Origin of the sequence: Maribellus sediminis (assembly GCF_011799805.1) — a bacterium.
Lineage (GTDB): Bacteria > Bacteroidota > Bacteroidia > Bacteroidales > Prolixibacteraceae > Draconibacterium > Draconibacterium sediminis_A.
Window position 1 is genome coordinate 1,095,760 of sequence record NZ_WXUB01000002.1, and the last position, 115,343, is coordinate 1,211,102.

General features: G+C 41.9%; 99 protein-coding genes, 2 tRNA genes and 1 other RNA gene (2 of these 102 only partly in view). 58 read left to right on the plus strand and 44 right to left on the minus strand.

Translation table 11 applies throughout. The features are described 5' to 3' along the window. Both HFD85_RS10820 and HFD85_RS10825 read right to left on the minus strand, forming a co-directional pair. Nucleotides 1–352, minus strand: the 5' portion of a protein-coding gene (locus tag HFD85_RS10820) for an NUDIX domain-containing protein (RefSeq protein WP_167608962.1). Its footprint begins 71 nt before the window's first position; 352 of the gene's 423 nt are visible here — the first part of the coding sequence; the start codon lies at nucleotides 350–352; its stop codon lies off the left edge, out of view. Nucleotides 353–480: 128 nt separating this feature from the next. Further along, nucleotides 481–1,281, minus strand: a complete 801-nt coding sequence (locus HFD85_RS10825) for a C40 family peptidase (protein ID WP_167608965.1) — start codon at nucleotides 1,279–1,281, stop codon at nucleotides 481–483. A 183-nt stretch (nucleotides 1,282–1,464) separates the two neighbouring features. Here HFD85_RS10825 and HFD85_RS10830 point away from each other — a divergent pair, with 183 nt between their 5' ends. The 5 genes from HFD85_RS10830 to HFD85_RS10850 all read left to right on the plus strand — a co-directional run bounded on the left by HFD85_RS10830 (nucleotide 1,465) and on the right by HFD85_RS10850 (nucleotide 7,424). Further along, on the plus strand, nucleotides 1,465–3,546 hold the full coding sequence (locus tag HFD85_RS10830) for an HD family phosphohydrolase (RefSeq protein WP_167608968.1): 2,082 nt from the start codon (nucleotides 1,465–1,467) through the stop codon (nucleotides 3,544–3,546). 134 nt (nucleotides 3,547–3,680) lie between these two features. Continuing rightward, on the plus strand, nucleotides 3,681–5,108 hold the full coding sequence (locus HFD85_RS10835; RefSeq protein ID WP_167608971.1) for a S41 family peptidase: 1,428 nt from the start codon (nucleotides 3,681–3,683) through the stop codon (nucleotides 5,106–5,108). A 116-nt stretch (nucleotides 5,109–5,224) separates the two neighbouring features. Further along, the gene (locus tag HFD85_RS10840; protein WP_167608974.1) at nucleotides 5,225–6,352 is read left to right on the plus strand and encodes a sensor histidine kinase; all 1,128 of its coding nucleotides are present in this window, start codon (nucleotides 5,225–5,227) and stop codon (nucleotides 6,350–6,352) included. A 125-nt stretch (nucleotides 6,353–6,477) separates the two neighbouring features. After that, nucleotides 6,478–6,858 (plus strand): VOC family protein, encoded by a 381-nt coding sequence (locus tag HFD85_RS10845; RefSeq protein WP_167608977.1) that lies wholly within the window; start codon nucleotides 6,478–6,480, stop codon nucleotides 6,856–6,858. Beyond that, on the plus strand, nucleotides 6,855–7,424 hold the full coding sequence (locus HFD85_RS10850) for a pentapeptide repeat-containing protein (protein ID WP_167608981.1): 570 nt from the start codon (nucleotides 6,855–6,857) through the stop codon (nucleotides 7,422–7,424). The genes HFD85_RS10845 and HFD85_RS10850 overlap by 4 nt, the downstream gene beginning before the upstream one ends. A gap of 79 nt (nucleotides 7,425–7,503) precedes the next feature. On the opposite strand, the gene HFD85_RS10855 is transcribed toward HFD85_RS10850, so the two are convergent. Both HFD85_RS10855 and HFD85_RS10860 read right to left on the minus strand, forming a co-directional pair. Continuing rightward, the gene (locus tag HFD85_RS10855) at nucleotides 7,504–8,373 is read right to left on the minus strand and encodes a DUF3078 domain-containing protein (protein ID WP_167608984.1); all 870 of its coding nucleotides are present in this window, start codon (nucleotides 8,371–8,373) and stop codon (nucleotides 7,504–7,506) included. A gap of 130 nt (nucleotides 8,374–8,503) precedes the next feature. Next, complete coding sequence (locus HFD85_RS10860; protein WP_167608987.1) at nucleotides 8,504–9,574, minus strand: CNNM domain-containing protein; 1,071 nt, start codon at nucleotides 9,572–9,574, stop codon at nucleotides 8,504–8,506. A gap of 191 nt (nucleotides 9,575–9,765) precedes the next feature. On the opposite strand from HFD85_RS10860, the gene HFD85_RS10865 reads away from it, so the two are divergent. Next, nucleotides 9,766–11,832: a prolyl oligopeptidase family serine peptidase gene (locus tag HFD85_RS10865; RefSeq protein ID WP_167608990.1), complete on the plus strand. Its 2,067-nt coding sequence runs from the start codon at nucleotides 9,766–9,768 to the stop codon at nucleotides 11,830–11,832. 52 nt (nucleotides 11,833–11,884) lie between these two features. Here the strand turns inward: HFD85_RS10865 and HFD85_RS10870 are convergent, their stop codons facing one another. After that, entirely contained in the window at nucleotides 11,885–12,922 is a 1,038-nt protein-coding gene (locus HFD85_RS10870; RefSeq protein WP_167608993.1) for an NAD(P)/FAD-dependent oxidoreductase, read from the minus strand. Continuing rightward, nucleotides 12,919–14,958 carry a thioredoxin domain-containing protein gene (locus tag HFD85_RS10875; RefSeq protein ID WP_167608996.1) on the minus strand — a complete coding sequence of 680 codons (2,040 nt, stop codon included), beginning with the start codon at nucleotides 14,956–14,958 and terminating at the stop codon, nucleotides 12,919–12,921. The genes HFD85_RS10870 and HFD85_RS10875 overlap by 4 nt, the downstream gene beginning before the upstream one ends. A 510-nt stretch (nucleotides 14,959–15,468) precedes the next feature. Between HFD85_RS10875 and HFD85_RS10880 the strand changes: the two genes are divergently transcribed. The 14 genes from HFD85_RS10880 to HFD85_RS10945 all read left to right on the plus strand — a co-directional run bounded on the left by HFD85_RS10880 (nucleotide 15,469) and on the right by HFD85_RS10945 (nucleotide 31,630). Beyond that, the gene (locus tag HFD85_RS10880; protein ID WP_167608999.1) at nucleotides 15,469–15,984 is read left to right on the plus strand and encodes an FKBP-type peptidyl-prolyl cis-trans isomerase; all 516 of its coding nucleotides are present in this window, start codon (nucleotides 15,469–15,471) and stop codon (nucleotides 15,982–15,984) included. A 127-nt stretch (nucleotides 15,985–16,111) separates the two neighbouring features. Then, entirely contained in the window at nucleotides 16,112–16,816 is a 705-nt protein-coding gene (locus HFD85_RS10885) for an SGNH/GDSL hydrolase family protein (RefSeq protein ID WP_167609002.1), read from the plus strand. A gap of 80 nt (nucleotides 16,817–16,896) precedes the next feature. After that, nucleotides 16,897–18,471, plus strand: a complete 1,575-nt coding sequence (locus tag HFD85_RS10890; protein WP_167609005.1) for an amidohydrolase family protein — start codon at nucleotides 16,897–16,899, stop codon at nucleotides 18,469–18,471. An 18-nt stretch (nucleotides 18,472–18,489) separates the two neighbouring features. Beyond that, the gene (locus HFD85_RS10895) at nucleotides 18,490–18,999 is read left to right on the plus strand and encodes an O-acetyl-ADP-ribose deacetylase (protein ID WP_167609008.1); all 510 of its coding nucleotides are present in this window, start codon (nucleotides 18,490–18,492) and stop codon (nucleotides 18,997–18,999) included. A 93-nt stretch (nucleotides 19,000–19,092) separates the two neighbouring features. Further along, nucleotides 19,093–20,298, plus strand: a complete 1,206-nt coding sequence (locus HFD85_RS10900) for an L-serine ammonia-lyase (RefSeq protein WP_167609011.1) — start codon at nucleotides 19,093–19,095, stop codon at nucleotides 20,296–20,298. Between the two features lie 236 nt (nucleotides 20,299–20,534). Continuing rightward, nucleotides 20,535–21,974, plus strand: a complete 1,440-nt coding sequence (locus tag HFD85_RS10905; protein WP_167609014.1) for an MATE family efflux transporter — start codon at nucleotides 20,535–20,537, stop codon at nucleotides 21,972–21,974. A gap of 11 nt (nucleotides 21,975–21,985) precedes the next feature. Next, the gene (rsgA, locus tag HFD85_RS10910) at nucleotides 21,986–23,059 is read left to right on the plus strand and encodes a ribosome small subunit-dependent GTPase A (protein ID WP_167609017.1); all 1,074 of its coding nucleotides are present in this window, start codon (nucleotides 21,986–21,988) and stop codon (nucleotides 23,057–23,059) included. 75 nt (nucleotides 23,060–23,134) lie between these two features. Next, nucleotides 23,135–23,611, plus strand: coding sequence for a DUF4199 domain-containing protein (locus tag HFD85_RS10915; RefSeq protein ID WP_167609020.1), 477 nt, complete (start codon nucleotides 23,135–23,137; stop codon nucleotides 23,609–23,611). Then, nucleotides 23,611–24,204, plus strand: a complete 594-nt coding sequence (locus tag HFD85_RS10920) for a YdeI/OmpD-associated family protein (protein ID WP_167609023.1) — start codon at nucleotides 23,611–23,613, stop codon at nucleotides 24,202–24,204. The genes HFD85_RS10915 and HFD85_RS10920 overlap by 1 nt, the downstream gene beginning before the upstream one ends. 51 nt (nucleotides 24,205–24,255) lie before the next feature. After that, on the plus strand, nucleotides 24,256–25,320 hold the full coding sequence (locus HFD85_RS10925) for a DUF2891 domain-containing protein (RefSeq protein ID WP_167609026.1): 1,065 nt from the start codon (nucleotides 24,256–24,258) through the stop codon (nucleotides 25,318–25,320). Between the two features lie 224 nt (nucleotides 25,321–25,544). Beyond that, complete coding sequence (locus HFD85_RS10930; RefSeq protein ID WP_167609029.1) at nucleotides 25,545–27,149, plus strand: M1 family metallopeptidase; 1,605 nt, start codon at nucleotides 25,545–25,547, stop codon at nucleotides 27,147–27,149. A gap of 140 nt (nucleotides 27,150–27,289) precedes the next feature. Beyond that, entirely contained in the window at nucleotides 27,290–28,528 is a 1,239-nt protein-coding gene (locus HFD85_RS10935; protein ID WP_167609032.1) for a pyridoxal phosphate-dependent decarboxylase family protein, read from the plus strand. Between the two features lie 504 nt (nucleotides 28,529–29,032). After that, entirely contained in the window at nucleotides 29,033–30,625 is a 1,593-nt protein-coding gene (locus tag HFD85_RS10940; RefSeq protein ID WP_167609035.1) for a MopE-related protein, read from the plus strand. Nucleotides 30,626–31,078: 453 nt separating this feature from the next. Further along, complete coding sequence (locus HFD85_RS10945) at nucleotides 31,079–31,630, plus strand: CHRD domain-containing protein (RefSeq protein WP_206081942.1); 552 nt, start codon at nucleotides 31,079–31,081, stop codon at nucleotides 31,628–31,630. A 230-nt stretch (nucleotides 31,631–31,860) separates the two neighbouring features. Here HFD85_RS10945 and HFD85_RS10950 read toward each other — a convergent pair whose 3' ends face one another. Further along, nucleotides 31,861–33,513 (minus strand): serine hydrolase domain-containing protein, encoded by a 1,653-nt coding sequence (locus tag HFD85_RS10950; protein WP_167609038.1) that lies wholly within the window; start codon nucleotides 33,511–33,513, stop codon nucleotides 31,861–31,863. Nucleotides 33,514–33,819: 306 nt separating this feature from the next. Between HFD85_RS10950 and HFD85_RS10955 the strand changes: the two genes are divergently transcribed. Next, nucleotides 33,820–34,419, plus strand: coding sequence for a hypothetical protein (locus HFD85_RS10955; RefSeq protein WP_167609041.1), 600 nt, complete (start codon nucleotides 33,820–33,822; stop codon nucleotides 34,417–34,419). Nucleotides 34,420–34,621: 202 nt separating this feature from the next. Here HFD85_RS10955 and HFD85_RS10960 read toward each other — a convergent pair. From HFD85_RS10960 to ffs, 3 genes are all read right to left on the minus strand, one after another. Next, nucleotides 34,622–34,703, minus strand: a tRNA-Tyr gene (locus HFD85_RS10960). 52 nt (nucleotides 34,704–34,755) lie between these two features. After that, a tRNA-Thr gene (locus HFD85_RS10965) sits at nucleotides 34,756–34,829 on the minus strand. Between the two features lie 135 nt (nucleotides 34,830–34,964). Further along, nucleotides 34,965–35,064: signal recognition particle sRNA small type (gene ffs, locus HFD85_RS10970), an RNA gene on the minus strand. Nucleotides 35,065–35,367: 303 nt separating this feature from the next. On the opposite strand from ffs, the gene HFD85_RS10975 reads away from it, so the two are divergent. From HFD85_RS10975 to HFD85_RS10985, 3 genes are read left to right on the plus strand one after another with little or no spacing between them, the layout of a single operon-like run. Beyond that, complete coding sequence (locus HFD85_RS10975; RefSeq protein WP_167609044.1) at nucleotides 35,368–35,871, plus strand: DUF4199 domain-containing protein; 504 nt, start codon at nucleotides 35,368–35,370, stop codon at nucleotides 35,869–35,871. 18 nt (nucleotides 35,872–35,889) lie between these two features. Then, nucleotides 35,890–36,843: a glycosyltransferase family 2 protein gene (locus HFD85_RS10980; protein ID WP_167609046.1), complete on the plus strand. Its 954-nt coding sequence runs from the start codon at nucleotides 35,890–35,892 to the stop codon at nucleotides 36,841–36,843. Between the two features lie 14 nt (nucleotides 36,844–36,857). Continuing rightward, entirely contained in the window at nucleotides 36,858–37,685 is an 828-nt protein-coding gene (locus tag HFD85_RS10985) for a hypothetical protein (protein WP_167609049.1), read from the plus strand. 33 nt (nucleotides 37,686–37,718) lie between these two features. On the opposite strand, the gene HFD85_RS10990 is transcribed toward HFD85_RS10985, so the two are convergent. Next, on the minus strand, nucleotides 37,719–39,347 hold the full coding sequence (locus tag HFD85_RS10990; RefSeq protein WP_167609053.1) for a SulP family inorganic anion transporter: 1,629 nt from the start codon (nucleotides 39,345–39,347) through the stop codon (nucleotides 37,719–37,721). Between the two features lie 129 nt (nucleotides 39,348–39,476). On the opposite strand from HFD85_RS10990, the gene HFD85_RS10995 reads away from it, so the two are divergent. Continuing rightward, complete coding sequence (locus HFD85_RS10995) at nucleotides 39,477–40,316, plus strand: hypothetical protein (protein ID WP_167609055.1); 840 nt, start codon at nucleotides 39,477–39,479, stop codon at nucleotides 40,314–40,316. A 28-nt stretch (nucleotides 40,317–40,344) separates the two neighbouring features. On the opposite strand, the gene HFD85_RS11000 is transcribed toward HFD85_RS10995, so the two are convergent. After that, nucleotides 40,345–41,067: an AAA family ATPase gene (locus tag HFD85_RS11000; protein ID WP_167609058.1), complete on the minus strand. Its 723-nt coding sequence runs from the start codon at nucleotides 41,065–41,067 to the stop codon at nucleotides 40,345–40,347. A 123-nt stretch (nucleotides 41,068–41,190) separates the two neighbouring features. Between HFD85_RS11000 and HFD85_RS11005 the strand changes: the two genes are divergently transcribed. Continuing rightward, on the plus strand, nucleotides 41,191–41,733 hold the full coding sequence (locus HFD85_RS11005; RefSeq protein WP_167609061.1) for a GNAT family N-acetyltransferase: 543 nt from the start codon (nucleotides 41,191–41,193) through the stop codon (nucleotides 41,731–41,733). A gap of 9 nt (nucleotides 41,734–41,742) precedes the next feature. Here HFD85_RS11005 and HFD85_RS11010 read toward each other — a convergent pair whose 3' ends face one another. The 4 genes from HFD85_RS11010 to folP form a co-directional block, all read right to left on the minus strand. Next, on the minus strand, nucleotides 41,743–42,285 hold the full coding sequence (locus tag HFD85_RS11010; protein WP_167609064.1) for a lipocalin family protein: 543 nt from the start codon (nucleotides 42,283–42,285) through the stop codon (nucleotides 41,743–41,745). Nucleotides 42,286–42,365: 80 nt separating this feature from the next. Further along, nucleotides 42,366–43,316 carry an NAD(P)H-dependent flavin oxidoreductase gene (locus tag HFD85_RS11015; protein WP_167609067.1) on the minus strand — a complete coding sequence of 317 codons (951 nt, stop codon included), beginning with the start codon at nucleotides 43,314–43,316 and terminating at the stop codon, nucleotides 42,366–42,368. A 129-nt stretch (nucleotides 43,317–43,445) separates the two neighbouring features. Then, a complete protein-coding gene (cdaA, locus tag HFD85_RS11020) occupies nucleotides 43,446–44,237 on the minus strand; it encodes a diadenylate cyclase CdaA (protein ID WP_167609070.1) in 792 nt (263 codons plus the stop codon). After that, nucleotides 44,234–45,112, minus strand: coding sequence for a dihydropteroate synthase (gene folP, locus HFD85_RS11025; RefSeq protein ID WP_167609073.1), 879 nt, complete (start codon nucleotides 45,110–45,112; stop codon nucleotides 44,234–44,236). The genes cdaA and folP overlap by 4 nt, the downstream gene beginning before the upstream one ends. A gap of 191 nt (nucleotides 45,113–45,303) precedes the next feature. On the opposite strand from folP, the gene HFD85_RS11030 reads away from it, so the two are divergent. The 6 genes from HFD85_RS11030 (at nucleotide 45,304) to HFD85_RS11055 (ending at nucleotide 52,326) form a co-directional block, all read left to right on the plus strand. Then, nucleotides 45,304–45,858 carry a DUF1599 domain-containing protein gene (locus tag HFD85_RS11030; RefSeq protein ID WP_167609076.1) on the plus strand — a complete coding sequence of 185 codons (555 nt, stop codon included), beginning with the start codon at nucleotides 45,304–45,306 and terminating at the stop codon, nucleotides 45,856–45,858. After that, the gene (locus HFD85_RS11035; RefSeq protein ID WP_167609078.1) at nucleotides 45,855–46,985 is read left to right on the plus strand and encodes a BT_3928 family protein; all 1,131 of its coding nucleotides are present in this window, start codon (nucleotides 45,855–45,857) and stop codon (nucleotides 46,983–46,985) included. The genes HFD85_RS11030 and HFD85_RS11035 overlap by 4 nt, the downstream gene beginning before the upstream one ends. A 189-nt stretch (nucleotides 46,986–47,174) precedes the next feature. Next, entirely contained in the window at nucleotides 47,175–47,933 is a 759-nt protein-coding gene (gene tpiA, locus HFD85_RS11040; protein WP_167609081.1) for a triose-phosphate isomerase, read from the plus strand. Nucleotides 47,934–48,006: 73 nt separating this feature from the next. Next, nucleotides 48,007–48,846, plus strand: coding sequence for a 50S ribosomal protein L11 methyltransferase (gene prmA / locus HFD85_RS11045; RefSeq protein WP_167609084.1), 840 nt, complete (start codon nucleotides 48,007–48,009; stop codon nucleotides 48,844–48,846). A gap of 105 nt (nucleotides 48,847–48,951) precedes the next feature. Continuing rightward, nucleotides 48,952–50,643: a tetratricopeptide repeat protein gene (locus HFD85_RS11050; protein ID WP_167609087.1), complete on the plus strand. Its 1,692-nt coding sequence runs from the start codon at nucleotides 48,952–48,954 to the stop codon at nucleotides 50,641–50,643. Between the two features lie 63 nt (nucleotides 50,644–50,706). After that, nucleotides 50,707–52,326, plus strand: coding sequence for a hypothetical protein (locus HFD85_RS11055; RefSeq protein ID WP_167609090.1), 1,620 nt, complete (start codon nucleotides 50,707–50,709; stop codon nucleotides 52,324–52,326). On the opposite strand, the gene HFD85_RS11060 is transcribed toward HFD85_RS11055, so the two are convergent. Next, entirely contained in the window at nucleotides 52,323–52,841 is a 519-nt protein-coding gene (locus HFD85_RS11060; protein ID WP_167609092.1) for a metallophosphoesterase family protein, read from the minus strand. The genes HFD85_RS11055 and HFD85_RS11060 overlap by 4 nt on opposite strands. A gap of 244 nt (nucleotides 52,842–53,085) precedes the next feature. Between HFD85_RS11060 and HFD85_RS11065 the strand changes: the two genes are divergently transcribed. Then, nucleotides 53,086–53,580 (plus strand): SixA phosphatase family protein, encoded by a 495-nt coding sequence (locus tag HFD85_RS11065; RefSeq protein WP_167609095.1) that lies wholly within the window; start codon nucleotides 53,086–53,088, stop codon nucleotides 53,578–53,580. A gap of 521 nt (nucleotides 53,581–54,101) precedes the next feature. Here HFD85_RS11065 and HFD85_RS11070 read toward each other — a convergent pair. Then, the gene (locus HFD85_RS11070; protein WP_167609099.1) at nucleotides 54,102–54,869 is read right to left on the minus strand and encodes a LytR/AlgR family response regulator transcription factor; all 768 of its coding nucleotides are present in this window, start codon (nucleotides 54,867–54,869) and stop codon (nucleotides 54,102–54,104) included. A 168-nt stretch (nucleotides 54,870–55,037) separates the two neighbouring features. Between HFD85_RS11070 and HFD85_RS11075 the strand changes: the two genes are divergently transcribed. The 6 genes from HFD85_RS11075 (at nucleotide 55,038) to HFD85_RS11100 (ending at nucleotide 60,338) form a co-directional block, all read left to right on the plus strand. Further along, nucleotides 55,038–55,418 (plus strand): MotA/TolQ/ExbB proton channel family protein, encoded by a 381-nt coding sequence (locus HFD85_RS11075; RefSeq protein WP_167609102.1) that lies wholly within the window; start codon nucleotides 55,038–55,040, stop codon nucleotides 55,416–55,418. Nucleotides 55,419–55,724: 306 nt separating this feature from the next. Beyond that, nucleotides 55,725–57,035 (plus strand): cytochrome ubiquinol oxidase subunit I, encoded by a 1,311-nt coding sequence (locus HFD85_RS11080; protein WP_167609105.1) that lies wholly within the window; start codon nucleotides 55,725–55,727, stop codon nucleotides 57,033–57,035. Next, on the plus strand, nucleotides 57,028–58,035 hold the full coding sequence (locus tag HFD85_RS11085; RefSeq protein ID WP_167609108.1) for a cytochrome d ubiquinol oxidase subunit II: 1,008 nt from the start codon (nucleotides 57,028–57,030) through the stop codon (nucleotides 58,033–58,035). Before HFD85_RS11080 ends, HFD85_RS11085 begins: the two co-directional genes overlap by 8 nt. Nucleotides 58,036–58,115: 80 nt before the next feature. Next, a complete protein-coding gene (locus tag HFD85_RS11090) occupies nucleotides 58,116–58,817 on the plus strand; it encodes a 16S rRNA (uracil(1498)-N(3))-methyltransferase (protein WP_167609111.1) in 702 nt (233 codons plus the stop codon). A 45-nt stretch (nucleotides 58,818–58,862) separates the two neighbouring features. Further along, nucleotides 58,863–59,516 carry a DUF4159 domain-containing protein gene (locus tag HFD85_RS11095; RefSeq protein ID WP_167609114.1) on the plus strand — a complete coding sequence of 218 codons (654 nt, stop codon included), beginning with the start codon at nucleotides 58,863–58,865 and terminating at the stop codon, nucleotides 59,514–59,516. Nucleotides 59,517–59,762: 246 nt separating this feature from the next. Further along, complete coding sequence (locus HFD85_RS11100) at nucleotides 59,763–60,338, plus strand: flavodoxin family protein (protein WP_167609117.1); 576 nt, start codon at nucleotides 59,763–59,765, stop codon at nucleotides 60,336–60,338. 317 nt (nucleotides 60,339–60,655) lie between these two features. On the opposite strand, the gene HFD85_RS11105 is transcribed toward HFD85_RS11100, so the two are convergent. From HFD85_RS11105 to HFD85_RS11115, 3 genes are all read right to left on the minus strand, one after another. Beyond that, a complete protein-coding gene (locus HFD85_RS11105) occupies nucleotides 60,656–62,311 on the minus strand; it encodes a diphosphate--fructose-6-phosphate 1-phosphotransferase (protein WP_167609120.1) in 1,656 nt (551 codons plus the stop codon). Nucleotides 62,312–62,544: 233 nt separating this feature from the next. Then, nucleotides 62,545–63,513 (minus strand): glycoside hydrolase family 130 protein, encoded by a 969-nt coding sequence (locus tag HFD85_RS11110; RefSeq protein WP_167609123.1) that lies wholly within the window; start codon nucleotides 63,511–63,513, stop codon nucleotides 62,545–62,547. A gap of 19 nt (nucleotides 63,514–63,532) precedes the next feature. Next, nucleotides 63,533–64,828, minus strand: a complete 1,296-nt coding sequence (locus HFD85_RS11115) for an MFS transporter (RefSeq protein ID WP_167609126.1) — start codon at nucleotides 64,826–64,828, stop codon at nucleotides 63,533–63,535. Between the two features lie 179 nt (nucleotides 64,829–65,007). Between HFD85_RS11115 and HFD85_RS11120 the strand changes: the two genes are divergently transcribed. Next, the gene (locus tag HFD85_RS11120; protein WP_167609129.1) at nucleotides 65,008–66,174 is read left to right on the plus strand and encodes a glycoside hydrolase family 18 protein; all 1,167 of its coding nucleotides are present in this window, start codon (nucleotides 65,008–65,010) and stop codon (nucleotides 66,172–66,174) included. Between the two features lie 59 nt (nucleotides 66,175–66,233). Here HFD85_RS11120 and HFD85_RS11125 read toward each other — a convergent pair whose 3' ends face one another. The 4 genes from HFD85_RS11125 to HFD85_RS11140 all read right to left on the minus strand — a co-directional run bounded on the left by HFD85_RS11125 (nucleotide 66,234) and on the right by HFD85_RS11140 (nucleotide 68,191). Further along, nucleotides 66,234–66,443 (minus strand): zinc ribbon domain-containing protein, encoded by a 210-nt coding sequence (locus tag HFD85_RS11125; protein ID WP_167609132.1) that lies wholly within the window; start codon nucleotides 66,441–66,443, stop codon nucleotides 66,234–66,236. A 195-nt stretch (nucleotides 66,444–66,638) separates the two neighbouring features. Next, a complete protein-coding gene (locus HFD85_RS11130) occupies nucleotides 66,639–66,806 on the minus strand; it encodes a type II toxin-antitoxin system antitoxin (RefSeq protein WP_167609135.1) in 168 nt (55 codons plus the stop codon). 1 nt (nucleotide 66,807) lies between these two features. Beyond that, nucleotides 66,808–67,338 (minus strand): hypothetical protein, encoded by a 531-nt coding sequence (locus HFD85_RS11135; protein ID WP_167609138.1) that lies wholly within the window; start codon nucleotides 67,336–67,338, stop codon nucleotides 66,808–66,810. A gap of 7 nt (nucleotides 67,339–67,345) precedes the next feature. Next, nucleotides 67,346–68,191, minus strand: a complete 846-nt coding sequence (locus HFD85_RS11140; protein WP_167609140.1) for an SPFH domain-containing protein — start codon at nucleotides 68,189–68,191, stop codon at nucleotides 67,346–67,348. A gap of 249 nt (nucleotides 68,192–68,440) precedes the next feature. Between HFD85_RS11140 and nhaA the strand changes: the two genes are divergently transcribed. Further along, complete coding sequence (gene nhaA / locus HFD85_RS11145) at nucleotides 68,441–69,751, plus strand: Na+/H+ antiporter NhaA (RefSeq protein ID WP_167609143.1); 1,311 nt, start codon at nucleotides 68,441–68,443, stop codon at nucleotides 69,749–69,751. Between the two features lie 66 nt (nucleotides 69,752–69,817). Here nhaA and HFD85_RS11150 read toward each other — a convergent pair whose 3' ends face one another. Beyond that, entirely contained in the window at nucleotides 69,818–70,015 is a 198-nt protein-coding gene (locus HFD85_RS11150) for a hypothetical protein (RefSeq protein WP_167609146.1), read from the minus strand. An 86-nt stretch (nucleotides 70,016–70,101) separates the two neighbouring features. Beyond that, nucleotides 70,102–70,695 carry an RNA polymerase sigma factor gene (locus tag HFD85_RS11155; RefSeq protein ID WP_167609149.1) on the minus strand — a complete coding sequence of 198 codons (594 nt, stop codon included), beginning with the start codon at nucleotides 70,693–70,695 and terminating at the stop codon, nucleotides 70,102–70,104. Between the two features lie 156 nt (nucleotides 70,696–70,851). Between HFD85_RS11155 and uvrA the strand changes: the two genes are divergently transcribed. After that, nucleotides 70,852–73,656 carry an excinuclease ABC subunit UvrA gene (uvrA, locus tag HFD85_RS11160; RefSeq protein WP_167609152.1) on the plus strand — a complete coding sequence of 935 codons (2,805 nt, stop codon included), beginning with the start codon at nucleotides 70,852–70,854 and terminating at the stop codon, nucleotides 73,654–73,656. On the opposite strand, the gene HFD85_RS11165 is transcribed toward uvrA, so the two are convergent. Together HFD85_RS11165 and HFD85_RS11170 are read right to left on the minus strand one after the other, a co-directional pair. Beyond that, complete coding sequence (locus HFD85_RS11165) at nucleotides 73,642–74,070, minus strand: hypothetical protein (RefSeq protein ID WP_167609155.1); 429 nt, start codon at nucleotides 74,068–74,070, stop codon at nucleotides 73,642–73,644. The two genes, uvrA and HFD85_RS11165, sit on opposite strands and share 15 nt — an antisense overlap. Continuing rightward, nucleotides 74,051–75,424, minus strand: coding sequence for an MATE family efflux transporter (locus tag HFD85_RS11170; protein ID WP_167609158.1), 1,374 nt, complete (start codon nucleotides 75,422–75,424; stop codon nucleotides 74,051–74,053). The genes HFD85_RS11165 and HFD85_RS11170 overlap by 20 nt, the downstream gene beginning before the upstream one ends. Before the next feature lie 193 nt (nucleotides 75,425–75,617). Between HFD85_RS11170 and HFD85_RS11175 the strand changes: the two genes are divergently transcribed. From HFD85_RS11175 to HFD85_RS11185, 3 genes are read left to right on the plus strand one after another with little or no spacing between them, the layout of a single operon-like run. Beyond that, nucleotides 75,618–76,124, plus strand: coding sequence for a HEAT repeat domain-containing protein (locus HFD85_RS11175; RefSeq protein ID WP_167609161.1), 507 nt, complete (start codon nucleotides 75,618–75,620; stop codon nucleotides 76,122–76,124). 42 nt (nucleotides 76,125–76,166) lie between these two features. Continuing rightward, the gene (locus HFD85_RS11180) at nucleotides 76,167–77,111 is read left to right on the plus strand and encodes a type IX secretion system membrane protein PorP/SprF (RefSeq protein WP_167609164.1); all 945 of its coding nucleotides are present in this window, start codon (nucleotides 76,167–76,169) and stop codon (nucleotides 77,109–77,111) included. Nucleotides 77,112–77,163: 52 nt separating this feature from the next. Further along, on the plus strand, nucleotides 77,164–78,144 hold the full coding sequence (locus HFD85_RS11185; RefSeq protein WP_167609167.1) for a PorP/SprF family type IX secretion system membrane protein: 981 nt from the start codon (nucleotides 77,164–77,166) through the stop codon (nucleotides 78,142–78,144). Here HFD85_RS11185 and HFD85_RS11190 read toward each other — a convergent pair. The 4 genes from HFD85_RS11190 to HFD85_RS11205 all read right to left on the minus strand — a co-directional run bounded on the left by HFD85_RS11190 (nucleotide 78,141) and on the right by HFD85_RS11205 (nucleotide 82,360). Then, nucleotides 78,141–78,305 carry a hypothetical protein gene (locus tag HFD85_RS11190; RefSeq protein ID WP_167609170.1) on the minus strand — a complete coding sequence of 55 codons (165 nt, stop codon included), beginning with the start codon at nucleotides 78,303–78,305 and terminating at the stop codon, nucleotides 78,141–78,143. The genes HFD85_RS11185 and HFD85_RS11190 overlap by 4 nt on opposite strands. 95 nt (nucleotides 78,306–78,400) lie before the next feature. Further along, nucleotides 78,401–80,632, minus strand: coding sequence for a PKD domain-containing protein (locus HFD85_RS11195; RefSeq protein ID WP_167609173.1), 2,232 nt, complete (start codon nucleotides 80,630–80,632; stop codon nucleotides 78,401–78,403). 12 nt (nucleotides 80,633–80,644) lie between these two features. Continuing rightward, on the minus strand, nucleotides 80,645–81,631 hold the full coding sequence (locus HFD85_RS11200) for a dihydroorotate dehydrogenase-like protein (RefSeq protein WP_167609176.1): 987 nt from the start codon (nucleotides 81,629–81,631) through the stop codon (nucleotides 80,645–80,647). A 60-nt stretch (nucleotides 81,632–81,691) separates the two neighbouring features. Further along, nucleotides 81,692–82,360 carry a YggS family pyridoxal phosphate-dependent enzyme gene (locus HFD85_RS11205; protein ID WP_167609179.1) on the minus strand — a complete coding sequence of 223 codons (669 nt, stop codon included), beginning with the start codon at nucleotides 82,358–82,360 and terminating at the stop codon, nucleotides 81,692–81,694. Nucleotides 82,361–82,692: 332 nt separating this feature from the next. Between HFD85_RS11205 and HFD85_RS11210 the strand changes: the two genes are divergently transcribed. Further along, nucleotides 82,693–83,664 carry an aminodeoxychorismate synthase component I gene (locus HFD85_RS11210; protein WP_167609182.1) on the plus strand — a complete coding sequence of 324 codons (972 nt, stop codon included), beginning with the start codon at nucleotides 82,693–82,695 and terminating at the stop codon, nucleotides 83,662–83,664. Beyond that, nucleotides 83,645–84,256, plus strand: a complete 612-nt coding sequence (locus tag HFD85_RS11215; RefSeq protein WP_167609185.1) for an aminotransferase class IV — start codon at nucleotides 83,645–83,647, stop codon at nucleotides 84,254–84,256. Before HFD85_RS11210 ends, HFD85_RS11215 begins: the two co-directional genes overlap by 20 nt. A gap of 354 nt (nucleotides 84,257–84,610) precedes the next feature. Here the strand turns inward: HFD85_RS11215 and HFD85_RS11220 are convergent, their stop codons facing one another. Further along, nucleotides 84,611–86,020 carry a Gfo/Idh/MocA family oxidoreductase gene (locus HFD85_RS11220; RefSeq protein WP_167609188.1) on the minus strand — a complete coding sequence of 470 codons (1,410 nt, stop codon included), beginning with the start codon at nucleotides 86,018–86,020 and terminating at the stop codon, nucleotides 84,611–84,613. A 339-nt stretch (nucleotides 86,021–86,359) separates the two neighbouring features. Between HFD85_RS11220 and HFD85_RS11225 the strand changes: the two genes are divergently transcribed. The 7 genes from HFD85_RS11225 (at nucleotide 86,360) to gnd (ending at nucleotide 94,942) form a co-directional block, all read left to right on the plus strand. Next, complete coding sequence (locus HFD85_RS11225; RefSeq protein WP_277345453.1) at nucleotides 86,360–87,388, plus strand: substrate-binding domain-containing protein; 1,029 nt, start codon at nucleotides 86,360–86,362, stop codon at nucleotides 87,386–87,388. 14 nt (nucleotides 87,389–87,402) lie between these two features. Next, nucleotides 87,403–88,254 (plus strand): SDR family oxidoreductase, encoded by an 852-nt coding sequence (locus tag HFD85_RS11230; protein ID WP_206081944.1) that lies wholly within the window; start codon nucleotides 87,403–87,405, stop codon nucleotides 88,252–88,254. A gap of 38 nt (nucleotides 88,255–88,292) precedes the next feature. Further along, a complete protein-coding gene (locus HFD85_RS11235; protein WP_167609193.1) occupies nucleotides 88,293–89,372 on the plus strand; it encodes a PfkB family carbohydrate kinase in 1,080 nt (359 codons plus the stop codon). Between the two features lie 118 nt (nucleotides 89,373–89,490). Continuing rightward, nucleotides 89,491–90,777, plus strand: a complete 1,287-nt coding sequence (locus tag HFD85_RS11240; protein ID WP_167609197.1) for a nickel-dependent putative hexonate epimerase — start codon at nucleotides 89,491–89,493, stop codon at nucleotides 90,775–90,777. A gap of 101 nt (nucleotides 90,778–90,878) precedes the next feature. Continuing rightward, on the plus strand, nucleotides 90,879–91,904 hold the full coding sequence (locus HFD85_RS11245) for a Gfo/Idh/MocA family protein (RefSeq protein ID WP_240925035.1): 1,026 nt from the start codon (nucleotides 90,879–90,881) through the stop codon (nucleotides 91,902–91,904). Between the two features lie 60 nt (nucleotides 91,905–91,964). Beyond that, nucleotides 91,965–93,092, plus strand: a complete 1,128-nt coding sequence (gene pdxB / locus HFD85_RS11250) for a 4-phosphoerythronate dehydrogenase PdxB (protein ID WP_167609201.1) — start codon at nucleotides 91,965–91,967, stop codon at nucleotides 93,090–93,092. Between the two features lie 41 nt (nucleotides 93,093–93,133). Continuing rightward, the gene (gnd, locus tag HFD85_RS11260) at nucleotides 93,134–94,942 is read left to right on the plus strand and encodes a decarboxylating NADP(+)-dependent phosphogluconate dehydrogenase (protein ID WP_206081945.1); all 1,809 of its coding nucleotides are present in this window, start codon (nucleotides 93,134–93,136) and stop codon (nucleotides 94,940–94,942) included. A gap of 55 nt (nucleotides 94,943–94,997) precedes the next feature. Here the strand turns inward: gnd and HFD85_RS11265 are convergent, their stop codons facing one another. From HFD85_RS11265 to HFD85_RS11290, 6 genes are all read right to left on the minus strand, one after another. Further along, a complete protein-coding gene (locus HFD85_RS11265; RefSeq protein ID WP_167609203.1) occupies nucleotides 94,998–97,445 on the minus strand; it encodes a DUF5686 and carboxypeptidase-like regulatory domain-containing protein in 2,448 nt (815 codons plus the stop codon). Between the two features lie 3 nt (nucleotides 97,446–97,448). After that, nucleotides 97,449–98,054: a CDP-alcohol phosphatidyltransferase family protein gene (locus HFD85_RS11270; RefSeq protein WP_167609206.1), complete on the minus strand. Its 606-nt coding sequence runs from the start codon at nucleotides 98,052–98,054 to the stop codon at nucleotides 97,449–97,451. Between the two features lie 44 nt (nucleotides 98,055–98,098). Next, nucleotides 98,099–99,229 (minus strand): SDR family oxidoreductase, encoded by a 1,131-nt coding sequence (locus HFD85_RS11275; protein WP_167609209.1) that lies wholly within the window; start codon nucleotides 99,227–99,229, stop codon nucleotides 98,099–98,101. An 81-nt stretch (nucleotides 99,230–99,310) separates the two neighbouring features. Then, nucleotides 99,311–99,985: a diacylglycerol/polyprenol kinase family protein gene (locus HFD85_RS11280; protein WP_167609212.1), complete on the minus strand. Its 675-nt coding sequence runs from the start codon at nucleotides 99,983–99,985 to the stop codon at nucleotides 99,311–99,313. A 98-nt stretch (nucleotides 99,986–100,083) separates the two neighbouring features. Then, complete coding sequence (locus HFD85_RS11285) at nucleotides 100,084–100,803, minus strand: phosphatidate cytidylyltransferase (RefSeq protein ID WP_167609215.1); 720 nt, start codon at nucleotides 100,801–100,803, stop codon at nucleotides 100,084–100,086. Between the two features lie 16 nt (nucleotides 100,804–100,819). Continuing rightward, nucleotides 100,820–101,617 carry a sulfite exporter TauE/SafE family protein gene (locus HFD85_RS11290; protein ID WP_167609218.1) on the minus strand — a complete coding sequence of 266 codons (798 nt, stop codon included), beginning with the start codon at nucleotides 101,615–101,617 and terminating at the stop codon, nucleotides 100,820–100,822. 316 nt (nucleotides 101,618–101,933) lie between these two features. Between HFD85_RS11290 and HFD85_RS11295 the strand changes: the two genes are divergently transcribed. Both HFD85_RS11295 and HFD85_RS11300 read left to right on the plus strand, forming a co-directional pair. Further along, a complete protein-coding gene (locus tag HFD85_RS11295; RefSeq protein WP_167609221.1) occupies nucleotides 101,934–105,215 on the plus strand; it encodes a S41 family peptidase in 3,282 nt (1,093 codons plus the stop codon). A 228-nt stretch (nucleotides 105,216–105,443) separates the two neighbouring features. After that, entirely contained in the window at nucleotides 105,444–106,211 is a 768-nt protein-coding gene (locus tag HFD85_RS11300; RefSeq protein ID WP_167609224.1) for a hypothetical protein, read from the plus strand. 47 nt (nucleotides 106,212–106,258) lie between these two features. On the opposite strand, the gene HFD85_RS11305 is transcribed toward HFD85_RS11300, so the two are convergent. Both HFD85_RS11305 and HFD85_RS11310 read right to left on the minus strand, forming a co-directional pair. Further along, nucleotides 106,259–107,575, minus strand: a complete 1,317-nt coding sequence (locus tag HFD85_RS11305) for a M20 metallopeptidase family protein (RefSeq protein WP_167609227.1) — start codon at nucleotides 107,573–107,575, stop codon at nucleotides 106,259–106,261. Nucleotides 107,576–107,763: 188 nt separating this feature from the next. Beyond that, a complete protein-coding gene (locus HFD85_RS11310; RefSeq protein ID WP_167609230.1) occupies nucleotides 107,764–109,308 on the minus strand; it encodes a sulfatase family protein in 1,545 nt (514 codons plus the stop codon). Nucleotides 109,309–109,579: 271 nt separating this feature from the next. On the opposite strand from HFD85_RS11310, the gene HFD85_RS11315 reads away from it, so the two are divergent. Both HFD85_RS11315 and HFD85_RS11320 read left to right on the plus strand, forming a co-directional pair. Further along, complete coding sequence (locus tag HFD85_RS11315) at nucleotides 109,580–110,908, plus strand: UDP-glucose dehydrogenase family protein (RefSeq protein WP_167609233.1); 1,329 nt, start codon at nucleotides 109,580–109,582, stop codon at nucleotides 110,906–110,908. Between the two features lie 2 nt (nucleotides 110,909–110,910). Further along, complete coding sequence (locus tag HFD85_RS11320) at nucleotides 110,911–111,861, plus strand: UDP-glucuronic acid decarboxylase family protein (RefSeq protein ID WP_167609236.1); 951 nt, start codon at nucleotides 110,911–110,913, stop codon at nucleotides 111,859–111,861. Nucleotides 111,862–111,961: 100 nt separating this feature from the next. Here HFD85_RS11320 and HFD85_RS11325 read toward each other — a convergent pair whose 3' ends face one another. Next, on the minus strand, nucleotides 111,962–112,867 hold the full coding sequence (locus HFD85_RS11325) for a hypothetical protein (protein WP_167609239.1): 906 nt from the start codon (nucleotides 112,865–112,867) through the stop codon (nucleotides 111,962–111,964). Nucleotides 112,868–113,218: 351 nt separating this feature from the next. Continuing rightward, nucleotides 113,219–115,343 carry the 3' portion of a type IA DNA topoisomerase gene (locus HFD85_RS11330; protein WP_167609242.1) on the minus strand. 173 nt of this gene lie beyond the right edge of the window, so only the last 2,125 of its 2,298 coding nucleotides appear in the window; the start codon falls outside the window, past its right edge; its stop codon occupies nucleotides 113,219–113,221.

The following is a 115,343-nucleotide window of genomic DNA, read 5'->3' on the forward strand; positions in this document are numbered from 1 at the left end:
AAAACCAGGCGGCATTGCTGGCATCGTCGCTGCCTTTTACCGGTTTTTCATTTTCAAGTTCAACTGAATAAACCACAGAAATGGTTCGGTGACGCGGATCGCGGTCAACAGCATCGTAAGCCCGAAACTGGTTCATTTTTTCAATCTGAAGTCCGGTTTCTTCCTCCAATTCCCGGATACAGGCTTTTTCCAGTGTTTCGTCCATTTCGATGAAGCCACCCGGTAAAGCCCATTTATTTTTGAAAGGTTCCCTCCCCCGCTCAATCAGCAAAATTTTGGGAGTATTTTCAACTTGGTAAAAAACGATGGCGTCAACGGTAAGTGCGGCGCGCGGATAGTTATAAGTGTACATTTTGTTTGTGGTTTATTGATGGAAATGCTATGAGGAACGAATGGTTATACTAATTTTTTCGCCCAGTTTTTCGGTACCTGAAAATCAGGTAAATAATAGCGACAAAGATGATTAGATAGATGAAAAACTCAATCCGCTCCATTGGTGTTGATTATTTTCTTCATTACACGTAATTTGTGGGTATAACGTTTCGTATCCACATTAAAAATTCCGAACTGATCGACATTATCGATCCTCACCTGGCCCGATGCATGAATGATCTTATTGCGTTTCCAGATAATTCCTACATGCACAATGTTCCCTTCATCATTATCGAAAAAAGCGAGGTCGCCCGGCTCGGCTTCATCAACAAAACTCATGGCCGTTCCCATGTTCACCTGCTGGCTGGCATCGCGTGGCAGGGTTATCCCAATCATTTTGTAAATAATCTGAGTAAGCCCGCTGCAATCTACTCCAAAAGGTGTTCTTCCGCCCCACAAATAAGGAGCGTTGAAATACTTCAAAGCCTGATCGATAACAACCTTTCGCGGATCTTTTGGTTCCCCGTAAATCACTTTTCCGGTGGCCAAAAAGGTATCTCGAATTACTGTAAACTGCTTGAGGTACGGCCGCCAAACCGGCAAAGTACTGCCTGCTACCAGCATCAGATTTTGTTCGTCGCTAAACGGCACAATTGTAATTACGTCAGAAGTTATGGCTGAACCGCTGTTTTCAAGCTTGCTTAAGGTGCGGGCATTAATCGGAGTTATCATTTTCGAATCCACCCAGCCTTCGTATCCGTCGAAGGCCAGTTTCACGTTCGTCCAACCGACCATTTGTTCGCGTAATTCAAAATGTTCGCCAAACAAAATTTGGGTCACCATTTCACTTTTTTCTGAAGGTTCGCGCCGTACGGGAATAATACTTAGGTTGGAAATGCCGTAATTCATCAATTATTTGTTAAATTCATTTTGTAAAACAGAAATGCCGGAACCACCGCTGTTTCTACACAAAACTATTAAAAAATGAATAGGCGCTGATTGGATCGTGGCGATTTTTCTAATAAAGTTATGTTGAAAAAATCATCGATGAAACATTTGTAGTAAATTGAACTGTTATTGATCGCTTTAATTATGAATAAATTTTACAGAAGATTAAAAAAATACACCCAGATAACGGTACAGATCTTAATGTTCCTGTTGGCAGCAGTGGCTTTGTACCTGATTCTTCCGGGCGAACCAAAATTCAAATACGAGTATCAGAAGAGCTTTCCGTGGAAACATGAAAACCTGGTGGCTCCTTTCGATTTTGCCATCCTGAAAACCGCCAAGGAACTGGATGATGAAAGGCAGGAACAGATCAGTAAGATCATCCCCTATTTTACCTGCGATACGTCAATCGCCAACGCCAACATTAAAAAACTGCGCGAGGATATGCAACTGTCGTCCAATATCAAGGATGTACAAAAGCAAAATGTGATCGATATTCTGAGCCATGAACTAAAAAAAATGTATGATGCAGGAATCCTGCAATTTTCGATCGATTCGTACACCGAACTTAGCGGCAAATCCGAGATCAGGAAAATAACCGGAAATTCTGTAACGCGGATCAGTACCCAAGCCCTTTATTCTGAAAAACAAGCTTATAATACCCTGAATACAATAAAACAGGAACTGGACAAATCGCTGGGCAGTCTCGACTGGCTGAATGCGTATCCGCTCGATCGTTACATCGCAGCAAACCTGACATACGATTTTGAAACTACGCAAAAAGAAATAGACGAAGCGACCCAAAACATTTCATTATCGCGAGGAATGGTGCGGCTTGGCGAACGCATTATTCTGGAAGGAGAAGTGGTTGACAGTGAAAAGTACCAGATTTTAGAATCGCTGAAAGCCAGCTACGAAAAAGAGCGCGGCAACGATTTTAACCGCTACATGGTCGCCCTTGGGAAAAGCCTGTTCATCCTGGTGATGCTCGGGTTAATTTTTGTGTTTTTATACATTTACCGCCGCGACATCCTGGTACACCTAAACCGCCTGATTTTTCTATTGTTGCTCATCACTTTTACCGTATTTATAGCACAAATCATTGATGCCATTCCGAACCTGAACATTTACATTGTGCCCTTTGCTATTTTGCCTATTGTTGTGCGCACGTTCTTCGATTCGCGAACCGCTATTTTTACTTTGTTCATCACCACATTGCTAATTGGTTTTTATGCACCTAATAATTATGAATTTATTCTTTTGCAGGTTTCTGCAGGTGTTGTTTCTGTATTCAGTCTGAACAAAATGCACCGTCGGGTACATCTTGTACTGGCTGCCATTTGGGTGTTCCTCACCTATGCAATTGTTTACACTGCGCTCACACTCATCCACGAAGGCACGCTAATGCTGATGAATCTTAGTATGTTGAAATGGTTTGTTTTCAGTTCTGTACTGATCATGCTGGTATATATCCTGGTTTACATATTCGAGAAACTCTTCGGATTTATCTCGGATGTAACACTTATCGAGATTTCCGACAGTAATCAGCCTTTGCTGCGCAAACTGGCCGAAGAAGCGCCGGGAACCTTCCAACATTCGATGCAGATTGCAAACCTTGCCGAAGAAGTTATTCTGAAAATCGGAGGTAATCCATTTCTGGTTCGTGCCGGTGCCTTGTACCACGATATTGGTAAAATTGCCCGCCCGAATTTTTTCATCGAGAACCAGGCTGCCGGAATGAATCCGCACGACCGGATTGATAATATGAAAAGTGCCGAGGTGATCATCGACCACGTGAAAAACGGGGTTAAAATGGCACAAAAGCATAAACTTCCGGCACCAATTATCGAATTTATTGCCACTCACCACGGTACCACAAAAGCCAAATATTTCTACTTAAAACACAAGGAAGAACATCCCGATTCGGATGTAAATGAAGATCAATTTATGTATCCGGGACCATTGCCAAAATCGAAAGAAGCATCGGTAGTAATGTTGGTGGATGGCATCGAAGCTGCTTCGCGCAGCATGAAAGAAAAAACACATCAGAACCTGCAGGAACTGATCAACCGAATGATCGATCAGAAAATAGATGATAAACAACTGGACAATTCCGAACTGACTTTCAGCGACATTGAAATTATTAAAGCAACCCTTTTGGATAAACTAATTAACATTTATCATGTTAGAATAGAATATCCTGAGGATAAACGGCTAAAAAAATAATTTTTAGTAGAATTGCAAGAAAAGAAATGATTGGGACGTTAATCTTTTGTGATTAGATTTTTCAATTTAAGACCGTGGGTGAAACGTCTTGATTTGATGTTCAATTTAGGTATAAGGCAATTAAGTATATTACGATGAAAAGCTGGAAAACAATTATAGCGGCAATTCTGCTGTTGTCGGGAATAGTAATAAGCTGCAGTGATGACGGGGTTGTTCCCGAAGAAAAAGCTGAAGTGCCGGCCCTTACAAAAAAGGTAAATCGGTTTATCAAGGAGGTAATGACGGATATCTACCTTTGGTACGACGAATTACCCGATATCGATTACAAATACGAAACCGACAGTAAAGCCTATTTTAAGAAACTACTTTACAAGGAAGATAAATGGTCGTACATTACCGATGATGTTGTGGCCCTGGAAAATAGTTTCGAAGGCAAAGAGAAGTCGTTTGGCTGGTCACTGACCTTTGGTTTGTTTTCCGACACAAAAAATGTTTTTGCCATTGTGGAATGTGTTTACCCGAACACTCCGGCAGCTGCTGCAGGTGTAAAAAGGGGCGATCTGGTTGTGTTAATGAACGGATCAGATATTACCCAATCCAACTATACCGACTTGCTTTATGCCGATAATTTGCAGGTTACCCTGGCAACTTACGATGCCGAACACGGAATAACACTCGGTGGTGTTGTAAGTATGACGTCACTCGATTTGACGCTTAATCCCGTATTAACAACCAATGTAGTAGATTATGAGGGGCATAAAATCGGATATATTTTCTATGCCCAGTACATTGCCGATTTTAATTCAGCCATTGATACGGCCATTGAAGGTTTGCTTAATCAGAACATCACCGATTTAGTAATTGATTTACGCTATAACCCGGGAGGAACAATTGGCGCTGCCCGACATCTTTGTAGTGCAATTGCACCGCTTGATGTTGTAAATACAGGCAGTAAACTCGTTAGCTACCACTGGAATACCAAATATCAAAACCATTGGATAAGCTCCCAGAAGTGGGAACAGGTTGAAGTGGACTTCGACAGTGAAGTGGAGGTAAAAGCCGGTTTGGATAAAGTACATATACTTACCGGATCGGGAACAGCTTCGGCTTCGGAATTAACGATAACCGGTTTAAAACCCTATATGAGTGTAACAACAGTTGGCGATACCACTTACGGCAAATACACGGCTTCCATCACGTTGAAAGCGGAGGACTTGTATTATGACAATCCTGATTATTACGAAGAAATTGACAACTGGGGCCTGCAACCCATCGTTTTACGCTATGCCAATTCAACCGGAGTTACGGATTTCAAAGATGGATTTGCACCCGATATCCCTGCATTTGACGACTTGTTCAATACCTTTCCTTTGGGCGACATGAACGATCCGCTTTTTGCGGCTGCAATAGAAGACATTACCGGCACACCGGTGATAACAGCCATGAAAAGTGCGAAAAAACCGGCATTCGATTATAAAATAATTGGCAGAGGATTTTCGAAATTCGACAAAAACAAACGCGAACTGCTCATCAATAAAAAAGAAATCGAAAACATACATTAAGGCGCTGTTCAGTTAGGGAAACAATCAACTCGTTATCAACAACTTATTTAGTTGCCTTATTTGCATATCTCGAAAATGTACACTATTTTTGACCAGAACCCTAATAGTGACGCGAGATGTTTGAAGAGATTAATCTTTCTACCCGGGATTATCCTGCGCAAGCGCTGGATGAGCGGCAAATCAGCCAATCGGTAAAAACCATAAATGATAAGCAACTGATTGATTTTGTGGAATCAATTTCACAAATGGTTCTCATTTTAGATGAAGAACAAAACATCGTTTATGCCAATCAAAGCTTCAACAGTTTTTTCGAGAATAAAAAAATAAGCCACATAATCGGGAAAAAACCGGGCGATAGTTTTTCGTGCCGGCACAGCAGTGTAGCCGGATCAATTTGCGGAACGACAAAATTTTGCCGGTCGTGCGGAGCTGCACATGCTATTCGCGATGCTGTTCAGGGAAACCGTTCAACGAAAGAATGCAAAATACTTACCGTTAAGAACGAAGCCATTGATTTACGTGTTACTGCCAGTCCTGTAACACTACAGGGGCACAAACTGACTTTGTTCTCAATTAGTGATATCAGCAATGAAAAACGACGCCGGTCGCTCGAACGGATTTTTATTCACGATATACTGAACATTGCCGGTGGCATTTCGGGTTTATCGTCCATTATGAAGGAAATAGATGATCCGGAAGAATTAAAACAAATTGCTGATACGATTGAAGTTGCAGCCAATAATCTGGTGGATGAAATCCAGAGTCAGCGTGAACTAAGTTCTGCAGAAAGAGGTGATCTTACCCTGCATTATACCGCTATTGAAACTTCGGATATTCTAAGCCAGCTTCAGAAACTATACTCTAACCACGAGCTGAACCTGGGAAAAGAAATCACGATTCGCGATGATGCCAACCAGTCGATTGTAAGTGACAAAATGCTTATAAAACGTATCCTCGGCAACATGGTTAAAAATGCTATCGAAGCTACGGTTCCTAACGACCATATAACAATTAGTTGCATTGGTTTGGGCAGAAAAGTTCGCTTCGAGGTGCATAACCAAAGTTTCATTCCCGAAGATGTACAGCTGGAATTATTTAAACGTTTTTATTCAACCAAACAAAATGGCCGTGGCATTGGTACATACAGCATGAAATTGTTTGGCGAAAAATACCTGAAAGGCAGAGTGTGGTTTAAAAGCACTGCTGAAGAAGGAACGAGTTTCTATTTTGAACTTAGTGCCTGATCTTCTCATATCATTCTATAATTATTTCAGAAAAACTGTTCCTCCGGTTAATTTACGGGTCAGGCGTTTCGGCAACTTCCAAATTTCAAGTTACTTTGTTGTGCAACACTGCAAACTCAGCAACCATGACAAAAAACTACAGGCTCGACCACGAACTTCCGGAGGCTACGGAAAAATGGGGCTGGCGATTCCATAATTTAGGTATTCCAACAGCCAAAAAGTTTCCAAACGAAAAATACCTGTCACATCTGAAATTTTTTCATTCAGGTTTCCCTGAAAGCCCTTTTGGCGTTGAATGGATGCGATTTGAAGCCGACAGCCCGATTCATCCCCTGATACAGCAAGTACCTCATCTGGCCTTTGAAGTTGATGATCTTGATCGCGAACTCAGGCTACATAAATTCAATGTATTAACTTTGCCAAACGAACCAGGCGAAGGTATACGGGTAGCCATGATTGAACACAATGGCGCCCCGATCGAGCTTATAGAATTTATAAATAAATGACCATATATTTTTGCGACGAAACCTATAAAGGCATTGATTTTACAGCTGATGATGTTCAGCCTGTGGAATATGAGAATTGCGAATTCGTTGACTGTATTTTTGCCGGTACCAATCTGCAAGCTTTCAGTTTTGAAGATTGCAGTTTTAAAAGTTGCGATTTTAGCAATGCCGGAATTCAAAATACGGCTTTCAAAAATGTAAAATTCAGCTCCTGCAAGTTAATTGGCTTGCAGTTCGATACCTGTAATCCCTTTTTACTGGCCTTCAGCTTCGATTCGTGCATACTGAATTACGCGTCATTTTATCAACTAAAAATTCCGGGTACAAGCTTTTCAAATTGCATGTTGCTCGAAACTGATTTCACCGAAACCGATCTTTCAAAGGCTACATTCAATGGGTGTAACCTTGGCGGTGCCATGTTTGGTAACACCAAGCTCGAAAAAGCAGACTTTAGCGGTTCGATTGACATTGTTCTCGATCCCGATCAGAACCACTTGACAGGTGCTGCTTTCGATCTCGAATGTTTACCTGGTCTTCTTCTAAAACACGGGATAAAGATCAATTAAATAATCTAACTAAAATTTTCACACATAAAAGAGCCTTGCAGTTTGTTCCACAAGGCTCTTTCTATCTATTGCTATTCTATTAGAATTTGTAGGTCAAACCAACTCCAAACGATTCCATAAATTGCAGCCGTGCCCCGCTGATTCCGGTATCCGGATCTTCAATTTTTACATCGTCGTCGTAAATCATCTGGGTAATTAAATTCGCACTCAGGTAATCGTTCACCTTCATATTGATCTGAACTTTCCAGTCGACGTCAACGTTCTGAGGCTTTTCCATATAATTCGAAAACAGGTTTAGTTTGCTTTCAAGGGTAACATTTTTCAGTACTTCCTTTTTGTATTCCACCCGAACATTAGCACCCAGTTCGGCACGTACGTTACTACCAGGGTCTACACCAAACGATCCGGCTTCCGAGAGCACATCGTCGGTAACAAAAGTAAACTTACCTGTTACAGGAGCCAGCATTACAGAAAGATCGTCTGTTTTATAATCCATACCTAAAGCAGCAGTCAGATATCCAGGAGCCATAAATTTCGAAATCTCCTCTTTCGGATCCTTGTCGTAATTATATCCCGATGCAAACTGCGATTTAAAGCTTAGCAAACCCGAATAATACCACTTACTTTCACCGGCTTCTATTCCGAGTTTTGAAGTGAATTCCATCAGGTCATCCGACTTTCTGGAATCGTCATCTTTTTCTTTTATAAAACCGTAGCGAAGATCAACACTGTTGTCCCAGCTTAGTTTATCCTTTTTATAATTAGCCGCGTAGTTAATCATAAACAGGCCCGACATGGAACTTTTACCCCCGGCAGCCCAGTTGGAAAGCGAAACCTGCGAAAAATTCAGCGTGGTTGAACCCGATGTGGTCCAAAGTGTATCCTTAACTGCATCCTGTGCATATAATGCAAATGGGAACAACAGTAAAACGATTAGAAGTTTCTTCATGTTTTTTGTTTTTAATTGTTTGTTTGATAGATTAAAATTTAGGAACAAATATAAATTACAAATGTTTTAATAATCTCATTTTGGTAAACTGCGGAACAACACCTCTAACTTAAGGCTTCAAAAATAATTTTTATGGCTTTTTATCCGACTTCGATTTTTTCATCCAGCGTGTTCGTGCAAGCTTTTGCAGGTCCTCCACCTTATCCGATTCATCCACAATTTCAAGCCCAAACAGGGTTTCAATCACATCTTCCATAGTAACCAAACCTACTATTGTTCCATAATCGTCGGCTACCATTGCCAGATGCTGGCGTTGCTGTATGAGTATATCCAGCAACTTCGCTACCGAAAAATTATCCTGTACAAAAATGATCTCTCTTCTTATCTCGGCCAGTTTGCGCGCGTGCTTATCTTCAGCCAGATTCTCCAGAATCACATCTTTCAATGCCAGCCCGGTAATGTTGTCCGGAGTTTCACTGAAGACCGGAATCCGGGAAAACTGAAACGGATTGTGTTCAACAAAAATATCGCCCAGATTTTGCTCTTCGTCCAATGCAAACACCACACTTCGCGGAGTCATGATGTCTTTAATATTCAGGTTCTCCAGTCGCAACAGGTTTTGAATTATCGATTTCTCTTCCTGATCGATAGCACCACTTTTTAGCCCGGCATCAGCCATGGCAGCTACATCGGCCCGGCTGAAAACGCTGTGAGTTCCGTCGCGCTTAATTAACCGCGTGATCCAGTTACTCATCCAGATAAAAGGAGCAAGAATCCAGGTAAGGATTCGTAATGAATTGGCTGTAAATGCCGACAGTTTTTTCCAGTAGGTAGCACCAATGGTTTTCGGAATAATTTCCGAAAGAATCAGAATGGCCAAAGTCATTCCGCCGGCGATCAACGATTCATAAGTAACTTCAAAAAGCAGCAGATCAATTTTTGTTGTACCGAAAATTTTTCCGGCTTCTACTCCAACCCCGATAGCGCCAACCGTGTGTGCCACTGTATTCATCGTTAAAATGGCCGATAAGGGACGATCAATATCATCTTTCAGCTTTGCCAGCAATTTACCGATTGCCGGCTTTTCTTTTTGCATGCGGCTCACATACGAAGGGGTAATGCTTAAAAGCACTGCTTCCCAGATCGAGCACAAAAACGAAAAGATAATTGATACAAAGAAAAAGAAAAGTAGTGCTGTCATATTCTGATTTTACTATCCAATAACGAAATTAACATATTAGAGGTTTACGTTAAAATGTTAAGCGGTGTTTTTACCATTTCGAATGTTTTTAATTCGTGCTAAACAAAAAAACGACAGAATTGTAATGAAGAGAGATTAGTTTTGACTAAATTCTACAACAAAGAATTGTTCGAACATTCAAAACGATAATTATGAAACAGGTACTTTTTTTTATTGCTTTGGTAATTATGACAAACATAAGTGTTGCACAGGAAGATCCCTATTTATGGCTGGAAGATGTTGATGCTCCAAAATCGCTCGATTGGGTTGAAAAATGGAACGATAAAACCTTAAAAACGCTGACAGGCCGGCCCGGTTACGAAGAAATGTATCGACAGATACTCGATGTTTACAACTCAACCGACCGGATTGCTGCACCTTCCATTTATGGAGATCTCATTTACAATTTCTGGCAGGATGAAGATCACCCACGCGGAATCTGGCGTCGTACTCCTTTAAAAAGTTATTTAAGTGAGGAACCTGTTTGGGAAACCGTTATCGACATTGACGCCTTGTCGAAAAAAGACGATGTAAAATATGTATTTAAAGGAGCTAGCGGTTTATACCCCGATTACAAACGATTTTTGGTGCATTTATCGAAAGGTGGTGGCGATGCTGTGGTTATTCGCGAATTCGATGTGATTCACAAAATATTTATTCAGGATGGTTTCGAAATTCCTGAAGCCAAAGGAAGTGCCAGCTGGGTTGATGAAAATACACTACTGGTAGCCACTGATTTTGGGAATGGTGTGACTACATCAGGTTATCCGAAAGATGTAAAACTATGGAAACGCGGAACCGAATTGAAGGATGCCAAATACATTTTCGAAGGCAAGGAAAATGACATGTATAACGGTGGCTCATGTATTCATACAAAAACACGAGATTACCAGTTGATCAGTAACCGAACTTCGTTTTATACCGGTGTTTATTACTTTATTGAAAATGGAGAATTGGTAAAGCCTGAACTTCCTGAAGACATAATTTGGAAAGGCATATTTAAGAACCAGGTTATTTTCGATTTAAAATCGGACTGGAATATTGGTGGAAATGCCTTCAAACAAGGAGACATGGTCAGTATTGATTATGATGAGCTGATTAAAGGTGGTACAAATTACCAGTTGATTATCCGCCCCGACGAACGTTCAAGCATCGCCGGAACAAATACAACCGAGAATGTGCTGCTGGTAAATATGCTGAATAATGTTAAAGGCGAACTCTACAAATATACTTTCGACGGTACCTGGAAAAAAGAAAAAATAGATGCGCCAAAATTTGGAAATATTTCCCTGGGATCAGCTGATGATAACAGCGATACTTACTTCTTTTATTTCCAGAATTTCCTCGAACCATCAACCTTATACAAAGGCGATGCGCTTACCGGTAAATTCGAAAAAGTTAAATCGCTGAAATCGTGGTTCCCTACTGACGACTACCAGGTGCAGCAATTCGAGGTAGCCTCGAAAGACGGCACCAAGATTCCGTATTTTGTTATATCGGCCAAGGATATTAAATACAACGGCAAAAATCCAACCTATATAAATGCATACGGCGGCTTCGAAGTTCCGGAGCTCCCCTATTACAGTGCAGCCGTTGGTACGCAGTGGCTCGAAAAAGGAGGTGTGTATGTTTTGGCCAACCTTCGGGGAGGTGGCGAATTTGGGCCAAAATGGCATCAGGCCGGATTAAAGGAAAATCGCCAGCGCATTTACGACGATTACTTCGCCGTGGCTGAAGACCTGATCGCCAGAAAAATAACTTCACCCAAAAAACTGGGGATTTTTGGTGGAAGCAACGGAGGTCTGCTTGTGGGCGTTGGTTTTACACAACGCCCCGATCTATACAATGCAGTGGTTTGTGCCGTTCCGTTGCTTGATATGAAACGCTACCACAAATTACTGGCCGGAGCAAGCTGGATGGCTGAATACGGAAACCCGGATATTCCTGAAGAATGGGAATACATTAGCAAATATTCGCCTTATCAGAATGTAAAAAAGGGCATGGATTATCCCGAAGTATTTTTTTTCACCTCTACCCGCGACGACCGCGTTCACCCGGGACACGCGCGTAAGATGGTTGCTAAAATGAGCGATATGGGCTACAAAGTTTACTATTTCGAAAATACTGAAGGTGGTCATGCCGGTGCGTCAACCAACGAACAACGGGCAAAAATGGCGGCACTGCAATTCAGCTACCTCCAGATGAAACTGATGAATTGAGTTCGATTAAAACAGATAGAAGTTCCCGGGAGAATCCTCTTCCGGGATTTTTTTACTTGTAAAAACGTTTAATGTCAACTTCTTTCATCAGTTCCAAATTTGTTCCGGTAAGAAAATCGCACATTTCGCGGGCGAATCGCGGCGCTAACATCACCCCTTTCGTGCCCAATCCATTAAATAAAAAAATGTTGTCGTGCTCAGGATGCTGCCCAAGAACGGGCCGCCGATCGGAAACAGTTGGCCGAATACCCGCCCAGTGATTTTCGATGGTGTATTCCACTTTAATAAGTTCGTCAAGACGCTCAAGAATGGATTCCTTTCCTTTCTGAGTTGGCTGTTCGCTTAAATCTTCCCACTCGTAAGTTGATCCCACTTTGAAGCGCTGATTTCCCACCGGCAGTACAAAAACCTTCTTGTTCAGAATAAATTCTTCTGACAAGCCAGGTGCATGAATCAACAATACCTCGCCTTTGGCAGGATTCATTTTTACAAAGTCGAAGAGCGGATTTTGGCGTAAATGATACCCCTCGCAAAACACCACCTTTTCAGCCCGAAATTCTCTGGCCTCAAAAACAGCTGAACTTCCAAACCTGAATTCTTTCTCGAACAAAAGTTTCTTTTCAATAAAAAAGGACTTGGCATGGTTCAGGAAATCGTACAAATTCAGATAGCCTGCACCTCTTACAACACCATAAGCAGGTGCAGTTTTAATCCCCGGAACCGGCGATTCAATAACAATATCTTCGATGTATTTGTCGAATCCGGGTAGAGCACTTTTCTCTTTCCAAAGTGTGGTTTCCTGATCGGAAAGAGGTTTCAAAATTTTCTTCCTGAAATAAAATGATGCGCCCAGAATTCTTTCCAACTCACGGTATTTTGCTTCCATTTCGGGCAGCAATTCGTCGGCGAGCCAGCTTTTCGTAAGGCGTTTGTACACCAGAGGATTGATCATTCCGGCAGCCACCACCGAGGCTTTGCTTTTCGACTTTGAGGCAACAATCCGAAAATCCATTCCACGTTCCAGCATCTCAAAAGCCAGCATGGTTCCGGCCAAACCCTGCCCTACAATCAGGTATTCTGTTTTTTTCATGACAGGATCAACTTTCGGGCAGCTTCCGGCGAATTGGTTGGCAAATGGCATTCACCATCTTTACACACGTAAATCAGGTCTTCTTCCAAATGAAAACGATTTTGCAAAATCGGAACTTTGCTTTCCTTGCTCGAATGTGCCCAAAGTATATTTGGATGGTATTCGTTTTTCATTTCAGCCATCAGCAGATTTGAATTGATACCACAAACAACTACTTCGTAAAATGGCTCGGTAAGTTTAAGCATCAAACTTCCCCAGTTGGCATAGGCCATCGGGTATTTTGTAAAATGTGGGGTAACGTTTAGCAACATTTTCTTTACCACTGTCAGGTAATCCGGCTTTCCTAAAATAAGGTATAAACGATGCAGGTTGTTCGCCATAACCGAGTTGGCCGCAGGAATTACATTATCCTCGTTCTGAAAATGATTGCCGATGGCTGAACCAGCGTCTTTCCCGGAGAAGTAAAACAGACCTTTGTTGCTGTCGTAAAAATGATCGAAAACATAATCGGTTAAACGACGCGCAAGTTTCAACCAACGCTCTTCAGCAGTGGTTTCAAACAATGCCAGAAATGCCTGGATCAACAAAGCATAATCTTCCAGGAATCCGTCGATAGTACTCCTGCCTTTTTTCCAGCTGTGATAAACCTTTCCCGATTTTTTGATCTGTTCCTGCTGAAGAAACTCTGCATTTCTTAGTGCCAGGCGAAGAAACTGACTATCGTTAAATGCCTTATACGCATCAATCAATCCTATTATTACCAAAGCATTCCACGAACTGAGTGTTTTGTCATCCAAACCAGGCCTGACGCGTTCAGCGCGCTTTTTCAGCAATTTATATTTCCAGTTACCAACCAGCAACTGTAAACGATGTAAGCTTAGATCGTTTGTTTCTGCAAAATTTTCATCCGACTGATCGCGCAGTAAAATGTAATTCCCGTTTTCCCAGAAACCCTTTTTGTTGATGTTGTAATAGGCTTTGAAAAGCTCAAAATCAGTATCAATAACTTCTTTCAGTTCATGTTTTTGCCAAACATAGAATTTGCCTTCTTCACCTTCGCTATCAGCATCGAGCGAAGAATAGAAAGCTCCTGATTCATCCGTCATTTCGCGTTCAAGCCAATCGGCTATCTCGTATACAACGCACTTAAATTCGTGACTTTTAAACTGCTGAAAAGCTTTTGAATAAATACTCAGCAACTGTCCGTTATCGTACAACATTTTCTCAAAATGCGGCACTTTCCATTTATCATCTACCGAATACCTGGCAAAGCCGCCGCCCACATGGTCGTAAATACCGCCGCGGGCCATTTTATCGAGTGTCAGTTTTACGAATTCCAGCGCATCGTCGTCCTTTTTTAGATGGGCGTAATACAGCAAAAAATCGAGGTTAACCGGCATCGGGAATTTTGGTGCACCTACGCGTCCGCCATCTTCCATATCGAAACGCGTTTTCCAGTTCTCAACTCCTGTTTTCAGGAGTGAAGCGTCAACAGCAATTTCCTCTTCCAATTCAGCACCCAATGAAATATTCCGAATTCCTTCTTTTAATTCCTGCGCATACTGTTTGGTTTTGGCAGGTTCTTTTTGATAAAATTCGAAAACAGCCTTCAAATTATGCATCCAGCTTTCTTTCGGGAAATAAGTCCCTCCCCAGATGGGTTGACCGTTTGGCAACGCAATAACATTCAGCGGCCATCCGCCCTGCTGCATCATCAACTGAACAGCGCTCATGTAATAGTGGTCAATATCGGGGCGTTCTTCACGGTCGACTTTGATACACACAAAATGTTTGTTCATAATTTCGGCCACTGCCTCATCTTCAAAACTTTCGTGCTCCATAACATGGCACCAATGACAGGCCGCATAACCGATACTTACCAGCAACAGTTTTCCTTCCTGTTCAGCCTGTTTCAAAGCTGCTTCACTCCATGGTTGCCAGTTTACCGGGTTGTGTGCATGCTGCAGCAAGTAAGGAGAAGTACTGTCAATTAATGCATTGGTATACTTCTTTTGATATTTGTGATCAACTGTCATTTCTGTTACCCTTCAAAATAAATGCTGGCTATTTTTTGCTCCGTTAACTTCAAAACAATGGTTCAACAGAATAGTTTGTTGAAAGCAGTCTTATTCCGATTGGTAATATTTATGAGTTATTAATGAATATCTATTCAATGTTATCCCAAATGGACTATGTTTATCTGGAATAAATATTTTTTACGTTCGAAATTTCATGCCATTTTGCAACACTACAAATACAAGAAGCTAGTTTTCTGAATGTTATACTCCACTCAGAAAAAAGGAAGGCAGTTCTAAGTTTTTTCCTTAGCAAAATTCAGGTAATTGACTGAACCATGCAATCTATATTCTATTATATTTGATTTCACAAACCCGATTGGAAATCGATAAAACACAACAACAGAAAGAATTAAATCCCGGAGTGGACGCCGGGATTCTTCTTTTTATCTGATCGCTAATTCACCCGAAACATTTTGCTAATTTCCTGTAAAAAAATAACTTCGCCACGTAATAAATTCAAATTCAGCCATGAATAGTGTTTTTAGCAAATTATCCATAATCCTTGTATTTGGGCTTTTTATAGCCATGAGTTCATGTATGAAAGATTCCACTTCGGACAGAACTGAAGCAGAAGAACTTATAGAACTTAATGAACTGATCCTCAAATTGGAAATGCGGGGATATGATGTTGACACAACAGATTCAGGTGTTTATTACATTATACACGAGCAGGGAAGCGGACCTAATCCTGCTCCATATGATACAGTTAGTATTGGCTATGAAGGTTACCTAACAAACGGTGTTTTGTTTGATACTTCGGTTGACAAATATGATAACGACCAGTGGAAATTTGTTTACATGCAGCAGGTACTAATCAAAGGGTTGAACGATGGGCTTGCCATTATGAAAGAAGGCAGCGAATATGAATTTATTATTCCTTCGAAATTGGCTTACGGTGATTTTGGAGCACCACCAACGATTGGTCCTTTTCAAACACTTATTGTTGGAGTAAAATTGTTTGATATCAAACCAGCTATGGATTGATTTATCCGCTTTAGATTTTGTTCATCTCACAAAACTGAAACGGCGATTACATCGCGAAAACGCCCCAATTGTCTTGAAATCACGCTAAAAAACGATAAATTAGCATCAGGCAATAAAACATATCAACATGAACTACCGACGCGATTTTCTAAAAACTTCGCTGCTTCTTTCGCCGGCGATTTTTTGTCCGAAACTGCTCTTTTCAAAACCCGCTCAACAAAAAAAGGTGCTGTTGCTTGGCGACTCCATTTCGATTGGATACACACCCTTTGTTCAGGATATGATGAAACACCTGGCCTTAGTTTCACGTCCCATGTTGCCGGATGGCAGCGCAGAAAACTGTGAGGGCACCACAAATGGGGTACAAAATATCAGACGCTGGACAGGCGATACAAAATGGGACCTTATCCATTTTAATTTCGGGCTGCACGACCTGAAACATGTCGATCCAGCAACGGGTGAAAACAGCAGTAACCCGGCAGATCCATTGCAAGCCGATTTAAAAGAGTACAAGAATAACCTCAAACAAATAGTTGAAGAATTAAAGCGTACCGGAGCCGACTTAATATTTGCTACCACTACTCCCTACCCTGATACCGTGAATAATCCGCTTCGCGATCCCGGAATGTCGGAGAAATATAACCGCGTGGCTGTAAAAATAATGAACCGGAACAACATCGACATTAATGACTTGTACACCTTTGCCAAGCCACGTTTGCAGGAAATTCAACTCCCGAACAATGTACATTTCACAGAAGAAGGTTACCGCGCACTGGGTCGCAAAGTGATCGACAGGATCACCGAGCACCTCGAATATCCGCAATATCGATAAGCTGGAGCGAAAACTCCGCTATTGACTTGTACCCTCAATTTCTGTAATTTGTAGCCTCAAATCCATTAAATCTGAATTTTATGAAAACCTATTACGATATTCATTGCCACATTTTTAATAAAGATGTGATCATCAGAAAATTGGTTAACGTAGTGCAGTCGCTGCTCTCGATCCACGATTTAATCAACAAAGACCTCTCGGGCGCAGTACTGAAGCATAAGATCGATGAGATCAGTCACATTCTTAATGAAGTTACGCAGGAATCGAGCGAGGATGTTTTTAAGGCACAGGACAAGGTTTACCAGGGCCAGGTGGTCACTACTCCTTTGATGTTCGACCTGACCTTTGCCGATGATAACGACGATGAAGAAAATAAAAACAAACGCTACCGCCGTCGCATTAAAAGTGTTTTCTGGCTGTTACGTGCTGTTGTTCTTCCGGTTGTTGAACGAATTGCACGCAACAAGTACGACAACGAAGAATTGGCGCAAGCCATTGATCAGGTGCAGAAACAGGTAAAAAAATTCCAGAAGAATTTTAAAGTGAAATCGGATGATGAGGTAGAAATATTCGACAATGCGAATTATGCCCAACAAATAGCTGACCTGGAATACCTGTCGGAAAAATACGAGACCATCAAGCCATTTTTTGGAATCGATCCGCGACGGGAATACAAAGGACTTACCAATACCGTTGAAACCATCAAACAAAAAATACTGGCCCACGATGCACTGTTTTATGGTGTAAAACTTTATGCACCTGCAGGATTTTCGCCAACCGATCCGGTGTTGATGGGAATTGACGGACAGGAAGGTGTTTACGGAATTTGCGAACGAAATAAAATCCCGATCACGGTGCACAATTCCAATGCAGGATTTGCCTGTTTCTCAACAGTGCTAAATGTTCGCGGCGCTGTGCTGCTAAATGAAAACATTGTTCAGCCCCAAAAACCTATTCGCTTCGATTACCGCTTTTTTAGCCGCCACGTGAGTGATGCTATTCACGAACGGGCAAAAAAACTGAACCATCCGCAACTTTGGGAACTGGTGTTACAAAAATACCCGAACCTGGTGATCAACTTTGCGCATTTCGGTGGAAGCGGACAAATAATGGAGTATGTGAATTACGACATCAAGTATAAAAAGGCAGATGCCGATCTTTTTGAAAATGAAATCATGCATTTATCCGATGAAGATAAAAACGTTTTGAGGGCTGCTTATACAAAAAAGAAAGACTACATGTATTTGCGGGAGAACATGACCATTTCGGAGCGGGCAAACGTGTGGAATGCGCTGTACCGCGCCCGCCTGATTGACAACTGGGCAAAAGCTATTTTCGATCTCGTAAAGAATCCGGCATATCCGAATGCTTACACCGACCTTTCCTGTTTCTCGGAAGGAACGCTGATTGAATTACCCGATACTCAGGAACTTTCTTTCTCAATTAAGGAAGAACTCAAAACATTTAAGCACAACTTTTTCGACAAGTTGAGCGACTATGAAAAATCAAAAATTCTGTACGGATCCGATTATTACCTCACCCAGTTTTTCGGACCAACTTTGCAGCAATATTTCGATGATTTTAAGGCTGCTTTTGGTGAAGATTTTGATATAATAGCGATAGATAATCCAAAGCGTTTTTTGAATATTCCATAAAAATATCGCAAAACAAGTATGGGCAAAATAAGCTTACACAAGGGAGACATAACTCAATTAAAAGTTGATGCGATTGTAAATGCCGCCAACAAAACCCTGTTGGGCGGTGGAGGTGTTGACGGAGCCATCCACAGGGCCGCCGGCAAAGAGCTGCTGGCCGAATGCCGGACGCTGAACGGATGTGAAACCGGCGATGCGAAAATTACCAAAGGTTATAACCTACCTGCCCGGTTCGTAATACACACCGTTGGACCTGTTTATAACGACGGAAAATACAACGAAGCCTCAAAACTGGAATCCTGTTACCTCAGCAGTCTTGAACTGGCTGTCCGGAATGGAGTTCGCAGCATTGCATTTCCAAATATCAGCACCGGAGTTTATGGCTATCCAAAGGATGAAGCTGCTCAAATCGCCATCGACACTGTCAGCGATTTTCTGGCAAAAAACGCAGAAATTGATGAAGTGATCTTCTGTGTATTTGACGAGGCTAATTTCGAATTGTATAAAGAACTTCTCGGGCTGGACTAGCACAAACTCCGCTTTAAATTCATTTAAAAACAAGGGTAAAATCATTGGAAATCCCAATAATCTGTCATTCATTTGGGAAATTATTAAATCGAAATGGAATCCATAAAAGAAATATATAAAATCGGTCACGGACCTTCGAGCAGCCACACCATGGGCCCCAAAAAAGCAGCAACGAAGTTTCTGGATAAAAACCAAAAAGCAGCGCGTTTCGAAACGGTGCTTTACGGGAGTTTAGCTGCCACGGGCAAAGGCCACCTCACCGATTTTGTTATCGAACAAACTTTTGCCGGAAAAAACAACCGGATACTTTGGGAACCTAAAACATATCTGCCCCGTCACCCGAATGCGATGAAGTTTACGGCTTTCGATTCTGATGACCATGTTATGGATGAATGGACCTGTTACAGTGTTGGCGGCGGCTCACTTATCGATGACTTTACGACCTCCGAAACGGTTCAGGTGTACGAACACCATAAAATGGATGATATTCTGGAATGGTGCCGGAAAAACGAAAAACACTTTTGGGAATACGTTCAGGAGTTTGAAGAAAGCGATGTTTGGGACTACCTTGAGGAAGTTTGGGAAGTAATGCTTGCCAGCATAAAACGTGGACTGGCAACCGATGGCAATTTACCGGGGATATTGAAACTCCCGAGAAAAGCTTCATCGTTTCAGATAAAAGGAGAAAATTTTGCCACACCTTTTAAGCGTCGTTCGCAACTCTTTTCATACGCCTTGGCCGTTTCCGAAGAAAATGCTTCGGGCGGAAAAATAGTTGCAGCACCAACCTGTGGCGCCTGCGGCGTACTTCCTGCCGTACTTAAATATTTCAACAAGGTACACAAGACCGACAAAAAAGGCATTCTGCGCGCCCTTGCAACTGCCGGATTGATCGGTAACATTGTAAAAACCAACGCTTCCATTTCAGGTGCCGAAGTGGGCTGCCAGGGCGAGGTAGGAACTGCCTGTGCCATGGCGTCGGGAGCCGCAACCCAAATGATGGGTGGAAGTATTCAGCAAATTGAATATTCGGCAGAAATGGGATTGGAACACCACCTTGGATTGACCTGCGACCCTGTTGCCGGGCTGGTGCAGATCCCCTGCATCGAACGAAATGCCTTTGCAGCCGAACGTGCAGTGGCGCACAACAACTATGCCTTGCTAACCGATGGACGCCACCGGATTAGTTTTGATGAAGTAGTGGAAACCATGTATAAAACCGGAATTGATATTCAAAGTAAATACCGCGAAACTTCGGAGGGCGGACTGGCAGAATTTACGGCCCTGCCCAAGTGCTAGTCAAACATTCGGGCTTTAATAATCTGAATCTCAGCTTATCAAAAATAAAAATTTAAGTAAAAAGCAATTTTGGGGGTTGCTTTTTATTTTTTTGAGTTTTATCTTTGAACACACAAAGAAAGGAAAATGAATATGAATATCTCAATTACAATTACCGCCGTCAAAGAGCGACCCTTCACGGTTCGCTAACAGAGAGATTATTCAATTAGTTATTCATTTTTTCTACATATTTTCAAATGTCTTATTTAAAATCAGGATTATTGGCTTTAAGCCGACTTAAAAGCATTGATTACAAAACACTCTGGCAAGATGTAAAAGAAGCCATTGGCGGTACCGAGCGCGATTTTACCGACAGCAGCATGGGCAAGGCCATTTTTATTTTAGCTGTACCGATGGTACTCGAAATGCTGATGGAATCGGTTTTTGCCATTGCCGATATCTTTTTTGTATCGCGTTTAGGAGCAAATGCGGTAGCCACTGTTGGCCTCACCGAGTCGGCGATGACCATTATTTACGCCATTGGTATGGGACTGGCCATGGCAACCACTGCACTGGTATCGCGCCGGATCGGCGAAAAGAAAAAAAAGGAAGCCGGAGAAGTTGCGTTTCAGGCCATTGCTATGGCAGCTATCGTAGCTGTATTGATTGCCGTTCCGGGCGTTCTTTTTGCCAAAGATTTTCTTCGTTTAATGGGCGGAACACCCGAAGTAGTTGAAGATGGCTACCTCTATCCAGCCATTATGTTTGGCGGAAACGTGATCATCATGCTGCTGTTCATTATTAACGCTGTATTTCGAAGTTCGGGCGATGCCGCTATTTCGATGCGCGTAATGTGGCTGGCCAACATCATCAATATTATTCTCGATCCCTTGCTGATTTTTGGTTACGGCCCCTTCCCTGAACTGGGATTACAGGGAGCAGCTATAGCAACAACCACCGGTCGGGGAATTGCAGTTGTTTACCAGTTTTACCTGCTTTGGAGCGGTAAATACCGGATACGACTATATTGGGACAACATCAAGTTGAAATTCAGCGTAATGTGGAAATTGCTGAAAATTTCGGGAGGTGGAATCCTGCAAAATCTGATCGCGACTTCGAGCTGGATCTTTCTGATGCGCATTATTGCCGTTTTTGGCCCCGATGTTATTGCGGGCTACACCATTGCTATCCGAATCATTATTTTCCCTCTGCTGCTAGCATGGGGACTGAGCAATGCTGCGGCAACACTTGTGGGGCAAAACCTGGGTGCCAACCAACCTCAAAAAGCCGAAAAATCGGTGTGGATAACCGGTTATTCGAACATGGTTTTTATGGGGCTTATCGGACTGTTGTTCGTTTCTCTTCCCGATTTCTGGATCGGTTTATTTGTAGATGACGGACCGGTTCTTGCAAATGGCGTTTTAGCGCTCAGAATCATAAGTATCGGCTTTATAAGTTATGCACTTGGCATGGTTTTGATGCAGTCGTTTAACGGTAGCGGCGATACCATTACACCAAGTAAGATCAACTTCTTCAGTTTCTGGCTTTTCGAAATTCCGTTGGCTTATATACTGGCCATTACCCTGAATATGGGACTGGCCGGCGCCTGTATTGCCATTGTTGTGGCAGAAACCTTGCTCACCTTGCTGGCATTTATTCTTTTCAGAAAAGGAAAATGGAAATTAAGAAAAGTGTAAATTAGAGAGTGATGGAAAAAGTAAATCTAGCACAACTAGGCTATTCCGATCAAATTAGAAGTTTGATCCGTGTAGAAATTGCACAGTCGGAACTGGCACGTGTTTCTGCCGAGCATAAAGAGCGTTATCAGGTGATTTCGGAAGACGGCAACTTGCAGGCTGAAATAACCGGAAATATACGTTATGCTGCTCAATCGCGAACTGACTTTCCTGCGGTAGGCGACTGGGTAAAAATTGCCCGTATCGATAAAGATTCAGCCGTTATTCTGCAGATCTATCCCCGCTATTCTTTTTTGGAAAGACAGGCTGTTGGCAAACAGGGCGAAATACAGCTGATCGCCTCCAATATTGATGTAGCTTTTATTGTTCAGGCGGTTGGTCACGATTTCAACCTGAACCGGCTGGAAAGATACCTGAGTATCTGCTACGCCGGAAAGATTGAGCCAATGATCGTGCTCACGAAAACCGACCTCGTTAGAAAGGAAGAGCTTGAAAATCTACAGAATCAAATATCAGTAAGAAATGCCAAAGTGCCGTTGATGCTTGTTAGCAACATCACGCTGGAAGGTTTTGAACAACTCAGGGAAAAAATGGAGCCGCAGCTAACCTATTGTTTTATTGGTTCGTCGGGCGTAGGTAAATCAACACTAATAAATGGGTTGATGGAAAAGGATATGCTTGAAACCAAAACAATTAGCGAAAGTACAAGCAAGGGTAGACACACCACAACACACCGCGAATTGTTACTGCTTCCAAACGGAAGTATTGTGATCGATACGCCGGGAATGCGCGAACTGGGCATGACCAACCAGGAAGGCGGACTTGAACTGACTTACGATCAAATTGCCGAATTGGCCGAAAACTGCAGATACAGCGACTGCTCGCACGAAAATGAAAAAGGTTGTGCTGTGATTGAAGCAGTGGAAGATGGAACATTGTCGGAAGAAATGTATGGCAACTACCTGAAACTGAAACGCGAACAGGAACATTTTTCAAGTACAGTATACGAGAAACGCCTGAAAGGCAAAGAATTTGGGAAAATGGCACGGGAGGTTGTAAAGGCACGTAAAAAGAATAAATTCTGAGAAGTCGGTACTTCCTTGAACTTTTTGAGTGCGAATGACATTATGTTAGTTATAAAGAATCTATAAATCAATACAATGAAAAAATTTGCAATCGAAATTAAATGGGCGATTCTCTTTGCCGTAATCAGTTTGGTTTGGATGTTGGGTGAACGTGTTGCAGGACTGCATGATGAGAACATTGAGCACCACGCCGTTTTTACCAACTTTTTCATGGTAGTTGCCATTGCCGTTTACGTTGTAGCCTTGCTCGATAAACGTAAAAATTCGTTCGGCGGCAAAATGAACTGGATCCAGGGTTTCATTTCGGGCCTCATCATCACACTTGGTGTCACCATCCTTACGCCGCTAACGCAATACATCACCAGCACTTTGATCACGCCCGACTATTTTGCGAATATGATTGCCTACACAGTAGAATCGGGGCAAAAGACTCTGGAAGAAGCCGAAGCCTACTTCAACCTGAAAAGCTATATGATACAAAGCACCGTGTTCGCGCCGGTAGCCGGATTAATAACTTCAGCCATTGTTGCCATTTTTACTCGAAAAAAATAATGAATAGCTTTAAAACTGTCGATGAGTACATTTTAAATGCCGAGAATGGCCGCGAAATTCTGATAGTACTTCGCGATTTGCTGCTGACTACTGAACTTACTGAAAACGTAAAATGGGGAGGCCCGGTTTATACTGTCAACGGAAAGAATGTGGTCGGGATCGGTGCATTTAAATCTTACTCGGGACTTTGGTTTTACCAGGGAGCTTTGCTAAATGACCCCCAAAATGTGTTGATCAGTTCTTCTGAAGGACGGACAAAGGCACTGCGACAGTGGCGTTTTGAATCAGTAGACGACATCGATCCGGAACTGCTGCTGGAATATGTACATGAAGCCATTGAGAACCAAAAGCAAAACAAGGAAATTAAAGCAGACAGGAATCAACCGGTTGTTATTCCTATTGAACTCATCGAAGCCTTTGAAGAAGATCCGATTCTGAAAGCCGGTTTCCAAGCCTTTACTAAAGGCAAACAGCGCGAGTTTGCCGATTACATTTCTCATGCAAAACAGGAAAAAACACGCCTGGCTCGCCTGCAAAAGGTTATTCCCTTTATTCGGCAAAACATCGGATTGAACGATAAATACCGGAAATGATTCTCGGATTGCTGAATAAATTCTATTTTCATAGGCTTTAATATAAATTGAATGAAAAGCTCTGCGATACTGATTTTTTTGGTGATGAACGCACTGGTAAGTTTTGGCCAATCAAAACTTAACTTCGATCTGAAAAAAGCCGAATACCTCTATCATTTTGCCTACGAATGCATCGATCAGGAATACCCTAACAAACCCAACGGCGTTTTGGGCGACGACAGTTATCTGTTGCCACCCCGCGAAATTCACCCGGCGTTTTATGGTTGTTTCGACTGGCACTCTTCGGTGCACGGACACTGGACACTGGTTACGATTCTCAGCCAGTTCCCCGACTTTGAATACCGCAACGAAATTACTGCCAAACTCAAAAAGAACATTACTGCCGTCAACATTCAGAAAGAAATTGAATATTTCAACGATAAAAACAACTCGACCTACGAACGGACTTATGGCTGGGCCTGGCTTTTAAAACTCGATGAAGCACTGCGCGAATGGGACGCTCCGGAAGCGGCAGAATTACAGGCCAACCTCACTCCTCTTGTTGATACATTGGCCGTTAAATTCACCGAATTTCTCGATAAACTGGTCTACCCGATCCGGATTGGAGAGCACAGTAACATTGCTTTTGGGATGTCGTTTGCCTACGATTGGGCAAAAAAATACAATGCCGAACTGGCCTCCAAAATCGAAGAAAAAGCGCTGGAATATTACAGCGAAGATTGCGATTGTCCGCTTACCTGGGAGCCGGGTGGTTTCGATTTTCTGTCGCCTTGTTTGCAGGAAGCCTCCATGATGCAGAAAGTTTTGCCGAAAAAAGATTTTGAAAATTGGCTTAAAAAGTTTCTGCCCGGTTTCGAGAAAGATCCTGCAAAATACCTCGATATTGCTGAAGTCACCGATCGCAGCGACGGTAAACTCGCCCACCTCGACGGACTGAATTTTAGCCGTGCCTGGTGCTTATTCGAAATGGGACACTCGCTAAACAATCAGAAAATGATTGATCTGGGTATTCAGCATTTTAATTACAGCTACGAAAAAATGGATTCGGGCGAATATGCAGGCGCCCACTGGCTGGCTTCTTTTGCGGTTTATGCATTGATTAAAAGTCAGGAATAAAGAGACTTAAACGCACATAACTTTGTATGTATTCCGTTTTGCACCTTCCTTTAGGGAGGTGATAGTTTGAATTTCCTTTTTAAATGTTTTTTGAGAATTTTTGTAAAATGCATATTACAAAAATCCTCAAAAAGCACATATTACTTAATCATTAGCCACCGCCCTAAAGGACGGTGCAAAAAATAAGTTCTAAGTTTGTTACAAATTCGAATTCATCTTGTATCATGAGGACGATTACACCTATAATCTTTTTTGCCATCATTCTACTCCATTCATTTTATGGACATGGACAAAATCACCTTAAACGCATTGAAAGCATCGATGTTCTTCACTATCGATTTGAGCTTCATTTGCACGACCGATTCGACCAGATAGAAGGCAAGGCAACTGTTCAGATCAAATTTCTAAAATCAGCCCAAACGTGTGATGTGGATTTGCTAGCTCAGACCAAAGGCAAGGGAATGAAAGTTAATTCGGTTGTTTTTGAAGGAAAGGACTTGGCATTCTCGCACAAAAATTCGACGCTTAAAATTGATTTTTCACGTCAGATAAACGCAGGAGAAACGGTTGAAGTTACCATCGATTACTATGGAATTCCAACGGACGGACTAATTATTTCAGAAAATAAATATGGCGCACGCACCTTTTTTGGCGACAACTGGCCCGACCGGGCGCACAACTGGCTGCCTTGTGTGGATCATCCTTCGGATAAAGCCACGGTGGAGTTTTTGGTTTATGCACCTGTTCATTACGAAGTGATCGGCAACGGTTATCTGGCTGAAAAAACTGTATTAACCGACAATATTGAATTCACACACTGGAAGGAAGACGTTCCCATTTCAACAAAAGTTATGGTTATTGGCGCTGCCGACTTTGTAATCGGGAACGACACTACCTTTAACGGCATTCCGGTAAACGCCTGGGTGTTTGAAGAAAACCGTGAAAAAGGACTTGAGAATTATCGCTACACCACCGAAGCACTCAGTTATTTTTCCGAACTCATCGGTCCTTATTCCTACGAAAAACTGGCCCATGTTCAGTCGAAAACCCGCTACGGAGGCATGGAAAATGCCAGTTGTATTTTTTATTCTGAAAACTCGGCCATTTCCGACAGAAGCCAGGAAGAGTTGTTTGCGCACGAAGTGGCGCACCAGTGGTTTGGCAATTCGGCTACCGAACAAAACTGGCACCATGTGTGGCTTAGCGAGGGTTTTGCCACTTATCTGACGCACGTTTACAACCAACATTTTTATGGTGACGAATCCTTTAAGCAAGGCTTGCAAAAAGACCGCGAACGTGTGATCCGTTATGCGCAGCGCTTTCCTGCTCCGATTATCGATACCACTGTAACTGAATATATTCGCTTACTAAATGCCAACTCCTATCAAAAAGCAAGCTGGTTTTTACACATGCTCCGTAACAAACTGGGCGATGAAACCTTTTTTAAAGGCTTGCAGAATTATTACGCCACCTACCAAAATTCTACTGCACTGACAGCAGATTTCAGGAAAGTAATGGAAGAAGTTTCGGGTGAAGACCTGCAAGGCTTTTTTAACCAGTGGCTCCGACAGGCGGGACATCCCATTCTGGAATGGAACTGGCAACAAACATCAGATTCTATTTTAAAAATAGAAGTTCAACAAACACAGGAAGGAACGAACTTCATGTTTCCGCTCGAAGTAAAGGTGATTTATGCCGATAACAGCGAAGAAAACTTTACCGTAACGATCGATCAGCAAAAAGCCACTTTTAATCTTTCAGCACAAAAAAAAATACAAAAACTGGAACTCGACCCGGAGACTAAACTTTTATTTGAAGCCACGAAGTAGGCCCCTCTTAAAGTATTCTTCTGACGGCAGAAGGATGTAAGAAAATACACATAAAGATTCCATATTACACCACAATCCAAACAGAACTTTGCTCATTTTGAAGGAAGCATTACTTTTGCGCAAATTTTACGAAGGGATAGATGCATTACTGGAAGAAACTTACACGAAACGAGATCCGCCAACGCGTAGATGAAGCACTGAAACAAAACATCAATTATTACGAACAATCTATACTGGGTATTCCGGCCTCCCACCTCGATGGAAACGTATTTAACAAGGATGCAGCTTTCCTCGATAATGCGCCGTTTCTGAAAACCATGGTGGATAATCCCAACCACATTGGCTGTCACACCATGGGCGAATCGGAGCCATTTTTTGCCGGTACCCAGAAACTGGAACAGGAACTGATCGGGATTGTTGCCGAAGACATTTTAAACTGCGAACACGACGCTTACGACGGTTACGTGGCTTCGGGCGGAACAGAGGCCAATATTCAGGCCATCTGGATCTACAGGAACCTATTCAAAAAAGAATTTGGCGCTGCTTACAACGAGATGTGTATTCTTTGTTCCGAAGATTCGCACTACTCCATGCACAAAGCCGGGAATGTACTTCATCTTGATGTGGTAACAGTTCCGGTAACCGATAGCAGCCGTGAGATTACCCCGGAAAGCGTTGATCAGCAAATTCAAAAAGCAAAGGCTTCGGGAAAAAAGTATTTCATTGTGGTGGCTAATATGATGACTACCATGTTTGGTTCGGTTGACGACATTTCTGTGTATTCCGACGCATTAACAAAAGCCGGCGTTCAGTTCAAAATTCATATTGATGGGGCGTTCGGAGGTTTTGTGTATCCCTTCAGCACCAATAGCGAAGTCATGACTTTTGCCAATCCGCTGGTAAGTTCGGTAACGCTCGATGCCCACAAAATGGTTCAGGCTCCTTTCGGAACAGGAATTTTTATTGCACGGAAAGGCCTCATCGACAATGTTTTCACCAACGAAGCCCAATACGTTAGCGGACTCGATGCCACTTTAATCGGCAGCCGTTCGGGAGCCAATGCCGTTGCTGTATGGATGATTCTGCAAACTTACGGCCCGCACGACTGGTTCGAGAAAATTCATATCCTGAATCACCGCTCAAACTGGCTTTGTAAGCAACTGGAAGATACCGGGGTTGAATTTTATCGTCACCCGGGATCGAACATTGTTACCATTCGCGCCCGTTTTATTCCAAAAGAGCTGGCCCACAAATACGGTTTGGTACCCGACCAGCATAACGACAATCCTCAGTGGTACAAAATTGTGATTATGGAACATGTGCATATCGACCGTTTAATTCCCTTTGTAGAAGATCTGAAGGAATTACTTCATTCATAACAGGTTAGAGAATAATCATACCGGATACTCAAATCAGGATTTTCACTGAAACAGCGAATAATAAAAGCCTGTTATTTTATAAATGACAGGTATTTTTTTGTTAGAAAAATAGCATTGGATTATCAATGATGAAGCTAGCATCAGATTAAAATTTGTTTATAAAACCACTAAAAGAAAGATTTAGCTGGCTGGTTTTTCACCCGAACAATACTTTATGTAAACCACTGACTAAGAGATCAGTAATTTATACAAAGTTCAAATAAACATTTCAAGGTTTATAATTTAAGATTCAATTCTTGTTGAAAAGCCTGAAAATATTGCAAGTTCAGAGTAAGTGAGATTTTTAAATTCCGTTTTTATTTATTGCTTTCAAAGAATCAATCACCACCAACATTGCCAAAAGCTGTTAATTATCATATCCCAAAAATTTTAGCGCCTCTTAATATTCACAATATTTAATTGAATTTACATAGCTAAATATGTACAACCATTAAATCAAGTTTTATGAAAAAGAGAATCATTTTTACAATTTCGGTTGTGGTAGTTGCCTTAATGGCCTACCTGACAACCGCGTTTAATCCTCCACCTTCATCGTCTGCCATAAGTAGCGATTACATTGTTCTGGCTTGGAACGATTTAGGAATGCACTGCGCCAATGCTGATTTTTCAGACATTGTGATTTTACCGCCTTACAATAATTTTAATGCGCAGGTTATTAAGCGAGGTGATGCCATTCAGGGGATTTTACCCGAGATCATCACTTCCGGTCTCGATGTTAAGTACAGTATTCCGGGAAATACCTACTCCGCCGGTAAAACAAATTTCTGGGATTACGAGGACCAGTTATTTGGTGTTGAACTCCCTGATGATATAGGACTGGCTGGCAATGGTCTTTCGGGCAAAATGGAAGTGCCGGAAGGTGAAAATTATTACCATGTTGAAGGAGTCCCGATCACTCCCTACACTGATAATGATCTGGTGAATGAGGACCCATACCAACTCGCGCTGATTGAAGTATTGCTAAATGGTGCAAATGTAACCACAACACAGAATGTCATCCCGGTTTCAAACGAGATTAACTGCTTAAGTTCAGGTTGTCATGCCAGTACACGAGACATCAGGAACCGACATTCTGATTCAAAAAACTGGCCGAAACCGGTATTGTGCGCTTCTTGTCATGCGTCAAATGGATTGGGAGCCCCTGGAAAACCCGGAGTTATGTCACTATCAGAAGCCATGCACGAAAAACATAAAGGCAAAACCAACGATTGCTACAAATGCCACCCCGGCCCTAACACCGAGTGTTTGAGAGGAGTGATGAGCAATGAACACAATATGAATTGCACAGATTGTCATGGAAGTATGGAACAAGTTGCAGCATCCATTCATGAAGGTCGTGAACCCTGGTTGGATGAACCAAAGTGCGGATCTTGCCACGGTTCAGATTTTGCAGAAGAATCCGGGAAACTGTATAGAAACTCGAAAGGACATGGTGGACTATTCTGCACAACCTGCCACGGATCGCCTCATGCGATTGTACCTTCCAGAGAGGAAAATGACAATCTTCAGAATTACAAGCTTCAGGGATATGCAGGTACTTTAAATGATTGCAAGGTATGCCATACCACAAATCCTTCCGGTCCGGGTCCGCATGGAATTTACGCCGAAAACCAGGAGACCTCTGATGCAGATGGCGACGGATATAATACAGATGTTGATTGCAATGATAATGATCCGCTTATTAATCCGGGCGCAATAGAAGTTCCTGATAACTGTATTGACGAGAATTGCGATGGCATAATAGAGTATTCAACTCCTTACAACTTGAATTGTCAACCACTGAATGTTTATCCAAATCCTTTCCAAACTAACATTACGATAGAATATAGTGGTAGCTTCACGTACGCACTTTACAAAAATTCGAGCTTGGTTTTACAATCAAGTTCAACGTACTTGGATTCATACACTGTCAACATACCTGGAAATTTCAAAGATGGCTCATACGTATTGATGGTCACGGATGAAAATACCCATACCTCGACTTCTGTTAATCTTATAAAGAAAACTGCAAGAGGAGGAAAAAACGGAAAGCACTAATTGTGTAGGTATAAGAAAAGCCCCCTCTTCATTAAAACGAAGATGGGGCTTTCTTTCGAAGAGAATTGCTCTACCCAGTTTTGGGCAAAATCCTTCAAAATCCCCTTAACACATCTATTCACAATAGGCTTAAAGAAAGAAAACTGTCACTTACTGAACTCCTTTATTTGGGAAGAACAGAATTCGATCTCATCTTTTCTTAACGTCTCGAATTAAGCCAATCTATGCGCTGAATTCTATCATTCACTGCTTAGCATCTCGTAGAATTCCACTCAAAAATTCCATCAATAAATAAAAATACTTATTAGTATTTTATATTAATTCTTCGTAATTTGTATATAATCAAAAAGATAGTGTCGACGACTAAGCACAAAAAGATATTCTTGCCATCGCCTACGCTCTAAAAGTGGCCACTGCAGGAATATAGAGCTATTAATTCAAACAATAAACGTTATGAAAAAAATTTCACTATTCATGGTGCTTATCAGCATCTTCGCATTTATAGGGTGCGAGAAGATTGATCCGGTTCAGGAGGTTCAGGATGAGATTATAACAAAAAGTGCCAAAAAGGTATTGAACTTCAGGACTCATTTATCGGGAGAGAATGAAGTTGCTCCTGTAGAAACAATGGCTTCGGGACAAGCGATTTTCCAACTGAGTAAAGATGGAACCGAATTGTCTTACAAACTTATTGTCGACAGTATTGAGAATGTAATGATGTCGCACATACATTTGGCACCTGCAGGACAGAACGGTCCGGTGGTTGCATGGTTGTATCCTTCATCGCCACCTCCACTGGTAATCGAGGGCTTTTACAGCGGGATTCTGGCTCAAGGAGTTATCATGAGTTCAAATCTTGTTGGTCCGCTTGCAGGTATGACTTTACAGGATTTAGTTGATGCAATGTATGCAGGTAATGCATATGTTAACGTGCACACCACACAAAATCGAGGTGGTGAAATTAGAGGTCAGATCAAAGGCAATATGCCACAGCCAAACAAATAATTTTGATCGATTGGAAGAAAGTTAGATCATTAAGAAAGGGTTATCATAACGGTAACCCTTTCTTAATTTATAGGTGTATTTCTCATTCCTGTACCAACAGGGATCACCACCGCTAATTCATTTTTAAGAATTCTACAAAATGCTGGAACCAATTTATTGAACAAAAGGCTTCCTGCTTAAACTGATCCTTTTTCTGTAAGGAAATACTGTGGACGACTGCGCTACTATTTTTATTGTTTTTCAAAGACTAAATGATGCACGCGTCCATCGTTTATCTCAAAGCCTGTTATTTCATTTTGCTCGTTTCTGATGAAATCAATTTTTCCCATCCACCAATGTGGAGATGCAAATTGATTTTCATTAACAGGAATCAATTCAACTTTACCGTACTTTAAATGATCAAGTATTAGGGCGTTATCCTCCATAACAATTGAATAGTAAGTTTCAGTTTCATCGTTGAAGAACTTACCCTCGTATGATCGTAACTCGCTAATATCGGAAGAATATGGCTCGTATTTTACAAATTTATAGGTGCCACCTCCCAGTGTAGCATTAATGGAATTAACATCCAGAATATCAAGTGTAACCGTTCCACCAAAAACATTGAATCGGTTGTTTTCAATTATATTCAGCTTTTGCGGTTCTTCTCCCGACATCAAAAGTAAGATTGACTGCTGATCTTCCTTTAACTCAAACCGTACCCCAATACCATCGTTTTTATAATGCCCCAGATTTGCTCTGTAATTCTCGACATTCAATACCGGAGATTCGGCAGGATTAGTCTTCGCTTCCGGTTCTTCCTTCGTTTCGGCAATCCCAAGCAATATATCTGCAATTTTTTGTGCAACAATAACCGGATTGAATGTACCGAGATTACTGAACACAACGATTCCCAGGTTTTCTTCGGGAAATCTGCACGTGTAGGTTCTGTAACCTGCATCTGCTCCGCCATGACCTATTCTATTAAATCCTTTGTATTTTTCGATTGATAACCCAAAAGCATAGTTCAAAGTATCACCCGAATTAAGTATTCCCCGTTCCATCATTTGTTCAACAGTAGCTTTATTTCCAACTACAGGACTGTTATAATTCATCAGCCATAAGGCTTCATCCATAACAGTGGTAAAAAGACTGGTTGCTCCAATAGTTGAGTAACTTAAAATGGCATTTTCATACGTTACACTATCTTTTTGGCTGTACGAATAGGCTCTGTTTTTTACAACCTCCTTATAATTGTCGTGGAAGTGGGTGTTGGTCATGCCGAGCGGTTTAAATATAACTGAATCGCAATATTCGCGTAGCGACACTCCGCTAACTTCCTTTACAATTTCACCCAGCAAAGTATATCCTGTATTACAGTATAGATGCTTCTCCCCGGGAGAAAAGTTTAATCGTTTTTGATTTTTTACCAGGTTAAGAATCTGATCTTGTTTGATTACATCATCAATACGAGTACCACTAATGGCCAGAAGCTGCCACTGGTCTCTCAATCCACTGGTATGATGGATAAGATGGTTTATGGTAATCGTTTCGCCAAAATCAGGCACCCAGGGTAAGTATTTTCGTATATCATCATCAAGGGAAAGTTTTCCTTCCTGTGCCAGTAAAACAATGCAATAATCGACATACTGTTTCGATTCTGAAGCAATATGAAAAACGGTATTTGCTGTGATCGGTACATCATATTCAAGGTTAGCCATACCAAAGCCATTGGCTGCCAAAACACCATCTTTTACAATAGCATAGGCTGCTCCCGGAGTATGATCAGTATCCCATTCAGAAAACAGGCTATTGATACTGGCTCTTTCTTCTTCACTTATCTGTGCAAAAGCACCGGAAACACAGACCAACAAAACCAGGAGTAATACAAGAATTTTTTTCATAAATATTGGAATAAATTTGGGCAGTTAAGTTAAGAAATAACCTCAGGAATATCAATTTCCTAATCCTTTGTATAAATGAATCTTTACGACATAGAACCCGATAAGAAAGCAAAGTTACTGTGTGTTTCATCAGTTTAGTTTTGTGCTTAGGAAAATAGTAATTCTTCAGGGAGGCTAAAATAACCTGGAACTTATTAAAGTCATCTTCTTTAGCAGGAAACCTGAATCATTTTAATTTTTGGAGATCGAATCTCATATAATAAAGGAAAAACTAAATTTGCACAGAATTAGACCTGCAATAAGAACATGAAAGAATTTTCACTGATTTCGGTAAGCCTCATAACGATTCTTCTTACCATTCAATACATCAATCTGTTGATAAAACAACAAACCAAGCCGGCACTGGCCATGTGGATCATGTTTTCTGTTGCAGTTGGAATGAGTATGGTTACTTATCTTGCTGAGGGCGAATTTGGATTCCTCGACAACATTCAGAATACGGTTGATTTGTTTTATGTTGCAGCAATTACTACTTCCATTCTTATTTTTGGCGACAAAAAATCGAAAATTTCACGGTTCGATCTTGGTTGTTTGGGAGCGGTCTTCTTAATCGTTATTTTCTGGATTTTCACTCAAAATCATCTGGTAACGAACTTTCTAATTCAGAGTATTTTGGTGATTGCTTACTTCCCGGTAATACAGAGAATGATAAAAACTAGGGAAAACAGCGAATCATTTATTATTTGGCTGGGAATGTTGATTGCACCGGCATTGTCTTTGATCTCTTCCAAAGGATTACTGGCTACAGTATATTCAGTACGTGCAATATGTTGTATTGGGTTATTGCTGATATTTATGACATGGATTGAGATTTCAACAAGAAAACAAATTCAGTTAAACAAGTAAGATAGTGGCTTAAAAGTCAGCTTACTAATGAAAGGCGTTGCAATGGCGTATTGAAAGATTTTTCCTTGCATCATTCCTTCCGCCCCAATCGGGCAACCCCTCCCATCGTAATTAGTAAATGAATATGTTGTGCAAATGTGGTGCAAGCAGACAAAAAAAAATCGCAACCGATTAATTATCAGTTACGATTTTTATGGGATTGTGGGAAGAGCAGGATTCGAACCTACGAAGGCTGAGCCAACAGATTTACAGTCTGCCCCGTTTGACCGCTTCGGTATCTTCCCAATATTTTGAGCCTTATAATTCCAAACCAGGTTGGAGCATTGCGACACTTTGAGCCGAATCTCAGATTCGAACTGAGGACCCCGAGATTACAAATCACGTGCTCTGGCCAACTGAGCTAATTCGGCTTATATTGTAACAGTTTTTTTCAGAACGTTGCTGTTTTTATCAGCGGCTGCAAAGGAAAGAATTTCTTTGATATTCGCAAAACATTTTTCCATTTTTTTTTCGCCACTAAATAAAGAACAATTTTTAAGAGAAAAAGTGGGTAAGCTACCTGTGTCGCACCGCTACAACCGCCTACCCTTGCTGCCTTCCGACCCTGGGGGAATTCAGCAGGAGCTGGTCGCACAGGACTTACCCGGCGACAAAAGTAGAAATTTTTCAATTCCCGCCAAACTATTTTTCCGCATCGGGTAATGTTCGCCGCCTGATAACGACATATATAATTGATAGCCTGATAAAAACCGGGGTAACTTTTTGCAAAAAAATTACATCAAGCGGTCTGAAATGGTCAAATTATGCGAATAAATTAAATATTGATCACTTGTGTTTGTTTCATGGGCATTTAGTCCGATTCATTTCCGTCATTCAATAAAAATAGAATTATATTTGTCACACCTAATCTAAAATGAAAGTGTTATGGAACCAAAACCTGCATCTCTGATGAAAACATCGTTAACCTCCGGAATCTACATCGGTATTGTATTAATACTTATTTCGGTGGTGCTTTATGTAACCAACCTCATGTTCGAAACCTGGGCACAATACATTAGTTACCCGATATTGATTGCCGGTGCTGTTTATGCCCAACTCAATTACAAAAAAAGTCTTGGTGGAGAAATGACATACGGTCAGGCATTGGGAGCCGGAGTGCTGGCCATAATTTTTGCTTCTGTTCTCTCGGCCATCTATGCATATTTATTGTATGCAGTTATCGATCCTTCACTGATCGATCAGATTCGTATTATGACAGAACAAAAATTGATTGAACAAGGCAGAGTGCCAGAAGAACAATTGGATCAGGTACTCGAAATGACCATGAAATTTCAGAAACCTGCGATTATGGCTGCAATGGCAATTTTTGGTGGTGCATTAATAGGACTGATCATTAGTTTAATCACAGCAATATTTACGAAGAAGAATCCGTCTGACGTGGTTCCTGAATAAAAAAGCAAACAAATTTTTATGGATATTTCCGTAGTTGTACCCCTGTTTAACGAAGAAGAGTCGCTACCAGAATTGGCAGCATGGATAAAAAAGGTGATGGAGGAAAATAACTTTTCCTACGAGATAATGATGATCGACGATGGCAGTCGTGACAACTCGTGGAAAGTGGTGCGGCAACTTCAAAAAGAAAATCCTTTGATAAAAGGAATAAAATTCAGGCGCAACTACGGAAAATCTGCTGCTCTGTTCTGCGGTTTTGAAGCTGTTCAGGGCGACGTGGTAATTACCATGGATGCCGACCTTCAGGACAGCCCGGACGAAATACCGGAATTGTACCGTATGATAAAAAAAGACGGTTTCGACCTGGTTTCAGGCTGGAAAAAGAAACGTCACGATCCGGTACTTACCAAAAACCTGCCCAGCAAACTGTACAACTGGACCGTTCGCCGAATGACCGGTATTAAACTGCACGACATGAACTGCGGGCTAAAAGCCTATAAAAAGAATGTAATTAAAAGCATAGAAGTTTATGGCGAAATGCACCGTTATATTCCGGTGCTGGCAAAATGGGCAGGTTACAAAAACATTGGCGAAAAAGTAGTAATACACCAGGAACGTAAGTACGGAGTAACCAAATTTGGCCTCGAACGTTTTGTACGTGGTCCGCTCGACCTGTTATCGGTAACGTTTATTTCGCGTTTTGTAAAACGACCAATGCACTTTTTTGGCATACTTGGAGCCTTAATCTTCATCGTTGGATTTATTGCCGCCGGTTACCTTGGAGTTCAAAAACTGATTCTGTTAAACCAGGGAATCAGAGGACATTTAGTTACAGAAAGCCCTTATTTCTATATCGCACTTACCTCTATGATTATTGGGGCACAGTTTTTTATGGGAGGCTTCCTGGGCGAGTTGGTTTCAAGAAGTTCGAGCGAGCGAAACAATTATCAAATCGAAGAAAAATCGTATTAGATCCACCGAATTCTATGGAGCAGAAAGAAATCCGGTTCAGGAAACAACGCGATCTGGGCCAGGTAATGTCAGATTCCTTTGACTTTTTAAGACAGGAATACAAACCGATATTGCGCATGATCGGCATTTATGTGCTGCCTTTTCTAGTGTTGTATGCCGGCGTGCAGGTCTATCTGCAGAAAAACGTACTTGTTAATATCGACTTTTCCGATCCAGAGGCAATGATGGCAAGTATAAAACCCTTAGAAGGGAACCTGTTTATATTTTTGTTGTTCGGACTTTTCATACAGTCCTTGTTAGTGGGGACATACTTTTCTTACCTTGAAGCCTATGTAAAATTTGGCAAAGGTAATTTTCAATTGTCGGACATTTCATCACGCTTCTTTTCGAACAGTTTGATGGCTCTGGGTGCCGGACTAATCTTTACTTTTACTTCACTTTTCGGTGCGATGCTGTGTTTTCTTCCCGGTATTTACATTGCCAATACTTTGTCGCTGATGTTTTTTATTGTGATCTTCGAAAAACAGGGAATCGGCAATGCAGTCGGAAAATCGTGGAAGCTGGTCAACACGCAATGGTGGAATACACTTGCCCTTAACATTTTAGGATTGATACTGTGGTATGCAGTTGGTTTGGTTTTCTCCATTCCGTCGATCATTATTGGATTTACCGGTGGATTGAATGCAGCCTTAACCGAATCACCTGTCGACTATCCGCAGTGGTACTGGGTACTGGCTGGAATTACTTCTATCATTTCAACAGTTGCCCTGATTATTCCCTATACTTTCCAGGCTTTTCAGTATTTCAACCTCGAAATACGCGAAAATCCGGGTGAGGAATAATAATTAATCAATAGCACGAAATACGAATAAAGCTTAAATTCCCCCTGCTTTTTTCAGCGCGATATCAAAACTGGATAGGATCATGTCTTTTCCCAGTAATTCAGAAATACCGCCTTTCTCCAGGTCTTTTAGCACATCCCTGTTAACTCCCGAAAGAATCACCGTGGTTTGTCTGTGTTTCAGTTCCCTAATAACCGATTTTAAATTATTCAGCCCGGTTGCATCGATGAACGGAACATGCCGCATTCTGATGATCAACACCTTCGACCGCGAACCGATAGTTTTTAGTGTAGAACAATACTGTTTGGCCGAGGCAAAAAAGAAAGGACCACTTATTTCGTATATTCCAACTCCTTCAGGCAAGGTTCCGAAATTCTCCAAAACATCGCTGTCCAGTTCCATGGTGCTTTTGTTGCCATTGTCTGCCATTCGTTTCATAAATAAAAGTGCAGAAAGAACAACTCCAATTTGAATGGCGTAGGTAAGATCAACGAGCACGGTTAAAAAGAAGGTAACCAGCAAAACCAGAATATCGAAACCAGAACCTTTCAGAATGCCAACAAAAGCCCGCCATTCGCTCATGTTGTAAGCAACTACAATCAGGATTCCTGCCAAACACGACATGGGAATCAGTTTGGCCCATTTCCCTACGAATAACATGATCAGTAGAAGTGTGAGCGCATGAACAATCCCGGCCACTGGAGTACGGCCCCCGTTTTTAACATTGGTTGCAGTACGTGCAATAGCACCGGTTGCAGGTATTCCGCCAAATAAAGGCGTTACCACATTGGCAATTCCCTGCGCGATCAATTCGGTATTCGAACGGTGGTTTCCACCGATCATACCATCGGAAACAACAGCCGACAGCAATGATTCGATACCTCCGAGCAAAGCGATTGTAAGCGCCGGGGCCACGTAAACACTAAGTTCGCTGAAATTTATCGATGGAAAGGTAAGTTGTATTTTATTAGGGATATCGCCGAAAACCGTTTCGATGGTGGTTACCGGAAGCTTAAAAATGTTAACCAGCAAGGTGATCAGAATTATAGCCACAAACGATCCCGGAATTTTGCTTGTTACGCGTTTGAATTCAACGGTAATCAGAATCGTAACCAGCGCGATGCCAATTGCCCATGGATTTATGGTAGAAAGCGATGAAAAATAAGCGCCCCACTTTGGCAGAAATTCTGAAGGAACACGCTCAATACTTAATCCCAGCGCATCCTTAATTTGCGTAGAAAAAATCACCAGGGCGATACCGCTGGTAAAACCTACAATCAGTGGATGTGGAATAAATTTCAGTAGCGACCCCAGCATGAATAAACCAAAAGCGATGAGAAACAAACCTGCCAGGATGGTTGAAATCAGCAAGCCATTCAATCCATAAGTTTCCAGAATGCCAAACACAATAACAATAAATGCGCCTGTTGGACCACCAATCTGCACCCGGCTGCCGCCAAGAGCCGAAATAATCAATCCGGCTACAACTGCAGTGATCAAACCCTTTTCGGGTGAAACTCCTGAAGCCACTGCAAAGGCAATGGCCAATGGCAAAGCAACAATTCCGACAATAACTCCGGCAAAAACATCTTTGCTTAATTGCTTACTTGAATACCCTTGTCGCAATACTGTTAGCAACTTGGGCTGAAACCACTTGTTCATATTTAAAAGGAAAAACGTTGAGGCTGCAAAAGTAAATACAAAGCTGCACCGTTATTCTGTATTTGAACTAAATTTCACATTAAATTACTACATTAGTTCGCTTACAACTATAAACCAAAATAAATCGGTATGAAATCCACATCAATCCTGAACCTGTTACTGTTCGCTACCCTGTTTTTTCTGAATTCTACTACTCTAAAAAGTTACGGACAATCAACATTCAACCACGAAAAAGACATTATTCTGGCGCAATTCGATTGCAAAACTGATGTTGATGACCTGCATTCGGTGGCTGCCTTTGTTACTTTGATGGCGCATCCCGATTTTTCTGATATAAATTATTATGCCGTTGCCGGAACTTACGGAATTCAGGAAGGACTTTATGTTCCGCCCAACGATTTATTTCAGCTTGCTTTTGGCGACCGATGGAGCGATGCTCACAAAAACCGGCACCTGGCAGTGCGCGAAGTTAAAGCCGTGATCAAACCAACACTGGCTGTCGGTGGCGATGTATGGATTGCTGAAGCCGGACAGTCTGATTTTTCAGCTGAACTAATAAAATTACTGCAGGATGATTTGCCAGAGCTCATTACTTCAGAACGTATTCATATCGTTCAACACAGCAACTGGAATGAGGAGGTGACTTCGCCCGAGAGTCTTGAGTTCGCCAAACAAAACTCCGATTATCAGAAAATTCCAGATGGCAATGCGGTTGGCAACGGAACGCCAGGATTCAGAACTCCTGAATATTCAGGCTGGAAAGATGAACTTAAGGATTCAAAATTGAAAGAAATATGGGAACTGGCAACCAGCCTTGCCAATGAATACAACGGTAAAGACGGGCGTTACAACAACGAAGCCGTATCGAGCGGTGGCCTGGATTTCTCCGACCTGGCAGAAACCTGTCATATTTTGGGTATTGATGAGATCAAGGATTCAGAGCAGTTTTTTAAACGCTTTGGTAAATAATAGGGGTTGATACGGAAAACCTGATTTATTATAGATTCATGTACTTTCCGCGGTCGTTCAAAAAATCGTGATAAACTTTAAAGTGCTCTGTATCTTCGTATTCAACCGATGCAACAGGCATTTTATCGAAACTGTAAATGGTAGCCAAATCGCAGGCCAGCAAAATGGGTGAATGCGTTGTAACGATAAACTGAGCATGTCCGGCTTTCGCATTATCAATAAGTAAATTCAGTAACTCCAGCTGGCTCGAAGGCGAAAGTGCGGTTTCCGGTTCATCGAGCAGGTACAAACCTTTTAGTTTGTAGCGATTCTTAAAAAATGACATCAGCGATTGTCCGTGCGATTGACTGATCAGTGATTTGCCGCCGAACAATTCCAGTTGCCCCGGATCGGTAGTAGCCCACTCCTCGAGAATGGAAGCGAAATCCTTAAAAATCTGCGCTCCGAAAAACGAACCGGGTACCTTTTCGGTGGTCCAGTTGACTTTAATATACCTGTGTAGTGACCCTTCATAACGATTCACCCGGTAACGACTACTCATACCATTACGCCAGATATAAATCCCTGCGGCTTCTGCAATCGCCTCGAGCAAGGTTGATTTCCCTGAACCATTTTCGCCAACAAATAAAGTGATCGGACTATCAAAAACAAGTTCTTTAGTTTCCGAGAACAAAGGCAAATTGAACGGATAGTGGTCTTTTGTCGGATACCTTTCCGCCTCAAGAATAATGTTTTTCAAATGGTTAGCCATGGCAAATGCAGCTTGAAAGTGTAATATCCTCAAACATAACCATAATCATTCAATTATTTTCCTATTTTAGTTTTGAATTTGACTGACAGCTACTTAACTACAACATTTTAAACCGGAAAATCAATGGAACTTCAATCTGCTCGTTTAACTTTAAAGGAGATCGGTTGGGAAGATCTGGATGCGATTCACAATTTGTATTCTTTCCCCGAAGTTGATGAATTCAATACGCTGGGTATTCCAAAAGATATTGAAGAAACCAGGAAGAACATCAGCCCCGCCATTGAGGCTCAAAAAGATGAAAACCGCAAATCGTATTTCTGGAAAATTGTAAAAAAGGATTCCGAAGAATTTATTGGTGTGGCCGGACTAAGCTTATCGCTGAACCGCTTTAAACTTGGCGAAATTTTTTATTCTTTACTTCCCGGATTCTGGGGAAAAGGTTTTGCCACTGAAGTAGCCAAAACCCTTGTAAAATCAGGATTTGAAGATTTCAACCTCCACAAAGTTGAAGCCGGTGTAGCTACCGAAAACACACGTTCGATTAAAGTGCTTGAAAAAGCCGGAATGACACGGGAAGGACTACGAAGAAAAATCCTGCCCATTCGAGGTGAATGGAAAGACAACTTTCATTATGCCATCGTTGAAGATGATCCGCGGGATTTTTAAAGATGTTGTTTATTGGCTTGATTCAGGTTTTTGCTTCACCCAAATCAATTTTGAAGTATCGTAACCACGCGAAGCAGCTTTATCCAGAATGTGTTGTTTTGTAGCCTCGTCGAGTTGTGGTGTCCGGCTCAAAATCCAAAGGTAGTTGGGCGATGAACTCCCAATTAAAACCCAACGGTAATCCGCATCAAGTTCCAATACCAAATAATCGGAGTAAAAAAACCAGAAAAATGAAACTTTGAGTTTCCCCGGATCGGAAGTAAGTTTTGCTTTGCCAACTGCACGTTTTAATTCGCCGTCCAAAGAACCTTTGTAGCCCTGGTTTACGACTTTTATTTTACCGTCGCCGCGCATCGAATAAGTGGCAGTAACTCCCTCCAGGTTTCGCTCGAAGCTATGATCAAAACGGGCAATTTCATACCATGTACCGAGGTACCTGTCCAAATCAAGTGCTTTCACTGTCGATACATCCATACCCGAATTCTTTTGAGTATTCTGTCCGCAAGAAATAAAAACGCTTACTACTAAAAATAAAATTGCTGTTCGAATCATTTTGTCTATTCTTTTCAGAAAACAAACAAACAAAAACAGTTTAAGTTAGCAGCTCTGCAAAAATTTGCTTTTCGCGAACGCTAAAACATATATTTACTGCTTTCAATTTGCTGTTTAGCAGTTTTGTAATCCTTCAGCAAATTTTCCATCACAACCGACACGGGTAATATCTCGTTCAGCTGGGCAGACACTTGTCCGATTTCCAGTTCTCCTTCTTCCAAATCGCCTTCGAACATGCCTTTTTTAGCCCGCCGGTGCCCAAGTAATTCGTTTAGTTCTTCGGGCGATTTTCCGGCTTTCTCGGCTGCATCAACCTGTTCGAAAAAGCTGTTCTTTATTAAGCGAACTGGTGCCAGTTGTTTCAATGCCAGTTTTGTTCCGCCCTCACCAAGCGAGGTTACCAGCTTTTTAAAATCGGGATGTGCCGATGATTCTTCTGTAACGGCAAAGGCCGAACCGATTTGTACACCTTCGGCTCCAAGCACCATTGCAGCAAGCATGGCCTCACCCGACCCAATTCCACCGGCGGCCATCAATGGCAGACTTGTAGCTTTTCTTACTGTCGGGATCAATGTCAAAGTGGTTGTTTCTTCACGACCGTTGTGACCACCGGCTTCGAAACCTTCTGCAACAATAGCATCCACTCCGGCATCCTCACATTTCTTTGCAAAAAACGAACTCGACACAACATGGGCTACTGTGATTCCACGCTCCTTTAGCCAGCCAGTCCATTTCCTCGGACTTCCGGCAGAAGTGAAGACTACAGGTACCTCGTGTTTCACAATGATACCCATTATTCGCTCCTGTTCAGGATAAAACAACGGTATATTCACACCAAATGGCTTGTCGGTAGCCGCTTTGGTTTTTATGATGTGTTCTTCCAGCGTTTCAGGGTGCATGGAGCCGACGCCCAGTAAACCGAGTCCACCGGCATTACTTACCGCCGAAGCGAGTCTCCAGCCCGAGCACCACACCATTCCACCTTGTATAATCGGGTATTGTATCTTGAATAATTCGCAAATTCTGTTCATTATCAGTAGTATCTAAAATTGATCACGCAAAAATACTAATATGGTTTTCCCCTTAAAGGTTGAATTCGGAAATATGCCGATTCTTAAGAAAGGTTTATTGTTCAAAATCTTCTTAGGGAACAATGCGGATCATGCTGCCTCACTGTTCAGGTTTTCCTCCAGAATTTGAGTAAGCGTTTCTTTGGAAAGCCGGCGTTTTATTTCGCCTTTATGAGCAACTGAAATACTTCCGCGCTCTTCGGAGATAACTATGATCAGCGCATCGGTATTTTCCGACAAGCCAACAGCCGCTCGGTGACGCAATCCCAAAGCCTGATCGAGCGGTTTTTGTGTCAAAGGCAGAATGCAGCCGGCAGCCACAATTTTGTTTCCTTTTATAATGATCGCTCCATCGTGTAAAGGCGAATTTTTAAAGAAAATAGTCCGTATTAACGTTGACGAAATTCGTGAATTGATTTTTTCGCCGGTATTCACCTGCTCGCGTAATTCGTTATTTATTCCAACAACAATTAATGCTCCTGTCTTCGATTTGGCCAAAATATCGCAGGCACTTACAATATTCTCGATTTGCTCGTGCTCAATGGCTTTTACCTTGCCTGCACCGAATAACTTGTCGAGGTGCAGTACCCGGTTCACATTATAATTGGTGCCGATAAAAACCAGAAACTTCCTGATTTCGGGGTGAAACACCACAATAAGTGCCAACACTCCTACCCCGATGAACTGCCCCATAATCGAACCAAGCAGTTCCATATTCAGCGCTTTTACCACCAGCCAAAGCAGGTAAAAAGAAAAGAGCCCGATTACAATATTAAAAGCTACCGTTCCCTGAATCAGACGATAAAGCTGAAACAGTAAAATGGCTACCAGCAATATATCCAGTACATCGAGAAATCGTATGGTAATGAATGCACTTATCATTTAATACTTGCTTTAATTTCGCAAAAGATCTTAACAGCTTCCACCGCTTCTTTTACATCGTGTACACGCAATATATCGGCGCCTCCAAGTAAGGCCATAGTATTAGCAATACTTGTTCCGTTTAAGGCATCTTTTGCTTCAATATCCAGTGCCTGCCAAATCATCGACTTCCGGCTCAACCCCGCCATAACAGGTAATTGAAATACTTTAAACGAATCGAGTCGATTTAAAAGTTCGTAATTATGATCCAGATTTTTCCCAAATCCAAAACCGGGATCCAAAATCACGTCGGTAACACCTAACTTGGTCAGCCGTTTCACTTTGTCGGCAAAATACGATGAAATATCTTTGATCAGATCATCGTAATACGGTTCGTCCTGCATGGTTTGAGGCGTTCCCTGGATATGCGAAAGAATATAGGGCATCTGAAGTTTACCAACCGTTTCAAACATTTGCGAGTCCAAAGTACCACCCGAAATATCGTTTATGATTATCGGGCCAACCTCGTCGATTACGCGCACAGCCACCCACGAGCGAAAGGTATCGATCGAAATTGGAATGTCGGGAAAATTCTTACGAATGGCCTCCACAGCAGGTAATAAACGGGCCAGCTCTACTTTTGTAGAAATATTTTCTGCTCCGGGCCGCGTGGAAACCGCTCCAACGTCAACAATTGTTACCCCGTCTTCGATCATTGTTTCAACGGCTTTCAACATGGTGGCTTCGTCCTCCATTTTTCCACCATCGTAAAATGAATCGGGCGTAATATTTACAATCCCCATCACAACAGGAATTGACAAATCGATCTGGTTTTCACCAAGTTGAACAGAACTTTTTCGCTTAAGGAATTTGCCGGCCGACTGTGTAATCAACATCGGATATGAACTTTTATGTTTAACAATTTATTAAGAACTTATAACAAGCTGTTAACTACAAAAGTAAAATAAAAGAATTCAATATGCTTAATTTTTAATACTTTTATCCTTGAATTTAGTGATGGTATAATGTAAGGCAGCACCCGGTTTTGGTGTTGCTTTTTTAAAACACAGTGTCAACAAAATTATTCATGGAGAAAACAAACCAGCAATACGACCAGGTCATAGCAATTTGCCGCAATCTGTTTGAAAAGAAGATGAAAGATTACGGAACTGCCTGGAGAATATTGCGACCGCAATCGCTTACCGATCAAATTTACATTAAAGCCCAGCGCATCAGAAGCATTGAAGAAAAAGGTGTTTCGAAAGTGGGAGAAGGAATCCGGCCCGAGTTCATAGGCATCATTAACTACTGCATCATGGGCTTGATTCAGTTGGAGTTAGGGCCATCGGACGAAGAACTGAAAGATGAACAAACCATAGAGCTTTACGATAAATATTTCCTTGAGGCCAAAAAACTGATGATGGACAAAAACCACGATTATGGCGAAGCCTGGCGAAATATGCGCATCAGTTCTTACACCGACCTCATTCTGATGAAGATAAAACGTACCAAACAAATTGAAGATAATCTGGGCAAAACACTGGTTTCAGAAGGTATCGATGCCAACTACATGGACATGATCAATTACGCCGTGTTTGCCATGATAAAAATTGAATTCGAAAACGAAGAAATTTCCCTATGATAAAAGTTCTAAAACACCTTGCCCGAATAGTATTCGGCCTTGTTTTTATTTTTTCCGGTTTTGTGAAAGGAATCGATCCGCTGGGATCAACCTACAAATTCACCGATTATTTTCATGCCATGGGCCTCGATGGCCTGGTTTGGGCAGCTTTCCCACTGGGTATTCTATTGGCTTTTGCTGAATTTGCTATCGGTGTGGCGTTTTTGTTCAACTGGAGAATGCGCATCTTTTCGTGGCTTGGGCTGCTTTTTATGGCCTTTTTTACCCCGCTTACACTTTGGGTTGCCCTAAAAAATCCGGTAACCGATTGTGGCTGTTTTGGCGATGCATTAGTGATATCGAATTGGGAAACATTCTACAAAAACCTGGTATTTATTACGCTGGCCATTGTTGTTGTACTGAACCGAAGATGGTATGCCGAACGTGTAAAAACAAAAGCACCTATGGTACTTAGTTTGCTAACTTTTGTGGTATATTTTGGCTTGGTTTATTACTCGTATAATCACCTTCCGTTAATCGATTTCAGACCGTATAAAGTGGGAACAAACATTCCGGAAGCCATGAGTATTCCGGCGGATGCACCACAGGAAGAATACGAAAATATTTTCTACTATAAGAATAAAAATACAGGCGAGGTAGAAAAATTTACTGAAGAAAACTATCCCTGGCAGGATACTGTGAACTGGGCTTTCGACAACATGGAATCGAATTTAATCCAGGAAGGTTATGAACCGCCTATTCACGATTTCAGGATAGAAACACCCGACGGCGAAAACATCATCGACTTCTTTATTTACGACGAGAATTACGTATTTATGCTTGTTGCCTATGATCTGTTTAAAACTAATACAGACCAACAGGCAAAAATAAATGCAATGGCAGGTTGGGCTTCGGCTCAGGAATATTCCTTTATTTGTCTCACCTCTACCCTTCCCGATGAGTCACAAGAATTTGCCGAGGCCAATCAATGCAATTACGAATTCTTTAACTGCGATGAGATCACGTTGAAAACAATGATACGTTCAAACCCCGGATTGATCGCTATTAAAGACGGAACCATCATCGGTAAATGGCATTATAACGATATTCCTACCCCGGAAGAGTTTATGAAAGAATTTGGAGAATAGACGCCGTTAACTTTTTCAAAGTTTGAAACTTTGGAAAGCTGTCATAAAGCTCTAAGCACTTAGCTTAACAAATGAATAAATGGTTAATTGTAGGCATCTGCTAAAAATGTAGTTGACACTTACCAATTAAGCTGTTAAATTTGTGGTCGGTTTTGAAAAATCTAATCTAATAAATTAAAATACAATAACATGAGACAAAAAATAGTTGCCGGTAACTGGAAATGCAATACCACTTTGCAGGAAGGTGTTGAACTGGCTAAAGCCGTTGATGCATTGGTAGCCAAAGAAGGTGCCGAAGACGTTGTAGTTGTTCTAGGAACACCATTCACTCACATCACCAAAGTTGTTGATTCGGTGAATACCGAAAGAATCGGCGTTGCTGCACAAAACTGTGCTGCTGAAGCAAGCGGTGCTTTCACCGGTGAAGTTTCAGCTGAAATGGTTAAATCAACAGGCGCTGAATACGTGATCCTTGGACACTCTGAGCGTCGTGAATATTATGGCGAAACCAGCGAAATTCTGAATAAAAAAGTTGCTTTAGCTCTCGCAAACGGATTAACTCCGATTTACTGCTGTGGCGAAGCGTTGGATATTCGTGAAGCCGGAACTCACAATGAATACGTAGTTAAACAACTGGAAGAAACAGTTTTCCAGCTTTCTGCCGACGACTTCAAAAAAATTGTTATTGCTTACGAACCAATCTGGGCTATCGGAACAGGAGTAACAGCTTCATCTGAACAGGCACAGGACATGCACGCTAACATCCGTGCCGCAATTACTGCTAAATTTGGTGAAGAAGTGGCGGAAGGAACTTCAATTCTTTATGGTGGAAGCTGCAATCCAAGTAACGCAAACGAATTATTTGCCAACAAAGATGTTGACGGTGGTTTAATCGGTGGAGCTTCGCTGAAAGCTGAAGATTTCCTCGGAATTATCAACGGTTTCTAAAAAAATATAACTTTACATATTATATTTCGTAAAGTCACTCAAAAAACTGAGTGACTTTTTTTATGACTAAATTATGGAGTATAAAAAATTAACCATTGTCATCTCGCCTTTTCAGGAATGGCTTCGCGACATTATTACATCCCAACTTGCCAATATCGGTTTCGATAGTTTTGTTGACCACAACAACGGCGTGGATGCCTATATTCCGGCAAACCTTTACCATAAAGGTGAATTAAACGCTGTGCTCGACGAATTCTCGGAAGACTTTGCATTTGATGTTAAATCGGAATTGATAGCCGACAGGAACTGGAACGAAGAGTGGGAAAAGAACTACTTTAAACCGCTTGTTGTTGCCGACGAATGTGTGGTACGGGCACCCTTTCATAAAGAGTTCCCGCACCTGAAGTACGAGATTGTAATTGAGCCAAACATGGCTTTTGGAACAGGCAATCACGAGACAACAAGTTTAATGCTGGAATACATACTGAAATCGGATGTAGCAGGCAAGAAAGTGCTCGATATGGGTTGCGGTACAGGAATACTGGGAATACTTTGTTCGATGAAAGAAGCAAAAGCCGTAACTGCCATCGATATCGACCAGTGGTCGTTTGATGGAGCACTTGGAAATACAAAGCTCAATAAAATTTTCAATATCGATGTAAAACTGGGTGATGCAGCTTTGCTTGGAGAAGAAAATTACGACCTGATTCTGGCAAATATTCAGCGCAATGTTTTGTTGAACGATATGCCAAGCTATAACAAGGTATTAAACGATGGCGGTACTCTTATTATGAGTGGTTTTTATAGTGAAGACATTCCGGCCATAAAAGAGAAAGCTGAAAGTTTAGGACTGAAAGACGCCGGTCATCAGATTAAAAACAACTGGGTGGCATATGCATTTGTAAAAGCCTGACAATACACGCTGGAGCAGAACCTTTATATTGTGTTGTAATCCCCGCAGATGGTTGGATATAAGGCGCATAAGTATTAACTTTAAAAGTGCTGAAACCTTGAATCCATGTCTGACCAAAACCGTTTAGTTAAATTCTGGCACGAATTGAAACGCCGAAAAGTTGTTGGTGTAATCATTGTTTACGCAACGGTTGCATTTATCTTGATGCAACTGGCACAATTACTGGAAAGTTCATTGAATTTACCACCCTGGTTTGATACGGCTATTACAATTACACTGATCATAGGATTTCCTGTTGCCGTTATCTTTTCCTGGATCTTCGATGTTTCTTCAAAAGGAATTTCGGTAACAATACCTGAAACTAAAAAAGAATCTTATACTATTCCCAACAAAAATGTCCCCGAGAAATCAATCATTGTTCTGCCTTTCGACAATATTAGTTCCGATCCGGAACAGGATTATTTTAGCGATGGTTTAACCGAAGAGATTATAACAGATTTGTCTTATATACAAGATCTGTTGGTTATTTCAAGAAGTTCAGCAATGACTTTTAAAGGTTCGAAGCAAACCTTAAAAAAGATCGCAAGTAAGGTAAATGTAAGGTATGTTCTTGAAGGCAGTGTCCGTAAATCTGGTAATGATTTACGAATTGTTGCCCAATTGATCGATGCACAAACAGATACACATATTTGGGCTGAAAAATATACCGGGAAACTGGACGATATTTTTAATATTCAGGAGAAAGTTTCGCGCTCAGTGTCCGAATCATTAAAAGGGAAGCTGCATACCGCAGAATTGGCAAAAATCATGGACAACAAAGTGGACAACATCCATGTTTACGAATGTTATTTGAAATCAAGACCAGATCTATATAAATATACCGAAGAAGCTCTGAAAAGAGCAGAAAGAAACTTGAAGTATGGCCTTGATCTTTACGGCCCTCATGTATTGTTGTACACTGGTTTGGGACAAGTTTACTTTCAATTATATGATTCAGGAATTGATATGGATCCTGATAATCTGAAAAAAGCAGAAGAGTATCTAAAAAAAATATTTGACATGCAGCCCGACTCAGCCGAAGGTTTTCTTCTTTCGGGCCTTATGAAATTAAAAAGGGAAAATGCTTTCACCGCTTTTAACGATTTTAAAAGATCTATGGAGCTTAATCCAACCAGACCCGAAACACTTATGTGGTATTGTTTTATTCAACTGTTTCATTTTGGTCAACCGGAAAAAGCAAAATCGGTGTTCGAAAAACTGTTGGAGATTGATCCTTTAACTTCTATTAATTTAATATTACCCGGATTTTATCATTGGCTTAAGGGCGAACATGAGAAAGCGCTTATTTATATTGAAAGGTCCATAAAAATAGAGCCTGATAATATTCTTTCAATCTGGTACAAAGGCCAATTACTGATATTAACACAAAATAAAGAAGCTTCAGACTATGCCAATGAACAGTGGAAAAATGAACCCGGATTTTTTCAAGGTTTGCTAATGGTAATGTATCACGCATACAATGGCAGGAAAAGTGAAGCGCTCGAATACATCACTGACAGCATGTTGAAAATGGCCTGGGAAGATTTTGCATTGGCATGGTTCATGGCTGGTTATTATGCCGTTATGAATGAAAAAGAACTAGCACTAAAATATATTGAAAGATTACACGATAAAGGTATGATCAACTACCCACTTCTTGCAAAGCATGATCCCTTACTTGAAAACATTCGGAATGAGCCCCGTTTTAAAAAGCTCCTGAAGACAGTGCAAAAAGAATGGGAAAATTTTGAAGTATAAATTATGTCCGATTATCAGAACAATCTAAGCAAATTCTGGCACGAACTGAAACGACGAAAAGTTGTGCAAGTAATTGTAGTTTATGCAACAGTTGCTTTCATTTTATTGCAAGTTGCTTCGCTGCTGGAAGATTCGATGGATTTACCCTCATGGTTTGATAAATTGGTTACAATACTTTTAGTAATCGGCTTCCCCATTGCAATTATTTTTTCATGGATTTTTGATGTTTCTTCAAAAGGAATTTCGGTAACAGAACCTGAAGCGAAAAAAGAACCTTATCCCGGATCAAATACACAAGTTCAGGAAAAATCAATTATTGTACTTCCGTTTGACAATATCAGTTCTGATCCCGAACAAGAGTATTTCAGCGATGGATTGACCGAAGAAATTATCACTGATTTATCTTATATAAAAGAGTTGCTGGTTATTTCAAGAAGTTCGGCAATGTCCTTTAAAGGATCAAAGAAAAAAATTAAGGAAATTGCGAATGAAGTTAATGTCCGTTATGTACTCGAAGGTAGTGTCCGTAAATCCGGGAATGATTTACGAATTGTTGCCCAATTGATCGATGCACAAACAGATACACATTTATGGGCAGAAAAATACACTGGGAAACTGGATGATATTTTCAATATACAGGAAAAAGTTTCGAAATTAATTGCTCAGGAACTTGATGTAAAGTTGAATAATCATTCAAAGAATACAACAAACATTCATGATATTAAGCTATTTAATGCACATTACAAAGCAGTAACACGTATTTTCAGATTTACTGAAGAAGATATGCAAAAAGCCATCGAGGAGCTTGATGTCGCAATCCAAGAAATTGGCCCCAGTGCATTACTCCTCTCTACAAAAGCCTGGGCAATATGGCACATGGTCAATATGGGAATAAAACCTTTCGAGTATTTGAATGAAGCAGAAAATATTTTGCAAAAGGCATTAATATTAGATCCCAACTTTCCCAGAAATCATGCTGTCCTTGGTTGGGTTATTCTACTTAAAGATTTCAGATTGGCTATAACGCATTTTAAAAAAGCTTTGAATTTGGATCCGAACGATGCAACTGCTTTACAAGGTATAGTTGTTATTATTTCTTCGCTGGGTATAAAATCAGAATCCATCAATTATTATAGCAGATTACAGAAAATCGATCCTCTAAATTTTTTAACCATGTGGCTCAGTGGCGGAATTCCTTTTTATCAAGGTGATTTCAAAACTGCTTTTACTGAATGGAATAAACTATTTAATAACACTCAAATTGTTGGTGCCTCTTTCTTTGCGGCCATGTCAATGCTATATTTTGAGAACAAAGAAAAGGTTCTGGAATTTGCTAACAGCGCGATTAATTACAAATCCAACCTTTCCTATGATAAATTATTCCGTATGTTGAAATATGCTCTAGAAAAAAACATGGATAAGTTTAAGGATGAGTTTGATGAAAACTTAAAAATAAGCTGTGATCGAGACTGTACAATGGCTCATCATCTTGCTGATTTTTATAGCATACTTAACTTAAAGAAAGAAGCATTGTACTGGCTTAATATGGCTATCACTAAAGGTTTTATCAATTACCCAATGATTGTTGAAAAAGATACTTTACTCGACAACATTCGGGGAGAAAAGCAATTTGCTGAATTACTTGTTAAAGCTAAACAAGAATGGGAAAACTTTAAAGTTTAGTCCTTATCTTTTCTCAACGTCTTAGTTCTCTCCATTTCCCACACTTCCAGATCCCGAATGTTCGCCCCGTCGATTACAAAACGCAGTGCCGTGCATACCTTATGAAATCCTTTATAACCTGCTGCTCCGGGATTCATGTGCAGAAAATTCAGTTTTTTATCGTAGATCACTTTCAATATGTGTGAATGTCCGCTGATAAAAAGATCGGGTGAATTGGTGTAAATATCAGGTTTTACATAGCGTTCGTAACGTCCCGGATAACCGCCAATGTGCGTGATCCAAACATCCACTTCCTCGCACTTAAAACGCTGGTGCATGGGGTAAACCGTTCGCACTTTGTGATCATCAATATTTCCGTAAACTCCTTTTAACGGTTTGAATGCTGCAAGCTGATCGGCTGTTTCAAGGTTACCAAAATCGCCGGCATGCCAAATCTCATCCACATTTTCGAAAAACGCAAACACCCGCTCAGGAACAAATCCGTGTGTATCAGATAACAGTCCGATTCTCTTCATTTTAGAAAGTATGGAGACGGAAGTCAGAAGCTGGAAGAACCTTCTTTCCTGACTTTAACTTCCAGTTTATACAATTTTTAAAATCGATAAAATGCTCGACAAAATAAACTAAATTTGATAGGAAAATAAAACGAAGTTGAAATTCACCCCTATCGCTGCTTCGCAGCTCTTGTCCCCTTGAGGGGACAGTTAGCCGTCAACAGACGGGTAACCGGGGTGATGAAACAAATAAATAATCCAGTTTATGAAACGAGTAGTTATTGTTCGTCACGGAAAAGCAGTTCCTTACGGTTATGACGATGATTTTAACCGCGACCTCCAACCACGCGGGAAAAGTGATGCGGGCCTGGTAAGCAGTGAACTGAAACGAAGGAATGTAAAACCGGATTTCATGATATCCAGTCCGGCAAAACGTGCCCTCAAAACCGCTCGAATTTTTGCTGATAACCTGGATTACAAACGGGCCGATATCCGCGAAGTACCCGATATTTACGACGGATTAACAACGCGCGAGTTCGTTGAACTGATCAATGACCTACCCGAAGAATCCGAAACCGTTTTCTTTTTCGGGCACAATCCCGGGTTCCATTATTTTGCCACGAACCTGCTAAAATATTTCAGAAACGACATGCCCACTACTTCAACGGTAGGAATTGATTTCGACGTTAACAACTGGAAAGATATTGAAGCCCGCACCGGTGATCTGGCTTTTCACCTTGTACCTCGGATGTTTAAGTAGTTGGATGCTGGGATTTACGTCTTAATAAATCGAAAATCTTCAATCGTTAATCGATATTCATCATTCAAATTTCTTATACTAGATTTTTATCGATAGAATGAGATCCCTCTCCGTCAGTTGACGGATCGGGATGACAGGTATAGGTAATGCAAAGCGGCGCATACTGATTGTAGTTTTAATAATATATTAGAAGCGCCGCGGATGAATACTCCTTTTCACTGTCATTCCGAAGAAGGTATTGCCAGTCCCGATAATTCGGGAACTGAGGAATCTCAAACCGGATCTTCGATGTTGCCCACCACTGCCCCAAAGTTTAGGCAAGCCGCTGAACATCGTTCGGACGGGGATTCTCGATTCTTGGTACAGGGTTACTGAAAACTGTGACTGTTAACTGCGACTATTCCATTGCTAAACTGTAAATTGTAAACCTGAGGAGAAATGAAACAAGTTTGTCAGCGACTTGCCAATTGTTAATTGCCTACTGCCAACATAGACTGTAAACTGAGACTGATCACTGATCACTACGCTTTCAGCAAGCTTACAACCTCCTTTTTATAAGTCCGGCCGATATTTAGTTCAATACCATTAATTTCCACTTCGTTGGCATTGAAGCGCGAAACCTTTTCCTTATTCACAATAAACGAACGATGAATACGGATAAAGTCTGCAGGTAATATTTCGGTCAGAGCGCTGATTTTTTGTTTACTGGTCACCTTTTGTCCATTGTCGGTATGTACCCTCACATAATCCGAAAGACTTTCAATATAAGTGATTTCAGCAAAAGGAATTCGAACCAGTTGTCGATTCGAAAGCAATTCGAGAAATGCATTCTTGCGTTTTTCCTCCTCTATTTTGAATAACTCGAGCTCTTTTTGGCGTTCGGCCAGTTGTTGCAGCATTATCAGAAAAGAACCCATAAAAACAATCAGATACATAACAATACCTAATAGTTTAACATCTTTGGTTCCGAACTGCATTCCAGCAAAACTAAAATTGGCCAGGTAAATGAACGAGAAAAATATGACTACCATTTGAAGGTAAAGCGAAATAACGATCAAATTGAAAAAATAAAGCCCGAACAGGAAATATTTCTTTTTAAGCAGAAAATATGGGACCAGGTAAAAATTGAAAAAGTAAGAGGTTCCCATAACAACCGGTAACATCATACTTATAAAATAGAATGCGTTCAGTCCGTTTCCCCACGAATGACCAAAAATGAAGGTCAATAAACTTACGACCACCAACCAGAATAAAACGTGATAAAACGGATTTGATATTTTCAATTTCATTCGTTAATAATTGTCTATTTTTTCAGTAACAATTCGAATTTGGCGAAAAAAAACCGATTGGCGAAGCACTGTCGGCAAACAACAGGTTTAGAAATGGTTTCGACCTTGCAATCCCGGGGGCCGGGAGCGTATCTTTGAAATGACGAAAACATTTAAAATATTTGAATTATGAGAAATCTATTTTACGAAGGCGGTCCGCTCTTTATGGGGATTGTAACCGCCGCATTCATCATTATGGTAGTGTGGGCCATTTTTCATTTTCTTCCGGTATTAACAAAAAAAGAATTTGATCCTGTTAAAACTGCAGACCGGCTAAAGCACATCAAAACGATCGGAACCCTGGCAATGGTATTGGGCATACTGGGGCAATTGATCGGTTTAATGTCGGCATTTGATGTAATTCAACAAGTTGGCGACATTTCTCCATCATTGGTGGCTGGAGGTCTGAAAGTTTCGACGATTCCCACTGTTTATGGAATATTGGTTTTCATTATTTCATTGATTATATGGATTATCCTCGATTATATCGTTAGCAAAAAGAACAGCTAATTTCTTGGTGTTACACGAAAAGCCACGATTGCTACATTAGTATTCGTGGCTATTTATTTGAAATAAATCCTTCTACAGTTTAATATTTTCTGCTAATTTTAATCTTTTGTTCACTAATAAATAGTAACTTATTGTTATTGATCTGAGTTTGAAGTATAAGCAATCTGATAATTAGATAAGGACCACCAGATCAAGACAATGCAATAAGGAAGGTAAAAAAGTTTTAAAAACCTTCAATTTGATCAAACCGAAATGAATTTGAACTGTTGGATTAAGCGAAAACAGAAAAACATTTAAACTATAGTCATGGATGCATTTATGGCAGCCCGCATGCAAATGGGGGTTTCGCTCGGATTTCATATTATTTTTGCTTGTATTGGCATGGTAATGCCATGGTTTATGCTTGTGGCCGAATGGAAATGGCAAAAAACAAACAATCCGGTTTACCTCGATCTGGCCAAAGCCTGGTCGAAAGGCGTTGCAATATTCTTTGCTGTTGGTGCCGTTTCAGGAACCATGCTTTCTTTTGAATTAGGCATGCTATGGCCAACCTTTATGGAACACGCCGGCCCGATCTTCGGGATGCCTTTTTCGCTGGAGGGAACAGCATTTTTCGTAGAGGCGATCGCTTTAGGACTTTTTCTTTACGGCTGGAACCGTTTGAATAAAAAAGTGCACCTGTTTACCGGAATGGTAGTAGGAATATCAGGAGTAATTTCGGGAATTTTTGTGGTTGCCGCCAATGCCTGGATGAACGCTCCTTCGGGTTTCGATTGGATCGACGGGCAGGCTTTCAACATTGATCCTGTAAAAGCCATGTTTAACAAAGCGTGGTTCTCGCAGGCACACCACATGACCATTGCAGCTTTCTCGGCTACCGGATTTGCAGTAGCAGGAGTTCATGCCATTTTATATTTGCGCAACAAGCTCGAGATTCACGCAAAAGCCATTACAATTGCACTGGCATTTGCATCGGTTGCAGCCATTTTGCAGCCTTTGAGTGGCGACCTTGCGGCTAAAAACGTGGCCAAACTGCAACCGGCAAAACTGGCCGCTTTCGAGTCGCACTTCGAAACACAGGAAAAAGCTCCCTTAATAATTGGAGGCATTCCCGATGTCGAAAACCGTGATGTAAAATTTGCCATTAAGTTACCGGGATTTTTGAGTTTCCTGGCGCACGGCGATTTTAATGCAGAAGTAAAAGGTCTGGAGGAATTTCCGGAAGAAGAGTGGCCACCTGTGCCCATCACACACTATTCATTTCAGATCATGGTCGGAATTGGTATGTTTCTGATGCTGATCGCTTTTATTTTCCTGGCCGGAACATTTAAGTGGAAACACTGGCTGGAGAAAAGCTGGTGGCTAAAAATGTTGATTATTGCTACACCACTGGGTTTTATTGCCGTTGAAGCCGGCTGGATCGTTACGGAAGTCGGTCGTCAGCCATGGATAATCTACGGCATTATGAAGACCAAAGACTCGCTGACGCCGATGCCCGGTATTCAATATACTTTTTATACAATTTCAGCAGTTTACCTGCTGTTAAGTTTTGTGGTCATCTGGCTGTTAAGTCGCCAGATTCAAATGTTGCACGCTAAATACCGTTCAAATGGCTGAGATTAACCTGTTGATATTAGTGGTGGCACTGCTGCTTTATGTAGTTTTGGGTGGTGCCGATTTTGGAGGAGGAATTCTGGAATTACTGACAAGAGGAAAGGCAGCCGGGATTGTATCAAAAGCAATTGCCCCGGTTTGGGAAGCCAATCACGTTTGGCTGATCCTGGTTGTGGTTATTTTATTTGTGGGATTTCCGAGTGTTTATTCAACGGTTTTAACCGCCTTGCATCTTCCGGTTCTGGCGGTACTTATCGGAATTATCTTCAGGGGTACGGCTTTTACATTTCGGCATTACGATATCGATGAAGCCACTCCGAAAGCCATTTATTCAAAGATCTTTCAGTATTCCAGCTTGTTCACCACATTTTTTCTGGGTGTTACATTAGGTGGAATTATCCTTGGAAATATTACAATGGATTATCAGCTGGGATTTTACGAGGTGTACCTGCGGCCCTGGCTGAACTGGTTTTCGTTGAGCATGGGGCTGTTCCTGGTGCTATTGTTTGCGTTTCTCGCCAGTATTTTCACCGTTAGCGAAATCAATGAGGAAAAATACATTCAGTATTTTGTCCGCGTTTCAAAACGTTTATTACTGGCATTGGTACTTGTTGGTGCCATGGTTTTTGCTGCAGCCCAGGCAAGTGGTCATCCGCTCTTCTGGGAGTTTTTGCATTCGCCGGCCAGCCTTGTGAGTATGTTACTGGCAACTTTGGCGCTCCCGGCTTTTTGGTATTTTCTGAACAAACACAACAAACTAATGCTTCGTTTAACCGCCGGTTTTCAAACTACGATGATTGTTACCGGGTGGTTCGCCATTCAGTTCCCGATATTGGTAAAAATCAAGAACGGACCAGACATCACTCTACAAAGTGCAAGCGCCACCAGCGAAGTACAGCTCTATCTTCTGATAGCTCTAATTGTAGGTGTACTGATTATTTTCCCTTCGATGTTTTACCTGTACAAAGTATTCAAATTTAATGAGGAGCCTGCCAAGAAGTAAAAACCGAAACCTTAATTCCTATTGGAATTAAAGGTTTCATCGATTTCACTATTTTTGTGTGAACCAAGTAACAAAATCGGATGCAGATCTTTTTTATTCCTGAAATTAGTGGAGATATTGTCAACCTGAGTGCCGAGGAATCGAAGCATGCAGTAAAAGTATTGCGATTGAGTGATGGCGACCAGGTGCAAATTGTGGACGGTAAAGGTGGTTTTTATCAAGCCGAGATTGTGGATGCAAATCATAAAAGCTGCGTTTTAAAAATCACAGAGTCGGTTTTCGAATTCGAAAAAAGAAACTTCAAACTGCACATGGCCATTGCTCCAACAAAAAATATCGATCGTTTTGAGTGGTTCCTCGAAAAATGTACTGAGATCGGAATTGACGAGATCACCCCATTACTCAGTGAGCATTCTGAAAGAAAAGTTATAAAACCGGAACGACTCGAAAAAATACTGGTTTCGGCTATGAAGCAGTCGCTAAAAGCTTATCTGCCTCAATTGAACGAACTTACCAGTTTTCCAGATCTGCTTAAAAATGAATTCACGGGGAAAAAATTTATCGCCCACTGTAACGACGGCGTAAAACCGCATTTGAAAAATGAAATTACAAGCGGTGATGATGTGCTCATTCTGATTGGTCCCGAAGGGGATTTTAGCCCGGTGGAAGTGGAAGAAGCCAAAGCCCACGGATTTCAGGAGATCTCGCTGGGCAATGCACGACTCCGTACCGAAACTGCGGGAGTAGTTGCCTGCCACATTGTTAATTTGGCGAACGAATAATTCGTTGTTTCGATTTGGTGTTGTATTTTTCGGAAAATTACGTTTATGCGATTTCAACTATTTCTTTTATTCATACTCCTGGCAATAGCCGGCTCGGCACAAAATACCAGCGTTAAAATTGCTCTGCTGAAATACAATGGTGGCGGCGACTGGTATTCCGACCCAACTGCATTGCCAAATCTGATTGAATACTGCAATAAAAACCTGGGAACCAATATCAATCCTGAACCATCGACAATAGAAGTTGGAAGTCCGGAAATCTTTAATTTCCCCTATGTTGAACTCACCGGTCACGGAAACATTATTTTCTCTGAAAGTGATGCCAGGAACATCAGGCATTACCTGGAAGCCGGTGGGTTCCTGCATGCCGACGACAACTATGGAATGGATGAGTATTTCCGTCGCGAAATGAAAAAGGTTTTTCCCGAAAAGGACTTTGTTGAACTGCCCCCCTCCCATCCGATTTTTCATCAGAAGTATGAATTTCCGCAGGGCGTTCCAAAAATTCACGAACACGATAACAAACCACCGCAGGCATTTGGAATTTTTATAGAAGACCGCCTGGTTTGTCTGTACACCTACGAAACCGACCTTGGCGATGGATGGGAAGACGAAGATGTACACAACGATCCTGCCGACCTGCGCGAAAAGGCATTAAAAATGGGCGCCAATATTATTTCGTTTGTATTCGGACAATAGTTGAAGGACTGAAGGACTGAAGGATTGATTTGAGAAGGACCGAAGTATTAAATTCTTTTACAAAATAATTGCTAGCAGTATCATACAAAAAATAGTATGTAACAGATTCTTCGTTTCATTGCATTGCACTCAGAATGACAATTGAAGCACAAATCTCTTAAAGCTTGTCATTCCGACCCGAAGCGAGGAAACTTTTCAGAATAAGAAACAGGCAGTAGTACTAATTTAAATACATAAACAATAACCATGAAAATACTAGCCATCAACGGAAGCCCACGCAGAAATGGAAATACTTCGATTCTAATTGAAGAAATGTTCAAGATCTTTCAGACTGAAGGTTTCGAAACTGAAATGATCCAATTGGGAAACAAGCCGGTTCATGGCTGCACAGCCTGTGGCGTTTGTAAAGAAAAACAGGACGGGAAATGCCACATCAAAAACGATCATCTGAATTTATGCATTGAAAAAATGGTGAAAGCTGATGGCATTATCATTGGTTCTCCGGTTTATTTTGCCGATGTTACGCCCGAAATAAAAGCCTTGATTGACGTAGCCGGTTATGTTACCCGCGCAAGTGGTCACCTCTTAAAACGAAAAGTGGGTGCCGGAGTGATTGCCGTTCGACGTGGTGGGGCACTTCACGCTTTTGAAACGATCAATAACTTTTTCCTGATCAACCAGATGATTGTTCCGGGATCAAGCTACTGGAACTTCGCAATCGGCCGCGATCCGGGCGATGTATTAAACGATGCCGAAGGCATGCAATCCATCCGAACTCTGGCAGATAATATGAGCTGGTTGTTGAAGAAAGTGCAGGAGTAACAAGTCGCAGTATTCAGTCACAGTTAGCAGAACCAATTTAAGCATTTTTGCATTCGATCCTTCTGGCCTTCAATCCTTCTGTCGTAGCCTTCAATCTACGTTGACAGTTGGCAATTAGCAATAGGCAAGTCTGTTAATTACCGGATATAATTCTATTCAATTTTACAATTTATCAGTTTGGCAATAGTATAGTCGCGGTTGACAGTTCCAGTTTTCAGAATCCCAGCATCAAGAATCCAGAATCCGGTATCCGGTATCAACAAAAAAGGCCATCCAACAAATGATGGACAGCCTTAATATCTGATTTTAATTGTAGCTTATTTTGCTTGCTCTAACTTCAAAGTTTCAGTAGTCAGGTCGCATACTTCGGTTGGCCCGAAATACTGGATCGGTCCGGGATAAACAAATTCAGTACCAACAGCCCACTCACCGCGTTTCGATACGAAATATTTATAAGGGGCACCTTCCAGTTCAACCAGTGCTTTCTGAATCACCGGTTTCATATGTCCGTGACGTTTTTCCATGTTCATCATCATGGTAACCGGAACTCCACCCGCAATCCACTCATCAGCAGGAGCAGTAGTATTACGTACCGATGACATGTAACCTGTTTTTCCTTCGGCTACCAAAACAGAAGCAGTATAACCCAAAGAGTAGCAATAATCGGCATCGAAATTCGATGGTGCAGCACAACGTCCTTCGTATCCGAAGAAGTGGTATTGTGTACCAAATTTACCCACATATTTACCTTCTGCTTTCATCTCTTCAAGTCGAACACTTACCATTTCGCCCAGCAATTTCTCAGTTTCAATCAGCGAAACCTGAACGTTTCCATGAGGGTCGCGATCAAGTGTCAACTGCGTTGCAATTCCGGCTGGCAACGAGCTGAAAACTTTAGAAGAACCTTCAGTAAGATGAGCAGCAACCCAGTCGTTACGGTGGCTTTTCTTAAGCATTTTAAATTCTTTTTCGCTATCGGTACCTTCAGCAAGCAGGTCGTTCAATTCCGAGATCAGCACTTTCATTTCTGGAATGAATTCGATCAAACCTTCAGGAATCAGTGCCACACCAAAGTTGTTTCCGTCTTCGGCACGCAAGGCTACAATACCTGCCATGTAATCAACCACCTCTCCCAAAGTTTGTTTCTTTTCGGCAACTTCTTCTGAAATAAGTGTGATGTTTGGCTGTGTTTTCAAAGCACATTCCAAACCGATGTGCGACGCCGAACGCCCCATCAATTTAATAAAGTGCCAGTATTTTTTAGCTGAATTGGCATCACGCTGAATGTTACCAATCAACTCAGAATAAACTTTAGTAGCGGTGTCAAATCCAAACGAAGTTTCAATCATTTCGTTTTTCAGGTCACCGTCAATGGTTTTCGGACATCCGATTACCTGAACACCGGCATCGATTTTGGCATAATATTCAGCCAAAACACAAGCGTTAGTATTCGAATCGTCGCCACCTATAATAACCAGCGCATTCAGGTTAAGGTCTTTTGCAATTTCCAGTCCTTTGTCGAACTGAGCTTCCTCTTCCAATTTTGTACGACCCGATCCGATAATATCGAAACCACCGGTATTACGGTACTCGTCAATAATTTCGGCTGTTAATTCCATGTATTTGTGATCGACCAATCCACCGGGACCTCCAAGGAAACCGTACAATTTGCTATCGGGATTGATTTTTTTGATCCCATCGAAAATACCCGAAATAACGTTGTGACCACCCGGAGCTTGTCCTCCCGATAGAATTACACCAACGTTAACAGGAGCCGCTGAACCGGCTTTTCCGCCTTCTTCAAAAGAGATCAAAGGCATTCCGTAAGTATTTGGAAATAACGCTGCAATTTCTTTTTGGTCGGCAACCGATTTGGTTTTGGCACCTTCTACCAATTTGACGGCACCTTTAAGAGATTTAGGAAGTTTAGGCTGATATTTAGCCCGTTCTTTTTGTAATGCGCTAATGTTCATGTTTATATTAATTTTTATTTTTTCGAAAAGCGTACCAAAAGTAAGGTATTTTAGCAGGATTTCCTATGTTAAAAAGTTTAAGGTTAACGATTTAAAGTAAAGTTAAAAGGGGAATAAAGTTCAAAAAAATTCCGGCAAACAAAGATCAACTCCCTTGAAACTTAGAATTAAACTTTATTGCCGGAATTTTATCGTTTTCATTCAGCATAGTCTGAACGAAACTATCTTCCGAATTAAATTGAATTTGCTTTTACAAAATCGATGATTTCCTGCTGATAACCAAAGGCCATTCCTACAACAGTATCAGCCGCTCCGTAATAAACAGCAACTTTTTCACCGTCGCTAAGTGCAGCACAAGGGAACACCACGTTCGGCACATCGCCTGCCAGCTCGTACAATTCTGCCGGAGCCAGCAAATAAGGTTGTGTACGGTACAACACTTTCGAAGGATCTTCCAGATCGAGCAAAGCCGCACCCATTGAGTAACGGAAACCGTTACAGGTATTGATCACTCCGTGGTAAAATTCCAACCAGCCGTCTTTGGTTTTGATTGGAACAGAACCGGCACCGATTTTTGTACACTGCCAGGCACTTAGTTCGAACGGTGTAACTTTCATTACGCAACGATGTTCGCCCCAGTATTTCATATCCGGGCTGTAACTGATCCAGATATCGCCAAAAGGTGTGTGTCCGTTATCGCTCGGACGACTTAAGATGGCATATTTGCCGTTAATTTTTTCAGGAAACAGCACACCGTTCCGGTTAAACGGCAAAAATGCATTTTCACACTGGTGGAAAGTTTTAAAATCGAAAGTATAAGCGATTCCTATGGTTGGCCCATTGTAACCGTTGCACCAGGTTACCCAGTAGCGGTCTTCAATCCAGGTTACGCGCGGATCGTATTTGTAATCCGATTCGATCATTTCCGTATTTCCGGCAATCATCTCAATCGGTTCGTGATTGATGTCCCAGTTGATACCGTCCTTGCTGAATCCGGCAAAAATGTTCATCTGAACCGCTTTGTTGTCGCAGCGAAACACTCCGGCAAAGCCATCTTCGAAAGGCACAACAGCACTGTTGAATATACTGTTCGAACTTGGAATATGATAACGGCCGATCACCGGATTTTGAGAATAACGCCACATCACTTCAGCAGAGCCTTGCGGACGTTCTTCAAAAGGTATATTCATTTTTTGTGTCATATTATGAGATTTAATTTGTTTATCCTTCTTCCAGTTCAGCTTGTTCTTTATTATCGGGGTGACCAAAAGGTACAAAATATGCGGCTAAAAATGCCGGAATAGTGGCAACAAGCACCCAAATAAAGAACACTTTATAACCAAGCATGTCGCTAAAAAAGCCACTCATCATCGATGGAATCATAAAACCCAGATTCATTATTCCTGAAGCAAAAGCGTAGTGTGCCATTTTGTATTTTCCGGGAGCAACCTGCTGCATCATAAACAACATCAAGCCTACAAAACCAAAACCGTAACCGAAATATTCCATAACAACTCCTAACCCAATTACATAAAGATTTTCAGGCTGATACATAGCGAGCAAAGCATACACTACAAACGGAATATTGAAGCTGGCTACCAATACCATCAATACTTTTTTCAATCCTTTTCTGGCAATATAATAACCGCCTAACACCGATCCCAGAACAAAAGCTATTGTCCCGAATGTTCCGTAAATAACACCTATTTGTGTTGTGGTCAATCCAAGGCCACCTTCTGAAACGGCTGCCTTAAAGAAAAGTGGTGCAATTTTTATGGCGAAACCTTCAGCAAAACGGTATAAAATAATAAATGCGATGTACCACAAAATGTATTTTTTCTGAAAGAATGTAACCAGAACATCCCACAAGGTAGAAAATCCTTCTTTTAATGAAGTTACTTCTTTAGTTACCGCGCCACCTGAAGGCAGCATTCGGATGTGGTATAAACCAACCAGTGCCATAACTGCGCCAATACCAAACATTACGGCCATCCACGCATGAACAACTCCCAATTGCTTTTCAAGAATACCGGCAAGTGTAACAAATCCGCCGTAGGCAGCCAGTTTCCCAATGTTGTAGGAAGCACCCTGCCAGCCAATGTATTCAGCCTGTTTTTTTGATGAGAGTACATTCAGATAAACCCCATCGGTGGCAATATCGGTACTGGCACCACTAAAAGCAACAATTCCCATTAAAGCGATAGAGTATGCAAAAAAGTTGTTAAGCGGTAAGGAAAAAGCCACCAGTGCAAAAGTTATCGCGGTAACAAACTGAAAAGTCACCACAAAAAACTTCTTCGACTTAAACATTTCGAACAGAGGACTCCACAAGGGTTTAAACGTCCACGGCAACATAATTAACGAAGTCCAGAACGCAATCTGCGTATCCGAAACTCCCATGTTTTTATACATAATTGCCGTTGACTGCGCCAGAACCACAAACGGCAGTCCCATAGCAAAATAGGCCGTTGGAACCCAGAATGCAGGATTTATTTGTTTTACTTTTTCTTTTAACATCCGGTCGTTTTTAATTCATTGGTTTGACTTCATTTTTACCTTCAAAATCAAGCTCCGAAATTACATTATTATTTATTTTTTTATAGATGATTTTTGTAGATTTTAAATTTTTTTAAAATGTTTTTAGGTTGAATTCTCTAAAAGCAATAATTTTAGGCACACAATTTAATGCATCAAATATGAAATTTTCAATCCTGACAGTAGCGACACTTTTTGCTTTCATTTCGTTTACCGGATGTAAGCCGGCACAAAAGCCAAAAGCTGAAACAAATGCGAAAGAATATATGGTGGTAGCCTATGTTGCAGGTTATCGCGATTTTGACTTTTCAACCATCGACGTTTCCGGAATTACACACATTAATTATGCTTTTGGAAACATTCGCGATGGTGAAGCTGTTTTCGACACCACAAAAATCGATGGAAAAAACCTCACCCCCAACGACCTGGTAAAACTTAACGGTTTGAAGTCGAAAAATCCTGATCTTAAAATTTTAGTTTCGATTGGCGGCTGGTCATGGTCGGGCGGTTTTTCGGATGCTGCCTTAACCGAAAGCTCCAGAAAGCGTTTTGCCGAAAGCTGTGCCCGATTTGTAAAAGATTATCAGCTTGATGGAATCGATCTCGACTGGGAATATCCAAATCAGGTTGGAGCGGGAAATATTCACCGCCCCGAAGACGTGCACAATTTCACTTTAATGCTTAAAGCTGTTAGAGAAGAGCTGGACAAATTATCAAAGGAACCGGATAATGGAAAACACTATTTGCTAAGTATTGCCACCGGTGCCGATAAGGCTTATGTTGATAATACAGAATTGGGAAAATTGGGGGAATACCTCGATTTCCTGAATATTATGACCTACGATTTTTACAACGGGCTACACAATGTAAATGGCCATCACAGCAACCTGAATCCTTCGGCTCAACCCGATCTGGACATGAACAGTGTGGTGAATGCAGTGGATTTGCACACCGAAGCCGGATTCCCAGTTGGTAAGATCAATCTTGGTATTCCTTTTTATGGCAGAATCTGGAAAGGTGTTGAAGCAAGTGGCGATCAAATCCTGTTTAACAAAGCGGAAACAGTTGGGATGGGAATCGATTATGTCGACTTCTTTCAAAACATAAATGCAAACGGATACTCCCGATATTGGGACGATACAGCAAAAGCTCCTTATTTGTGGAATCCGGAAAATAAAGAATTTATATCGTACGAGGATGAAGAGTCGATTGCGTATAAAATTGCTTACCTCAAAAAACGTGGATTGGCCGGTATAATGTTTTGGGAATACAGCGCTGACCATGATAAAGTGTTGCTAAATGCTGCACTTTCAAATCTGAAAAAATAATTAAAATCAATAAACCTGCATGTGAACATGCAGGTTTATTGATTTTACACCGATCGTAATTAGTTAGTAAGAAAGTCCAGAATATTACTGGCTCCACCCGATCGGCCACCTCTGTAAAACTCGGTATAACCGCAACGCTTGCACGAAACTGCCGTAAAACGCCGGTTTTGAATGTTAAAATACTTGGTAAATCCGGCGCCGGTGGTTCTTATCTCATCCATTTCGTATTCCCAACTGCCGCATTTGGCACAACTGAATGTTTTCTTCATGGCTCTTAATTTTCGTTTTTTGGTTAAAGTTGTTTTTAAAATAAGTCTTAGTTCTTCTGATTCATTACGATTTGAATCATGAAAATAGTTATGCCCGTTAGCAATAACATTGCAATCATAACATACCTGACCATCAGAAAAACCTTTTTCTGTTTTGATTGTGGTTCCGGTTTTGGCTTTTTGTACTGTTCGTATCTACCCATTCTCAGAATTTTTCTTTAAGCGCTTGGCATTTGCCAGCGCGTTGTGAATGATCCACTCCAGCTGCCCGTTGATGCTCCTGAAATCATCGGCTGCCCATTTCTCAACAGCCTCCATCATTTCCGGATTTATACGTAATACAAAAGATTTTTTCTTCGACATGTCACTCCTCCCCTTCCATTAATTTTCGCATGGCGTATTCAAAAGCCTGTTTCTTTTGTGTACCAATAAGCAATTTCTTGCCGTTTTTAAGATACAGCTGCATGCCAACATTCCCCGAAATGGTATATGCACTACCGTATCTTCTTCTTGTTTTTATCCCATGACCACCATATTCACGTTTTGCCCGATAGGTTCTAATTTCATATCTACTAATTTGTTCCGGTGTGAATTTCTGCCAATTTCTTTTAAAAGGTGAATAAATAACAAACAAGGCTTCCGTAGTGATTTTGGTTTTTAGTTGTGAAGCAAAAATTACAATAAACATAAAGACTATAACAACAACAGAAACAATTCCTGACACTACTAATCCTTCCAATGATGTTTCAGTATCGCCCAATGGATTGCTTCCCATCACTTGTGTATAAATGCGAACAAGAATTGGTATCAGTACTGCGAGTAGCGAAGCCATTGCAATAAATTTAATCCACCACTGGTTAAATCGTTGTTCCTCTGAAAAAAGAACCTTTTCCATTATCAGCCTAATATAACGTTCCGGTATTCACAATCGGTGTTGCATCCTTATCACCACACAGCACAACCATTAGATTACTTACCATAGTAGCTTTCTTTTCTTCATCAAGATCTACAATTTTTTTCTGACTCAACTGTTCTAAAGCCATTTCAACCATGCTGACCGCACCTTCAACAATCTTGTATCGAGCGGCAACAATGGCCGTTGCCTGCTGACGTTTCAACATAGCCTGAGCAATTTCCTGGGCATAAGCGATATGGTTGATACGAGCCTCTATCACATGAATACCGGCAATATCAAGCCGCTCAACGATTTCACGCTCCAACTCGTTGTTTACCTCTTCGGTGCCGTCGCGCAAGGTAACTTTTGCCGATTCATCCTCAATGTTATCATAGGGATACAAGCCGGCCAGTTTTCGAAGTGCAGCTTCACTTTGTACCACCACAAAATGCTCGTATTCATCAACACCAAAGGCTGCTTTGTACGTTTCTTCCACTTTCCAAACCAGCACCAGGCCAATCATTATTGGGTTACCTAGTTTGTCGTTTACCTTGATGGTTTCGCTATCGAAGTTTCGGGCACGCAGGGAGATCTTTTTCTTGGCGAAAAATGGATTTACCCAATAAAAACCATTCGATTTAATAGTGCCTTTATACGCACCGAACAAAACCAGAACACAGCTCTGATTCGGATCAACAACTGTAAATCCGATAGCGATAAGAATAAAAACAGGAATTAGTATAACCGCCGGAACGATCATCATTCGCACAAACCCTAGAACGATAAGTACCACGAGAATCAGCTCCACAAAAAGGAACATGTAACCTGACATACCTGAATATTTCTTTTCCATGACATTAATTAATTAGTATTTTGATATTATTTTGATATCACTAAATTATAACTTTTTTTTCAAGCTGACAATAGTTGCTCTAAAATATATTCTTCATAAATTTGAAACTCACGAAAGAACAATGTTTATGTTTTCCTGTTAAACAGTTCATATGAAATAAGCATGAGAAATACCTCACTCCAATATGAATTGATTATAACTCACGCGAATTTCATGTGTTATCACAAAAAATAAACAACTATAAAATACATGAAAGATAAAATCAAAAGCATCAAGGAGCCCATCAACCAATTTATCCGCCTCGAAACTTCCAGTAGTATTATCCTGTTTGGAGTAACACTTCTGGCACTCATCCTTGCAAACAGTCCGTTAAGTGATCAGTTTCTTGGGCTGTGGAAAAAATACATCACTTTTAGTTTACCAGGTTTTGAATTATCGAAGCCAATTTACAAATGGATTAACGATGGTTTGATGGCCATTTTTTTCTTTGTGATTGGCCTAGAAATCAAACGCGAAATTTTAACCGGCGAGCTGAGCCACATAAAGAAGGCATCGCTGCCACTATTTGCAGCAATTGGCGGCATGATTGTTCCTGCTGCGCTATTCACTGTACTTAATGCCGGCAATGAAGGAGGAGAAGGTTGGGGAATTCCTATGGCTGCTGACATTGCATTTTCTCTTGGAATTCTCACGCTTCTGGGAAACCGTGTTCCGGCCGGAGTAAAAGTTTTTTTAATGGCCTTTGCGATCATCGACGACCTTGGAGCTGTGCTCGTTATTGCTTTCTTTTACAGCACCAATCTTATTTGGACAAATATATTTATAGGGCTTGGTATCGTCGCTTTTTTGATGCTGCTGAGTCGTTTTAATTACTATTCCAAATACATCTTTTTTATTGCCGGTGTCATCGTATGGATCCTTTTTCTGAAATCGGGCATCCATGCTACAATAGCAGGAGTTTTACTTGCAATGACCATTCCGCTGAGGAGAAAAACTAATACCCGCTCGTTTTACGAAAGAAGCAAAGAACTTCTTGAAGAATTTCTTTCGGAATGTGGCGTAAATGAGCAAAAAACCGTATTAAGTAAAAAGCAACTCCATAGTTTGGACGATCTTCAGGAGCTGACCGAAAATACGACAGCACCTTTACAAAACCTGGAACACCAGCTTCACGGATGGGTATCATACCTCATCATGCCGGTATTCGCTTTGGCCAATGCCGGCGTTGCTTTCAGTTTTTCGGGCGATACCAATATCGCGCTATCACTAAACCTTGCATTGAGTATGATCATAGGAAACGTTATAGGGATTTTTGCTTTCTCATGGCTTGCTATCAAATTCAATATTGCTGAGTTACCTGAGAATGTAAACTTCAGGCAACTTGGCGGAGTATCTTTTCTTGGAGGACTGGGATTCACTATGTCGCTATTTATAAACAGCCTTGCTTACGATAATGCAGCACTAGTTGATTCGGCTAAAATGGGAATTTTGCTCGGTTCGCTAATTGCAGGTACACTTGGTTATTTTTTCATCAGGCTTACAACATCTGAGCAAAAATAATTGCTAAAACGCTGCTTTAATAGAAAATATACCAAACAAAAAAGGCACCTTACTGGTGCCTTATCGTTAATTTAAAATCATTTCCACATATCCCGCCGACTCGGTTTCGAGCACATCGTAAGAACGGGCAAAATTGAGAATATTTTTGATGGACGTTTCTGATGGTTCCATCCCGATAGATGTTTCAACTGCATTCAATTCATTTTCAGCAATGGTTGTTTCGCATTGCTCACAATCAGACCGAAAAGAATTATAACAGTACATTAAAGTAGAGATTTTTTGCATAGGCATTTTTAGAATTATTTTTACTCTAAAACGCCCTTCTCTACTTAATATTGTGTTAACAATAGTTAAATCATTGTCAACGTCAGTTTCTTCTTTTCAATCAGCTTTCTAAGGTTGATCAATGCATAACGCATGCGTCCCAAAGCAGTGTTAATACTTACACCTGTCTGATCTGCTATCTCCTTAAAACTCAATCCCATATAGTGCCGCATATAAATTACCTGCTGCTGATCTTCGGGCAATTCCTTAATCAAATCCTTCACTTCGCTCAATATCTGATCGTTTACCATCTGGTCTTCAACCGTGGCCTCAGAATACCGCTGCGAGTTGAAAATATCAACTTCCGTACTATCGTTTGAGATGGTACCTTTTAGTTTCAATTTTCTGAAGTGATCGATGATCAGGTTGTGCGAGATCCGAAGTACCCAGGAAACAAACTTTCCATTTTCGATATACTTCCCTCGTTTTAATGAGCGAATAACCTTAATGAAAGTTTCCTGAAAGATATCTTCAGCCAGTTCCTGATTCTTCACTATCAACAGAATATACGAAAACACTCTGTTTTTATGACGTAAAATTAAAGTTTCAAGAGATTCTTGATCGCCTTTTATAAACCTTTGAACGAGCTCATTGTCGTCCAGTGAGTTAAGTTTGAACATTACCTTCTATTTAAAAATAAAAGTAGAATGGCTCTATAGGCGTCAAATTTTAAGTGTGGTTAAACAATTATTGTAATTTTGTACGAATCAAAAATGAAACAATTAAACGAAATATACAAGTTTTTTTAACTTTTTATTGCATTTCAGAAAAAAATTATGTCCAATAGTAATAAGGCTAAATATATTGAAATTCAGAATGCCAGGGTACACAACCTCAAAAATGTCAGTCTGAAGATACCCCGGAATAAGCTCATCGTAGTAACGGGTGTTTCGGGCTCCGGTAAGTCATCATTGGCCTTCGATACCCTTTTTGCAGAAGGCCAACGTCGTTATGTTGAGAGCTTGTCGTCGTATGCCAGACAGTTCCTTGGAAGGATTAACAAACCCGAGGTAGACTTCATTAATGGTATTCCGCCGGCGATTGCTATTGAACAAAAGGTTAACACAAGGAATCCAAGATCAACAGTAGGAACTTCCACTGAGATTTACGATTACTTAAAACTCTTATATGCCCGAATCGGAAAAACGTATTCGCCCGTTTCAGGAGAAATTGTAACACAGAATACGGTTACTGATGTGGTGGATTACATTACGGCTTTTGACGAAGGAACAAAAATGATTGTTGTTTCACCGTTAAAACCGAAAAACGGCCGCTCGATACTCGAGGAGGCAGAATTGTTGATGCAACAAGGTTTCCCACGACTCGAAACCAATAATGAGATCATTAAAATTGAGGATCTGCTTAATGATAAAAGCGAAAATATATGCCAGGGCGACTGTAACCTGGTGATCGACCGCCTGGTTGTTCAACACGATGAAGATACGGTGAGCAGGATTGCTGATTCTGTTCAAACAGCTTTTTTTGAAGGTAATGGAGAATGTATTGTAAAAGTTTTTGGTGAGATTGTTGAAAGCAAAAGCTTCTCAAATCGCTTTGAAGCTGATGGCATCGAATTCGAAGTACCCAGCGTTCACATGTTCAGTTTTAATAATCCGGTGGGTGCCTGTCCAAGTTGCGAAGGATACGGTAAAGTAATCGGTATCGATGAAGACCTTGTAATCCCCAACAAATCATTATCAATTTATCAGGACGCTGTTGCGTGTTGGAAAGGCGAAAAAATGAGCGAATGGAAGAATGAGTTGATCTATTCTGCCGAAAAATTCAACTTCCCGATCCATAAACCGTTTTACGAGCTCACTGAAGAGCAGAAGTTTTTGCTGTGGACCGGAAACAAATATTTCAATGGTCTAAACAGTTTCTTTAAACACCTTGAAGAAGGCAGTTATAAGATTCAATACCGCGTGATGCTTTCGCGTTACCGGGGGAAAACAGTGTGCCCGGAATGTAAAGGCAGCCGGTTAAAACGTGAGGCCGGCTATGTTAGAGTGGGGGAAAAATCGTTACAGGAATTAGTTCTGATGCCAATTTCAGAGCTAAAAAATTTCTTTAATGAGCTTCAACTTTCGGAACATGATCAGGAAATTTCAAAACGAATTTTAATTGAGATCACTAACCGGCTCGAATTTTTGTGCGATGTCGGATTGGGCTACCTGACACTGAACCGGCTTTCTTCGACTTTATCCGGTGGAGAATCACAACGTATTAACCTTGCTACTTCGCTGGGAAGCAGTTTGGTCGGATCACTGTATATTCTTGATGAGCCCAGTATCGGTTTGCATTCGCGCGATACCGACCGACTGATACAGGTACTGCGCCGCCTTCAAAAAATCGGGAACACAGTACTTGTAGTAGAACACGATGAAGAAATTATAAGGGCTGCCGACGAAGTGATCGATATCGGTCCGCTGGCCGGGCAACATGGTGGCGAAGTGGTATTCCAGGGAAATCATGAACAACTGGCAGAAAAACCTGAAAGCTTAACCACAAAATACCTCACCGGAGTGGAACAGATCGCCATTCCCGAACAACGCCGGAAATGGACCAATTACATAGAACTGATCGGCGCCCGCGAGAATAACCTGAAAAACGTATCCGTTAAATTTCCGCTGAACACAATGACTGTGGTTACCGGAGTAAGCGGATCGGGAAAATCTTCACTTGTTTCGAAAATTCTAACGCCGGCACTTACCAAAATTCTTGGTGGCTATGGCGAAAAAACAGGTCGTCACGATGCCATTAAAGGCGATTACAAACTGTTGGAAGCCGTTGAATTTATCGATCAAAATCCGATTGGCAAATCATCGCGTTCGAACCCGGTGACTTACCTGAAAGCTTATGACGAAATCAGAAAGTTATTTTCGGAACAGCAAGCAGCAAAAGTTCAGGGCTTAAAACCTTCGCATTTTTCGTTTAATGTTGATGGCGGTAGATGTGACGAATGCCAGGGAGAAGGCACCATAAAAGTAGAAATGCAATTTCTGGCAGATGTATTCCTGGTTTGCGAAAGTTGCGGCGGAAAACGCTTTAAGGAAGATGTCCTCGAGGTTCGTTACCGTGAATTAAATATCGACGATATTCTCAACATGACGGTGAATGAAGCCATCGAATTGTTTGCCAGGGGGAAAAGTTCTACAGAAAAGAAAATCACCAAACGACTGCAACCCTTGCAGGATGTTGGTTTGGGATACATCAAACTGGGGCAGTCGTCGAGTACGCTTTCAGGCGGGGAAAGCCAACGTGTAAAACTGGCTTCCTTTCTGGCAAAAGAAAAAGATTCCCCTACCCTGTTTATTTTTGATGAACCCACAACTGGCTTGCACTTTCACGATATCCGCAAATTGCTCGATTCGTTTAATGCCTTGATCTCACGAGGTCATTCCATACTTATTATTGAACACAATATGGAAGTCATAAAATGTGCCGACTGGATCATCGACCTTGGCCCCGAAGGAGGTGACAAAGGTGGAAACCTGGTGTTCGCGGGGCTGCCAGAGGATTTACTAAAAGTGAAAGAATCGTATACCGGTTTGGCATTGCAGGAAAAACTAGCGCTTGTTTAATCGGCTCAGTAAGCGAGACACTGCCAAAATGATGAAGGAAACTAGGGGAATCAGTACAATAAACAGAGTGATTCCGATCCAAAACCGGAAACTGAAGTTTGAATTTGTGAAGTTAAAAGACCAGTTTCCGGCAAGGAGATAACTTAACATTCCCCAGAAGCCTGACAGAATTACATTCAGCAGAAGTATGGTTTTTAAGGATCGGCTGACGCTTGATTTAGGTATTCTTTTCATCAAACCAAACATCAGAAAGGCATAAAAAAAAAGTCCAGCCCAGCTTATCAGCGTCCCGGCAGGAAGACCACTTCCGCTTAATAGCTCCTTTCCAAGAACCTCAGGACTGATCACAAAAAAATAGATCAGTGCAGCCAGCAACACCGGTATGGCCAATATTTTAATTCCCTTTGCTTTCATCTGCAGTAGCAACTGTTACAGGAAGTCGTTTCCATTCGCGTACTAAAAGAAATGCAACCACAATGGCAGATAACATATCTGAAATCGGAAAACTGATCCAGATTCCGTCGATTCCCCAAAATGAGGGTAAAATAAACAGCAGCGGAATAAGGGCAATTACCTGACGGAATAAAGTGGCAAACAAGGATAATCCAGCTTTCCCGATCGCCTGAAAAAAGTTGGAGGCGACTACCTGGAATCCAATGATCGGCATCACTAAAACCACCAGCCTCAAACCACGTTGAGCAATTTGATAAAGTGTATCACTGTCGCTGTTAAATACTTTTATAATCGCACCTGGGAATGCTTCGAGCAAGCCATAGGAAACAATTGAAATTATGGTGGCGGCAATCAAAGTAATTCTCAATGTCTGTTTGATGCGATCCACAGCTTTGGCACCGTAATTAAATCCGATAATGGGTTGCGATGCCATGTTCAAAGCCACAATAGCCATCACAACAAGTGTAAGCACCGAGTTGATTATACCGATGGCTCCAACCGCCAGGTCGCCGCCAAAATAAATCAGTTTTTTATTCAACAAGCCCTGCACAAAACTGCCTGCTATCTGCATCGAGAACGGTGCCATCCCAATGGCAATTATCTCCATCATAATTCCCCAATCGATGCGAATATTCTTCAGGTACAGTTTTATTACCGATCGTTTGCTTTTGATAAAATGATACAGCACCCAAACCATGAGAACAAACATTGAAATAACCGTTGCATAAGCGGCTCCCTTTACTCCCATGTCGAAGCCGAATATAAAGATAGGGTCAAGTATCAGGTTGGTCACTGAACTGAGAATCATTGAAACCATTGCAATTTTGGCATTTCCTTCCGAGCGGATCACATTGTTCAGCGAAAAACCAACCACCATAAAAAGCACACCTGCAAGTATGATATCCAGGTAATCGTTGGCATACTGAAAGGTTTCCCGGGTTGAACCAAACGAATTCAGAATCGGAACCTTCAACGAATAAGTAATGATCATGATCAGGATGGAAGAAATGATCATCAGCGCAAAACCTGTTCCCAAAGTTTTCTCGGCCCGTTTCAAATCCTTCTTTCCAAGGTTAATGGAAACATATACGCCGGTACCAATACCAATCAGCATTCCGAAACCCATCATAATAAGCATTACCGGGAAAATGACAGAAATTCCGGAAAGCGCCTCAGCACTCACTCCCTGACCAATAAAAATCCGGTCGACAATGTTGTAGAGTGCATTCACAAAAACACCAATAAACGCCGGGATAAAATATTTGAGCATCAAGCGGCCAACATGTGCTTCTCTTAATTCTTCAACATTCTTCATGTGATTCATTTTGTTTGTGTTCAACTGCACCACATGCAACATGTATACAAAATCTATTCGTGTACTTTATGTTTGTATAATCCGCTTGTTTCATGAATTTGGCAAAGGTAAAGATTATTGCCAAACATTTGCAGCACCACTTTGTTTAAGCGTTTTTTAAAATGTAAATTTGTAGCCATTCAAATTGTCCAGCATGAAACAGCCAAAAATAAACGAGGCAACACGCAACCAGTTATTTTCAACAAATTCGGAAACTGTTATTTCTGCTATAAAATCACTCCAGGAAAGCGGAAACAGCAGTTATTTGCCTATACTTTTCGAACTTTTAAGCGCACAGCCGGAATCCGAGGTGAAAGCTGAAATATTGAAATTACTAGGAATGGTAAAAGACAAGGAAACTATTCCGGTATTTATCGATGTACTTCAAAATGAAAAATTTCATCTGATTAGGAAAGACATTACCACAGTGTGCTGGCAGAATGGTCTTGATTTTAGTGCTTATTTTGAAGTGTTCACCAACCTCGTAATTAACGAAGAATGGGAAGTGGCATTTGAAGCTTTCACGGTTATTGAAAACCTCGAAACGTTTCCTTCGGAAGAACAGTTAAAGCCTATTAAACTTAAAATTGCCCGTGCCTTAAAATCAGCCGGGGAGCAAAAACAATATTTCCTTGAAGAACTGTTAAAAATGTCCAGCTAAGTTTGACTCACGGTCTTGAAGTTCACTGTTAAAATATTGTTGGTGCTGTTTCTGCAAATCTCGTTTTTTGTTGGAAGATCGCAAAACGAAAGTCTGCTCCAACCTTTCTCCAATCCCATGTTGCTGAATCCGGCCTTTATTGGCATGAACAACGAAACCAACCTACATGTGGGAAACCAATATTATCGGGTTGACAGTGCAAAAGCATACAACCTTCTTTACATCACTTACGATACCTATTCAAACAAACTGAACGGGGGTATTGGGCTGATCTTTCAGCAAGGAATTATCGGGCATCGCAACATAAGCACCAACGAGCTTGGTTTTGCTTATTCCGGCGTTCCGAAGAAAACACAAAACGGAAATTTTCGATTTGCGGTAAATACCAATTTTCTGCTGGCCACCAAACAGCTTTATGTGCATTCGCTCGACGGTATAATGCTCAACAGCGAATCTCCTCCGAATCCTCCTGGCTCTGATTTTTTTCAATACCTGCTTTTAAAACCACGCCTGGCCGTATTATGGGAATCCCGGGTTGCACGTTGGGGACTCACCGCCGGCTATCCGCTAAAAGTCAATTTGGGAGGTAGTAATGAAGATTTAGAAGAAGTGATACCCGCCAACTTTACCTTTTACATTTCGGGAAACCGTGAAGGCTATAAAAAAGGATTACGAACAAAGCCCTTTGTATTTGTTCCTGAACTTATCGTTTTTTACCAGGAGGACTGGACCACGGCCCGATTTCACGCCTACATGAAGCATACCGACAATACTTTCGGGCTTTTTATCCAAAGCGATATTACAAACAATATTCACTGTCTGGGTGGGACCGCCGGAATAAGCAGCGGAAATATCCGAATCGATCTTAGTGCCGGTGCCGGTATTCCGGGGATTTCTGACAGTGTTGGAATTTGTGGCGAACTTACTTTACAAATTAAGGTTCCCCGCGTTGATTACTCCAAAATAAATCCATGGGCACCCCACTGAAAATTAAATGGTTTTATTAATTTGGTCGGCTTTCCGACTGGGTTTGTAAATCATGAAGCTAAAACAACTAATTATTCTTCTTTGCTTTATGCCGGGTATCGTATATGCACAGGATCCTGAGTATTCGCAATTTTATGCGAACCCCGTTTTTATGAATCCTGCCCTGACCGGAACTACAGAATTACAAAGGCTGGTTGCCAACTACCGCAATCAATGGCCCCAACAGGGAAATGCGTTTACAACCTATTCACTTTCATATGACCGCTTACTGAACAACCTGAAATCGGGAATAGGATTCCAGTTAAGTTACGACCGTGAGCCAAACAATGTAATTAATGCCACATCGGCTTTTATCAGCTACTCGCATCACGTGCAGCTGGGAATGGAAACATTTATGACACTGGGTTTGCAGGGCGGGATCGTTTATAAACAGTTTGATGTAAACGGTTTGGTTTTCCCATCGAATATCGACCAGGTTTCGGGTGAAATTACAGGATCAATTCCCGTGACACTTTCCGACGACAGTAAAAGCTACCCCGATTTTGCTGTTGGCGCAGCAGGACAATACCGTCGGACGTTTTGGGGAATTAGTGTACACCATTTAACCCGCCCCGATGAATCGATTGTGGAAGGCGACAATAAAGGCAAAGTACCTATGAAATTTACCCTTCTGGCCGGTAACAGAAGCCGGAAACTCCATCACGGACTGTTGTCACGCGAATTTACGTTGTCGCCAAATATACTTTACCAGCAACAGGGAAGTTTTAAACAACTGAATTTAGGAATATATATGATAGAGAAATCATTTCTGTTCGGAGGGTGGTACAGAAACAACCTTGATGTAAGGCCCGATGCAATTATTGCTTTGATTGGTTTTGCCTGGGAGAAGCTACAAATTGGATATAGCTTCGACTATACCCTGTCGAAATTATCGAATTACAGCCACGGTTCACATGAAGTTTCGTTGACTTTCTTTCTCGGAACGAAAAGCGGGAAGAACCTATACAATAGGTTACTCATACCGATGATTTAATGATAAACGGGCTTTTTCCACTCCTTTTCTGTCATTTCCCATGGTACAACATAATGCTCTTCCAAATTTTCTGTTCTGTTTTTTGCAACTACTGAGTATCCTTTAAACACCCTGTGGTTGACTTTTGAAACATCTTTAACTGACAAATCCAACCTCCTCATAATACCCGATTTTTGGTCTTCGTAAGATACGAAATATGAGGGATGAAGCCAAGTTAAAAATGCATAAAGATAAGCGTATTATTTACCCTAAACCACTATATCAGAAGCGTTAACGTACCTTGTTGCTTGTGTTTTTCGCCGGTAAAATCGGTATATTGAATCACCCATGTATAAACGCCTGCAGGTGCCAATTCATCGTTTTTCATTTTACCGTCCCAGCCCAGATTCTGACTGTTCGATTCGAAGATCATTTCGCCCCAGCGATTAAAAATTAACAATTGATAACCTTCGTCCAAAACACCGTCTCCGTAAATCCTGAATTCCCGGTCTTCCTCCAGCGCAGCATTCGGCGAAAAAGCATTTGGTGGAAACAGGCGGTCGAAAGTAACTGTAACGTTTTTTTGAATTGTATCAGCGCAAGCAAAATCATTCGTCACTTCAAGCGAAGTCAGGTAAATGTTCATGGCATCGTAGCGGTGCATCGGATCTTTTTCATCGGTAAATGTACTGTCGCCAAAATCCCAGAAATATCCGGTAGCAGCGTGGCTTGTATTGGTGAAAGTAATTTCAGGGTCTGTAATTAAAACCTCTTTGGGTTCAAAATCGAAACCTGCTCTTGGAACAGGATAAACCCGAACCAGCGAATCGTAAACAGCAGTGTTTTCGCATCCTTTGTCATCCAGGACGGTTAAACTGATATCAAAAGGCAGTAGAACATCATCCGGGTTAACAAACTTATGCGAAGGATCCTGTTCTGCAGAAGAAGTACCATCAGCAAAATCCCAGAGGTATGATTGTGCAGGAATACTTGTTTTGGCCGTAAAATTAACCGGGAGTGGCGAACATCCTTCCGTATTTTCTGCCGAAACCAAGATATTTGGTTTCACTTTTACTTCTTTAGGTAAAGATGTAGCCTTGCACCCTTGTTCATTCACTTTCAGCGCAACGGTGCGTTCAATATTCTCGAAACCAAGCGGAATAATTACATTGTCCAAATCAGTTCCGGTAGTGAATTCTGCTGAATTGTAATACCAGGTAAACTCTGCTTCTTCCACCGTGATCCCGGTAAATTCAAGTTGCAGGTTGTAGCCGTAACATTCATTAGAATCAAGGTTAAAAGTGGCTTCAGGTTGATTGTGAATTCCTATTTCTAAGGTATCAACATATTCACACCCGTCATCATCAACCATTTCCAACTGAAAAGAATAAATTCCGTATGATGGCACCGTAATAGTTGGATTGTATGAAATTTCATCAACGACTGTTACCTCCGGATCCAAAGCGACCAGTTTAACAGTCGGATTTCCGTTCGTAAATGCAAGTGTAAGTTCATGTGTAGTTCCACCACAAAACAGGTTCTGAACTTTGGTCTCATCAAGTTTTGGTTTTTCACTGCCAAGAACATCCACATACGCAATAGCTGAAAGTTTTAACTCCGGGTCGCCTTTCATTCCGCCATATTCAATTAAGAATCCCTGCGGTGTATAATCTCCACCTGTTCCCTGATTCGGAAGGTCATTCCAATAACCCCGGATACCAACATTATACAATATATGTGCATAATCTTCATTATTCAGATTATTGGGCTCTCCCGATCCCCAGTGTGAATACTCCCCATTCACAGGACTTCCATCGAAGTTTCCTGACCAAAACACAACTCCATCGTCAGGCCCTTCCACCCATTTCCAGGTTCCTTCTACATCCGCATCGTTTGCGCCGATCCAGCCCGTTCCTTCGGTTTTGGTGAAAATAAAATCCTGCTCTTCTTGTGATCGGATGGTCGCCAGATAACCTTGCAATCCATAATAATCCATTGAGGCAGCTTGTAAACGTGCATTCGTCCATGTGATAGATTCATGGGCAACAAATCGATAGAAATGATTGGTCGCCGGCAAATAATCTGCATCTTTTAAGCTGATCGAAAACGACCGGACTCCAGATGAAGGTGTTGCTGATACATTGTGATAATACACCTTAGATACTGCGAGTTCATACTCAGAATCGGTTCCTATTCCGCTTATTTCAAGATACCCGCTATTTGCATTCCATGTGTAGTTGAAAGTGCCGACTTCATCCCACTCAAGAATGTCTTCTCCCTGTTTATATGGAGGCGATATGGAAATTTTCATCCCCTCTCCTTCCTCATCTATCTGTATGTTTTGAATTGAAATCGAAGGAGCCACAGCAACCGGATCAGAACAATACTGAACCGCTTCCTGGTTTTTATTTTCAATGACAGGAGGATCATCGGTTTGTCCCAAAACAAAACCGGTACTTCCAATGATGTACAAAAAAACGATCAGAAATACCGGCTTTATCTTCCTCATTGCTTAAGGTAGCTATTTCCTGTTCGAGAAGTATTTCATGAACTGCGAACGCTCATAAACCAACGGATCAGGAATATTTTTATACGACAGACGACCACGGAAATCTTCAATTTTTTTGAAGTTCCATTTTTTCATAAAAGTTGTCATCTCGTCAATTATCGCCGGAATGGCTTCTGAGCCGTTAACGTACAAAGTAGAACACAGCTGTGCCACCTGTGCGCCTGCCAGCAATTGTTTCAATACGCCGCTTCCGTCGTGAATACCGGTTGAAGCTGCGATATCCAATTTGGTGATGGACGATGAAACCATACCCACCCAACGCAACGAACGACGAATATCGGAGGGCGAGCTGAATACTTCCGAAGAAGTCAGTTCCAATTTATCGAGATTGATATCAGGCTCGTAAAAACGGTTGAACATCACAATCCCTGCAGCACCGCTGGCTTTTAGTTTGTCGGCCATGCCGAGTATATTGCTGTGGTGTACACCAAATTTTACCGAAACCGGAATGCTCACCTCTTTTTTCACTTTCTCGAGAACATCAATGTAAAGCTGTTCCACCATTCCAGGCTTTTCATGTCGGTCGGTTGGCAGGTAGAAGATATTGAGTTCAATGGCGTCGGCACCGGCTTCCTCAAAATCTTTGGCAAAACTGGTCCACTCCTTCGCACTGATGCAGTTTACGCTGGCAATAATCGGAATATCAACGGCTTCCTTCGCCTTTTTCAACAACTCCAGGTGATGAACCACGGTATTGTTGCGCGTATAATTCCTGATGTAATCTTCCGCTTCGGGATACGAAGTGTTCTGCTGATTTTTCATCAAGCTGGTGATCTCGTTGTTGATCTGTTCTTCAAAAATCGATTTCAACACGATTGCACCGATTCCCGCATCGGCCAGTTCTTTTATTTTTTCAACCGAGCTGGTTAAGCCTGAACTTGCTGCTACTAACGGATTTTTAAGTTTCAGCCCGAGGTATGTTGTTTCTAAATTTGCCATAACTAGTTTAAAGTTAAATGTTCAGAGTTTAAAGATAAACTCCTATTTTGATTTTTAATGCTAATAATTTCTTGCACCAAATATTTTACTCCCTACACGAACCATCGTGCTTCCTTCTTCCACTGCAATGGGGTAATCGTCGGACATGCCCATCGAAATTTCATAGAAAGAATCGGCAGCGGAAAAATATTCATTTTTTAGCTGAGTAAAGATATTGTATAACATCCGAAACTCATTTCGTATTTGTGTTTCGTCGTCAGTGTAGGTGGCCATGCCCATTACTCCGGCGATTTCTACATTGGCGAAGTTCTTAAATTCCTCCGAATCCAGTACATCACGCGCTTCTTGTATATCGAGTCCAAACTTCGTGCTTTCCTCTGCAATATGAAACTGTAACAGACACTTTATTTTCCGCTCGTTTTTCTGCCCCTCCTTGTTGATGATCTTCAACAGTTTCAGCGAATCCACCCCGTGGATCAAGCTAATGAAAGGTGCAATGTATTTTACTTTGTTACTTTGCGGATGACCGATAAAATGCCATTCGATATCTTTGGGAAGCTCCTCATACTTTTTTGTCAGGTCCTGGACCTTGTTCTCACCAAAAATACGCTGGCCCGCATTGTACGCCTCCAAAATATCCTCGTTTGGTTTGGTTTTCGAAACGGCTACCAGTTTTACGCCTTCCGGTAAATTAGTTGTAATTGCTAAAATATTCTTCCCAATATCCATGCTGTGCTGAATTTGCTGTAAAAATAGCAATATTGACGGGAATAGCCGAGGAAGAATGCGGAGAATTTGAAGGATCTGGGCGAAGAAGAACAGAACACAAAATGCATGAATGCTACAATAATTTTTGAAAACTGTGACTGAAAACTGTGACTGAAGGATTGAGGAATTGAAGGACTGAAGGATTGAAGGATTGATAAATTGTTGTTTTCAGACTTGCCAATTGTTAATTGCCTACTTTCAACTGCGACTGAAAACTGATCACTGAACACTGCCTGCTCAAAGCTTGCGACTCACAGCTCATAGCTCGCAGCTTTTCTTAACTTTGCGCCGAAATGAAAGTAAGGGAGGAGATATCGAAAAAGATGAACGCACTGGGTGCGGAGGGTGAAGCTTTTGTTTTCCTGATTGATTTCGAAGGAGAAAGGGCTGAGATCTTTTCGCCGGATGAATGCAACCGGATTCTTTGGAAAACCCGCGAAGCATCAAACTTCAAGACAGAACCGGTTCATCCTGAGATCGGACAGTGGGAAATCGAGCCGGTTTCGTTTGACACTTATAAGAAAGGCTTCGATCTGGTTCAGCAGCACATCCACAACGGCGACACCTACCTGCTGAATTACACCCAACCGACTCCAGTAAAAACAAACCTGTCGCTGACCAATATATTCGAGCGCAGTGCGGCACCTTACAAAATTCTTTTCCGCGATGAATTTGTGTGTTTCTCGCCCGAAGCTTTTGTTCAGATCAACAACGGCAAAATTGCCTCCTTCCCGATGAAAGGGACCATGGATGCCGGCATCGAAAATGCGGAAGAACTGATCCTTAAAGATTCGAAAGAACTGGCCGAGCATAATACCATTGTCGATCTGATACGTAACGACCTGAGCCTGGTGGCTGAAAATGTTACCGTTGAAAAATTCCGCTACCTCGAACGCATACGTACCAACCGGCGCGATCTGTTCCAGGTGAGCTCCAAAATAACAGGCGACCTGCCCGGAGATTACACTAAAAAAATCGGGGATATTATATTCACGATGCTGCCTGCGGGATCCATTTCAGGAGCGCCAAAAAAGAAAACCGTGGAGATCATTAAAGCTGCCGAAAATTACGAGCGTGGCTTTTACACCGGTATTTTTGGTTATTTCGACGGGCAAAACCTCGACAGCTGCGTGCTGATCCGCTACATCGAAAACTGCGGCGGGCAACTGGTTTACAAAAGTGGTGGCGGAATCACCTTTTTGAGCGAGGCCGAAAAAGAATACGAAGAACTGATTAAAAAAGTGTATGTCCCGATATTTGCTTGAAACCATTAAATGCCACGACGGCAAACTCTATAACCTCGAATTTCATCAAAGCCGTTTTGCGATTGCCCGGAAACAGCTTTTTCCGGATGCTGAGCCCATTTCACTTTCCGGGGTCATTAATATTCCGGAATCGGCAAAAAGCGGATTGTTCCGTTGCCGGGTAATTTATTCTGAAATAATTGAAAAAATCGAATTCGTACCTCACGAATACCGGCCCCTAAAAAGCCTGAAACTGGTGGAAGACAATTCCATCGATTACAGCTACAAATACACCGACCGCGATCGTTTGACTCAACTTTTTGAGCAGCGCGCCGATTGCGACGACATTTTGATTGTTAAAAATGGCTGCATCAGCGACAGCTTCACCGCTAATCCCGTTTTCTGGGATGGCACCCAGTGGTGGACGCCCAACACTCCCCTGCTGCCCGGCACCCAACGTGCCCGACTGATTGCAGAAGGCAAAATAAAAGTTTGCCGGGTCACTCCTGTCAATATAATTAACTACAGCAAGGTTGGATTGATCAATGCCATGCAGGATTTGGAGAATATGCCTGTGGTTGAGATGTCAGATGTTGTGATGCTGGATACTTGATACTGGATGCCGGGATTGAAGGATTGAACAAAGGAATGAGTAAATGCGTAAATGCGGAACAAAACTGTTAAATGTTAAACTGATAAATTGTAAATTGAGAAGAGTTGCTAGTTTGTTACACATTTGCCAATTGTTAATTGCCTACTGCCAACTTATCTCTGCGCTTTGCCACAAACTTTTAAGAACAACACTAAAAACCGCGACTGTCAACTGGGAATGTTTTATTGCCGAACTGATAAATTGTTCTCCTCAGACTTACTACTTACGGCTTACTACTCGTGGCTCGTGGCTCGCAACCTGATCGAATAGAAAAAAAGCCGGCAACAACCGGCTCTTTCAGTATTTCGTTAAAACCTATGATTTTACAATTCGTTTGGCGCGTGGTTGCAAGGTAGTCAGGCTGGCTACATTTACCGGCTGGCCGCTTTCGATGCTGTTTCTGGCAGCAGTACCTATCAGTATCGACATGGCACCGTCGCGGGTGCCGGCCATGTGCAGGAACTCGTCCTGTTGCTGGTCTTTGCGGAAAATCTGGTCGTGCAAACGCTCGTCGCCGCCACCGTGTCCACCGCGGCTAAAGCCTACCTCAATAACTTCCTGCTTGCCCCAAAGTTTGTGCAGGATAATCGGTTTATAATCGGTTCCGGCATTCCCCGTTTGATCCATTTCGGCAGCATGTAATGCCTCCTGCGACACCTGAACTTCTTCGAGGTAAGGAATATCGAGGAAGGCTTCCAAACGCCCTTCGGTACCATTAAAGGCCACACGCCAGCCTTCCCAAGGCGAGTAGGTGGTAAGCATGTAATTCAGTATAACGTTGTTGGCATATTTTACATTCACGTTCATTTTGTCGTAAATGTTTATTTCGGGGCGGAACAAACAGTTGTCGCGGATGTATCCGTCGTGTTGCTCGTGTTTAACATACAGGTTGTATGCCGTTTGGTCTTTTGTAATGTCCCAGTAAAACGGGCAGGTATCCTTTTCATCGCAGGTCCGGCAATTCACACCACTTTTTTCGCGCCGCCTGCCGTAGAATTCCAGATCGCCGTAAGCATATACCGTCGAAGGATCGGAGTCGATCCACCAGTTCAGCAGGTCGAAATGGTGCGTCGCTTTATGGATAAGCAGCGTTCCGCTCCACTCGCGTTGTCCGTGCCAACGCCGGAAGTAAGAAGCTCCGTGGCTGGTATTCAGCATCCACGAAAAATCCACCGAAACCAGGTCGCCAATGGCTTTGTTCATCAACAGTTCCTTGATTTTTGTGGCATACGGACTCCAGCGGTAATTAAAACCAACAATCACTTTTCGTTTGTACAGGCGCTCGGCATCGAGTATTTGCTGGCATTTATCTTCGTCGGTGGTCAACGGTTTTTCGGTGAGCACATCAACACCGTTTTCCAGCGATTTAATAATGTACTGGTGGTGCGTGGCATCGGGTGTAGTTACAATGATAAGATCAGGAGAATTCTCCCCTATCATTTCATCAAAATTGGTGTAGGTTTTGCAATCGGGGCCAACACCAATATAATCAGCCGCATATTTCACCCGGCCGGGATTAATATCCACCAGCGCTACAAATTCAAGAATGTCGCTGTAGGTATCCACCAGTCGTTTCCCCCAGAAACTGTTTCCGCGAATACCGGTTCCAACCAGTACAAGCTTTAATTTCGAATCGGCTAATATGGACGCTTTAAGCGGATCGGCAACAACGGCACCGGCTGCAATGGTACCAATGGCCGTTAAAAATTCTCTTCGGTTTTGCATGTCGTTTGATTTAGATTTATTGTATTGATTTGATTTCGTTCGTTTTCGTGTTTTAAACTTAAGCTGCAACAATCGAATGGCAAAAATATCAGACTATAAAGTTACAATTTACTGAAATTTCTTTTTGAATTACTGACGATTCAAACTGCTTTCTTTCTGTTTCAATGAAAATATTTTTCGCCGAAAAATTTCAGCACATAATTTAAATTAAAATTTCCGTGTACGAACACGAAAAATAAAAAAAATCTTTAGATTTGTAAGATACTAATTCAAACCATTAGCTATAAACTTATAAAACAGTCAGTTATCGAATCAAACAAACAAATACGTATAAAAGACATTGCGGCCAAAGCCAAAGTCTCGATCGGAACCGTTGACCGGGTATTGCACAACCGTGGCGAAGTAGCAGAAGCCACCCGAAAAAAGATCCTGAGTATTATTGATGAGTTGAACTATCAACCCAATATTCTGGCGAGTACACTGGCTTCAAAAAAGTCGGCCTTGTTTGCCACCCTCCTGCCCGAGCCACCTTCGGAAGAAGGATACTGGAACAAACCGGTGATAGGAGTTAACAAACGCATTGCCGAACTGCCGCAGTATGGCCTGCAAGTTCAGTCTTTTACGTTTAAACAAAACGAATCGAAAAGTTTTAGTGCCGAGTGTCAGAAAATACTCGAGCTGCAACCTGACGGCGTAGTTCTTGCTCCTTTCTTCAAAAAAGAGGCATTGTTGTTTATCGATCAATTGAAGGAGCTGAATATTCCGTTTGTATTTATCGACTCTGAAATAAAAGATGCCGGTCATCTGAGCTACATTGGTCAGGATTCGTACCAAAGCGGACTGGTTTCGGGGAAGCTGCTCGACATGATCCTGCCCGACGGAAATATCCTGGTGGTGCATTTTGCAAAGGAAATGGATAACCAGAACCACCTCATCCAACGCGAAAAAGCCTTTTACGACTGGTTTCTGAAAATGAGAGTTACTCCGCACACCTTATTCACCACCGATGTACCCGATACCGATGATCCAACCTGGATGAAGAAAATTGAGGAAATTATCGATACCAAAAACATCAAGGGAATATTTGTAACAAACTCAAAAGTATTCAACATCGGTAACCTTTTGGAACAAAGCGGACGTAAAGGAATAATGGTAATTGGCCACGACCTTGTGAAGGAAAATGTGGAATTCCTAAAGAAAGACCTCGTTCAGTTTCTGATTTGCCAACGCCCCGAAGAACAGGGCTATAACGCTATTAATGTATTGTTCCGAAGCGTTGTTCAAAAACGGGAAATCGAGATGGAAAATTATACGTCCATCGATATCATTACCAAGGAAAACGTAGACTATTACAAAGAATTCAAATAAACCAATAAAACATTATGAGTCCATTATCATTCAACGACCTGAACGGAAAAGTATGTGTAATAACCGGTGGAGCCGGAGTTTTGGGAACAGCCATGGTGAAAGGCATTGCTTCAGTGGGCACAAAGATCGCCATTGCCGATATTAATAAAGAAGTAGCCGAAAAGGTTGCTGCAGAAATTGCCGCAGAAACAGGCGCAGTGGTTATCGGTGTTGAGGCCAATGTACTTGACAAAGAATCGCTGATAGCTGCTAAAGCCGAAATCAACGAAAAACTGGGCGAGATCGAAATTCTGATCAACGGAGCAGGAGGAAACAGTCCGCAAGCCACCACCAAAGTAGAGCAAATTCTGGAAGAAAACCTCGATTCGCTGGAAGATACTTTTTACGGCCTCGAAATGGAAGGATTCGATAAAGTGTTCGCTTTAAACTTCAAAGGCACTTTGTTGCCGACCATGGTTTTTACCCGGGATATGCTGAAAAAGAAAAAGGGTGTGGTACTGAATATTTCTTCAATGAACTCGTACAAACCACTGACTAAAATTCCGGCTTATTCAGCGGCGAAGGCTTCCATTAATAATTTTACCGAATGGCTTTCCGTGCACCTCGCAAAAGTGGGCATCCGTGTAAATGCTATCGCTCCGGGATTTTTTATTACACACCAAAACCGCTTCCTGGTAATGGATGAAAAAACCGGCAATTATTCGCCGCGTGGTCAGAAAATTGTTGACAATACTCCGATGGGAAAATTTGGGGAACCAGAGGATCTACAGGGCGCTACACTTTTCCTTATCTCCGATGTATCGAATTTCATTACAGGAATTGTTATCCCTGTTGACGGCGGGTACAGCGCATTTGGAGGCGTTTAACAATTCAGAGTATGAGTAACAGATTAAAAGCATAAACTATGTCGATAACATTAAAGCAAAATTGCAAATACGCCATGTTGGTACCTACCAGCATGGGAACACGAATAACTCCTGAAAACGGACAGCCCGTTCATGCCAGCGATAAATTCACGCTGTTTGCCACCAGTGCAGAGACCAATGTGGCCAGCATTCCATCCTATTTAGGCATGCCGGTGAAAGTGCTTACTACTTTTGTAAAAGGAAGTCCGATTGCAGCATTCATAAAAAGTAACCTGCGTGCCCGTCACATGGATTACGAAGGCCCCGAAGTCGAACAAGGCGATCCTTGGGGATACCGTCACCAGATAAACATTGCCGACAGTGGATACGGGTTGCGCGGGCCGCGAGTTTTTAACGACCGTGCCGGCGAAGTAGGCCGAACCTTGAACGCAAAAGATTTCGATCTGGAGCGCATCTTTGGAGAAGAAGGAGTGCAGATCGTTCACCTATCCGGTTTGATTGGTGCGTTGTCGCCCGAGACCACTCAGTTTTGTTTGGATATTGCCCGTGCCGCAAAAAAACACGGCACCCGTATTTCTTTCGACCTGAATTACCGGGCTTCGTTTTGGAAAGGCCGCGAAGAACAATTGCGTAAAGATTTTACTGAAATAGCTTCTGTATCTGATATCCTGATTGGTAACGAAGAAGATTTCCAACTGTGTTTTGGAGTTGAAGGACCGGCGGCCGGCGGCGAAGGGCTCGAAGCCAAAATTGATGGTTTTAAAGGATTGATCACGAGAGTGAAAGAATCCTTTCCGAATGCATCCGTTTTTGCGACTACCCTGCGTGAGGTGATCAGCGTAAACGAGCACCTGTGGGGCGCTATTATGCTGGAAGGCGAAAACTGGCATGTGGTTGAACCACGTAAAATTACCGTACTCGACCGTATTGGCGGTGGCGACGGCTATGTAGGCGGCATGCTTTACGGAATCCTGAAAGGTTGGGATCCGGAAAAATGGCCGCAATTTGGCTGGGCTACCGGTGCCATGGCAACCACTTTTCTCACCGACTATGCTCAACCTGCCGACGAAGAACAGGTTTGGAGCATTTGGGGCGGGAACGCGAGGGTGAAAAGGTAATGCCACTTCATACCTCTAAGCGAAGGAGATTTGAAAAACGAATATGACTAGCCCCGGGCTTCAGCCCGGGGAATACAGAACAGCAATAAAACGGGCTTTAGCCCTTAATTCCAACAAAATGATATTTTACGAGAACGGCTCAACCGAAACCTCGCTTTCAAGAGAAGATCTTAGGAAAGGTCTTTTTGAAGCCTTGGACAAAATGGGAGCAAAAAATAAGGTACTTGCCGTACCACCCGACTATACGCGTCTGCCTTCAAAAGCAGGAGACCTCACTGAGTTTACCTGGGAGTATTTTGGAGAAAAACTCACCGATGTACTGCCTGCACTGGGCACTCACACTCCCATGACGCCGGATCAGATCAGCCACATGTTTGGCAAAATGCCCGCCAGCCTCATCCGCGAGCACGACTGGCGAAACGATGTGATCACATTGGGGACCGTTCCTGCCGAATTCATTAAGGAAGTCTCGGAAGGTGCTGTCGATTATCCGTGGCCGGCTCAGGTGAATAAATTACTGGTTGAAGGGAATTTTGACCTCATCCTGTCCATCGGCCAGGTGGTTCCTCACGAGGTGGTTGGAATGGCCAACTACAACAAAAATATTTTTGTGGGTACCGGCGGTTCCGAAGGCATTAATAAAAGCCATTATATCGGTGCAGCATATGGCATGGAAAAAATGATGGGACGTGCGGATACTCCGGTTCGTAAGGTGTTTAACTATGCGTCCGAGAATTTCTCGAACCACCTGCCCATTGTATATGTACAAACTGTAGTTGGGCTGAATAAACAAGGGAAATTGCAGACTTTCGGGCTGTTTATCGGCGACGATTTTGAAGTGTTTGATAAAGCTGCCAAACTTTCGCTGGAAGTGAATTTTGAAATGGTGGAAAAACCGATCAAAAAAGCAGTAGTCTGGCTCGATCCAAGCGAATTTAAAAGTACCTGGCTGGGGAACAAAAGTATTTACCGCACCCGAATGGCACTTGCCGACAATGGTGAACTGATCGTTTTGGCTCCGGCGCTTAAAGAATTTGGCGAGGACAAGCAGATTGACAAACTCATCCGTAAATATGGCTACTTCGGGACTCCACACACGCTAAAACTGGTTGACGAAAACGAGGATCTCCGAAACAACCTGGGAGCAGCAGCTCACCTTATTCATGGTTCTTCGGAAGGAAGGTTCAGCATTACCTACTGTCCGGGAAAAGCCGAAGGAAACCTGACCCAGCAAGAAATTGAGAGCGTTGGATTTATTTATGGCGACTTTGATGAAATGACGGCCAAATACGATCCTACAGAATTAAAAGACGGTTACAACACGATGCCCGACGGAGAAGAAGTGTTCTACATTTCCAATCCCGCGATCGGTTTGTGGGCTTTCCGCGATCGGTTTGAGTATTAGTCACTGGTCATCGGCCATTTGTCACTAGGAGACAACCCAGTGACCAATGACCATTGACTAGTGACCTTTTGATCAACTTCTTTTGAAAAAGAAAATAAGTATTGAATTCTAAACAAGATTTGAAACCGAATAATCAACATATCATCCGCTGGGGAATTATAGGAGTTGGAAATGTAACTGAGGTTAAAAGCGGCCCCGCATTTTACAAAGTTCCCAATTCTGAATTGAAAGCGGTTATGCGTCGCGATGCTGAAAAAGCTGCCGACTATGCCCGTCGCCACGGAATAGCCAGGTGGTATTCCAATGGTTCCGATCTCATAAACGATCCGGAGGTGGATGCCGTTTACATCGCCACCCCACCCGACTCGCATGCGAGTTATGCCATTGAAGCCATGCGCGCCGGAAAATCAGTTTACGTGGAAAAACCAATGGCGCGCCACTACGACGAGTGCCGGGAAATGCTCGAAGTTTCGAAACAAACCGGACAAGCATTGTATGTGGCTTATTATCGTAGAACTTTGCCGGCCTTTTTGAAGGCGAAAGAATTGATCGAATCAGGAGCGATTGGCAAACCGCTTTTGGTAAATATAAAATTGTACAAAGAAGCTGCTGAAAGAAATCAGAAACCTCAAGAAATGCACTGGCACGTATTTCCTGAAATTGCTGGTGCCGGTCACTTTTTCGATCTGGCATCGCATCAGCTGGATTACCTGGATTTTGTTTTTGGAAAAATCACTGAAGTAAAAGGATCAGCAGTAAACCAGTCCGGCCTCTACCCTGCCGAAGACACGGTAACCGGAACGTGGAAACATGAATCGGGAGTTGTCGGAAACGGAAGTTGGTGCTTTGTGGTGGACAAAAGTTCAACCGAAGATTTCATTCAGATTGTTGGAGAAAAAGGCGAAATCAGTTTGCCTTGTTTCTCGCATGGAAATCTCACTTTAAAAACTCAAAGTGGAACAGAAGAATTCTATTTCGAAAATCCTGAACATATTTCGCAAAATCTGGTTCATCAAGTGGTTAATGAGTTACTGGGAAAAGGAGTATGCGTCAGCACTGGTGAATCGGCAGCCCGCACCAGTTGGGTGCTTGATGAAATGGTGAGAGACTATTACAAGTCACAGTGAGCAGTCGCAGTTTTTCAGTTTAATCAATCACAAGTGATCAAGGACCTATGACAAAATGAAATGAAAATCATAATCGACAATAAAATACCTTACATAAAAGGCGCTTTGGAACCTTTCGCCGAGGTGGTTTATCTACCCGGAAACGAAACCACTGCTGAAGTGGTAAAGGATGCTGATGTCCTGATCACGCGGACACGAACAATTTGTAATCAGGAATTATTGAAAGGTTCGAAGGTGAAATTTATCGCCACCGCAACCATAGGTTTCGACCATATTGACACAGAATATTGCAAGGCGGCTGGAATAGAATGGACCAATGCACCGGGCTGCAATGCCGAAAGCGTGAACCAATACATTGCATCGGCGCTGTTTTCGTGGTCGATGCGTAAACGAAAAGACCTTGCCGGACTGACTATTGGAATTGTAGGCGTTGGCAACGTTGGCTCGAAAGTGGCCCGAACCTGCGAAATTTTGGGAATGAAAGTGCTCTTGAACGACCCTCCCCGCGAAAGAATGGAAGGCCCGGAAAAATTTGTTTCGCTGGAAACCATCCGGCAGGAAGCTGATATCATCACCTTCCACGTTCCATTGAATATGAGCGGCGAAGACCGTACCTATCACATGGGCAATGAAGATTTCTTTCAGAATCTTGGAAAATCGCTACTTGTAATTAACTCATGCCGGGGTGAAGTAATTGACACCAATTCAGTTTATGAAGCCATTGAAGCCGGTGATGTGGATGCTTTTATTGCCGATTGCTGGGAAAACGAGCCTGAAATCGATCTCGAACTTCTGAATCAAACCGAATATGGAACACCGCATATTGCAGGGTATTCAAAAGACGGAAAAGCAAACGGCACAAAAATGAGCGTGCAGGCAGTCAGTCGCTTTTTCAAATTAGGAATTGATGACTGGGAACCGGAAAATGTTGAACTCCCTGCAACTACAGTGATTGAAATTGACGGCAACCAGCGTCGCGAATATTCGATATTGGCAGAAGCCATTTTATCGACCTACGACATTGAACTGGATGATGATGCACTTAAAGAAAGTCCTCATTTGTTTGAAAAACTGAGAGGCGACTATCCCGTGCGAAGGGAGTTTGACAGTTACACCTTAAAGTTGGAGAATGTAAAGGAGGAGACTGTAGAGAAATTGAAGTTACTGGGATTTAAAGTTTCGAAGTAGCTGTCATTCCCGCGAAAGCGGGAAACTTAAAATTGTAAGCCGTGAGAAGATTTGACTTTTACGTTTACATATTAGCAAGCAAACGAAACAGCACGCTTTACATTGGAGTAACCAATAACCTGATAAGAAGAATTGAAGAACACCGAATAAAGAAAAATAAGAGTTTCACTTCAAGGTATAACATTGACAAGCTGGTTTATTTTGAACATTACAATTACATAAACCAGGCTATTACAAGGGAAAAAAGACTGAAGAAGTGGAAACGAGAATGGAAAAATGAATTAACAAATAAAGTGAATCCGGACTGGAGGGATCTGGCAGAGGACCTTCAGCAGATTCCTGCTTTCGCAGGAATGACGATTCAGAATTCTAAAATAATTGTAAAACAAGACAATATGAAAAAGTTAGCAGACATTGGTTTGATCGGGTTGGCCGTGATGGGCGAAAACCTGGTTTTAAACATGGAAAGTCATGGTTATACGGTTGCCGTTTATAACCGAACAGTAGAAAAAGTAGACAAATTTGTGAATGGTCGCGGTGCCGGTAAAAACTTCATCGGAACACATTCTATTGAGGATTTCTGTGCCTCGCTCGAAAAACCACGCAAAGTGATGATGCTGGTTAAAGCCGGTCAGCCGGTTGACGATTTTATCGATATGGTAATACCTCATCTCGAGCCCGGTGATATCATCATCGACGGAGGTAACTCGCATTTTCCGGATACCATTCGCAGAACAAAATACGTAGAAAGCAAAGGAATGCTGTACATCGGAACAGGAGTTTCGGGTGGTGAAGAAGGTGCACTGAAAGGCCCGTCGATCATGCCAGGAGGTTCACCTGCTGCATGGCCTCACGTTAAAGAAATTTTCCAGGCCATTTCGGCTAAAGTTGAAAGTGGCGAAGCCTGCTGCGACTGGGTTGGCGAAGGTGGTGCCGGCCACTTCGTAAAAATGGTACATAATGGAATTGAATACGGCGACATGCAGATCATCACCGAAGCTTACCAATTGATGAAAGAACTTTTGGGAATGAGCAACGATGAAATGCACGAAGTATTCAAAAAATGGAATACCGGAATTCTGGACAGCTACCTTATTGAAATTACCCGCGATATTCTTGGTTACAAAGATGAAAATGGCGAAGAAACAGTTGATTTCATTCTTGACACAGCCGGACAAAAAGGAACAGGAAAATGGACCGGAATTTCGGCCCTCGACCTCGGTATTCCACTCACCTTGATCGGTGAATCGGTTTTTGCACGTTGTCTTTCAGCTCAAAAAGATTTGAGGGTTCAGGCTTCGAAAGTAATTTCCGGGCCAAAAGCTGAGTTTTCCGGCGACAAACAACAATTCATCAACGATATTGAAAGTGCCTTGCTGGGAGCAAAAATTATTTCGTATGCACAAGGTTATAACCTGATGATGGAAGCCGCTGCCGAACACGGCTGGAACCTGAATTACGGTGGAATTGCGTTAATGTGGCGCGGTGGATGTATCATCCGTTCGGTTTTCCTTGGCGACATCAAAAAAGCTTTCGATACGAATCCTGAATTACCAAACCTGTTGCTCGATCCATTCTTCAAAGAAAAAGTGGAACAGGCGCAAGCAGGTTGGCGCAGAGTATGTGCAACAGCACTTGCAAACGGAATTCCGGTACCGGCTCTGACTTCGGCTCTGTGTTATTTCGACGGGTTCCGCAGCGAACGTTTACCTGCCAACCTGTTGCAGGCGCAGCGCGATTACTTTGGTGCCCACACTTACGAGCGCACCGATAAACCACGTGGCCAATTCTTCCACACCAACTGGACAGGCCGCGGTGGCGACACAGCTTCATCGACTTACAATGTATAACAGATAAGCGCCTTATGAGCGAAAGGGATGTCACTATATGGTGATGTCCCTTTTTTTAGAAACTGAACTCCCCTTTTATACGAATTCCGTGAACATCAGTAAATCCGCTGTTTTTATACTTGTTTCCAACCAGATGCACATATTCAACCCGACCTACTTTAAAAATATTGGTCACACCAATTCCAATCTCAGCATACGGCACTGATGAAGGATTGGAATAATAACCCGGCAAATCGAAAACACCTTTGTAACCATCGGTTAAAGTTCCAACATGCATTTTAAATGAAAGAATCTCGCGCAACTTGAGTTTTTTAACTCCGGGTACTTTGTTCAGAAATATTCCGCCGCCATTGAAGTAAACATGAGCATTTGAATACAGGTTGTGCGCAAACGACGCATGATGCAACAGGTTAAACCGATAAGCTGAATAACCGAGCGACATGGAACCCACCGGCTGATCCAGCAAATCGTAGGGCGCGTCGCCAAAAAGGTAACCGGCATTTACCATGTAATCCATAAAAATTAATCCGAGGTTCTGGCGCCCCTGAATAGAGCCATGTAAATGCGAGTAATATCCCGGATTAAAACCAGTGTTTCCGGGCAGTGATACTTTCCCAATATCCCAGCTAAAATTCACCACAGGCGTTGGTGTCATGTAATAAATACGGTCGAAAAAGAACTTATCGAAATGCTGCCGAAATCCATATTTCATGTGCAGGAACAAGCCGTAATTGCTGTACTTTGGATAACCGATCCCTTCGCGAATAAAGCGGACATTCGGCGTGCTGGTGTTTCTCAAATAATAAGGAACAAATTCGAAATGCATTTCGCCGGGAGTATTATACTCGATCTTGGCCTCGTAATATTCTTCTTCCTTTAAGTAGGGATTTCGCTCCCAACTGGTAAAAATGGCTACAAAGTTACCATTTCCCCTGTTGTTCGGATTTTTCTTTACGTAGCGCAAAAACTTATCCTGAGTAACAAGAATATAATCGTTGTAATAATTGAAGCGCAGCAATACAACGTCGGTTTGAAAGGGCTGAACGGCAAAGTTGTACCCGTACTTGAATTCCTGGTTTTTTGTTCCGTAACCCAGGTAACCTCCCACCGAAAAGCGTTTCGAGAATTTTTCGCTGGTTCTTAAAGGCAACGAAAATCGGTTCCCTTCAATCAGGTTGGTATAATAAATATCGAAAATTGGTCCAAGATCGAGCAAGCCAATATTAAAAAAACTGGTCAACGCAGCACCGCCGGCAGCATCAAAGGCCTTGATCATGTTTTGCTCCTTAATCCGATTCACCATTTCATAGATGTCCTCATCAATGGCATGTTCCACAAACTCAGGTTGACGGCCCCAAATGGCAGGTTCAATCTGGTCGAGCCGCAAAGAAGTAGAATACGTAATAGACCTGGTGATCAGCCAGTTTCCTCCTTTTACATTATCCACCCGTTGCGAACTATAACGATTCACTGAGTCCTTGTTCAGAACAAGCGACAAGTTTAGTTTTATTTTTTGCTCTTCGTAAAACCATTTTCCGTCGGCATGTTTGGTGTAGCTAATGTTGCTCTCGAAACCGTTAACGAAGTTATAGTTGGCTTCCTGGGCAATGTAAGTGTTTATCTGCGTAAGCGCAAAAGTGCTGTCTTCAACCACAAAATGACCTGAGAAAAGCGGGTTGTACTTGTTTTTCGGAACAAATGAAAAACGAAAGTATTTGGTATCATTCACTACCATGCTATCATTCAAATAAATGTGATAATAGCTTTGGGCCGAATTGCTGATAGGTGAAATAAAACCACGTTCGAGGATGTAAACCTGGTCGCGGTAAAAATCCAGGTCAACTTCCATATTGATGAGAATTAGACTCTTAATGGCTTTATTCAGATTTGGAAAAATACCGTCTTCTTTTGTGAATAGCGTGGTATCCTTTTCTGGGGAATAACGGGTTGCCTCCTCCTCGAGATAAACCGGTGAAAAACGAAAGTTATCGTTATCGGTCGGGAAAGTAGTTTCTTGGGCATCTTTAATTGCGCCGCCAATAAGCGACGATGTATCGATGGCAAGGTAGGCTGTAGTATTGGTGTAGGTTTTATAATCTTTTACACGCTCGATTTTTCCCTGGTTTTCTTTTTTGTGTTCCTGAATAAGTTTGAGCAACTGAACCGCTCGCGGCACTTCGGGTCTAACAGTGACTTCGCCCACCAACTGCATTTTTTCTGAGAGTTCAACTATTAATTGTTGTTCGTCGATTTGAGAAACCGGAAGTTCTCTGCTGTAATATCCAACCGCCGAAAAATAAAGTGTATCGCCATCGCTTACAGCAATTTTGAAATAGCCGTTAATATCGGCCATCGTGCCCTTTGTTGTGCCTTTGATGATAACATTGGTAAACGGAACCGGTTCCTGATTGCCGGCGGCTTTAACGTATCCTGTTATTTCTTTTGCACTGATATGAATTACGGCTATGACCAGGTAAAGTGTCAGAGCGATTTTATATTGCATGTGCTAAAGTCTATTTTCCTCTTGTTTGTTTGTTTTCAGTAACCAATATAAGCCTTTTACACCAATTCTTATATCGTCGAGCTTCATAAGTACCAGGCACTTTTCGATGTACGCCAGTATTCCCCATCCAATAGACAGATAATACAGCCAGGGATAAAAATCGATGGCAAAGAGCACAAAAAGGAATATCCCCTGCAAATAACCGGCAATTACAGCACCGTACAAATGCAGCCCGGGAATTTTCTGAAAACGTATAAAGGCAATGATATAACTGATTAAAAAGATGCCAAGAAAAATGTACAGAAACCAAATATGAGGTTCCAGTTCAGTCCATTTAAAAATGAACATGCCAAGAATTGCGACCGAGATTGTGAGTATATCAGCCAGGTTGTCGAGTGCTGCTCCAAAATTGGTTTGCAGCTTAAATATCCGGGCAATGTTGCCGTCCAGAATATCGCTGACCAGACTGATGCAAATAAGAATAACAAACCAGCTTTCGCGACCGGTAATTACCATGAACAGTATTACCGGAAATGCAAGCAAGCGGTAAAGACTTAACAAATTGGGAATGTTTATGATGTTTTCTCCTTTTACAAAAACTTTTAACATGCGATCTGGCTTTTATCTTCAAATTTACATAATAACGAAAATACTTATCCTGTATTTTGTTGCCTGGAAATTTTCCGTTGTTGCAGAAAATAGCTAACCATCCTGAAAACATCTTCCGGAGTTATTTCAGGTTGCGGCGTGACAAGAGCATCCAGATTCCGGGTTTCAAAAGTTGGATTGATATTGATGTACGCACCGGTGAACGACATACCAATGGCCATAATTCTTTCTATCTTCGTCATCTCCACATTGCTGAGCTTCATGTTGGCAACCAGCTTAATCGGAAGCAGTTTTTCCAGTATTTCGAGTATCGAACGGTTCGAAACCGGCTTCTTAGAAATAATATTTATGATCGGAGGTACTTTTTCGGTCTGAAGAATATCCATGAAATAGCTCACCATTGTATCAATCGGTAAAAGATTTTGTGTGCATTTCTCATCGATTTGCATTCTCAATGTTGTTCCCGGATTTAAAGCAGCTATACGTTGAATTCGTTTTGAGAAATCAAAAATACCATAATCGGTCTTGGTAATACCGGTGGATTTTTGTCCTACAATTTGTGAGATTCGGAGAATGCAACAGTTAAGTCCGTCTTCTTCGATGTATTGACGCAAACGGTTTTCAGCAAACCTTTTCGACTGTTCGTAATAATTGCGAAAAGCACCGATCTCTTCATCGGGGTAAAAACGCTCCTGAAATATGCCTTTCAAAGTACCACACGAATAGGCAGTACTGATGAAATAGAAACGCGAACCCTTACCACTAAACTTCAGAAAAGTTTCTACTGAATTTGTAACACCCTGCATGTTGGTTCCAAATATTTCCTCTTTCGAATTGATATCGAATTTTAAAGAAGCTGCAAAATGGAAATAATGAATCGTTCCTTCAAATACCTGTTTTAGAACGTTTTCAGGCAAATTAAAATCAGGTTTGAATAAACTGTAATCATAAACTTCGAGCCGGCTGAAATCTACAGCATCATCGCTGCTCATTTCCAGCAACACATTTTTCATTCGGTCGGCCGCTGCCATACCTTCTTTTTTTCTGACCAAGGCAACAACCTGATAGCCGTTGTTGAGCAGTTCCAAAATAAAATTGGAAGCCACATAGCCATTTGCTCCGTTTATCACAACTTTCTTGTCAACCTGCTTATTTGCTCCTGAAGAAAGTTTCATGTCCAACTAAATTGTATTACTATGATAAGTTACAATAATTTTTGTGATTAGGATAATTTTCGGAAATGTTAATTAAAGCGCTTAATGAAAGATCATTAAAACAATTGCCACAGAAAGCGGAATGGTAAGGTTATCTGATCCTCTCCAACTTACCAGTTCCGAAATGGTACCAACAATCGCTACCAACAAAGCCAGCCAGAAGGTTTTCAGGTCGAATACATCGCGGTTAAAGTAAAGCGCTATAAGGCTGATGACGAAACTTGTAATAAAAAAGGTCGCAGACCCAAAAAGCGATTTTTTTGTTTTAATTCCGAAGAGTTGAATTTTATGATTGTTTTTCTTGAGGCTCATTCCAACAATGGCAGCCATCGGATCTGAAATTCCCAAAATCAGCATCGGGAGTATAAAAAGGAATTTATCGTCGCGAAGATCTGAGATTAAAAAGGTGAGGTAAATCGATAGTGGCAGCATGTAACTCCCCATCGATTTTCGCTTTATATCATGAATCGATTTTAATTGCTTGGCAAATTGAGTTACCAAAAGACCGATAAAAAATATAACAGCCAGCACCAGTACATACCAGTGCGATTCGAAAATATAAGGAAAAGGAACCACTGCAATGGTAGCAGTAAAATGAGCAAACTTCCGGGTAATCTCTCCGCTTACATTGAGTCTTCGGTAGTTTAACTCGTTAAACGCCAGTAAAAGAATAATGGCGATAAAGTACACAACAGCAAGTGTAATTGTATTTCCCATAACCCTTATATTTAGTTCAGTGTGCCTTAGTTAAGCCCAAAGCGTATTCACTTTAAACAGATTTCGTTTGTCTCAGGTATCTGATTTATTCCTATATTTTAAAACGCTAAATACAAAGCTACCCAGGCACCTCCTGCAATTAAACTATCAAAACGGTCTAAAAATCCTCCGTGCCCCGGAATCAGCTGACTATAATCTTTTGTATTGAATTTTCTTTTGTAGAACGATGCTGCCAGGTCGCCGGCAAAGGCAAAAACGATAATTCCGCTTGTCAAAAAGATAGTTTCCCAAATTGTGTAGCTCAGCAATTGCTTTAAAAAAAACGTACTTAACAAAGCAAATAAAGCACCTCCAACAGTTCCACCAACGGTTTTATTCGGGCTGATCTGCGGGGCAATTTTGCGTTTTCCCCATAACTGTCCACTTATCTGGCTAAATGCATCAAATATCGACAAGATGATGAAGGTGTATAATAACACCTCCTTTTCGGCACCTGAAAACTTCCAGAAGCCAAAGGCAAGAACAGTAAAAACAATGATTGATCCGATAAAAATTGGTGTCGCAATCAGACTTCGCTTTGCATAGAGCATAATAAGTTCAAGAGCACCAACAGCAAGAATTATCGCACTTACAATCCTGAACACCCGGGGATCTATCACAATACTAAAAAACAGCACATTGATTATAACGAAATACGTAAAGAATTTAGTCCAGCTTTTTTGGGCAACAGCTTTATCCTTTTTCCGGTTGATGAAATGAAAACCAAGTCCTCCCAACAGGAAGTAGCACAGAATAAATATGTAAATGGTACGAACCATATCAATCCGGCAATTACTATTTAAGTATCATCAAAATCCCGATAATAATCATCACCACAGCATAAACATGGCGGATGTTGTTTTCAGCTTTCCGCACCTGCAATTTCGATAACCAGCGGGTTCCGATTATAGCTCCGATAACCGATCCCGAAGTCAAAAATGCAACCAGGGTAAGATCAATTCGGCCAACCAGGAAATGTGCCCCCACTGCAAAAAAGGCATTCACAAAAATAATAAGCAGGGAAGTTCCAACCACCTTCTTCAAGGTTAAGCGCGAGGAAAACAAACCGGCCATAACCGGTGCTGTTCCGCTTGTTCCAAATGTTCCGGAAATGGCGCCTGCAAAAAATCCAAAAAACGATCCGCGACTGATACGCCCCATATTTGAAAGCGGCCTCAATTCTTTTCCATTTTCTTCGCACCGTTTTTTACGCCAGGTAGTAAAACTCATATTCATGGCGATTAGTATCGAATAAATTCCGAAAGCAGTTTTTAACTGTTTCGATGAAATATAACCGGTCAGAGCAGCTCCGGCCAAAGCTCCAATAATTCCGGCCACAGCGAATATCTTACCTGTTTTAAGATCAACATTCCCTTTACGGAAATGCCCGATCGTTCCAACAAGACCAATCGGGAGTGTTGCTGTCAGAGAGGTTGGAACAGCAACCTGGGCAGGAGCACCAATAATCAGTGTCAGTACCGGTAAAAAGAAGAAACCACCGCCACCACCGAGCATGGTTCCAAACAAACCAAGCGCAAAGCCAATCAGGGGTAAAATCAGGTAAATGGATTGGTATTCAGAATAGAATATCATAAGTTAGTTTTAGCACTCTCAAATATAATCATTCTATTGCCAAATGAAATAAATATGAACCTAGCATCACAATTCACAGACACAAGAACCTATCTATCAGAAACTTTGACAACAAAAAAAATTAACAAACAACAGGCCGATCCGAACCAATCAAACAGAAATATGTTAGTTAAACAAAATAAAATCAGGTAAACCTGTTACATAATAAAGCCTGAGTTTACTTATTTCAATACAATTTATTAAATTCAAAATCCTTAATATCGAACCTGTTGTGCACAGGAAACCGGAACATTCAATACTAAAAATATCAAATACTATGAAAAAACTCTTTACGATCTTACTGTCTCTTTTCATTACGATAGGCAGCTGGGCACAGGCAACCAAATTGTTAAGGCAACCGACATTAAGCGGAAGCCATATTGCCTACACCTATGGAGGGGACCTTTGGTTGACCGACCTTTCGAGCATGCAAACAAAGCGTCTTACCAGTACAGGTGCAGTTGAAAGTAATCCGCACTTTTCGCCTGATGGAAAAACCATTGCATTTAGCTCCAACCGATCAGGTACAACGTCGGTTTACACAGTGCCGATTGAAGGTGGAACACCAACTCGATTAAGCTGGTACCCCAGCAGTGCTAACGTTTGTGGATGGACACCCGACGGCGAAAAAGTGTTGTTCAGTTCAACTCGTGAAACTGCTCCATCAGGATATGAGCGCTTGTGGCTGGTTTCGAAAGACGGTGGACCTGAGGAATTACTGACCAAACAATGGGGACACGACGGATCGTACTCGGCCGACGGGAAGAAAATTGTTATCGACCGGATTTCGAGATGGGATGTGGAATGGCGCGACTACCGCGGCGGACAAAATACCCCACTTGTAATTCTGGATTTAAAAGATTTCTCCGAAACCTTATTGCCCAACAACCATGAAACCGACATTAATCCGCTTTGGCTCGGAGATAAAATCTATTTCTTGTCGGACCGTGATTTTGTTAGCAACATTTGGAGTTATGATGTAAAATCGAAGGCATTGGAACAGCTTACAACATTTGAAGGATCGGATGTAAAATGGCTGGACGGCAACGGACAACAACTCGTGTTTGAGCGCGAAGGAACGCTGCACCTTTTCGACTTAAATACGAAGCAAATTTCGACACTTGATATTGAAATTATTGGAGATTTCCCATGGGCCGAAGTTCAATGGGAAGATGTAAGCAGCAGAGCCAGTGCAGGTTCGCTCTCTCCTACCGGCAAACGTGCCATTTTTGAAGCACGTGGCGATATATTCACGGTTCCTGAAGAACACGGGGATACCCGAAATATTACCCAAAGTTCAGGAGCTGCTGACCGTGCTCCGATCTGGTCGCCCAAAGGTGATCAAATTGCCTGGTTTTCCGACAAAAGCGGTAAAGGCTATGAGCTACTGATCGGTGATCAGGATGGCTTTTCAGAGCCGATAAGCATTTCTATCGGTGAATCGAAATTGGGCTGGGAACCAAGCTGGTCGCCCGATGGAAAATACATTGCATTTGTTGACGATGACGTGCGAATCCGGGTAGTGGATATCGAAGCAAAAACAATTAAAACGATTGACACAGGTGGTAATAATCTCGAACGTGGGGATATGGGATTGACCTGGTCGCCCGACTCAAAATACCTGGCTTATGCAAAATCAGCAGCCAATAATTTCCGTCAAATCACCATTTGGTCGCTTGAAGACAACAGCATTAAAAAGGTGACCAACACTTTTGCCGACGCCTTTGCTCCAGCCTGGGATCGTGATAAAAAACATTTCTATTTTCTGGCTTCCACTGATCTTGCTCTGGGTTCAGGTTGGGCAAACACCAGTTCGATGACTGCTGATGCAAACTACAGCGTGTATGTGGTTAATCTGCAAAAAGATGAATCATCGCCGTTCAAATTACGCAGCGACGAAGAGGAAGTGAAAAAAGAAAGCAGTGATAAAGACAAGAAGGAGAAGGACAAAGACAAGAAGGAAGACGAAAAGGATAAAAAAGGCAACGAAGACAAAAAAGACGAAGAAAAACAGGATAGCATTAAAATCGATTTTGAAGGGATTGACGGCAGAACGATTGCTTTGCCAATGCCCGCAAGAAAATACCGACAAGTGGTAAGCGGACCTGCAGGCACCGTTTTTATTGCCGAATCGGTACCGAACGAATCGGGTTACACCGTGCAAAAATTTAGTTTAGAAGATCGTGAAGCAAAGGAGTTTGTTAGCGGAGCCCGAAGTCTCTCTGTTTCCAATGATGGTAAAAAAATGTTATCGAGAGTTGGTTCGTCGTGGAAAATAATGGACACAGGAAAAGCTTCAGGGAAAGATGGAAAGAACCTGAAAGTGGACCTGAAAATGAAACTCGACCGTTCGCAGGAATGGAAACAAATATTTGAAGAAGCCTGGCGCTATGAGCGGGATTATTTTTACGATCCGAACCTGCACGGCAGAGACTGGGATGTGGTTTACAACAGGTATTCTCCTTTAATTTCATACGTAAAACATCGCGCTGATCTGACCTACATTCTCGACCAGATGAACGGTGAACTTTCGGTTGGACACAGCTTTGTTGGCGGAGGTAATTATCCATCTACCGAAAGTAATAACATCGGTTTATTAGGTGCCGACCTGGTGCCCGAAAAAGGATACTGGAAAATTGAACGGATCTATACCTCCGAAAGCTGGAATCCGGGACTGTCGAGCCCATTGGATGAACCGGGTTTAAAAGTTGAAAATGGCAATTTCATTGTCGGGATAAATGGGAAAGAGCTCACAAGTGATGTTAATCCATTCCAGTTGCTTGACGGAACATCAGGTGTACAAACAGTATTACACATCAGTGATAAAGCAGATTTTGAAAGTGCATGGAAAATCACCGTTAAGCCCATTAGCAGCGAATCTGCCTTGCGTCAAAGAGCTTGGGTAGAAGATAACCGCCGTAAAGTTGATGAGTTATCCGACGGGAAACTGGCCTACATCTGGGTGCCCAATACCGGTGGGCCCGGATTTATTTCGTTTAACCGCTATTTCTTTGCGCAACAGGATAAGTTAGGTGCAGTAATCGACGAACGTTTTAATGGTGGTGGATTGCTCGACGATTACATGGTTGATATGATGACGCGTAAACTCAGAGCTGCATTGACCAACGAGGTTCCGAATGGCAAACCGATGAAATTGCCTGCCGGAATTCTTGGCCCCAAAGCATTGTTGATTAATGAAAAAGCGGGTTCCGGTGGCGACTTTTTCCCATGGGTATTCCGTCAGCAAAAAGCCGGTCCGTTAATTGGTGCCACTACCTGGGGGGGATTGGTTAAATCATCCGTCCATTACGGTTTAATTGATGGCGGAATGATTACAGCACCGGATAATGCGGTGTTCGATCCGATCAATAACAAGTGGGTTGCTGAAAATCACGGCGTAGCTCCGGATATTGCCGTCCGCCAGGATGCAAAAGCGCTGGAACAAGGCAAAGATCCGCAATTGGAACGTGCTGTTCAGGAAGTATTAAAAATGCTGGGTAGTGAAAATCAGTCAGAAATAACACCTCCACCATTTTCGACTCCTGCTATTAAAAAATAAAATATTCTAATATATTGTTCAACGAAAAGGTCTTGCCTAAAATTAGGAAAGGCCTTTTCTATTTTACAAAATCCCTTTCATTACTGCAACTTAGCGTTCTCCTTCTTTTAATAAAATACTTTAATGTATTTTTATTTTCATAAGGCATTCATTTTTAGTAACTTTTATATAGCCTTAAAAACATAAGGTCACTAATTCTCATAAATTATTCATTTAAAACTAAGTGTGATGAAAAAATTGTTTACCGGTATCTTATTGTTAACCTTTGCCTTTCTTGTAAAAATTACCACTGCGCAAGAAGATGCACCAAAACCCAGGTACATTGTGTGGGAAGCTAAAGTTGAAATTGCCCAAATGGAAAAATTATTAAGTGCACTGGATGCCGTGCACGATTATATGAAAGAACTGGACTATCCTTATCCCGAACTGATTCAACATGCAGAAGGACATGTTTGGGCATCGGCACCTATTGAAAGCATGGCCGACCTCGATAAAATGAGGGAAGCTGATGATAAAGTATGGGGAGCCAACCAGAAAAAAAGTGAGGAACTGGGTAAGATGTTTGAGGATTCGTATACAAAAGTCGGAGGAATGGTGCTGGAATTGCAGCCCGAACTTTCAATTATGCCGGAAGAACAAAGTACCCAAACCACGGGGCAGCGGTTCAGGCTGTATGAAAAATTCTATGTGAAAAACGGAAAAGGAAAGGAGTTTTCTGATCTAGTAAAGAAATACTGCGAATTGCGCAAAAAACTCGGATACAACCAGCCATTTTACACTTTCCACCCAATGCTGGCAGGCGATATGTCGGTTGTCTATTTTATATCTGAAATGGGTAACAGCCCCGCAGAAAACCTCAAAATGAACGATGAATTCTGGGCCAAAGCAGGTGATGAAGGCGCTGAACTTTTTAATGTCTTAAAAGAAACCGTTTCCTCAATGGATCAATATTTTGGGGTAATCGACTTCGACAATTCCTATTTTCCTGAAAACTAATTACGAATGACAATAGTATTCAAAGCTCTTCCAATCTGGAGGAGCTTTCATTTTTTTATTAAACCAATAACATTGGCAGTCATTACTTCAATTCCCGTTTTTATGGTATTCTCATAGTCGGGAGTCAGGGTTGGCGAATGCAGTGGCGACGGACGTAAGCCTTCGGCCTTAAGTTTCGCCATCAATTCAGGGCTCGTACTTCCCAGCCAGATCAAACAAATTGGTACATCTTCTGGGGTTAGACCATATTTCCCAAAATCCTCTCCTACCATTTCAGGTTGTGTTTCGATGATATTTTCGGCACCAATAACATCAGAAGCAAAACCAATTACATCAGCGCTTAATTCGTTATCATTCAGAACCGGTGGAGTTTCTGCCGGATCGACAAACACTTTTGGCAATTTATCGTCAGGCATTCCGGCAGTTTTGGCTGCAGCGGCACTTATTCGCTCAATTGCAGCTATCACTTTTTTTATTGTTTCATCGGAAAAATAACGCAGGGTCAACTCCATTTTCACCTCGTCGGGAATAATGTTCGGACGTGTTCCTCCGTGGATAGAACCAACGGTTACAACAGCAGGTTCGGTCGGACTCAGTTCGCGGCTTACAATCGTTTGCAAATCGGTAACAATGCGGGACGCAATAACAATCGGATCGATACATTTTTGCGGATATGCACCATGTCCGCCAACGCCATAAACCGTAATTTCAACCGTTTTTACACCGGCAAAAACGGGCCCGCCGCGCAAACCGATCTGTCCGGTTTCCAGTTCGGGATTAATATGATAAGCCAGCGCATAATCAGGTACCGGGAATTTACTGAACAATCCGGCTTCAATAGCCTGCCCTGCTCCCCCACTGTATTCTTCAGCTTGTTGAGCGATAACCAGCAAGTTACCACTCCATTCATCTTTTAAATCGACCAGCGACCTGAGAGTTCCTGTCCACGTGCTCATGTGGATATCGTGTCCGCAGGCGTGCATTACTGCCACTTCATCACCATTCAGGTCGGCCGTTTTTATGCTGGCAAAATCAAACCCGGTCTTTTCTTCCACAGGTAATGCATCCATATCAGTTCGAAGCATCACGGTTGGCCCATCACCATTTCTGAAAACTCCTATTACACTGTTTCCTCCAAAATTGCGGGTGACCTCAAAACCAATTTGCTCCAGTTCAGAAGCCATTCGTTTTGAGGTTTCAAATTCCTGAAACGACAATTCCGGATTGGCATGTAAATGTTTACAGAGCTCTAAAGCATAGCCTGTTTGTTTTTCCGCTTCAGCTTTTATTATCTCAACCGATTGCGCGAATACACCTGTTTGAACTACCATAACCAATAATGATGAGAGTAATTTGAGTTTCATCTTATTCCTGTTTTTAATGAACAAGTCGAATGTAACGAAAGTTTCAGAAAAAAGATTCCACCTTTTAAAGAGATGGAATCTTTCCCTTGAATTAACCTGAAAAACAAGTCATAAAAAAAGGATTCGATCTTTTTGAAGAGATCAAATCCTTTTTATTTGTTCGAATAATGTTGTTGAAACTAGAATAGCTATTTGTTCATCCACTCCAATTGCCCCCAGCTTTCCGGCCCTGTATTTTTCTGAGGTGCACCGGCTGTACTTCGTCCATTCCGAACAATTTCTGAAAGTTTGTTTCTGTATTGTTCAATAATCTCAGGATGATCCTGCTGGATATTATTTTCCTCGGCGATATCCGTTGAAAGATCGTAAAGCTGAACGGGAGGTAAATTTTTCACTTCTTCGGAGTTCGGTTTTGGAGCACTCCAACCTCCCGATCCCGGACAGAAGATCGCTTTATAATTTCCTTCGCGATAAGCAAACGAACCATTAATCGAGTGATGCACAATTCCCGGGCGTGGCTCCAGGTCTGAATCCAGTCCAAGCTCCGACATAAAACTGTAGCTGTCTTCGGCTGCCTCATCCGGAAACTGAGTCTTCAGAATATCAGCAACCGTAGCATAAATATCTGTGGTACAAACCAGTTGATCCGATTTGCCCTGTTTAATTTTGTCGGGCCAGCTAACCACGAACGGTACTCGGTGGCCACCTTCGAAAATATCGGCTTTATGTCCACGGAAAACGTAGCTCGGATCGTGACCTTTCGTTGCAAGCTGTTCAAAATCGGCTTGAGGTGAACAACCATTATCGCTGGTAAATATTATAATTGTATTTTCAGCTACCCCGTTTTCTTCCAATGCTTTCTTCACTTTGCCTACGACATCGTCAACCATCATCACAAAATCGCCATAAGGATTATCCAGACCACTTTTCCCCTGAAATTCGGGGGATGGCAGGATTGGTGTGTGTGGAGCCGGCAGCGCCATATAAATAAAAAATGGCTGGTTGTCTTTGGCACTTCTGTCGATAAACGCAATGGTTTTGTCTGTCACATCAGGTAAAACACGTTCGTGTACAAAGTCGTCGCTGGTCAGTCCTCTTCGCCACCAAGCTTGTTTTTTTGTATTCACCGTATACTTTGTAGGAACCATGGTTGGCGTATCATTTTCAACCCAAACATATGGCGCCATATCGAGCGACCCTGAAAAACCAAATGTATAATTAAATCCTCTTGTATTCGGGCCATTCTGAATAGGTTTCGAGAAATCGACCTTGGGGCGAGCTTCCAGGCTTCCCCTGTCCAGCGAATCTTCTTCCGCAACAGCCCAGTCCCATCCTAAATGCCATTTTCCGATAAATGCTGTGCTGTAACCCTGTTCTTGCAGAAATCCAGGAAGCGTTAAACGGTCAGGCTCAATTAAAGCTTTGCTAAAACCACTTAATACCCCGTTTTTAAGCGTCGATCGCCAATTGTAACGCCCGGTTAAAATACTGTAGCGGGTTGGCGTACAAACTGCCGAGCTGGTGTGTGCGTCGGTAAAACTTACGCCGGCATTCACCAACTGATCAATATTTGGTGTATTTATTTTCGAATTCTCATTAAAGCCAGACACATCGCCGCAACCCATGTCATCAGCAAGAATTACAACAATATTTGGTGCTGTATTCTCTTTTTGGGTTGAATTACAACTTCCAAATAATACTGCTGCAATTAAGAAAATTACTATTCTTTTCATGGTAACGTTTGCTGTTATTATCAGTTTTTAAATTTTTTAATATCTACAAAAATACATTTCCAAAAACAGTTAGGAAACATTATCGACACTATTTTTTAAGAAAAGCTCTTAACCTGAAAATTAGCAGGTATAGTTTATTCGCAAAGCCTTATATTTACGGCTGAAAAACAAAAAAGGTGCAGTTTTGCATGGAGAATTAAAACCAGATTTTCAAGACAGAAACAGGACAAAATGCCTGATTCGCACCAAAATACACAAATAAGAAGTACGTATGAAAATTTCAGTTGTAGGAACAGGATATGTAGGATTGGTTTCAGGTACCTGCTTTGCAGAAACCGGTATCAATGTCACGTGTGTGGATGTTGATGAGAAGAAAATCGAAAAATTAAACAACGGGATCATTCCTATTTATGAACCCGGACTGGAAAGCATTTACAAAAAAAATGCAGAAAAAGGCAGGCTTGTATTTACAACCAACCTGGCTGAAAGCCTTGAAGGTTCAGATGCATTGTTTATTGCAGTAGGTACTCCGCCTGACGAAGATGGCAGCGCTGACCTGAAATATGTTTTGGGTGTAGCTCGCGAGATAGGGAAACACATTGACCATTATATGGTGATTGCCACAAAAAGTACTGTTCCGGTTGGTACATCGAAAAAAGTGAAGGAAGCCATTCAGGAAGAACTAGACAAAAGAGAAGTAAATGTGGCATTTGACGTAGCTTCCAATCCAGAATTTTTGAAAGAAGGAAATGCGGTGCAGGACTTTCTGAGACCTGACCGGATTGTAATCGGTACCGAATCGGAAAGAGCACAAAAAGTGATGAAGCGCTTGTACAAACCTTTCCTGCTAAACGGACATCCAATTGTATTTATGGATATCACGTCGTCGGAAATGACTAAATATGCCGCCAACTCGATGCTGGCCACCAAAATCAGTTTTATTAACGAAATTGCCAACCTGTGCGAAATAGTTGGAGCTGATGTGGAATCGGTTCGAAAAGGGATTGGCTCTGATCCGCGAATTGGCAACAAATTTATTTATGCCGGAACCGGATATGGTGGTTCCTGTTTCCCAAAAGATGTGCAGGCTCTTATTCGCACAGCCGACGAACATGAATATTCACTTGAAATTTTAAAAGCTGTTGAGCGGGTGAATAACCGTCAGAAATCGGTGTTGTTTAATAAGGTCCTCAACTATTTTAACGGCGATTTAAAGGGAAAGAAATTTGCCGTGTGGGGACTTTCGTTCAAACCAAAAACCGACGATATGCGCGAGGCACCATCACTGGTTATCATCGATAAATTGCTCGCCGAAGGTGCTTTAGTTGTGGGATATGATCCCGTTGCAATGGAAGAAGGAAAACGAATTCTGGGTGATAAAATCGAGTTTGCAAAAGACGAATACGATGCTACAATTGATGCCGACGCCTTGTTACTGGTAACCGAGTGGCCCGAGTTCCGCATCCCGAATTTCAGGGTATTGGAAAAACTTTTGAAAAACAAGGTTATTTTTGATGGCAGAAACATTTACGATCCTGAAGAAATGGCCGAACTGAAATTTGACTATTACGCCATCGGTCGTACACCTGTAAAAAAATAATAATGAAACGAGTTTTAGTTACGGGAGGAGCTGGATTTATTGGTTCTCAATTGTGTGAAAAATTGTTGAATGATGGGCACGAAGTGGCTTGTCTCGACAATTTCTTTTCCGGAAAAAAACAAAAAGTGGTTCATCTGATGGATAATCCATATTTCGAATTGATCCGCCACGATGTGACTCACCCGTACTACATTGAAGTAGATGAGATCTATAATCTTGCCTGTCCTGCTTCACCCGTACATTATCAGTATAATCCCATTAAAACCATAAAAACTTCGGTAATGGGCGCCATTAACATGCTTGGCTTGGCTAAACGAGTTAAAGCAAAAATCCTCCAGGCTTCTACCAGTGAAGTGTATGGCGACCCGACCGTTCATCCGCAAACCGAAGACTACTGGGGAAATGTAAATCCTATAGGAATTCGCTCGTGTTACGATGAAGGGAAACGTTGCGCGGAATCGCTGTTCGTGAATTACCGTTTGCAGAACGATGTACGCATTAAGATCATTCGTATTTTTAATACTTATGGTCCGAAAATGGAACCTGACGACGGCCGTGTGGTTTCCAACTTTATTATGCAGGCATTAAAAGGTGATGACATTACCATTTTTGGAGACGGAAAACAAACCCGAAGTTTCCAGTATGTAACTGATTTAATTGAAGGGATGACACGCATGATGAATACCGGCGACGATTGTATTGGACCAATCAATATTGGTAATCCTGGTGAATTTACCATGCTTGAACTTGCCAGTGAAATCCTTGATATCACCGGATCAAAATCAAAAATCATTCATCTCCCCTTGCCTAAAGACGACCCAATTCAGAGACAGCCCGATATTTCACAGGCTCGTGAAAAGTTAGGTGGCTGGGAACCTAAAGTCCCGTTGAGGGAAGGCCTGGAAAAAACAATAGCATATTTCGACAAGCTGATTCGTGAAGAAAAAATCTGATGCTCTTGGCAACAGTATTCAAGATTAGTTTATAAAAACAAAAAGACAATTCCTGCTGAGGAATTGTCTTTTTAAAGAACTAACTTGAAATTATATTGATTTACCTTCTCCTTTGAATCTTTTCGGTTCTCGAAACTCCGCTATCGTTATAGTAATGCAAAATATAAACGTCATTTCCTTTGGCAGCTGAAGTTGCATCCAGAATTAACCGGGGAGTAATATTCGGAATATGAGTACGTGAATACACTTTAACGCCGCTCATATTAAAAACATCCACAGTTAAATCGTGGTTAATATCAGGTGGCAAAGTAATGGTGTATGTACCATCGGGCGACAGAAGGTCAGCTGGAGTGTTGGTGTCGTCGTGCCATCCAAAATCAACGGGATCAATATCTGTTAACGCAGGGATTCCCGCATTCTTAATGCCACTACTTACCTGACTATCAGCTTTTGCAGAAACAATAATCTCGTTTATTCCGGCCGACTCAACATTTACCAGTTTTAATTTTAAATACCTGGTTCTTACTGCAAGGCTGTTATTTTTCCAGGTATTTGCAGTTTCTGATTCCGATGTAAACTCATACTTCCAGTTTCCGGGTTCACCACTGTATAATTTAACACCTTCAGAAAGTAACAGATGATGAAAACTGATTTGTGAAAGTTCGTATTCACAGCCAAGATCGAGATAAATTCCAGCTGTATCCGAGTTGTCTAATACTTCCCAGGCCGGACTAACAGGATGTATCGAAAAGTCGGTATCAACCGACTGCTCATCAACCAGGTTTTCAGCCAGAAATCCCGGTTCGAATCCACCTTCGTGGCCTATCATGTCGAAATTTAGCACAATCCGGACGCCAACACCATTATCCACGTTCCGGGAAACAGCTGCCCTGTCGCGGTTGCTGCCTGTAGCATTAAATGGGTTTCCTAACAGAAAAAAAAGTCCCCATAAAAATAGCAATGAGCATGCGCTACCAGCATTTTTAAATTTGACACAATGAACCATTTTACAGAACCTTTTGACTTGTATTGAAATAGAATTTTTTTGACAGAACTAAGGTACATCTACTCCAAAACAAGGTCACCCTGCCAACGACTGAAATCGAAACAGCTAAAGGCGGAAAAATGCCTCTGAATTTCATCCTGTTCTACTTCAAAGAAAGGAAGAATAGGCTTCAGAAACACGTAGTCGGCACTAGGCATTCCGGTAATTCAAAACATAATTTATTTCCCGCTAACTTTAATGTGATTTTTTACCTTCAGATTGAGATAACTCAAGTTGATAATGAGAACCGAAGTAGAATTTGGGCCAGGCGATTTCCAATTTGTTTGGAAGGAAAAGCAAAGTTGTTTGCGATCAGGATTTTCCGTGTAACATCTGTAAAACAAGTTCTTTGGTTAATTTTCTTCCGGCCGCTTTGTTTCTGATTTCTTCGAACGAAAACTTAAAGTCGCAGCCTGTTTTCCAATTGCTGCATCCGTATGCCGTTTTCCCTTTTATGATCGTGCCGCCACATTTGGGGCATTTGGGCGATGAATTCTCTGTTTGCTTTCCTGCTGAAGTTGTAGCTTCAAATTCAACATTAAAATCGGAAGTGAGTTGCAAAATCCCTTCTACTTTTTTATCCCCCAATTGAAATCCTTTAAGTTTAGTGGTACTTCCTTTTGTGATTAAGCGCTGCACCTGCTTTTCTGTCAACTTCTTATCCATAAAAACAAAGGGCAATCTAAAATCGCAGCCGGCTTTCCACTCGCTGCAACCGTAGGCATTTTTCCCTTGCAGCACATTGCCTTTCTTGCATTTCGGACAAGTCATGCCATCATCTGAAGCCTTTTCCTTCTTCTTAGGTTTTTCAGATTTCTTCTTTGCCAGTTCGGGAGCGGCCAGTATTATAGAAGAACGATCGTTCAGCACTTCAACAACCAGATCGTACACCATCCGCTTCATTTCGTAAATAAAGGTTGCGGCACTGTATTCTCCCTGTTCAATATCGCGCAGGCGTTTCTCCCACTGCCCGGTTAACTCAGCCGATTTTAGCAATTCATTCTGAATAATATCAATAAGCTGAATACCCATTTTTGTTGGATGGATTTGCTTCTTTTGCCGCTCGATATATTTTCTGCGGAACAGGGTTTCGATTATGGCAGCACGTGTTGAAGGACGTCCAATTCCGTTGGCTTTCATCAGGTCGCGGAGTTCTTCGTCATCCACATTTTTTCCGGCCGTTTCCATGGCGCGCAACAAGGTTGCTTCAGAATAGTAGCGGGGCGGTTTTGTTTCTTTTTCGGTAAACGAAGGTTCGTGCGGTCCGTGTTCGCCTTTCACAAAAACGGGTAAGATCGTTTCGCCATCACCGTTTTTTGAATTTTCATCCTGAAACAAAACCCGCCAACCGGCTTGCAAAATTTGTTTTCCGGTGGCCGTAAATTGCACGGTTTCCACTTCGGCTGTCACCTGCGTTTTGGCTACTTTACAGTCGGGGTAAAAAGCTGCCAGAAACCGTCGGGTAATGGCATCGTACACCTTTTGTTCGTTACCTCCAAGAAGTTTTTCTTCGCCGGTTGGAATGATGGCATGGTGATCGGTTACCTTTTTATCGTTAAAAACTTTCGATGACTTGGGAATCTTTTTTTGCAAAAGCGTTTCAGTAAACTGCCCGTAGTTTTTTAAGCCTTTTAAAATTCCCGGAACTTTGGGATATAAATCGTTAGGAAGAAAAGTGGTGTCAACGCGCGGATACGTTACGGCTTTCATTTCGTAAAGGCGCTGCACAATTTTTAGCGTTTCGTCGGCAGTAAATCCAAAACGTGTATTGCAATGCACCTGTAAACTGGTGAGGTCGAATAACTTAGGCGCATATTCTTTCCCGTCCTTTTTTTCAACATCGGTGATGTAAAGATCCTTACCCGCAACCAGGTTAAACAGTTTTTCGCCATCATCCTTTTTGAAAAATTTGCCTTCGGAATTACTAAAAACGGTATCACGGTAAATGGTTTGTAACTCCCAGTAGGGCTGCGGCTGAAAGTTTTCAATCTCGTAATGCCGGTTTACAAGCATAGCAAGTGTTGGCGTTTGCACCCGCCCGATTGACAAAACCTGTTTGTATCCGCCATATTTCAGGGTAAACAATCGCGTGGCATTCATTCCCAGCAACCAGTCGCCAATTGCGCGTGAGCTTCCGGCATAATACAACTGATCGAAATCGGTAGCGGGTTTCAACTTTTTAAAACCTTCTTTAATGGCTTCGTTGGTCAGCGACGAAATCCACAGGCGTTTCACGTCACCTTTATAGCCCGCTTCTTTCAATACCCATCGCTGGATAAGCTCACCCTCCTGGCCGGCATCACCGCAGTTAATCACCTGATCGGCTTTATCGAGTAGGCTTTTAATCGTTTTGAATTGTTTGGTAACGCCACTGTCACCGGTCATAACCTTGGTTTCGAAATGCTTGGGCAACATGGGAAGTGTTTGAAGGTCCCAG

Coding starts and splice junctions, on each gene's coding strand:
- HFD85_RS10835 (WP_167608971.1), top strand. CDS start 3,681: ATGAAAAGCTGGAAAACAATTATAGCGGCAATTCTGCTGTTGTCGGGA.
- HFD85_RS10975 (WP_167609044.1), top strand. CDS start 35,368: ATGAAAACATCGTTAACCTCCGGAATCTACATCGGTATTGTATTAATA.
- HFD85_RS11150 (WP_167609146.1), bottom strand. CDS start 70,015: ATGTACTGTTATAATTCTTTTCGGTCTGATTGTGAGCAATGCGAAACA.
- HFD85_RS11010 (WP_167609064.1), bottom strand. CDS start 42,285: ATGATTCGAACAGCAATTTTATTTTTAGTAGTAAGCGTTTTTATTTCT.
- cdaA (WP_167609070.1), bottom strand. CDS start 44,237: ATGATAAGTGCATTCATTACCATACGATTTCTCGATGTACTGGATATA.
- HFD85_RS11265 (WP_167609203.1), bottom strand. CDS start 97,445: ATGCAATATAAAATCGCTCTGACACTTTACCTGGTCATAGCCGTAATT.
- HFD85_RS10830 (WP_167608968.1), top strand. CDS start 1,465: ATGAATAAATTTTACAGAAGATTAAAAAAATACACCCAGATAACGGTA.
- prmA (WP_167609084.1), top strand. CDS start 48,007: ATGGAGTATAAAAAATTAACCATTGTCATCTCGCCTTTTCAGGAATGG.
- HFD85_RS11030 (WP_167609076.1), top strand. CDS start 45,304: ATGGAGAAAACAAACCAGCAATACGACCAGGTCATAGCAATTTGCCGC.
- HFD85_RS11240 (WP_167609197.1), top strand. CDS start 89,491: ATGATATTTTACGAGAACGGCTCAACCGAAACCTCGCTTTCAAGAGAA.
- pdxB (WP_167609201.1), top strand. CDS start 91,965: ATGAAAATCATAATCGACAATAAAATACCTTACATAAAAGGCGCTTTG.
- HFD85_RS11230 (WP_206081944.1), top strand. CDS start 87,403: ATGAGTCCATTATCATTCAACGACCTGAACGGAAAAGTATGTGTAATA.
- HFD85_RS11275 (WP_167609209.1), bottom strand. CDS start 99,229: ATGAAACTTTCTTCAGGAGCAAATAAGCAGGTTGACAAGAAAGTTGTG.
- HFD85_RS10860 (WP_167608987.1), bottom strand. CDS start 9,574: ATGACAGCACTACTTTTCTTTTTCTTTGTATCAATTATCTTTTCGTTT.
- HFD85_RS10940 (WP_167609035.1), top strand. CDS start 29,033: ATGAAAAAGAGAATCATTTTTACAATTTCGGTTGTGGTAGTTGCCTTA.
- HFD85_RS11270 (WP_167609206.1), bottom strand. CDS start 98,054: ATGTTAAAAGTTTTTGTAAAAGGAGAAAACATCATAAACATTCCCAAT.
- HFD85_RS11115 (WP_167609126.1), bottom strand. CDS start 64,828: ATGTTAAAAGAAAAAGTAAAACAAATAAATCCTGCATTCTGGGTTCCA.
- HFD85_RS11220 (WP_167609188.1), bottom strand. CDS start 86,020: ATGCAAAACCGAAGAGAATTTTTAACGGCCATTGGTACCATTGCAGCC.
- HFD85_RS11125 (WP_167609132.1), bottom strand. CDS start 66,443: ATGAAGAAAACATTCAGTTGTGCCAAATGCGGCAGTTGGGAATACGAA.
- HFD85_RS11065 (WP_167609095.1), top strand. CDS start 53,086: ATGAAACGAGTAGTTATTGTTCGTCACGGAAAAGCAGTTCCTTACGGT.
- HFD85_RS11060 (WP_167609092.1), bottom strand. CDS start 52,841: ATGAAGAGAATCGGACTGTTATCTGATACACACGGATTTGTTCCTGAG.
- HFD85_RS11305 (WP_167609227.1), bottom strand. CDS start 107,575: ATGAAACTCAAATTACTCTCATCATTATTGGTTATGGTAGTTCAAACA.
- HFD85_RS11295 (WP_167609221.1), top strand. CDS start 101,934: ATGAAAAAACTCTTTACGATCTTACTGTCTCTTTTCATTACGATAGGC.
- HFD85_RS11190 (WP_167609170.1), bottom strand. CDS start 78,305: ATGAGGAGGTTGGATTTGTCAGTTAAAGATGTTTCAAAAGTCAACCAC.
- HFD85_RS10880 (WP_167608999.1), top strand. CDS start 15,469: ATGAATAGTGTTTTTAGCAAATTATCCATAATCCTTGTATTTGGGCTT.
- uvrA (WP_167609152.1), top strand. CDS start 70,852: ATGTCCAATAGTAATAAGGCTAAATATATTGAAATTCAGAATGCCAGG.
- HFD85_RS10995 (WP_167609055.1), top strand. CDS start 39,477: ATGAAATCCACATCAATCCTGAACCTGTTACTGTTCGCTACCCTGTTT.
- HFD85_RS10955 (WP_167609041.1), top strand. CDS start 33,820: ATGAAAGAATTTTCACTGATTTCGGTAAGCCTCATAACGATTCTTCTT.
- HFD85_RS11080 (WP_167609105.1), top strand. CDS start 55,725: ATGGATGCATTTATGGCAGCCCGCATGCAAATGGGGGTTTCGCTCGGA.
- HFD85_RS11195 (WP_167609173.1), bottom strand. CDS start 80,632: ATGAGGAAGATAAAGCCGGTATTTCTGATCGTTTTTTTGTACATCATT.
- rsgA (WP_167609017.1), top strand. CDS start 21,986: ATGGAAAAAGTAAATCTAGCACAACTAGGCTATTCCGATCAAATTAGA.
- HFD85_RS11090 (WP_167609111.1), top strand. CDS start 58,116: ATGCAGATCTTTTTTATTCCTGAAATTAGTGGAGATATTGTCAACCTG.
- HFD85_RS11120 (WP_167609129.1), top strand. CDS start 65,008: ATGAAATTTTCAATCCTGACAGTAGCGACACTTTTTGCTTTCATTTCG.
- HFD85_RS11185 (WP_167609167.1), top strand. CDS start 77,164: ATGAAGCTAAAACAACTAATTATTCTTCTTTGCTTTATGCCGGGTATC.
- HFD85_RS11215 (WP_167609185.1), top strand. CDS start 83,645: ATGTCCCGATATTTGCTTGAAACCATTAAATGCCACGACGGCAAACTC.
- HFD85_RS11175 (WP_167609161.1), top strand. CDS start 75,618: ATGAAACAGCCAAAAATAAACGAGGCAACACGCAACCAGTTATTTTCA.
- HFD85_RS11135 (WP_167609138.1), bottom strand. CDS start 67,338: ATGGAAAAGGTTCTTTTTTCAGAGGAACAACGATTTAACCAGTGGTGG.
- HFD85_RS11015 (WP_167609067.1), bottom strand. CDS start 43,316: ATGAACAGAATTTGCGAATTATTCAAGATACAATACCCGATTATACAA.
- HFD85_RS11105 (WP_167609120.1), bottom strand. CDS start 62,311: ATGAACATTAGCGCATTACAAAAAGAACGGGCTAAATATCAGCCTAAA.
- HFD85_RS11290 (WP_167609218.1), bottom strand. CDS start 101,617: ATGATATTCTATTCTGAATACCAATCCATTTACCTGATTTTACCCCTG.
- HFD85_RS10895 (WP_167609008.1), top strand. CDS start 18,490: ATGGGCAAAATAAGCTTACACAAGGGAGACATAACTCAATTAAAAGTT.
- HFD85_RS11130 (WP_167609135.1), bottom strand. CDS start 66,806: ATGTCGAAGAAAAAATCTTTTGTATTACGTATAAATCCGGAAATGATG.
- nhaA (WP_167609143.1), top strand. CDS start 68,441: ATGAAAGATAAAATCAAAAGCATCAAGGAGCCCATCAACCAATTTATC.
- HFD85_RS11325 (WP_167609239.1), bottom strand. CDS start 112,867: ATGGTTCATTGTGTCAAATTTAAAAATGCTGGTAGCGCATGCTCATTG.
- HFD85_RS10900 (WP_167609011.1), top strand. CDS start 19,093: ATGGAATCCATAAAAGAAATATATAAAATCGGTCACGGACCTTCGAGC.
- HFD85_RS10930 (WP_167609029.1), top strand. CDS start 25,545: ATGAGGACGATTACACCTATAATCTTTTTTGCCATCATTCTACTCCAT.
- HFD85_RS10840 (WP_167608974.1), top strand. CDS start 5,225: ATGTTTGAAGAGATTAATCTTTCTACCCGGGATTATCCTGCGCAAGCG.
- HFD85_RS11000 (WP_167609058.1), bottom strand. CDS start 41,067: ATGGCTAACCATTTGAAAAACATTATTCTTGAGGCGGAAAGGTATCCG.
- tpiA (WP_167609081.1), top strand. CDS start 47,175: ATGAGACAAAAAATAGTTGCCGGTAACTGGAAATGCAATACCACTTTG.
- HFD85_RS11300 (WP_167609224.1), top strand. CDS start 105,444: ATGAAAAAATTGTTTACCGGTATCTTATTGTTAACCTTTGCCTTTCTT.
- HFD85_RS11205 (WP_167609179.1), bottom strand. CDS start 82,360: ATGGATATTGGGAAGAATATTTTAGCAATTACAACTAATTTACCGGAA.
- HFD85_RS11170 (WP_167609158.1), bottom strand. CDS start 75,424: ATGAAGAATGTTGAAGAATTAAGAGAAGCACATGTTGGCCGCTTGATG.
- HFD85_RS10980 (WP_167609046.1), top strand. CDS start 35,890: ATGGATATTTCCGTAGTTGTACCCCTGTTTAACGAAGAAGAGTCGCTA.
- HFD85_RS11070 (WP_167609099.1), bottom strand. CDS start 54,869: ATGAAATTGAAAATATCAAATCCGTTTTATCACGTTTTATTCTGGTTG.
- HFD85_RS11285 (WP_167609215.1), bottom strand. CDS start 100,803: ATGGTTCGTACCATTTACATATTTATTCTGTGCTACTTCCTGTTGGGA.
- HFD85_RS10875 (WP_167608996.1), bottom strand. CDS start 14,958: ATGACAGTTGATCACAAATATCAAAAGAAGTATACCAATGCATTAATT.
- HFD85_RS11320 (WP_167609236.1), top strand. CDS start 110,911: ATGAAACGAGTTTTAGTTACGGGAGGAGCTGGATTTATTGGTTCTCAA.
- HFD85_RS11035 (WP_167609078.1), top strand. CDS start 45,855: ATGATAAAAGTTCTAAAACACCTTGCCCGAATAGTATTCGGCCTTGTT.
- HFD85_RS10915 (WP_167609020.1), top strand. CDS start 23,135: ATGAAAAAATTTGCAATCGAAATTAAATGGGCGATTCTCTTTGCCGTA.
- HFD85_RS11165 (WP_167609155.1), bottom strand. CDS start 74,070: ATGAAAGCAAAGGGAATTAAAATATTGGCCATACCGGTGTTGCTGGCT.
- HFD85_RS11155 (WP_167609149.1), bottom strand. CDS start 70,695: ATGTTCAAACTTAACTCACTGGACGACAATGAGCTCGTTCAAAGGTTT.
- HFD85_RS11110 (WP_167609123.1), bottom strand. CDS start 63,513: ATGACACAAAAAATGAATATACCTTTTGAAGAACGTCCGCAAGGCTCT.
- HFD85_RS10905 (WP_167609014.1), top strand. CDS start 20,535: ATGTCTTATTTAAAATCAGGATTATTGGCTTTAAGCCGACTTAAAAGC.
- HFD85_RS10945 (WP_206081942.1), top strand. CDS start 31,079: ATGAAAAAAATTTCACTATTCATGGTGCTTATCAGCATCTTCGCATTT.
- HFD85_RS11280 (WP_167609212.1), bottom strand. CDS start 99,985: ATGGGAAATACAATTACACTTGCTGTTGTGTACTTTATCGCCATTATT.
- HFD85_RS11005 (WP_167609061.1), top strand. CDS start 41,191: ATGGAACTTCAATCTGCTCGTTTAACTTTAAAGGAGATCGGTTGGGAA.
- HFD85_RS11075 (WP_167609102.1), top strand. CDS start 55,038: ATGAGAAATCTATTTTACGAAGGCGGTCCGCTCTTTATGGGGATTGTA.
- HFD85_RS11210 (WP_167609182.1), top strand. CDS start 82,693: ATGAAAGTAAGGGAGGAGATATCGAAAAAGATGAACGCACTGGGTGCG.
- HFD85_RS10990 (WP_167609053.1), bottom strand. CDS start 39,347: ATGAACAAGTGGTTTCAGCCCAAGTTGCTAACAGTATTGCGACAAGGG.
- folP (WP_167609073.1), bottom strand. CDS start 45,112: ATGTTGATTACACAGTCGGCCGGCAAATTCCTTAAGCGAAAAAGTTCT.
- HFD85_RS10920 (WP_167609023.1), top strand. CDS start 23,611: ATGAATAGCTTTAAAACTGTCGATGAGTACATTTTAAATGCCGAGAAT.
- HFD85_RS10985 (WP_167609049.1), top strand. CDS start 36,858: ATGGAGCAGAAAGAAATCCGGTTCAGGAAACAACGCGATCTGGGCCAG.
- HFD85_RS10925 (WP_167609026.1), top strand. CDS start 24,256: ATGAAAAGCTCTGCGATACTGATTTTTTTGGTGATGAACGCACTGGTA.
- HFD85_RS10950 (WP_167609038.1), bottom strand. CDS start 33,513: ATGAAAAAAATTCTTGTATTACTCCTGGTTTTGTTGGTCTGTGTTTCC.
- HFD85_RS10890 (WP_167609005.1), top strand. CDS start 16,897: ATGAAAACCTATTACGATATTCATTGCCACATTTTTAATAAAGATGTG.
- HFD85_RS10825 (WP_167608965.1), bottom strand. CDS start 1,281: ATGAATTACGGCATTTCCAACCTAAGTATTATTCCCGTACGGCGCGAA.
- HFD85_RS11310 (WP_167609230.1), bottom strand. CDS start 109,308: ATGAAAAGAATAGTAATTTTCTTAATTGCAGCAGTATTATTTGGAAGT.
- HFD85_RS11095 (WP_167609114.1), top strand. CDS start 58,863: ATGCGATTTCAACTATTTCTTTTATTCATACTCCTGGCAATAGCCGGC.
- HFD85_RS10935 (WP_167609032.1), top strand. CDS start 27,290: ATGCATTACTGGAAGAAACTTACACGAAACGAGATCCGCCAACGCGTA.
- HFD85_RS11235 (WP_167609193.1), top strand. CDS start 88,293: ATGTCGATAACATTAAAGCAAAATTGCAAATACGCCATGTTGGTACCT.
- HFD85_RS10865 (WP_167608990.1), top strand. CDS start 9,766: ATGAAACAGGTACTTTTTTTTATTGCTTTGGTAATTATGACAAACATA.
- HFD85_RS11315 (WP_167609233.1), top strand. CDS start 109,580: ATGAAAATTTCAGTTGTAGGAACAGGATATGTAGGATTGGTTTCAGGT.
- HFD85_RS11085 (WP_167609108.1), top strand. CDS start 57,028: ATGGCTGAGATTAACCTGTTGATATTAGTGGTGGCACTGCTGCTTTAT.
- HFD85_RS10855 (WP_167608984.1), bottom strand. CDS start 8,373: ATGAAGAAACTTCTAATCGTTTTACTGTTGTTCCCATTTGCATTATAT.
- HFD85_RS11100 (WP_167609117.1), top strand. CDS start 59,763: ATGAAAATACTAGCCATCAACGGAAGCCCACGCAGAAATGGAAATACT.
- HFD85_RS10870 (WP_167608993.1), bottom strand. CDS start 12,922: ATGAAAAAAACAGAATACCTGATTGTAGGGCAGGGTTTGGCCGGAACC.
- HFD85_RS10845 (WP_167608977.1), top strand. CDS start 6,478: ATGACAAAAAACTACAGGCTCGACCACGAACTTCCGGAGGCTACGGAA.
- HFD85_RS11140 (WP_167609140.1), bottom strand. CDS start 68,191: ATGGAAAAGAAATATTCAGGTATGTCAGGTTACATGTTCCTTTTTGTG.
- HFD85_RS10885 (WP_167609002.1), top strand. CDS start 16,112: ATGAACTACCGACGCGATTTTCTAAAAACTTCGCTGCTTCTTTCGCCG.
- HFD85_RS10850 (WP_167608981.1), top strand. CDS start 6,855: ATGACCATATATTTTTGCGACGAAACCTATAAAGGCATTGATTTTACA.
- HFD85_RS11050 (WP_167609087.1), top strand. CDS start 48,952: ATGTCTGACCAAAACCGTTTAGTTAAATTCTGGCACGAATTGAAACGC.
- HFD85_RS11200 (WP_167609176.1), bottom strand. CDS start 81,631: ATGGCAAATTTAGAAACAACATACCTCGGGCTGAAACTTAAAAATCCG.